Origin of the sequence: Streptomyces tibetensis, from assembly GCF_040647715.1 — a bacterium.
Taxonomy (GTDB): Bacteria; Actinomycetota; Actinomycetes; order Streptomycetales; family Streptomycetaceae; genus Streptomyces; species Streptomyces tibetensis_A.
Map to the genome: position 1 here is coordinate 227,450 of NZ_JBEZCR010000001.1, position 113,383 is coordinate 340,832.

100 protein-coding genes, 3 tRNA genes and 1 pseudogene (2 of these 104 cut by a window edge) are annotated in these 113,383 nt (G+C 71.5%); 59 read left to right on the plus strand and 45 right to left on the minus strand.

Annotated features, from left to right (window positions below; genetic code table 11):
* Window positions 1-702, plus strand: partial view of a DedA family protein gene (locus tag AB0B29_RS01045; RefSeq protein WP_362232232.1) — the 3' portion only. 105 nt of this gene lie to the left of the window's left edge; the window shows 702 of its 807 coding nt (coding positions 106-807); its start codon lies off the left edge, out of view; it ends in the stop codon at window positions 700-702.
* Here AB0B29_RS01045 and AB0B29_RS01050 read toward each other — a convergent pair.
* The 3 genes from AB0B29_RS01050 to AB0B29_RS01060 all read right to left on the minus strand — a co-directional run bounded on the left by AB0B29_RS01050 (window position 623) and on the right by AB0B29_RS01060 (window position 5,355).
* On the minus strand, window positions 623-1,432 hold the full coding sequence (locus AB0B29_RS01050) for an HAD family hydrolase (RefSeq protein ID WP_362232234.1): 810 nt from the start codon (window positions 1,430-1,432) through the stop codon (window positions 623-625). The two genes, AB0B29_RS01045 and AB0B29_RS01050, sit on opposite strands and share 80 nt — an antisense overlap.
* A complete protein-coding gene (locus AB0B29_RS01055) occupies window positions 1,432-4,071 on the minus strand; it encodes a phosphoribosyltransferase (protein WP_362233858.1) in 2,640 nt (879 codons plus the stop codon). The genes AB0B29_RS01050 and AB0B29_RS01055 overlap by 1 nt, the downstream gene beginning before the upstream one ends.
* Window positions 4,072-4,188: 117 nt before the next feature.
* Window positions 4,189-5,355: an HpcH/HpaI aldolase/citrate lyase family protein gene (locus AB0B29_RS01060; RefSeq protein ID WP_362232237.1), complete on the minus strand. Its 1,167-nt coding sequence runs from the start codon at window positions 5,353-5,355 to the stop codon at window positions 4,189-4,191.
* Between the two features lie 228 nt (window positions 5,356-5,583).
* Here AB0B29_RS01060 and AB0B29_RS01065 point away from each other — a divergent pair, with 228 nt between their 5' ends.
* Window positions 5,584-6,489 carry a TerD family protein gene (locus tag AB0B29_RS01065; protein WP_362232239.1) on the plus strand — a complete coding sequence of 302 codons (906 nt, stop codon included), beginning with the start codon at window positions 5,584-5,586 and terminating at the stop codon, window positions 6,487-6,489.
* Between the two features lie 37 nt (window positions 6,490-6,526).
* Here the strand turns inward: AB0B29_RS01065 and AB0B29_RS01070 are convergent, their stop codons facing one another.
* The 6 genes from AB0B29_RS01070 to AB0B29_RS01095 all read right to left on the minus strand — a co-directional run bounded on the left by AB0B29_RS01070 (window position 6,527) and on the right by AB0B29_RS01095 (window position 11,095).
* Window positions 6,527-7,261, minus strand: coding sequence for a TerD family protein (locus tag AB0B29_RS01070; protein ID WP_362232242.1), 735 nt, complete (start codon window positions 7,259-7,261; stop codon window positions 6,527-6,529).
* A 128-nt stretch (window positions 7,262-7,389) separates the two neighbouring features.
* Window positions 7,390-8,535, minus strand: coding sequence for a DUF475 domain-containing protein (locus AB0B29_RS01075; protein WP_362232244.1), 1,146 nt, complete (start codon window positions 8,533-8,535; stop codon window positions 7,390-7,392).
* 125 nt (window positions 8,536-8,660) lie between these two features.
* On the minus strand, window positions 8,661-9,236 hold the full coding sequence (locus tag AB0B29_RS01080) for a TerD family protein (RefSeq protein ID WP_053672145.1): 576 nt from the start codon (window positions 9,234-9,236) through the stop codon (window positions 8,661-8,663).
* 138 nt (window positions 9,237-9,374) lie between these two features.
* Window positions 9,375-9,950 carry a TerD family protein gene (locus tag AB0B29_RS01085; RefSeq protein ID WP_142164199.1) on the minus strand — a complete coding sequence of 192 codons (576 nt, stop codon included), beginning with the start codon at window positions 9,948-9,950 and terminating at the stop codon, window positions 9,375-9,377.
* Between the two features lie 147 nt (window positions 9,951-10,097).
* Window positions 10,098-10,556: a peroxiredoxin gene (locus AB0B29_RS01090; RefSeq protein ID WP_362232248.1), complete on the minus strand. Its 459-nt coding sequence runs from the start codon at window positions 10,554-10,556 to the stop codon at window positions 10,098-10,100.
* A gap of 101 nt (window positions 10,557-10,657) precedes the next feature.
* Complete coding sequence (locus tag AB0B29_RS01095; RefSeq protein WP_031104104.1) at window positions 10,658-11,095, minus strand: DUF3052 domain-containing protein; 438 nt, start codon at window positions 11,093-11,095, stop codon at window positions 10,658-10,660.
* A 418-nt stretch (window positions 11,096-11,513) separates the two neighbouring features.
* Here AB0B29_RS01095 and aceE point away from each other — a divergent pair, with 418 nt between their 5' ends.
* A complete protein-coding gene (aceE, locus tag AB0B29_RS01100) occupies window positions 11,514-14,261 on the plus strand; it encodes a pyruvate dehydrogenase (acetyl-transferring), homodimeric type (protein ID WP_362232249.1) in 2,748 nt (915 codons plus the stop codon).
* A gap of 72 nt (window positions 14,262-14,333) precedes the next feature.
* On the plus strand, window positions 14,334-15,083 hold the full coding sequence (locus tag AB0B29_RS01105; RefSeq protein ID WP_362232252.1) for a potassium channel family protein: 750 nt from the start codon (window positions 14,334-14,336) through the stop codon (window positions 15,081-15,083).
* Window positions 15,084-15,134: 51 nt separating this feature from the next.
* On the opposite strand, the gene AB0B29_RS01110 is transcribed toward AB0B29_RS01105, so the two are convergent.
* Window positions 15,135-15,443 carry a small hydrophobic protein gene (locus AB0B29_RS01110; RefSeq protein WP_362232255.1) on the minus strand — a complete coding sequence of 103 codons (309 nt, stop codon included), beginning with the start codon at window positions 15,441-15,443 and terminating at the stop codon, window positions 15,135-15,137.
* 233 nt (window positions 15,444-15,676) lie between these two features.
* Window positions 15,677-17,302, minus strand: a complete 1,626-nt coding sequence (locus AB0B29_RS01115; RefSeq protein WP_362232257.1) for an MFS transporter — start codon at window positions 17,300-17,302, stop codon at window positions 15,677-15,679.
* A 115-nt stretch (window positions 17,303-17,417) separates the two neighbouring features.
* Between AB0B29_RS01115 and AB0B29_RS01120 the strand changes: the two genes are divergently transcribed.
* From AB0B29_RS01120 to AB0B29_RS01130, 3 genes are all read left to right on the plus strand, one after another.
* Window positions 17,418-18,050, plus strand: a complete 633-nt coding sequence (locus tag AB0B29_RS01120; protein WP_362232260.1) for a TetR family transcriptional regulator — start codon at window positions 17,418-17,420, stop codon at window positions 18,048-18,050.
* Window positions 18,051-18,123: 73 nt separating this feature from the next.
* The gene (locus AB0B29_RS01125; RefSeq protein WP_362232263.1) at window positions 18,124-19,332 is read left to right on the plus strand and encodes an alpha/beta hydrolase family protein; all 1,209 of its coding nucleotides are present in this window, start codon (window positions 18,124-18,126) and stop codon (window positions 19,330-19,332) included.
* A 66-nt stretch (window positions 19,333-19,398) separates the two neighbouring features.
* Entirely contained in the window at window positions 19,399-20,256 is an 858-nt protein-coding gene (locus AB0B29_RS01130; RefSeq protein WP_362233861.1) for a DUF4429 domain-containing protein, read from the plus strand.
* An 81-nt stretch (window positions 20,257-20,337) separates the two neighbouring features.
* Here the strand turns inward: AB0B29_RS01130 and AB0B29_RS01135 are convergent, their stop codons facing one another.
* Together AB0B29_RS01135 and AB0B29_RS01140 are read right to left on the minus strand one after the other, a co-directional pair.
* Complete coding sequence (locus AB0B29_RS01135) at window positions 20,338-21,348, minus strand: aldo/keto reductase (RefSeq protein ID WP_362232266.1); 1,011 nt, start codon at window positions 21,346-21,348, stop codon at window positions 20,338-20,340.
* Window positions 21,345-21,809, minus strand: coding sequence for a MerR family transcriptional regulator (locus AB0B29_RS01140; RefSeq protein WP_362232269.1), 465 nt, complete (start codon window positions 21,807-21,809; stop codon window positions 21,345-21,347). The genes AB0B29_RS01135 and AB0B29_RS01140 overlap by 4 nt, the downstream gene beginning before the upstream one ends.
* A gap of 98 nt (window positions 21,810-21,907) precedes the next feature.
* On the opposite strand from AB0B29_RS01140, the gene AB0B29_RS01145 reads away from it, so the two are divergent.
* Both AB0B29_RS01145 and AB0B29_RS01150 read left to right on the plus strand, forming a co-directional pair.
* The gene (locus AB0B29_RS01145) at window positions 21,908-22,378 is read left to right on the plus strand and encodes a GNAT family N-acetyltransferase (protein ID WP_362232271.1); all 471 of its coding nucleotides are present in this window, start codon (window positions 21,908-21,910) and stop codon (window positions 22,376-22,378) included.
* 18 nt (window positions 22,379-22,396) lie between these two features.
* On the plus strand, window positions 22,397-23,212 hold the full coding sequence (locus AB0B29_RS01150; protein WP_362232273.1) for a serine hydrolase domain-containing protein: 816 nt from the start codon (window positions 22,397-22,399) through the stop codon (window positions 23,210-23,212).
* Here AB0B29_RS01150 and AB0B29_RS01155 read toward each other — a convergent pair.
* Window positions 23,209-23,862: a pirin family protein gene (locus tag AB0B29_RS01155; protein ID WP_362232276.1), complete on the minus strand. Its 654-nt coding sequence runs from the start codon at window positions 23,860-23,862 to the stop codon at window positions 23,209-23,211. The two genes, AB0B29_RS01150 and AB0B29_RS01155, sit on opposite strands and share 4 nt — an antisense overlap.
* A gap of 60 nt (window positions 23,863-23,922) precedes the next feature.
* On the opposite strand from AB0B29_RS01155, the gene fasR reads away from it, so the two are divergent.
* The 5 genes from fasR to fabF all read left to right on the plus strand — a co-directional run bounded on the left by fasR (window position 23,923) and on the right by fabF (window position 28,863).
* Window positions 23,923-25,128, plus strand: coding sequence for a fatty acid biosynthesis transcriptional regulator FasR (fasR, locus tag AB0B29_RS01160; protein WP_362232278.1), 1,206 nt, complete (start codon window positions 23,923-23,925; stop codon window positions 25,126-25,128).
* Window positions 25,129-25,217: 89 nt separating this feature from the next.
* Entirely contained in the window at window positions 25,218-26,147 is a 930-nt protein-coding gene (locus tag AB0B29_RS01165) for an ACP S-malonyltransferase (protein ID WP_362232281.1), read from the plus strand.
* A 25-nt stretch (window positions 26,148-26,172) separates the two neighbouring features.
* Window positions 26,173-27,174 (plus strand): ketoacyl-ACP synthase III, encoded by a 1,002-nt coding sequence (locus AB0B29_RS01170; RefSeq protein WP_362232284.1) that lies wholly within the window; start codon window positions 26,173-26,175, stop codon window positions 27,172-27,174.
* A gap of 81 nt (window positions 27,175-27,255) precedes the next feature.
* Window positions 27,256-27,504, plus strand: coding sequence for an acyl carrier protein (locus tag AB0B29_RS01175; protein ID WP_003989952.1), 249 nt, complete (start codon window positions 27,256-27,258; stop codon window positions 27,502-27,504).
* Window positions 27,505-27,591: 87 nt separating this feature from the next.
* Window positions 27,592-28,863, plus strand: coding sequence for a beta-ketoacyl-ACP synthase II (fabF, locus tag AB0B29_RS01180; RefSeq protein WP_362232286.1), 1,272 nt, complete (start codon window positions 27,592-27,594; stop codon window positions 28,861-28,863).
* Between the two features lie 187 nt (window positions 28,864-29,050).
* On the opposite strand, the gene AB0B29_RS01185 is transcribed toward fabF, so the two are convergent.
* Window positions 29,051-29,545 carry a DUF3145 domain-containing protein gene (locus AB0B29_RS01185; RefSeq protein WP_344457749.1) on the minus strand — a complete coding sequence of 165 codons (495 nt, stop codon included), beginning with the start codon at window positions 29,543-29,545 and terminating at the stop codon, window positions 29,051-29,053.
* Window positions 29,546-29,803: 258 nt separating this feature from the next.
* Here AB0B29_RS01185 and AB0B29_RS01190 point away from each other — a divergent pair, with 258 nt between their 5' ends.
* The 3 genes from AB0B29_RS01190 (at window position 29,804) to AB0B29_RS01200 (ending at window position 33,300) form a co-directional block, all read left to right on the plus strand.
* Window positions 29,804-30,691: an SGNH/GDSL hydrolase family protein gene (locus AB0B29_RS01190; RefSeq protein ID WP_362232289.1), complete on the plus strand. Its 888-nt coding sequence runs from the start codon at window positions 29,804-29,806 to the stop codon at window positions 30,689-30,691.
* 27 nt (window positions 30,692-30,718) lie between these two features.
* Entirely contained in the window at window positions 30,719-31,690 is a 972-nt protein-coding gene (locus tag AB0B29_RS01195; protein WP_362232292.1) for an aldose epimerase family protein, read from the plus strand.
* 377 nt (window positions 31,691-32,067) lie between these two features.
* Entirely contained in the window at window positions 32,068-33,300 is a 1,233-nt protein-coding gene (locus AB0B29_RS01200; protein WP_362232295.1) for a pyroglutamyl peptidase, read from the plus strand.
* Here AB0B29_RS01200 and AB0B29_RS01205 read toward each other — a convergent pair.
* Window positions 33,251-34,087 (minus strand): EI24 domain-containing protein, encoded by an 837-nt coding sequence (locus AB0B29_RS01205; RefSeq protein WP_362232298.1) that lies wholly within the window; start codon window positions 34,085-34,087, stop codon window positions 33,251-33,253. The genes AB0B29_RS01200 and AB0B29_RS01205 overlap by 50 nt on opposite strands.
* A 198-nt stretch (window positions 34,088-34,285) precedes the next feature.
* Here AB0B29_RS01205 and AB0B29_RS01210 point away from each other — a divergent pair, with 198 nt between their 5' ends.
* Complete coding sequence (locus AB0B29_RS01210; RefSeq protein ID WP_362232301.1) at window positions 34,286-36,853, plus strand: M14 family zinc carboxypeptidase; 2,568 nt, start codon at window positions 34,286-34,288, stop codon at window positions 36,851-36,853.
* The gene (locus AB0B29_RS01215) at window positions 36,850-37,995 is read left to right on the plus strand and encodes a serine hydrolase domain-containing protein (protein WP_362232304.1); all 1,146 of its coding nucleotides are present in this window, start codon (window positions 36,850-36,852) and stop codon (window positions 37,993-37,995) included. Before AB0B29_RS01210 ends, AB0B29_RS01215 begins: the two co-directional genes overlap by 4 nt.
* A gap of 124 nt (window positions 37,996-38,119) precedes the next feature.
* On the opposite strand, the gene AB0B29_RS01220 is transcribed toward AB0B29_RS01215, so the two are convergent.
* Both AB0B29_RS01220 and AB0B29_RS01225 read right to left on the minus strand, forming a co-directional pair.
* Complete coding sequence (locus tag AB0B29_RS01220; RefSeq protein ID WP_362232307.1) at window positions 38,120-38,539, minus strand: organic hydroperoxide resistance protein; 420 nt, start codon at window positions 38,537-38,539, stop codon at window positions 38,120-38,122.
* Between the two features lie 96 nt (window positions 38,540-38,635).
* Entirely contained in the window at window positions 38,636-39,658 is a 1,023-nt protein-coding gene (locus tag AB0B29_RS01225; protein ID WP_362232310.1) for an NADP-dependent oxidoreductase, read from the minus strand.
* 96 nt (window positions 39,659-39,754) lie between these two features.
* Between AB0B29_RS01225 and AB0B29_RS01230 the strand changes: the two genes are divergently transcribed.
* The gene (locus AB0B29_RS01230; protein WP_362232312.1) at window positions 39,755-40,204 is read left to right on the plus strand and encodes a MarR family winged helix-turn-helix transcriptional regulator; all 450 of its coding nucleotides are present in this window, start codon (window positions 39,755-39,757) and stop codon (window positions 40,202-40,204) included.
* A gap of 209 nt (window positions 40,205-40,413) precedes the next feature.
* Here the strand turns inward: AB0B29_RS01230 and AB0B29_RS01235 are convergent, their stop codons facing one another.
* The gene (locus AB0B29_RS01235; protein WP_362232314.1) at window positions 40,414-41,184 is read right to left on the minus strand and encodes an SCO2400 family protein; all 771 of its coding nucleotides are present in this window, start codon (window positions 41,182-41,184) and stop codon (window positions 40,414-40,416) included.
* Between the two features lie 267 nt (window positions 41,185-41,451).
* Here AB0B29_RS01235 and AB0B29_RS01240 point away from each other — a divergent pair, with 267 nt between their 5' ends.
* The 8 genes from AB0B29_RS01240 (at window position 41,452) to AB0B29_RS01275 (ending at window position 52,128) form a co-directional block, all read left to right on the plus strand.
* A complete protein-coding gene (locus tag AB0B29_RS01240; protein WP_362232317.1) occupies window positions 41,452-42,615 on the plus strand; it encodes a mandelate racemase/muconate lactonizing enzyme family protein in 1,164 nt (387 codons plus the stop codon).
* Entirely contained in the window at window positions 42,612-43,616 is a 1,005-nt protein-coding gene (locus AB0B29_RS01245) for a zinc-dependent alcohol dehydrogenase (RefSeq protein ID WP_362232319.1), read from the plus strand. Before AB0B29_RS01240 ends, AB0B29_RS01245 begins: the two co-directional genes overlap by 4 nt.
* A 201-nt stretch (window positions 43,617-43,817) precedes the next feature.
* Complete coding sequence (locus AB0B29_RS01250) at window positions 43,818-44,786, plus strand: hypothetical protein (RefSeq protein ID WP_362232322.1); 969 nt, start codon at window positions 43,818-43,820, stop codon at window positions 44,784-44,786.
* 138 nt (window positions 44,787-44,924) lie between these two features.
* A complete protein-coding gene (gene chvE / locus AB0B29_RS01255) occupies window positions 44,925-46,037 on the plus strand; it encodes a multiple monosaccharide ABC transporter substrate-binding protein (RefSeq protein ID WP_362232324.1) in 1,113 nt (370 codons plus the stop codon).
* A gap of 46 nt (window positions 46,038-46,083) precedes the next feature.
* Window positions 46,084-47,634, plus strand: a complete 1,551-nt coding sequence (mmsA, locus tag AB0B29_RS01260) for a multiple monosaccharide ABC transporter ATP-binding protein (RefSeq protein ID WP_362232326.1) — start codon at window positions 46,084-46,086, stop codon at window positions 47,632-47,634.
* Window positions 47,631-48,875, plus strand: coding sequence for a multiple monosaccharide ABC transporter permease (gene mmsB / locus AB0B29_RS01265; RefSeq protein WP_362232329.1), 1,245 nt, complete (start codon window positions 47,631-47,633; stop codon window positions 48,873-48,875). Before mmsA ends, mmsB begins: the two co-directional genes overlap by 4 nt.
* Before the next feature lie 58 nt (window positions 48,876-48,933).
* Window positions 48,934-50,082, plus strand: a complete 1,149-nt coding sequence (locus AB0B29_RS01270; protein WP_362232332.1) for an aldose epimerase family protein — start codon at window positions 48,934-48,936, stop codon at window positions 50,080-50,082.
* Window positions 50,083-50,277: 195 nt separating this feature from the next.
* The gene (locus AB0B29_RS01275; RefSeq protein WP_362232335.1) at window positions 50,278-52,128 is read left to right on the plus strand and encodes a pyridoxal phosphate-dependent aminotransferase; all 1,851 of its coding nucleotides are present in this window, start codon (window positions 50,278-50,280) and stop codon (window positions 52,126-52,128) included.
* Window positions 52,129-52,308: 180 nt separating this feature from the next.
* On the opposite strand, the gene AB0B29_RS01280 is transcribed toward AB0B29_RS01275, so the two are convergent.
* Both AB0B29_RS01280 and AB0B29_RS01285 read right to left on the minus strand, forming a co-directional pair.
* Window positions 52,309-53,304 carry an arabinan endo-1,5-alpha-L-arabinosidase gene (locus AB0B29_RS01280; protein ID WP_362232338.1) on the minus strand — a complete coding sequence of 332 codons (996 nt, stop codon included), beginning with the start codon at window positions 53,302-53,304 and terminating at the stop codon, window positions 52,309-52,311.
* Window positions 53,305-53,508: 204 nt separating this feature from the next.
* A complete protein-coding gene (locus tag AB0B29_RS01285) occupies window positions 53,509-53,967 on the minus strand; it encodes a PPOX class F420-dependent oxidoreductase (RefSeq protein WP_362232341.1) in 459 nt (152 codons plus the stop codon).
* A 422-nt stretch (window positions 53,968-54,389) separates the two neighbouring features.
* Between AB0B29_RS01285 and AB0B29_RS01290 the strand changes: the two genes are divergently transcribed.
* Together AB0B29_RS01290 and AB0B29_RS01295 are read left to right on the plus strand one after the other, a co-directional pair.
* Window positions 54,390-55,151, plus strand: a complete 762-nt coding sequence (locus AB0B29_RS01290) for an intradiol ring-cleavage dioxygenase (protein ID WP_362232343.1) — start codon at window positions 54,390-54,392, stop codon at window positions 55,149-55,151.
* A gap of 261 nt (window positions 55,152-55,412) precedes the next feature.
* Window positions 55,413-56,186: an alpha/beta fold hydrolase gene (locus AB0B29_RS01295; RefSeq protein WP_362232346.1), complete on the plus strand. Its 774-nt coding sequence runs from the start codon at window positions 55,413-55,415 to the stop codon at window positions 56,184-56,186.
* Window positions 56,187-56,317: 131 nt separating this feature from the next.
* Here AB0B29_RS01295 and AB0B29_RS01300 read toward each other — a convergent pair whose 3' ends face one another.
* Window positions 56,318-56,974, minus strand: a complete 657-nt coding sequence (locus AB0B29_RS01300; RefSeq protein WP_362232348.1) for a DUF4360 domain-containing protein — start codon at window positions 56,972-56,974, stop codon at window positions 56,318-56,320.
* Window positions 56,975-57,278: 304 nt separating this feature from the next.
* Window positions 57,279-57,737, minus strand: a complete 459-nt coding sequence (locus tag AB0B29_RS01305; protein ID WP_104780760.1) for an RrF2 family transcriptional regulator — start codon at window positions 57,735-57,737, stop codon at window positions 57,279-57,281.
* 178 nt (window positions 57,738-57,915) lie between these two features.
* Between AB0B29_RS01305 and AB0B29_RS01310 the strand changes: the two genes are divergently transcribed.
* Both AB0B29_RS01310 and AB0B29_RS01315 read left to right on the plus strand, forming a co-directional pair.
* Complete coding sequence (locus AB0B29_RS01310) at window positions 57,916-60,921, plus strand: glycoside hydrolase family 35 protein (protein WP_362232351.1); 3,006 nt, start codon at window positions 57,916-57,918, stop codon at window positions 60,919-60,921.
* A 90-nt stretch (window positions 60,922-61,011) separates the two neighbouring features.
* Window positions 61,012-62,130 carry a hypothetical protein gene (locus tag AB0B29_RS01315; protein ID WP_362232354.1) on the plus strand — a complete coding sequence of 373 codons (1,119 nt, stop codon included), beginning with the start codon at window positions 61,012-61,014 and terminating at the stop codon, window positions 62,128-62,130.
* A gap of 9 nt (window positions 62,131-62,139) precedes the next feature.
* Here the strand turns inward: AB0B29_RS01315 and AB0B29_RS01320 are convergent, their stop codons facing one another.
* The 4 genes from AB0B29_RS01320 to AB0B29_RS01335 form a co-directional block, all read right to left on the minus strand.
* Entirely contained in the window at window positions 62,140-63,651 is a 1,512-nt protein-coding gene (locus AB0B29_RS01320) for an alpha-N-arabinofuranosidase (RefSeq protein ID WP_362232357.1), read from the minus strand.
* Window positions 63,652-63,732: 81 nt separating this feature from the next.
* Window positions 63,733-64,581, minus strand: a complete 849-nt coding sequence (locus AB0B29_RS01325) for a carbohydrate ABC transporter permease (RefSeq protein ID WP_362232359.1) — start codon at window positions 64,579-64,581, stop codon at window positions 63,733-63,735.
* On the minus strand, window positions 64,578-65,516 hold the full coding sequence (locus AB0B29_RS01330; protein WP_362232362.1) for a carbohydrate ABC transporter permease: 939 nt from the start codon (window positions 65,514-65,516) through the stop codon (window positions 64,578-64,580). Before AB0B29_RS01330 ends, AB0B29_RS01325 begins: the two co-directional genes overlap by 4 nt.
* On the minus strand, window positions 65,516-66,871 hold the full coding sequence (locus AB0B29_RS01335; protein WP_362232364.1) for an extracellular solute-binding protein: 1,356 nt from the start codon (window positions 66,869-66,871) through the stop codon (window positions 65,516-65,518). Before AB0B29_RS01335 ends, AB0B29_RS01330 begins: the two co-directional genes overlap by 1 nt.
* Window positions 66,872-67,120: 249 nt before the next feature.
* On the opposite strand from AB0B29_RS01335, the gene AB0B29_RS01340 reads away from it, so the two are divergent.
* The 3 genes from AB0B29_RS01340 to AB0B29_RS01350 all read left to right on the plus strand — a co-directional run bounded on the left by AB0B29_RS01340 (window position 67,121) and on the right by AB0B29_RS01350 (window position 70,542).
* Window positions 67,121-67,732: a toxin-antitoxin system, toxin component family protein gene (locus AB0B29_RS01340; RefSeq protein ID WP_362232367.1), complete on the plus strand. Its 612-nt coding sequence runs from the start codon at window positions 67,121-67,123 to the stop codon at window positions 67,730-67,732.
* Window positions 67,729-68,958, plus strand: coding sequence for a DUF6545 domain-containing protein (locus tag AB0B29_RS01345; RefSeq protein WP_362232370.1), 1,230 nt, complete (start codon window positions 67,729-67,731; stop codon window positions 68,956-68,958). Before AB0B29_RS01340 ends, AB0B29_RS01345 begins: the two co-directional genes overlap by 4 nt.
* 177 nt (window positions 68,959-69,135) lie before the next feature.
* A complete protein-coding gene (locus AB0B29_RS01350; protein ID WP_362232373.1) occupies window positions 69,136-70,542 on the plus strand; it encodes an FAD-dependent oxidoreductase in 1,407 nt (468 codons plus the stop codon).
* A gap of 80 nt (window positions 70,543-70,622) precedes the next feature.
* On the opposite strand, the gene AB0B29_RS01355 is transcribed toward AB0B29_RS01350, so the two are convergent.
* Together AB0B29_RS01355 and AB0B29_RS01360 are read right to left on the minus strand one after the other, a co-directional pair.
* Window positions 70,623-71,471, minus strand: a complete 849-nt coding sequence (locus AB0B29_RS01355; protein ID WP_362232375.1) for an SMP-30/gluconolactonase/LRE family protein — start codon at window positions 71,469-71,471, stop codon at window positions 70,623-70,625.
* Window positions 71,468-72,241 carry an IclR family transcriptional regulator gene (locus AB0B29_RS01360; RefSeq protein ID WP_362232378.1) on the minus strand — a complete coding sequence of 258 codons (774 nt, stop codon included), beginning with the start codon at window positions 72,239-72,241 and terminating at the stop codon, window positions 71,468-71,470. Before AB0B29_RS01360 ends, AB0B29_RS01355 begins: the two co-directional genes overlap by 4 nt.
* Before the next feature lie 238 nt (window positions 72,242-72,479).
* On the opposite strand from AB0B29_RS01360, the gene AB0B29_RS01365 reads away from it, so the two are divergent.
* Window positions 72,480-74,504, plus strand: coding sequence for a TerD family protein (locus AB0B29_RS01365; RefSeq protein WP_362233864.1), 2,025 nt, complete (start codon window positions 72,480-72,482; stop codon window positions 74,502-74,504).
* Window positions 74,505-74,566: 62 nt separating this feature from the next.
* On the opposite strand, the gene AB0B29_RS01370 is transcribed toward AB0B29_RS01365, so the two are convergent.
* Complete coding sequence (locus AB0B29_RS01370; protein WP_362232381.1) at window positions 74,567-75,811, minus strand: PucR family transcriptional regulator; 1,245 nt, start codon at window positions 75,809-75,811, stop codon at window positions 74,567-74,569.
* Window positions 75,812-75,813: 2 nt separating this feature from the next.
* Window positions 75,814-75,966, minus strand: a complete 153-nt coding sequence (locus tag AB0B29_RS01375) for a hypothetical protein (RefSeq protein ID WP_010042314.1) — start codon at window positions 75,964-75,966, stop codon at window positions 75,814-75,816.
* A 214-nt stretch (window positions 75,967-76,180) separates the two neighbouring features.
* On the opposite strand from AB0B29_RS01375, the gene AB0B29_RS01380 reads away from it, so the two are divergent.
* From AB0B29_RS01380 to AB0B29_RS01425, 10 genes are all read left to right on the plus strand, one after another.
* Entirely contained in the window at window positions 76,181-77,176 is a 996-nt protein-coding gene (locus AB0B29_RS01380) for a DUF3068 domain-containing protein (protein WP_362232384.1), read from the plus strand.
* A gap of 218 nt (window positions 77,177-77,394) precedes the next feature.
* Entirely contained in the window at window positions 77,395-78,543 is a 1,149-nt protein-coding gene (locus tag AB0B29_RS01385) for a glycosyltransferase family 4 protein (protein ID WP_362232387.1), read from the plus strand.
* Between the two features lie 80 nt (window positions 78,544-78,623).
* Window positions 78,624-79,349, plus strand: a complete 726-nt coding sequence (locus tag AB0B29_RS01390; protein WP_362232389.1) for a class I SAM-dependent methyltransferase — start codon at window positions 78,624-78,626, stop codon at window positions 79,347-79,349.
* Complete coding sequence (locus AB0B29_RS01395; protein ID WP_362232392.1) at window positions 79,346-83,521, plus strand: alpha-(1->3)-arabinofuranosyltransferase; 4,176 nt, start codon at window positions 79,346-79,348, stop codon at window positions 83,519-83,521. The genes AB0B29_RS01390 and AB0B29_RS01395 overlap by 4 nt, the downstream gene beginning before the upstream one ends.
* Complete coding sequence (locus AB0B29_RS01400) at window positions 83,518-84,765, plus strand: condensation protein (RefSeq protein ID WP_362232395.1); 1,248 nt, start codon at window positions 83,518-83,520, stop codon at window positions 84,763-84,765. The genes AB0B29_RS01395 and AB0B29_RS01400 overlap by 4 nt, the downstream gene beginning before the upstream one ends.
* Complete coding sequence (locus AB0B29_RS01405) at window positions 84,762-85,505, plus strand: class I SAM-dependent methyltransferase (RefSeq protein ID WP_362232398.1); 744 nt, start codon at window positions 84,762-84,764, stop codon at window positions 85,503-85,505. Before AB0B29_RS01400 ends, AB0B29_RS01405 begins: the two co-directional genes overlap by 4 nt.
* Before the next feature lie 15 nt (window positions 85,506-85,520).
* Window positions 85,521-86,426 (plus strand): hypothetical protein, encoded by a 906-nt coding sequence (locus AB0B29_RS01410; protein ID WP_362233866.1) that lies wholly within the window; start codon window positions 85,521-85,523, stop codon window positions 86,424-86,426.
* Window positions 86,423-86,644, plus strand: coding sequence for a Trm112 family protein (locus tag AB0B29_RS01415; protein ID WP_362232401.1), 222 nt, complete (start codon window positions 86,423-86,425; stop codon window positions 86,642-86,644). Before AB0B29_RS01410 ends, AB0B29_RS01415 begins: the two co-directional genes overlap by 4 nt.
* Complete coding sequence (locus tag AB0B29_RS01420) at window positions 86,641-87,468, plus strand: FkbM family methyltransferase (protein WP_362232404.1); 828 nt, start codon at window positions 86,641-86,643, stop codon at window positions 87,466-87,468. Before AB0B29_RS01415 ends, AB0B29_RS01420 begins: the two co-directional genes overlap by 4 nt.
* Complete coding sequence (locus AB0B29_RS01425) at window positions 87,434-88,042, plus strand: hypothetical protein (protein ID WP_362232407.1); 609 nt, start codon at window positions 87,434-87,436, stop codon at window positions 88,040-88,042. Before AB0B29_RS01420 ends, AB0B29_RS01425 begins: the two co-directional genes overlap by 35 nt.
* On the opposite strand, the gene AB0B29_RS01430 is transcribed toward AB0B29_RS01425, so the two are convergent.
* The 4 genes from AB0B29_RS01430 to AB0B29_RS01445 form a co-directional block, all read right to left on the minus strand.
* Window positions 88,033-88,779 (minus strand): hypothetical protein, encoded by a 747-nt coding sequence (locus tag AB0B29_RS01430; protein ID WP_362232410.1) that lies wholly within the window; start codon window positions 88,777-88,779, stop codon window positions 88,033-88,035. The genes AB0B29_RS01425 and AB0B29_RS01430 overlap by 10 nt on opposite strands.
* A 40-nt stretch (window positions 88,780-88,819) precedes the next feature.
* Window positions 88,820-89,656, minus strand: a complete 837-nt coding sequence (locus AB0B29_RS01435) for a hypothetical protein (protein WP_362232413.1) — start codon at window positions 89,654-89,656, stop codon at window positions 88,820-88,822.
* A gap of 103 nt (window positions 89,657-89,759) precedes the next feature.
* Window positions 89,760-91,130 (minus strand): MFS transporter, encoded by a 1,371-nt coding sequence (locus AB0B29_RS01440; protein WP_362232416.1) that lies wholly within the window; start codon window positions 91,128-91,130, stop codon window positions 89,760-89,762.
* 197 nt (window positions 91,131-91,327) lie between these two features.
* Window positions 91,328-92,206: an ATP-grasp domain-containing protein gene (locus tag AB0B29_RS01445; protein WP_362232419.1), complete on the minus strand. Its 879-nt coding sequence runs from the start codon at window positions 92,204-92,206 to the stop codon at window positions 91,328-91,330.
* A 214-nt stretch (window positions 92,207-92,420) separates the two neighbouring features.
* Between AB0B29_RS01445 and AB0B29_RS01450 the strand changes: the two genes are divergently transcribed.
* Window positions 92,421-93,515 (plus strand): MerR family transcriptional regulator, encoded by a 1,095-nt coding sequence (locus AB0B29_RS01450; protein WP_362232422.1) that lies wholly within the window; start codon window positions 92,421-92,423, stop codon window positions 93,513-93,515.
* Window positions 93,516-93,560: 45 nt separating this feature from the next.
* On the opposite strand, the gene AB0B29_RS01455 is transcribed toward AB0B29_RS01450, so the two are convergent.
* On the minus strand, window positions 93,561-94,265 hold the full coding sequence (locus AB0B29_RS01455; RefSeq protein ID WP_362232425.1) for a FadR/GntR family transcriptional regulator: 705 nt from the start codon (window positions 94,263-94,265) through the stop codon (window positions 93,561-93,563).
* 190 nt (window positions 94,266-94,455) lie between these two features.
* Between AB0B29_RS01455 and AB0B29_RS01460 the strand changes: the two genes are divergently transcribed.
* The 4 genes from AB0B29_RS01460 to AB0B29_RS01475 all read left to right on the plus strand — a co-directional run bounded on the left by AB0B29_RS01460 (window position 94,456) and on the right by AB0B29_RS01475 (window position 100,046).
* Window positions 94,456-95,904, plus strand: coding sequence for an SLC13 family permease (locus tag AB0B29_RS01460; RefSeq protein ID WP_362232428.1), 1,449 nt, complete (start codon window positions 94,456-94,458; stop codon window positions 95,902-95,904).
* A 62-nt stretch (window positions 95,905-95,966) separates the two neighbouring features.
* A complete protein-coding gene (locus AB0B29_RS01465; RefSeq protein WP_362232431.1) occupies window positions 95,967-97,412 on the plus strand; it encodes an acyl-CoA synthetase in 1,446 nt (481 codons plus the stop codon).
* Window positions 97,405-98,745 carry a carboxyl transferase domain-containing protein gene (locus tag AB0B29_RS01470; RefSeq protein WP_362232434.1) on the plus strand — a complete coding sequence of 447 codons (1,341 nt, stop codon included), beginning with the start codon at window positions 97,405-97,407 and terminating at the stop codon, window positions 98,743-98,745. The genes AB0B29_RS01465 and AB0B29_RS01470 overlap by 8 nt, the downstream gene beginning before the upstream one ends.
* 263 nt (window positions 98,746-99,008) lie before the next feature.
* Window positions 99,009-100,046: a rod shape-determining protein gene (locus AB0B29_RS01475; protein WP_104780734.1), complete on the plus strand. Its 1,038-nt coding sequence runs from the start codon at window positions 99,009-99,011 to the stop codon at window positions 100,044-100,046.
* 224 nt (window positions 100,047-100,270) lie between these two features.
* Here AB0B29_RS01475 and AB0B29_RS01480 read toward each other — a convergent pair whose 3' ends face one another.
* On the minus strand, window positions 100,271-101,224 hold the full coding sequence (locus AB0B29_RS01480; protein WP_362232437.1) for an anti-sigma factor RsbA family regulatory protein: 954 nt from the start codon (window positions 101,222-101,224) through the stop codon (window positions 100,271-100,273).
* Window positions 101,221-101,568 carry an STAS domain-containing protein gene (locus AB0B29_RS01485; RefSeq protein WP_362232440.1) on the minus strand — a complete coding sequence of 116 codons (348 nt, stop codon included), beginning with the start codon at window positions 101,566-101,568 and terminating at the stop codon, window positions 101,221-101,223. Before AB0B29_RS01485 ends, AB0B29_RS01480 begins: the two co-directional genes overlap by 4 nt.
* Window positions 101,569-101,754: 186 nt before the next feature.
* Here AB0B29_RS01485 and AB0B29_RS01490 point away from each other — a divergent pair, with 186 nt between their 5' ends.
* From AB0B29_RS01490 to uppS, 5 genes are all read left to right on the plus strand, one after another.
* Window positions 101,755-102,453: an ANTAR domain-containing protein gene (locus AB0B29_RS01490; RefSeq protein WP_362232443.1), complete on the plus strand. Its 699-nt coding sequence runs from the start codon at window positions 101,755-101,757 to the stop codon at window positions 102,451-102,453.
* 77 nt (window positions 102,454-102,530) lie between these two features.
* Window positions 102,531-102,686, plus strand: coding sequence for a hypothetical protein (locus AB0B29_RS01495; protein WP_362232446.1), 156 nt, complete (start codon window positions 102,531-102,533; stop codon window positions 102,684-102,686).
* A 96-nt stretch (window positions 102,687-102,782) separates the two neighbouring features.
* Entirely contained in the window at window positions 102,783-103,025 is a 243-nt protein-coding gene (locus AB0B29_RS01500) for a DUF6411 family protein (RefSeq protein ID WP_053672211.1), read from the plus strand.
* A gap of 70 nt (window positions 103,026-103,095) precedes the next feature.
* A complete protein-coding gene (locus AB0B29_RS01505; protein WP_362232449.1) occupies window positions 103,096-104,061 on the plus strand; it encodes a YihY/virulence factor BrkB family protein in 966 nt (321 codons plus the stop codon).
* 202 nt (window positions 104,062-104,263) lie between these two features.
* Complete coding sequence (gene uppS / locus AB0B29_RS01510; protein ID WP_436845779.1) at window positions 104,264-106,210, plus strand: polyprenyl diphosphate synthase; 1,947 nt, start codon at window positions 104,264-104,266, stop codon at window positions 106,208-106,210.
* A gap of 141 nt (window positions 106,211-106,351) precedes the next feature.
* On the opposite strand, the pseudogene AB0B29_RS01515 reads toward uppS, so the two are convergent.
* From AB0B29_RS01515 to AB0B29_RS01525, 3 genes and pseudogenes are all read right to left on the minus strand, one after another.
* Window positions 106,352-106,795 (minus strand): annotated as a pseudogene (locus AB0B29_RS01515) (FAD-dependent oxidoreductase); the annotation flags it as partial.
* A 139-nt stretch (window positions 106,796-106,934) separates the two neighbouring features.
* Window positions 106,935-107,435, minus strand: a complete 501-nt coding sequence (locus AB0B29_RS01520) for a cupin domain-containing protein (RefSeq protein WP_362232455.1) — start codon at window positions 107,433-107,435, stop codon at window positions 106,935-106,937.
* 33 nt (window positions 107,436-107,468) lie between these two features.
* Window positions 107,469-108,413, minus strand: coding sequence for an NADP-dependent oxidoreductase (locus AB0B29_RS01525; protein ID WP_362232458.1), 945 nt, complete (start codon window positions 108,411-108,413; stop codon window positions 107,469-107,471).
* Window positions 108,414-108,634: 221 nt separating this feature from the next.
* On the opposite strand from AB0B29_RS01525, the gene AB0B29_RS01530 reads away from it, so the two are divergent.
* Window positions 108,635-109,615 (plus strand): helix-turn-helix transcriptional regulator, encoded by a 981-nt coding sequence (locus AB0B29_RS01530; protein WP_362232461.1) that lies wholly within the window; start codon window positions 108,635-108,637, stop codon window positions 109,613-109,615.
* Between the two features lie 465 nt (window positions 109,616-110,080).
* Here AB0B29_RS01530 and AB0B29_RS01535 read toward each other — a convergent pair whose 3' ends face one another.
* From AB0B29_RS01535 to AB0B29_RS01550, 4 genes are all read right to left on the minus strand, one after another.
* Window positions 110,081-110,497 (minus strand): hypothetical protein, encoded by a 417-nt coding sequence (locus AB0B29_RS01535; protein ID WP_362232464.1) that lies wholly within the window; start codon window positions 110,495-110,497, stop codon window positions 110,081-110,083.
* A gap of 508 nt (window positions 110,498-111,005) precedes the next feature.
* Window positions 111,006-111,082, minus strand: a tRNA-Ile gene (locus tag AB0B29_RS01540).
* A gap of 190 nt (window positions 111,083-111,272) precedes the next feature.
* Window positions 111,273-111,345: transfer RNA gene (locus AB0B29_RS01545), tRNA-Asn, on the minus strand.
* 5 nt (window positions 111,346-111,350) lie between these two features.
* Window positions 111,351-111,423: transfer RNA gene (locus AB0B29_RS01550), tRNA-Asn, on the minus strand.
* 159 nt (window positions 111,424-111,582) lie between these two features.
* Between AB0B29_RS01550 and AB0B29_RS01555 the strand changes: the two genes are divergently transcribed.
* Together AB0B29_RS01555 and AB0B29_RS01560 are read left to right on the plus strand one after the other, a co-directional pair.
* Entirely contained in the window at window positions 111,583-111,888 is a 306-nt protein-coding gene (locus AB0B29_RS01555; protein ID WP_031131155.1) for a YtxH domain-containing protein, read from the plus strand.
* A 147-nt stretch (window positions 111,889-112,035) separates the two neighbouring features.
* A protein-coding gene (locus AB0B29_RS01560; RefSeq protein ID WP_362232467.1) for a xylulokinase crosses the window boundary here: on the plus strand, window positions 112,036-113,383 show its 5' portion. The gene runs 101 nt beyond the window's last position; 1,348 of the gene's 1,449 nt are visible here — the first part of the coding sequence; its start codon is at window positions 112,036-112,038; its stop codon lies off the right edge, out of view.

Genomic DNA, 113,383 nt, shown 5'->3' on the forward strand with positions numbered 1-113,383 from the left:
CCGCCGCTGCCCAGCGAGGTGATCCTGCCGCTGGCCGGGTTCGCCGCGAGCAGCGGCAGGATGAGCCTGCTCGCGGTCCTGCTGTGGACGACGGCCGGCTCGGTGATCGGCGCGCTCGCGCTGTACGGGGTCGGCGCGCTGCTCGGCCGTGACCGGACGGTGGCGATCGCGGCCCGGCTGCCGCTTGTGAAGGTCGCGGACATCGAGAAGACCGAGGCGTGGTTCCTCAAGCACGGCACCAAGGCCGTGTTCTTCGGCCGGATGATCCCGATCTTCCGCAGCCTGATCTCCGTGCCGGCGGGCGTCGAACGCATGCGTCTGCCGGTGTTCCTGGGCCTGACCACCTTGGGCAGCGCGATCTGGAACACGGCGTTCGTGCTGGCGGGCTACTTCCTCGGCGCCAACTGGCACACGGTGTCCGACATCGTCTCCGCCTACTCGAAGGTGGTCCTCGCGGTGGCGGTGGTGGCGGTGGCGGCGTTCATCGCCGTGCGGTTGTTCCGACGCCCTGAGGGGACGCGCCCCGAAGGGGCGCGGGGCTCTGCCGATATGCGGCTCCGCCGCGGGGCGCGACCGGCCACGACGGCGCCGCACCCGCACGACGACCAGGACACCCGAGTCCTCAGGCGCCCCGTACTACCCCCAGAAACTCCCGCAGGATCCGCTCCCCGGCGAGAACGCCCCGCTCGGGAAGCACCCTGATCGAGGGAGCCGTGAAGCCCGTGTCGGCCAGCTCCCCGTGGCCGGGCCGCCAGCCCCGGTCCGCCGCGAGAAGCAGGTCGGTATCGAGCAGGGAGTCACCCGCGGCGAGCGTGAGATCGGCCCCGGTCCGCCGCGCGACCTCCCGCATCGCCGCGCTCTTGGTGAGCGGCTTGGGAACGGCGTAGATCTTGCGGCCCTGGAGGGACACGGTCCAGCCGCGGTTCTCCGCCCACACGGCGAGTTCCTTCACCCAGTCCTCGTCGAGCAGCTCGCGCTCGACGACGAGGTAGGCGAAGAGGTCGTCGGCGACGCGGTGCTTGCGCACCCAGACGGGGTCGGCGGTCCTCAGGAGGTGCTCCTGCACCTCGGCCAGCGGCGCGCACTGGTCGGCCAGCCGTGCGGTGACCTGCGCGTGCCAGTCGGGGTCGGACACGCCGTCCACCAGGAGGTGGCCGCCGTTGGCGCAGATCGCGTACGTGGGCGCGGGGCCCGGCAGGTTGATGCGCAGGTACTGCTTGCGCGTCCGGGTGGTCGTGGGCACGAACACGGCGGCGTCGCCCAGGTCGGTGAGCAGCCGGGCGGCCGTCTCCGTCATGTACGACAGCGGCTTGCTCTCGTGCACCTCCACGCACAGCAGCCGGGGCGCCCGTGCGTCCGGCATGGTCAGGGCCAGGGCCGCGGCGGAGTAGATCAGGGTGCGGTCGAGGTCGCTGGCGACGATTGCGGGCATCAGAGGGCCACCGCCTTGCCGTCGGCGCCGGTCGCGCCCCGGGTGTACTTGGGATGGATCAGGCCGACGCAGGTGTAGGGCAGTTGCTCGACCTCCTCGACGGGCACGCCGCGTTGCCCGGCCAGCAGGCGCACGTGGTCGAGGTCGCTGCCCGCCCCGGCGCGCGCCAGGACCTTCCAGGGCACGCGGCGCAGCATGACCCGGGTGGTCTCGCCGACGCCGGGCTTGACGAGGTTCACGTCGTGGATGCCGTACTCCTCGCTGATGCGCTCGACGGCGGCCCAGCCCTCCCAGGTGGGCGAGCGGTCGGCCGCGAGGAGTTCCTTGGCCTGGGCGACGGCCGCGTCGGCGACCTCGGGGAAGCGGGCGGACACGGCGTCCAGGAAGGCCACCGAGACGTCGGTGGCGGCGAGTTCGCGGTAGAACTTCGCGCCGTGGAAGTCGTGCGGGCCGACCAGGTCGGCGCGGAGCACGGTCCGCGAGATCAGGCCGGAGACCGTGGAGTTGAGGCAGGCGGAGGGGATCAGGAAGTCCTCGCGGGTGCCGTAGGTCCGCACGCAGGAGCCCGGGTCGGCGAGGACCGCGATCTCGGGGCTGAAGCCGGTGATGCCGTCGGACTTCTCGAACTCCTCCAGGGCCTGGGCGAGTTCGCGGGTGATGGCGCCCTTGCCGGTCCAGCCGTCGACGAAGACGACGTCCCGGGGGTCGTGGTGCTCGGCGAGCCAGCGCAGGGCGTTGGCGTCGATGCCCCGGCCGCGGACGATCGACACGGCGTAGTGCGGCAGGTCGAGGCGGTGCCGGTGCTGGGCCCAGCGGCGCATGAGGATGCCGACGGGGGTGCCGGCGCGGGCCAGGGAGACCAGGACGGGACGCGGGGACCGCTCGGCGAGGACCGTCTCGGTGACGACGCCGACCGCCTGGGCGATCCGGGCCGCCGAGTCCTCCAGCGCGGCGTGGTACAGCTCCTGGTACTGCTCGCTCGGCTGGTACTCCACGGGCAGCGACTCCGCGTAGTGCGCACCGCCGCTCTGGATCGCCTCCTCGCGCTCCTCGGTCGGCGCCTCCAGCGTCACGTCCGAGAGGTCCTGGAGCAGCCAGCCGACCTCCTCGGGCGCGTACGAGGAGAAGTGGGGGCCGCGGAGGGGCTCGGGCAGCATGCGGGGCCTTTCAGGGGCGTACGACGGTACGACGGCGAGGAGGACCTCGGGGGTGTGCGCGGCGAGCCGGGCCAGCAGGCCGTCGGGCGCGTGCAGGGCGGGGGTGTCCGCGGCGGAGTCGACGACGGCGACGACGGCGTCGAACCCGGCGCCCGCGACGTTGTAGGCGTACCGCTCGCCGGGGCCGTCGGCGGGGTCGTCGTGGGCGGGGAAGGCGAGGCGGGTGCGTATGGCGTAGCCGGGGTCGTCGACGGCCAGGACGGGTGAGCGGGTGGTGGTGGAGTAACGGACCTCGAGGCCGGTGTCGCGCTCCAGCTCGCGGGCGAGCCTCAGCGGGGCGTACATCAGCTCCTCGAAGCCGAGGATGTGCACGCGGCGGGCGCTGTGAGGCAGAGCGTGCGCCAGGCGGCGGGCCATCGCCGGGAGGGCGTCCTCCAGGAGCTCCCGATGCGCGGGGGTGAACCCGTGTCGCCCGCCGTCCGGCAGGTCATGGGGCCAGTGCAGGTCGATGCGGGTGACGCGGGGGCTTGTGCGGTTCTCGTCCGGGTGCGGGCCGGTGGGGGCTGTTCGCGCAGTTCCCCGCGCCCCTGAGGAGTTGACCTCCTGGTCGGCTTCGACGGCAACGCCCTTGTCTGGGGGCGCGGGACTGTGTTGATATGCGGCTCCGCCGCGGGGCGCGACCGGCCACGACGCACCCGCAGACGACGACTCACCCCCCGCCGCCGCACTCTCCGACTCGTACCGCGCCACCAGCTCCCGCCCCTTCTCCAGCACCCCCTCAGGCAGCCGCACAGTCCCCGAAGCCGCCGTGACCAGGTCGACCCGGGCCCCGATCTCCCCGGCGAATTCCGCGAGGCGCCCCGCGTCCGCGGGTGACCGCATGTCCACCAGCGCCACCACGACGTACCGCCGCCGCGGATACCGCGCGTGAAGATCACGGACAGTGTTCAGCACCGTGTTGCCCGTGGAGAACTCGTCGTCGACCAGGACCAGTGGTCCGTCACCGGCCAGCAGGGCCGGGTCCTCGGGCAGGAGCAGGTGCGAGGTGGCGTGCGAGTGGGACTCCTCGAAGCCGCCGGCCGGGTCGAGACCGGCGATCGGGCGGCGCGTGGAGTGCAGGTAGGGGGCGAGGCCCAGCCCGTCGGCGACGCAGTGGCCGAGGCCGGTCGCGGTCTCCGCGTAGCCGAGGACGACGGCCCTGCGGGCCTCGTCCTCGCCGAGCAGCTCACGCACCCGGCGGCCGAGCTCCCAGCCGTAGCCGTACACGACGGACGGCGACTGCGGTACGTGCTTGCCCAGCACGTTCGACACGAGCAGATGGGCCCGCTTGGGATTCCGGCGCAGGGCGAGCCCCAGCAGGCCGGTCAGCCCGTCGTCGCCGACGAGCTCGACGCCGAGCCGCTCGGCGACCCAGTCGCCGGACCAGACGCCGTCGGCCTCGTCGGCCGCCCCGGCCGGGTGGGCCGCCGCATCGGCGCGCACCTCGTGGTGCTCCCCCTCGTTCACTGCCTTCTCCGCCTTCTCCGTCTTCTCGGCATGCTCATGAATCCCTTGGCGGCCCGCCGCCCCCCGCGTGTCCGCGGGCAGCGTCGCGCGCCGTCAGCCCGGCAAGCCCGCGGCCAGCAGTTCCACGAAGCCGATGTCCTGGTTCGCCACGCCGAAAACCTCGGCCCGCAGCAGGGTCCGCTCGGCCCACGCCCGGTGCGGCTTCACCTCGTTCATCTTGTTCGTGTACGCCGATCGCAGCACACCCCCGCCGCCGCGCTCGGGACGCAGGATGTCCTGGGCGTCCGAGAACTCCTCGTGGCTGACGACGGACAGGGCGTGCACCGGCAGCACGTGCGAGGGGTGGATGCAGGTCTTGCCCAGCAGTCCGTTGGCCTGGTCCAGGGAGATCTCCCTGAGCAGGCCGTCCATGGCGTGCTCGATCAGCTTCTCGCGCAGTTCGGCGGCCTGCACCTCCAGGAAGGGGCTCTGCCGCAGCAGCGGCTTGAACATGCGCTCCTGGACCCTGAAGTACTCCCACACCGGCCCCGTGACGGTGAAGCCGGTGCCGTCGGCGCGGGCCAGCATGTTCACCACGTCGGAGATGACGGAGGCGACGACCTGCACATCGTAGGCCGTCATGTCGGGGCCCCTGCGCAGCCCGTAGGAGGAGCAGAAGTCCGTCACCCCGAGGCGCAGGGCGAGGACGCGGTCGCGGTACTTGTCGACCGCGCGGGAGATGCCCTCCAGGGTGTCCACGCGCGACTCCCGGTAGAGCAGCTCCGGGGACTCCAGCACGGGCATGGCGAAAAGGCGGCGGCCGCTCTCGGCCTCGGCGGTGGCCAGGGCCTCCAGGAAGGGGATGCCGCGTTCCTCGGTGAACTTGGGCAGCACGAATCCGGACAGCCGGCGCACGGCGGGTCCGAGGCGTCGTACCAGGTCGGGTATCTGCTCGGGGGCGCGGACCCGGATGAACAGCAGCGGCAGGTCGGCGTCGGGGAGGTCGTCGAGGGCGGTGAGCTGGCGGACGAGGTTCTCCTCGCCGGGGCCGACGTCCGCGTCGTCGATGGAGTCCTCCAGGCACAGCACCATCGAGACCACACCGCGCCCGGCCTGCTTGAGGACGTCGTCGGCCAGGCGAGGTCGCGTGGCCGGGCTGTACAGCGTGGCGCCCAGGGCGGCGGCGAGCAGCCGCGCCGGGGAGTCAGGGGTGAACACGCACGGCTCGCGGAAGAAGAGACGCTTCCGTACCTCAGGGGCGATGTGCCCGAAATGACGCATGAAGCTCCCCCGTGGTGGTGATGCGGCCTGCGATTCGATGAAAGGTGGCCGGTAATAGTACGTAGAAGTCCACGTCAGAGGTTCCCGTCAGGCATGAATTTCAGGTAACGCGGGCAAGCACAGCGAGGCCCGACCATGACGACGGTAGTCCGCCACGGCCGTCGGCGCCGCTCGTGACCGCGGCCCCCCGCGTTGTCGTGAGCAGGACCGAGAAGGCAGGATGACCGCATGACGCACGCGATGCTGAAGGGGTCGAACGTCCCTCTGGAAGCCACCACGGTACGGGCCGTGCTGCGCTGGACACCCGGGCAGGGGGTTCCGGACGTCGACGCCTCCGCGCTGCTCCTCGGTCCCGACGGTCGTGTGCGCTCCGACGAGGACTTCGTCTTCTACAACCAGCCCCGGCACCCGGCCGGAAAGGTGTGGCGGCTCGGCAAGAAGCGGGTCGCCGAGGGCCTGACCGACACGATCCAGACAGAGCTCACCGGTGTCGAGTCGGAGGTCAGCCGGATTCTGCTGGTCGCATCGGCGGACGGCGTGACGTTCGACCGCGTACAGGCGCTGCGCATCCTGCTGTACGACGCCGCGGGCACCGGCGCCGAGGCGCTGGCGTACTTCGACGTCAAGCCGGAGACGGGCGAGGAGACCGCGCTGATCTGCGGCGAGCTGTACCGCCGCGGTGAGGGCTGGAAGTTCCGGGCGCTGGGCGAGGGCTACTCGAACGGGCTGAAGGGGCTCGCGACCGACTTCGGCATCTCGGTGGACGAGTCGGAGGCCCTGGAGGAGCCGACCACGACGGTCCCCGCGCCTCCCACCACGAACACGCCCGCGCAGCCGACGACCGGCGTACCCGCGCAGCAGGCCCCCGAGGTCTCCCTGCCGCTCCCCCCGGAGCAGCCGAACGCGGTGCCCACGCAGCCCGGCTACGGCTATCCGCAGCAGCCGCCGGCCACGCAGCCGGCCTACGGCTACCCGCAGCCCACGAGCCGTCCCGCGTACGGCTACCCGCAGACGGCGGCCGCGGCGGGCACGGCGGGGGCACAGACCGGTTACGGCTACCCGCCGGCCGCGACCACGTCCCCCGACCCGGACTTCCACCTGCCCCCGCAGGGCCCGCAGTTCGTCGGCCGCTAGCCCGGCCCCGCCCCGGCGCCGACCGGGGCTCCCCCGGTCAGCGGTCGACCTTCGTCTTGTAGCCCCGCCCCCACTGGAGCCCCCACCCGTACAGCCGGTCCAGCTCGGCCTGGAAGCCGTAGACGAACTTCGCCTCGCGGCGGACCACGATCTCGTCCTTCACCTTCTCGATCATGACGACGGCGCAGGAGCGGGCCTGCGGCTGGCGTTCGTCGAGGTGGATCTCGATCCGCGGGCCGCTGCTCGGATAGAGCGTGACGCTGGCGTGCGTGCGGTCGAAGGCCGGGGTCTGGTCGTAGATGTAGACGAAGACCAGGAGCCGCTTGATGCTGTCGCGGTGGTCGAGGTTGATGTACATCGTCTCGCCCGACCCCGAGCCGAACCGGTCGTCGCCGCTGAGCTTGACGTACGGCGGGGCGTTGACGTCGCCGTAGTAGCCGCCGAGGGGCTGGACGACGCCCTTGCTGCCGTCCTGGAGTTCGTAGAGGCAGCCGAGGTCGAGGTCGACGTTGACCATGCTCTGGCTGTGCCCGACGACCTCGGGGGGTTTGAGGGCCCGGAGGGGATGGCGCAGCAGGCTCTCGCGTTGGTTGCCGCCGATGTCGGAGGTGCGCATCCGCCAGCTGAGGTTGACGCGCAGATGGCCGGTGGCGGCGTCCTGCTTGGTGAGTGATATCTGCGCGCGCCGCTTGGTCAGCTCGATCGCGTTCGTCGCCGCGTGGCCCGAGTCGAACTGCACATCGCCACGCCGGAGTCCGTCGAACAGGCCCATTCCGCCCCCACGTTCACTTGGAGACCGCAGGTCATCGCATGTCCCACGGCCCATGAAGACCGACGGGGCGGCCGCCGAGGAGTCCTCGGCGGCCGCCCCGCACAGAGCGTTCCTCGCTGGGAGGGGTGTCACACCCCGGACGAGACCTCAGTCTTCTCGTCCGAGCCGGCCTTTCCCTCGGCGGCCGCGAGCGCCTTGTTGCGGCGGACGGAGGACCAGAAGGACGCGGCGATCAGGACGACGCCGATGAGGCCGGTGATGATCTCGTTGATCTGGTACTGGATGGTGACGAGCAGGAGGACGGCGAGGGCACCGATGGCGTAGTGCGCGCCGTGCTCCAGGTAGACGTAGTCGTCGAGAGTGCCCTGGCGGACCAGGTAGACCGTGAGCGACCGGACGTACATGGCGCCGATGCCGAGGCCGAGGGCCATCAGGACGATGTCGTTGGTGATGGCGAAGGCGCCGATCACGCCGTCGAAGGAGAAGGACGCGTCCAGGACCTCGAGGTAGAGGAACATGAAGAAGGCGGCCTTGCCGGCCAGCTGGACCGCCGAGCGGGGCTTGCCGGTGCGCTCGGCCTCTTCCTCGGCCTCGTGCTCGCGCTCCTCCTCCTCTTCGAGTTTGTCCTCGAAGTAGCCCGAGAGGCCGCCGACGATCATGTAGGTGATCAGACCGGCGATGCCGGCGAGCAGGACGGTCTCCGCCTTGTCGACGTGGGTGCCGCCGTGCTGGTGGGCGTGGGTGGCGACGGTCATCGCCGAGATCAGCAGGACGATCAGCGCGATGCAGACCGACAGCATGTCGACCTTGCCGAGCTTGGCCAGCGGCCGCTCCAGCCAGGCGAGCCACTTGATGTCCCGGTCCTCGAAGATGAAGTCCAGGAAGATCATCAGCAGGAACATGCCACCGAAGGCGGCGATCGACGGATGCGCGTCGGTCACCAGCTGCTGGTAGCGGTCCTTGTCGTTCAGGGCGAGCTCGACCGCCTTGATCGGGCCCAGCTGGGCACTGATCGCGACGATCACGACGGGGAAGACCAGTCGCATACCGAACACGGCGATCAGGATGCCGACGGTGAGGAAGATCTTCTGCCAGAAGGCATTCATCTTCTTCAGGATCCCGGCGTTGACCACCGCATTGTCGAAGGACAGCGAGATCTCGAGGACGGACAGGATCGCGACGATGCCGAGCGCGGTCCACCCGCCGAACAGGACCGCCGCGACCAGGCCGAGCGCGGTGACCGCGAACGACCACCCGAAGGTTTTCAGAACCACTGGCTACCCAATCGTGTGTGTACGGGGCTCCCCCGCGCCGTACCCGGCTTTGCGAACTTTTGAAGCCGAAGTCTAGTCGGACCCCCTCCGCACCCCTATGGGGCCCGGATTTTGCTCATAACGCGTTAGGAGACGTTGACCCCGAAGTCCAGCGCGATGCCCCGCAGGCCCGACGCGTACCCCTGCCCGACCGCCCTGAACTTCCACTCGCCCTGATAGCGATAGAGCTCCCCGAAGATCATCGCGGTCTCCGTGGAGGCGTCCTCGCTCAGGTCGTAACGGGCGAGCTCCTGGCCGTCCGCCTGGTTGGCCACCCGGATGAAGGCGTTGCTGACCTGGCCGAAGGTCTGGCCACGCTCGTCGGCCATGTGGATGGAGACGGGGAACACGATCTTGTCGCACTGCGGTGGCACCTTGGAGAGGTCGATCAGGAGCGACTCGTCGTCGCCGTCGCCCTCGCCGGTGAGGTTGTCACCGGTGTGCTCGACCGAGCCGTCCGGGCTCTTGAGCTGGTTGTAGAAGACGAACCACTCGTCTCCGAGCACGCGTCCGCCCCCGCACATCAGGGCGCTGGCGTCGAGGTCGAAGGGCGCTCCGGTGGTGGAGCGCGCGTCCCAGCCGAGTCCGACCATCACCTGGGTGAGGTTCGGTGCGGCCTTGGACAGGGAGACATTGCCCCCTTTGGCGAGCGTGACGCCCATGATGCTGTCCCTCCCCTTGGGCCACCGGCCCGATGGTGTTACTGAGGTGGTCCTGCGCGTCCGGCGCCGCACGTAAACCGTGCGGCGCCGGACGAGAAGACCTCCGGGCCCCGGCTCGGGGCCCTTCAGGTGGTCGGTTCAGACGTTCACACCGAAGTCCTGCGCGATGCCGCGCAGGCCCGAGGCGTAGCCCTGGCCGATGGCGCGGAACTTCCACTCCGCGCCGTGCCGGTAGAGCTCGCCGAAGACCATGGCGGTCTCGGTGGAGGCGTCCTCGCTCAGGTCGTACCGGGCGATCTCCGCCTCGCCGGCCTGGTTCACGACGCGGATGAAGGCGTTGCGGACCTGGCCGAAGGACTGCTGGCGGGTCTCGGCGTCGTAGATCGAGACCGGGAAGACGATCTTCTCGACGTCGGCCGGGACGGCGGCGAGGTTGACCTTGATCTGCTCGTCGTCGCCCTCGCCCTCACCGGTGATGTTGTCACCGGTGTGCTCGACGGAGCCGTCCGGGCTCTTGAGGTTGTTGAAGAAGATGAAGTGCTGGTCGTTGCCGACCTTGCCGGAGTTGTTCAGCAGCAGCGCGCTGGCGTCCAGGTCGAAGTCCGTGCCGGTCGTGGTGCGGACGTCCCACCCCAGACCGATGATGACCGCGGTCAGGCCCGGCGCCTCCTTGCTCAGCGATACGTTGCCGCCCTTGCTGAGGCTGACTCCCACGAGTCCTCCATTGGTGTCCAGGGGCGGGATGCCCCATTGTGCTCGGATGTCGGATCAACGAGTCGATCCTAGTGACGGGTTCCCGCCGCTCGCAGGCCCTGAAGCCGAGAAATCAGCGGGTGTCGAGCGCATGCCGCCCGACCGGCGTCACAGGGAGTCGAGCGCCTTCACGTAGTCGTTCAGGTCGCGCGCGTCCGGCAGGCCGTTGACGACGGTCCACCGCACGACGCCCTCCTTGTCGATGACGAAGGTGCCGCGCACCGCGCAGCCCTTGTCCTCGTCGAAGACGCCGTAGGCGCGCGAGACGTTGCCGTGCGGCCAGAAGTCCGACAGCAGCGGGTACTCCAGGTTCTCCTGCTCGGCGAAGACGCGCAGGGTGTGGATGGAGTCGTTGGAGACGGCGAGCAGCTGCGTGTCGCGGTCGGCGAACTGCGGCAGGTTGTCGCGCAGCTCGCACAGCTCGCCGGTACACACGCCGGTGAAGGCGAAGGGGTAGAAGAGCAGCACCACGTTCTTCCGGCCCCGGAAGTCGGACAGCCTGACGGCAGCGCCGTGGTTGTCCTTGAGCTCGAAGTCGGGGGCCTTCTCGCCGGCCTGGATCGCCATCGGTGTCCCTTCGTGGGGCTTTTCGGGTGGGACCACCCTACGCAGACACCCGGACAGGCCGATGGGCGGGCCGACAGACGCCGGCCCGCCCCGCCGTACGACTAACGCTTGGACTTGGCGGCCTTGGGCGTCGCCAGCCGGCTGCCGCTCCAGTCCTTGCCGACGCTGACGCTCTTGGACGCCGTCAGACCCGCCGTGGTGGCGGCTTCCGAGATGTCACTCGGCTCCACGTACCCCGAACGGCCGGTCTTCGGTGTCAGGAGCAGGATCGCGCCGCCCTCTTCGATGTACGTGGTGGCATCGACCAGCGAGTCCGTCAGGTCGCCGTCGTCGTCACGGAACCACAGCACAACGGCATCGGCCACGTCGTCGTAGTCCTCGTCCACCAGGTCGGCCTCGATGATGCCCTCGATGGCCTTGCGGAGCTCCTGGTCCACGTCGTCGTCGTAGCCGATCTCCTGGACCACCTGCCCGGGCTGGAACCCCAGCCTGGCGGCAGGGTTCGTCCGCTCCTCCGCGTGGTCCGCGGTCGCGCTCACGGGTTGCCTCCTGATCATGTCTTGGGAATAACTCAGCCACGCGCGTGCGCGAAGCATTGGCCGTAGTCCACACGGGCGGGACGGATCGCGCAAGTACCCGGCCGTTCAGACCGCCGAAACGGTGACGATCCTGGCGGTGTCACCGCAACTTCAGGCACACCATCATGGCCCGAGGTGACGCACACCACACCTTTCTGCCCTGTTTGGGCGTTTGGGAATCGTCTGTGGGTACGAGACTCGAAGGTATTCGCCCCATACGTCACGGAGTCGATCTCACGTCTGGGTTACCGCTCGGTAGAGATGACGTTTCCCGGCCCGGAGGTGGACCATTGACAGCGGCGCGCCCCCCAGCGACGACGCCCCGGCGACGACAGCGAAACAGCGGCCCTCGCAGGCCCTCTGACAGGTAAGGAACAGCGTGGCTTCCGCATCCGATCGCAACCCGATCATCATTGGCGGCCTTCCGAGTCAGGTTCCTGACTTCGATCCCGAAGAGACCCAGGAATGGCTCGACTCCCTCGACGCCGCCGTCGACGAACGCGGCCGGGAGCGGGCCCGCTACCTGATGCTGCGGCTGATCGAGCGGGCCCGCGAGAAGCGCGTGGCCGTGCCCGAGATGCGCAGCACGGACTACGTGAACACCATCCCGACCAAGAGCGAGCCGTTCTTCCCGGGCAACGAGGACATCGAGCGCAAGGTCCTCAACGCCACCCGCTGGAACGCCGCGGTGATGGTCTCCCGGGCCCAGCGCCCGGGCATCGGCGTCGGCGGCCACATCGCCACGTTCGCGTCCTCCGCGTCCCTCTACGACGTCGGCTTCAACCACTTCTTCCGCGGCAAGGACGACGGTCTCGGCGGCGACCAGGTCTTCTTCCAGGGGCACGCCTCGCCGGGCATCTACGCCCGCGCCTTCCTGCTGGACCGGCTCAGTGAGCAGCACCTGGACGGCTTCCGCCAGGAGAAGTCCAAGGCGCCCCACGCGCTGTCGTCGTACCCGCACCCGCGGTCGATGCCGGACTTCTGGGAGTTCCCGACGGTCTCGATGGGCCTCGGCCCGATCGGCGCGATCTACCAGGCGCGCATGAACCGCTACATGGAGGCGCGCGGGATCGCCGACACCTCCAAGTCGCACGTCTGGGCGTTCCTCGGCGACGGCGAGATGGACGAGCCGGAGTCGCTGGGCCAGCTGTCCATCGCCGCTCGCGAGGGCCTGGACAACCTGACCTTCGTCGTCAACTGCAACCTCCAGCGCCTCGACGGCCCGGTGCGCGGCAACGGCAAGGTCATCCAGGAGCTGGAGTCGATCTTCCGCGGTGCCGGCTGGAACGTGATCAAGCTGGTCTGGGACCGCAGCTGGGACCCGCTGCTCGCCCAGGACCGCGACGGCGTGCTGGTCAACCGGATGAACACCACGCCCGACGGGCAGTTCCAGACCTACGCCACGGAGACCGGCGCGTACATCCGCGACCACTTCTTCGGCGACGACCACCGGCTGCGCGCGATGGTCGAGGGCATGACCGACGACCAGATCCTGCACCTGGGGCGCGGCGGTCACGACCACAAAAAGATCTTCGCGGCGTACAAGGCGGCCGTGGAGCACAAGGGCCAGCCGACGGTGATCCTCGCCAAGACGATCAAGGGCTGGACGCTGGGCCCGAACTTCGAGGGCCGCAACGCCACGCACCAGATGAAGAAGCTGACGGTCGACGACCTCAAGCGCTTCCGCGACCGTCTGCACCTGCCGATCCCGGACAAGGAGCTGGAGTCCGGCGTGCCGCCGTACTACCACCCGGGCCGGGACTCGGAGGAGATCCAGTACATGCACGACCGCCGCAAGGGGCTCGGCGGATACGTCCCCACGCGCGTGGTCCGCTCCAAGCCGCTGGCGCTGCCCGAGGACAAGACGTACGCGACCGTGAAGAAGGGCTCGGGTCAGCAGTCCATCGCGACGACCATGGCCTTCGTCCGGCTCCTCAAGGACCTCATGCGGGACAAGGAGATCGGCAAGCGGTTCGTGCTGATCGCACCGGACGAGTACCGCACGTTCGGCATGGATTCGTTCTTCCCGAGTGCGAAGATCTACAACCCGCTCGGCCAGCAGTACGAGTCGGTGGACCGCGACCTGCTGCTCGCCTACAAGGAGGCGCCGAACGGCCAGATGCTGCACGACGGCATCTCGGAGGCGGGCTGCACGGCGTCGCTGATCGCGGCCGGCTCGGCCTACGCGACGCACGGCGAGCCGCTCATCCCGGTCTACGTCTTCTACTCGATGTTCGGTTTCCAGCGCACCGGCGACCAGTTCTGGCAGATGGCCGACCAGCTGGCGCGCGGTTTCGTCCTGGGCGCGACCGCCGGCCGTACGACCCTGACCGGTGAGGGCCTCCAGCACGCGGACGGCCACTCCCAGCTGCTGGCGTCCACGAACCCGGGCTGTGTGGCGTACGACCCGGCGTTCGGCTTCGAGATCGCCCACATCGTCAAGGACGGCCTGCGCCGGATGTACGGCGGCTCCGAGGAGCACCCGCACGGCGAGGACGTCTTCTACTACCTGACCGTCTACAACGAGCCGATCCAGCACCCGGCCGAGCCCGAGAACGTGGACGTCGACGGCATCCTCAAGGGCCTCTACCGGTTCAGCGAGGGCACGTCCGGTTCGATCCCCGCGCAGATCCTGGCGTCCGGTGTCGCGCTGCCCTGGGCGATCGAGGCGCAGCAGATCCTGGCCGAGGACTGGAACGTCAAGGCGGACGTCTGGTCGGCGACCTCCTGGAACGAGCTGCGGCGCGAGGCCGTGGCCTGCGAGGAGCACAACCTGCTGCACCCCGAGGAGGAGCAGCGGGTGCCGTACGTGACGCGCAAGCTCGCGGACGCGCAGGGCCCGGTCGTGGCCGTGTCCGACTGGATGCGGGCGGTTCCTGACCAGATCGCGCGCTGGGTGCCGCAGACGTACCAGTCGCTCGGCGCGGACGGCTTCGGCTTCGCCGACACGCGGGGCGCCGCCCGGCGGTTCTTCCACATCGACGCGCAGTCGATCGTGGTGGGCGTGCTGACCGAGCTGGCGCGTGAGGGCAAGGTCGACCGCTCCGTGCTCAAGCAGGCCATCGACCGGTACCAGCTGCTCGACGTGTCGGCTGCCGACCCGGGGGCCGCGGGCGGCGACGCGTAGGGGCTTGGAGGCCTGAAACGCGTGGGGCGGCACCCGAGGGGTGCCGCCCCACGCGTTTCCTACCATGCTTCCATGACGCTCCCGATGACCGCCTCGACCACTCTGGCCCGTTGGGAACGGCGCACCCAGGGCCCGCTGCTGGCGCTGGCCGTGCTCTTCGCGATCGCCTACGCCATACCGATCGTGGCGCCACGGGCTCCGCAGGACCTGCTCACCGCGTGCCATGTCACCAACTGGGTGGTGTGGGCCGCTTTCGCCGCCGACTATCTGGTCCGTCTGTGGCTGGCCGAGGACCGGCTGCGGTTCGTGCGGGGCAATCCGCTGGCACTGCTGGCCGTGGTGCTGCCCCTGGCGCAGCCGCTGCGGCTGCTGAAGCTGGTGTCGATGCTGTTCCTCGCCGGGCAGCGGGCGCGGATGGCGTCGCAGGTGCGGGTCACCACGTACGTAGCCGGGTCGTGCCTGGGTCTGCTCGTCTTCGGTGCGCTGGCCGTGCTGGAGGTGGAACGGGACGAGCCCGGTGCCTCCATCCACACCCTCGGGGACGCGGTCTGGTGGGCGTTCACCACGATGACCACCGTGGGGTACGGGGACATGGCGCCGACCACCGGGCTGGGGCGGATGCTGGCGGTCGGGCTGATGCTGTCCGGGATCGCGCTGCTCGGTGTGGTGACGGCGAACATCGCCGCCTGGTTCATCGCGCGCTTCGAGAAGGACGACGTCGAGGAGCGGCGGCAGACCGAGGCGATCCGGGAGCTGACGGAGGAGGTGCGGGCGCTGCGGGTGGAGTTGGCGGAGCTCAAGGGGACGCGGGTCGAGCCATGAGAGGGCCCCCGGCCTGGCGGCCGGGGGCTCTTCCCACACTCTTCACCCGGGTCAGAGCATGCCCATGCCCGGTGTGGCCGCTCCGGACAGCCAGATGACGGCCAGGAGCGTGTCGATGGCGCCCAGGACCAGGGCGACGACGGCCGCGGTCGGGCGGGAGCCCGACCAGGCGCGGCCCATGGCGAGCCAGCCGCAGACCATCGCGGCAGGACCGAGAACGATCCCCAGCACGAAGAAGCCTGCAACGGCGCAGATGACTCCGATGAGTCCGAGCGTCGCGCGATCCGTCCCGGTCTGTGACCACGTCCGGCCACGTGAGCGGGGGTGCCTGCGCGTACCGTGTCCGAAGCTCGCCATCATCAACTCCCGTAAACCCTTGATCGGTTGGGGTTCTCTTCGGGTATGACATGGCGGGTACCCCGTCGGTACGCGTTGATGCCGCTGCCTGCGCGCCACCCCCCTCCGGCAGCGCGCCGCAGCGTCCGTCCTCCATGCCCTGCGGAGGAGTTGACCCACTGTGACCTGCGACGCGTGCCCAAGGGGAGGGTTCGGCGGCTCTGTTCACCCTGATGAGGGAACGAACCGCCGGACCGTCAGATGTGCGCGGCGCCCGCGCCGGCTTCCGCGTTCTCACCGCGCTTGGTGAGGAAGGCGACCAGCACCGCCACCACGGCGACCCCGGCCGCGACGAGCGAGGCCGCGCTCATGCCCGAGATGAAGGTGTCGTGCGCGACGCCCGTGATCTTCGCGGCGATCGCGTCCGGCGTGCCCGGCGCCACCGGCGGGACACCCACCTGGACCGCCTCGGAGGCCTGGTGCTCCTGCTCCGGGGTGAGCGGCGGGAGGCCCGCCTTCTCCCAGTTGCCGGCGAGGTCACTGTTGACCTTGGAGGCCATGACGGCACCGAGCACCGCCGTACCGAGGCTGCCGCCGATCTGCATGGCGGCCTGCTGGAGGCCGCCCGCGACGCCGGACAGCTCCATCGGGGCGTTGCCGACGATGACTTCGGTCGCTCCGACCATGACCGGCGCGAGACCGAGGCCCAGCAGGGCGAACCAGAGCGACATGATGCCGCTGCCGGTGTCCGTCTCCAGCGTGGACATCCCGTACATGGCGATCGCGGTGAGCGCCATGCCGCCCGCGAGCGGGACCCGGGGGCCGAGCTTGGTGATCATCGCACCGGCCAGTGGCGAGCCGACGATCATCATGCCGGTGAGCGGCAGCAAATGCAGGCCGGCGTCGATCGGGCTCATGCCGTGGACGTTCTGGAGGTAGAAGGTCACGAAGAACAGGCCGCCCATGAACGCGATGGCCATCAGCACCATCAGCACGACACCGGCGGACAGCGCCACGGAGCGGAACAGCGCGAGCGGGATCAGCGGCTCCTTCACCTTCGTCTCCCAGAAGGCGAAGACCACGAAGCACAGCACGGAGGCACCGAGGAAGCCGAGCGTCTTCGGGTCGCCCCAGCCCCACTCGGACGGCGGCGCCTTGATGAGCGCCCACACCAGGCAGAACACGGCGGTCGACAGCAGGGCGATGCCCAGCAGGTCGAAGGAGCGCGGGGCGTTCTCGGCGCGGTGGTCGAGCAGGATCAGCACGCCGAGGACGACGGCGAGGACACCGACCGGCACGTTGATGAAGAACACCGACTGCCAGTTGACGTGCTCGACGAGCACACCGCCGAGGATCGGGCCGCCCGCGGTGGACGCGCCGATGACCATGCCCCAGATACCGATGGCCATGTTCAGCTTCTCGGCCGGGAAGGTGGCCCGCAGCAGGCCGAGCGCGGCCGGCATCAGCAGCGCGCCGAACAGGCCCTGCAACACGCGGAAGACGACGACGAACGCGATGCTGTCGGACAGGCCGATCGCGCCCGAGGCGGCGGCGAAGCCGACGACGCCGATGAGGAAGGTCTGCCGGTGGCCGAACCGGTCGCCGAGCTTGCCCGCGGTGATCAGGGAGACCGCGAGGGCGAGGAAGTATCCGTTGGTGATCCACTGGACCTCGGCGAAGGTGGCGCCGAGGTCCCTCTGGATCGCCGGGTTGGCTATGGCCACGATGGTGCCGTCGAGGGCCACCATCATGACCCCCACGGCGACGGTGATGAGGGTGAGCCAGGGGTGCCCTCGCAACCCCTTGCCCGGCGTCGCGTCCGACGGACCCGCCGGCGCCTTGCCCCCCGACCCCGTCGAATCGATGGTGGTCTGACTAGTCATACCGGGAGGCTAGTGTCAGCCGCTGACAATTGACAAACCATTTCACTAGTCGGTAACTGACACGACATCCCCGTATAGCCTGAACTGGGAAAACACTGCGAACGAGAGGCCTGACTTGAACCTGCGCGAACGCAAGAAGCGGCGCACCCGGGACGCACTGCTGCGGGCCGCGCTGGAGCTCTTCGCCACGCGCGGGTACGAGGAGACGACCGTCGACGACATCGCCGCCGCCGTGGACGTCTCACAGCGCACCTTCTTCCGCTACTTCGCCGGCAAGGAGGAGACGGCGTTCTTCGTACCGCGCCTCGCGGAGACGCTCGTCGTCGAGGCGCTGCGCGCCCGCCCGCCGCACGAGGCGCCGCTGGAGGCGCTGCGCCGGTCCGTGCTGGAGAGCTGGGACGCGATCAACGAGGCCGTCGTGGAACTCGTGCCGATCGAGCTGCACATGCGCGTCTACCGGGTGATCGAGTCGACGCCCGCGCTGCTCGCCGCCCATCTGCGGCGGTCGGCGGAGCTGGAGGAGCAGCTCGCGTGCATCATCGCCGAGCGCGAGGGGCTCGACGTGGACCGGGACCCCCGGCCGAGGATCATCGTCGCGCTCTTCGGTGGGGTGATTCGCGTCACCGAGCGCTTGTGGTCCGCGGGGGACGACGTCACCCTCGACGGAATGCGCGAACTCACCACGACATACCTGGATCAGGTGGGTCCCGCACTGGCCGGGAACTGGCGCGCGGAGCAGTCCCCTTAACCCCTTCACCGAAACGTGATCCCGGTCACTTGGTTAACGCGAGACCCTCTCGTTCTCCTAGTGTGTCCTTTCAGTGACTTCCTTCGACACCTCCCCGCAACTGAACGTCTGGCGCGCACTGCTCGCTCTGGCCGTCGTGTTCGTGATGCTGGCGACCACCGGCTGGACGGCCCTGCGCAACCAGCGGGGCCCCACACCGCTCCAAGCCTCGCTCTCCGCCTGGGAGCACGGCCGGATCGGCGGGCACCGGCTGCCGGACCCGCAGTCCCAGCCGGCGAAACTGGCCGGCTTCTTCTCCTCGCTCACCGAGCAGGAGCGTTCGACCCTGGTCCGCACGTACTCGCTCGCGTTGGGCAACATGAACGGCGCGCCGGTCGAGCTGCGCTACCGCGCCAACCACCTCGCGCTCGCCAAGGCACGCGAGGTCGAGCGGGAACGCATGCACGACAAGCGCCTCACCCCGTCCGGGCAGCACGAGGCGGGCCGCAGGATGCACCGCTTCGAGGACCTCATGGAGCCGGGCCGGCACATCCTGGCCTTCGACCCGGAGGGTTCGGGCCGGGTGGCGGAGGTGTTCGGGAACCTGCGCAGGGCGGAGCGGGTGTCGGTCGTCGTCCCCGGCGTCGACACCGACCTGCTCACGTTCCAGCGCACCCAGCGCAAGTACTCGGCGCCGGTCGGCATGGCCAAGTCCCTGTACGCGGCCGAGCGGCAGGCGAGCCCGTCGACCCGGACGGCCGTGATCGCCTGGGCCGACTACACGGCGCCGAGCGGGCTCGGCATCGACTCGGCCACGGCGATGCGGGCCGAGGAGGGTGCTGTACGGCTCAACGCGCTGGTGCGGGCGCTGCCGGGCGGTTCGCCGGTCTCACTGTTCTGCCACAGCTACGGCTCCGTGGTGTGCGGCGTCGCCGCGCACTCGCTGCCGGGCCGGGTGTCCGACATCGCGGTGGCCGGCAGCCCCGGCATGCGGGTCGAGAAGGCCGCCCAACTGCACACCACCGCCCGGGTATGGGCGATGCGGGACTCCGACGACTGGATCCAGGACGTTCCCTACCTGGAGGTCGGCGGACTGGGCCACGGAGCCGATCCGGTGTCCGCCGGGTTCGGCGCGCGGGTGCTTTCGGCGGCGGGCGCGAAGGGTCACGCGGGGTACTTCGAGCCCGGGACGGCAAGTCTGTTCAATTTCGCAGAGATCGGCGTAGGCGCATACCGCTCGGTGCACTGCGCGCACGAAGACGGCGTCTGCCGTACCGGTATGTCCGGTACGGCGGCGGCCTGACGCGCGTAGAGGCGAAGAAACTGCGGTCTGCTCGGGAGGGGGACGGAGGAGCGCGTGCCGCATACGATGAGCCGCATGGGTGACGTACTGGCCGGATTGCATGCCGTCTGGGAGTTCGAGTCCGACTCCGTGCTCATCCGCTACGAGCGGGGGATCCGAACACCCAAGCTCTTCCAGGCCCTCGGGGAACGGCGTGTGCCCCTGGAGGCGATCGCCGGGGTGAGCCTGACCCGCGGCAAGCGCGGCACTGTCGTGCTGCGCGTCGAGCCGCGCCCCGGGGCGGACCCGTTGCTGGAGGCGGCCGCCGGGCAGCTGAAGGAGAACGTCGACCCCTACCGGCTGGTGCTGCCCGCCGAGCGGGAGGTCCTCGCGGAGTACTACGCCGACGAACTGCGGGGGCTGCTGACGGAGTCAGGGCCGGCCGACCGGTTCCTGGTGAAGGCGCCCGAGGGGCCGCTGTCGTTCAAGGCGTACGACGGGAAGGCGACCTTCGACGGACGGACCGTTACCTTCCGGTGGTTCTGGACGGGGGCGTCGTCGGCGAAGTGGAAGGCCGGCGACCAGAGCTTCACCGTCGGCGAGCTGAACGGGGTGGAGTGGCGGTCACCGGAGGTCTTCGAGGGGCATCTGCGGCTTTTGGGCCGGGATGCGGGAGTTTCGGGGGTCCAGGCCGATCAGGACCCCGCTGCAGTGGTGTTCGGGCTGGGGTACGGGCCCGTGCACGAGTCGCTGCCGTTCGCGGCGGCGGTGCTGGCCGCGGTGCGGGCGTCCAGTCCGGTGCCGGCCGTGCCGGCCGGCGGGCCGCGCCGCGATCCCGCGGACATCGCCGAGCGGATTCGTCACCTGGGTGAGCTGCATCAGGCCGGATTGGTGACGGATGAGGAGTTTTCGGTCAAAAAGGCCGAGTTGCTCTCTGAGCTTTAGCGTCTGCCGGGGCCTCGCCATGGGCGGGCGCGGGTGCGTGCGTGGTTGATCGCGCAGTTCCCCGCGCCCCTGAAGACCCCTTTACTCCCGGCCCGCTGACGTGAACGCCATGTCCGCGTAGCGGTTGCCCGCCACCTGGGCCGCTATGCCGTCCAGCAGGTCCAGTTGCTCGTCGGTCAGGGTGATCCTGGTCGCCGCCGTGTTCTCCTCCACCCTGGTGGGCTTGCGGGTGCCCGGAATCGGGATGACCGGGAGGTCGTGGACCGTCGCCTGCTGCTGGACCCAGGCCAGGGCGATCTGACCGAGGGTCGCGTCGTGGGCCTTGGCCACCGACCGGATCAGCTCCAGCAGCGTCGCGTTCGCCGTGGCGTTGTCGCCCGTGAAGCGGGGCTGCAGGCGGCGGAAGTCACCGGCGGTCAGGTCGCGGTCCGCGTCGGTGAAGGAGCCGGTGAGGAAGCCCCGGCCGAGGGGTGAGTACGGCACGAGGGCCACACCCAGCTCACGCGCCGCGGGGACGACGTGCGTCTCGATGTCACGGCTGAACAGCGACCACTCCGACTGCACGGCGGCGATGGGGTGGACGGCGTGGGCGGCCCGCAGTTCACCGGCCGTGACCTCGCTCAGGCCCAGATGCTTGACCTTGCCCTCGCGGACCAGGTCGGCCATGGTGCCGACACTCTCCTCGATCGGCACGTTCACATCGCGCCGGTGCATGTAGTAGAGGTCGATGGCATCGACGTCCAGGCGCTTCAGGCTCGCCTCGACGGCCTGCCGGATGTAGGGCGGGTCGTTGCGCACGACACGGCGCGTCGGGTCGTCCGGGGGGATCGACAGGGCGAACTTGGTGGCGATGACGACCTCGTCGCGATGGGCCTTGAAGAACGGCGAAAGGAAACGCTCGTTCTCACCGGCGCCGTACGCGTCGGCCGTGTCGTAGAAGGTGACGCCCAGTTCGAGCGCCCGCTCCAGCGTGGCCCTGGACGCGTCCGCGGGGCCGTAACCGAAGCTCATGCCCATGCAGCCCAGGCCCTGGACGCTCACCTCGGGACCGTGGTCGCCGAGCTTCGCCGTCGTGATCCTGCCGTCCGTCATCGGGACCTCTCCGACGCCAGGGCACGCCCGGCGTCCGCGTAGAAACTGATCTTCCGGTCGAGCACGGCGAGCGTGCCCCGGAGTTCGTCGATCCTGGCCAGGACGTCCTCACGGGTCGTCTTCAGCAGCTCGAAGCGCTCGACATAGGTGTGGTCGCCCTCGCGCACCAGTTCCGCGTACCGGACCATGTCCGCGACCGGCATGCCCGTCAGACGGAGCTTGCCGACGAGGTCGAGCCAGTCGAGGTCGCGGTTGGTGTAGCGGCGCTGACCGGTGTGGGACCGGTCGATGTGCGGCATCAAACCGATCCGCTCGTACCACCGCAGGGTGTGAGCCGTCAGGCCGGTCAGGGCGACGACCTCGCTGATCGTGTAGCGGTCCTGGCCGTCCGGGCGCCGGTTCTGCTGCGGCGGGCCGGCACAGGTGTCGGTCCCGGTCACCGTGGTCTCCATCACCGTCATGGCCCCCACGCTAGAACCTTGGAGTGCACTCCAAGCAAGCGCCGACGGTAAGAAATCGGCAGGACACTTCCGGATCCGGCTGGTTAGCGTACGGAGTCATGAGTGTTGTACGTCGTGCCCTGCCCGAGGACGCCGAGGAAGTCCTGCGGTTGCGCCAAGTCATGATCGACGCGATGTTCGCCTCCGATCCCTCCCTCTCCTGGCACGGGGAGTCGCTGCCCACTCTGAGGGCCAAACTGGGCGATGCGGAAGGGGACTTCACGGCGTTCGTCGTGGACCACCCGGAGCGGCCGGGCGCGCTGGCCTGCCTGGTGGCCGGGACGATCGACTACCGCATCGGCAAGGCGGGTGATCCGCAGGGCAGGGTGGGCTTCGTGTTCAGCGTCGCCACCGATCCGGACGCCCGGCGCCGGGGATACGCGCGGGCCTGCATGACCACCCTGCTGGAGTGGTTCCGCGAGCGCGGTGCCCGGCGGGTGCAGCTGACCGCCTCGCCGGAGGCGGAGCCGCTGTACGTCTCGCTCGGTTTCCGCCCCAAGCCCGACCCTTTGCTGGAACTCGCGCTCTGAGCGCATAGGCTCGAACGCATGTCGCTGAACAGCCTCGCGTTGATCGATAACTGGCCGGTTCCCACCGCCGCGGCGGGTGCCGTACGGGCGGACGGCACCGTCCTCGGCACCCACGGGCCGGCCGGGCAGCGGTTCCCGCTCGCGTCGGTGACCAAGCCGCTGGCCGCCTACGCGGTGCTCGTCGCGTACGAGGAGGGGGCCATCGAGTTCGACGAGCCCGCGGGCCCCGCCGGTTCGACGGTCCGGCACCTGCTCGCCCACACCTCGGGCCTCGCCTTCGACGAGCACAAGGTCACGGCCCCGCCCGGGGAGCGGCGGCTGTACTCCAACGCCGGCTTCGAGCAGCTGGGCGACCACGTCGCGAAGGCCACCGACATCCCGTTCGCCGAGTACCTCCGGCAGGCCGTGCTGGAGCCGCTGGGCATGACCTCTACGGCCCTGGAGGGCTCCCCGGCCAAGGACGGGGTGTCGACGGTGGAGGACCTGCTGCGGTTCGCGGCCGAGGTGCAGGCTCCGCGGCTGCTCGATCCGCGTACGGTCGCCGAGGCGATGACCGTGCACTACCCGGGCACCAAGGGCGTCCTGCCGGGGTACGGCCACCAGAACCCCAACGACTGGGGGCTCGGGTTCGAGATCCGCGACTCCAAGTCGCCGCACTGGACGGGCTCCTCGTCCTCGCCGCGCACCTTCGGGCATTTCGGCCAGTCGGGTACGTTCCTGTGGATCGACCCGGACGCGGGAGCGGCCTGCGTGGCGCTGACGGACCGGGCGTTCGGGCCGTGGGCGATCGAGGCGTGGCCGGCGTTCACCGACGCGGTCCTGGCAGAGCTCTAGGCCATCTCCCAGATCAGCAGCTCCGCGTCGGTGACGCCCTCGGTCTCCAGGCCCTTGGCGTCCGTGATCCGGGCGGCGTCACCGGCGCCCAGTTCCTCGCCGTCCAGGCGTACGGCACCGCGTACGACATGGACGTACAGGTACCGCCCGTCCGGCACCGCCGTCCGCTCCCCCGCCCCGAGGCGCCGCACGTGCAGCATCGCCCCGGCCTCGGGGACGGCGTAGGGCGTGGAGTCGGCGATGCCGCGGACGACCTCGTAGGACGGGTCGCCGCCGGGGCTGAGGGGGGCCAGCCACATCTGGATGAAGGTCAGGGGGCCGGGGCCGTCGTTGCGCTCCACGTGCCGCACCCCGCCGGCCGAGCCGAGCCGCTGCACGTCCCCGTGGCGTACGACCGACTCGTGCCCGGCGGAGTCCCGGTGGGTCAGCTCGCCCTCCACCACCCAGGTCACGATCTCGGTGTGGCTGTGCGGGTGCTCGTCGAAGCCCGCCCCGGGCGCCAGCCGCTCCTCGTTGCACGCGAGCACCGCGCCGAAACGGAGGTTGTCCGGGTCGTAGTGGGGCCCGAAGGAGAAGGCGTGCCACGTCTCGATCCCTGCGGTCGCGTCCCCTCCGGGGTAGCGCTCGCCCGCGCGCCGTACGTCCATCACGTGGTCCACCGTAGACCCCGGCGACCCACCCTCCCGTCCGGATAAGGCAGTCTTGTCCCCGTGCCCGAACCCGAAACCAGCAAGAACGAAGCCGCAGCCCATGACGTCCATTCGCATGCCGCGACGCTGAAGCGGCTGGAGAAGTCGTCCGGATCGCTCGCCGCGCAGGCCATCGCGCGGATGGACGAGACACTGCCGTGGTACCGGGCCATGCCCCCGGAGAACCGTTCCTGGATCGGTCTGGTCGCGCAGGCGGGCATCGCCGCGTTCACCGAGTGGTTCCGGCACCCGGACGCCCCGCAGGCCATCTCCACCGACGTGTTCGGCACCGCGCCGCGCGAGCTGACCCGGGCGATCACCCTGCGCCAGACCGTGGAGATGGTGCGCACCACCATCGAGGTCATGGAGAGCGCGATCGACGAGGTCGCGGCCCCCGGCGACGAGCGGGTGCTGCGCGAGGCGCTGCTCGTCTACGCCCGCGAGATCGCCTTCGCCACGGCCCAGGTGTACGCGCAGGCCGCCGAGGCGCGCGGCGCCTGGGACGCCCGGCTGGAGTCCCTGGTGGTGAACGCCGTGCTCAGCGGCGAGGCCGACGAGGGAGCCGTGTCCCGGGCCGCCGCGCTCGGGTGGAACTCACCCGAACACGTGTGCGTGGTGCTCGGCACGGCGCCGGACGGCGACTCCGAACTGACCGTGGAGGCGATCCGCCGGGCCGCCCGGCACGCCAAGCTCCAGGTGCTCACCGGGGTGCTCGGCGACCGGCTGGTCGTCATCGCCGGCGGCAGCGACAACCCGCTGGCCGTCGCCAAGTCGCTCATCGGCCCGTTCGCGGCCGGCCCGGTCGTGGCGGGCCCGGTGGTGCCGGACCTGCTGGCCGCGACCCGGTCCGCGCAGGCCGCCGCGGCGGGGCTCAAGGCATGTTCCGCCTGGCAGGACGCCCCGCGCCCGGTCCTCGCTGACGATCTGCTGCCGGAGCGGGCGATGGCCGGGGACCCCTCGGCCCGCGAGCAACTGGTGGAGGAGATCTACAGACCGCTGGAGGAGGCCGGGGCCGCACTCCTGGAGACCCTCAGCGTCTATCTCGAACAGGCGAGCAGTCTCGAGGGCGCCGCCCGCATGCTGTTCGTCCATCCCAACACCGTCCGCTACCGGCTGCGACGTGTGACTGACGTCACCGGCTGGTCACCCTCCGATGTACGCTCAGCGTTCACCCTGCGGATCGCGCTGATCCTGGGGCGTCTGGTTGATGGAGATCCTCAGGCCTAAGGTTTTGTGGGGGCTCGACAAAACCCCCTCGTGTTCTTCGTCCCTGTCCCCACGGGCGGTTGTGCCCGTCCTCAAGAGAGAGTGTGAGAGTGCTCGTACTCGTCGCTCCCGGCCAGGGCGCTCAGACGCCCGGCTTCCTGACCGAATGGCTCGACCTCCCCGGTGTTCGCGGTGCCCTCGAGGCCTGGTCCGTCGCCGCGGGACTCGACCTGATCCGTTACGGCACCGAGGCCGACGCGGAGGAGATCCGCGACACCGCGGTGGCGCAGCCGCTGCTGGTCGCGGCCGGACTCGCGTCCGCGAGCCTGCTGTTCGACGACCCGGCCGAGCTGCCGCAGAAGGTCGGCGCGATCGCCGGTCACAGCGTCGGCGAGATCACCGCGGCGTCGCTCGCCGGAGTGCTCCCCCACGAGGAGGCGCTGCGCCTCGTCCGCACCCGCGGGCTCGGCATGGCCGAGGCCGCCGCCGTCACGGAGACCGGCATGGCGGCACTGCTGGGCGGCGACCCCGCCGTGACGGTTCCGCACCTGGAGAAGCTGGGCCTGACCCCGGCCAACATCAACGGCGCGGGCCAGATCGTCGCGGCCGGCACCAAGGAGCAGCTCGCCGCCCTGGAGGCGGACAAGCCCGAGGGCGTGCGCAAGGTCGTCGCGCTGAAGGTCGCCGGCGCGTTCCACACGCACCACATGGCCCCCGCGGTCGACTCGCTGTCCAAGGCCGCCGAGGCCCTGGCGCCCGGCGACCCGAAGGTCACCTACGTCTCCAACAAGGACGGCCGGACCGTCGCCGCCGGCAGCGAGGTGCTCGACCGCCTGGTCGGCCAGGTCGCCAACCCGGTCCGCTGGGACCTGTGCATGGAGACCTTCAAGGAGCTCGGTGTCACGGCCCTGGTCGAGCTGTGCCCCGGTGGCACCCTCACGGGCCTCGCCAAGCGGGCCCTGCCCGGGGTGAAGACGCTGGCCCTGAAGTCCCCCGCCGACCTCGACGCGGCTCGCGAGCTCATCGCCGAGCACGCCTGACCGCCGCCCCCAAGGAGCCGACCGCATGGCGAAGATCAAGCCCAGCAAGGGCGCCCCGTACGCGCGCATCCTCGGCGTCGGCGGCTACCGCCCGACCCGGGTGGTGCCGAACGAGGTGATCCTCGAAACGATCGACTCGTCCGACGAGTGGATCCGCTCGCGCTCCGGCATCGAGACCCGGCACTGGGCGAACGACGAGGAGACGGTCGCCGCGATGTCGATCGAGGCGTCCGGCAAGGCGATCGCCGACGCCGGGATCTCCGCCGAGCAGATCGGCGGCGTGATCGTCTCGACCGTCTCGCACTTCAAGCAGACCCCGGCCGTCGCGACCGAGATCGCCGACAAGCTCGGCACGAACAAGGCCGCCGCCTTCGACATCTCGGCGGGCTGCGCGGGCTTCGGCTACGGCCTCACGCTCGCCAAGGGCATGATCGTCGAGGGCTCGGCCGAGTACGTCCTGGTGATCGGCGTGGAGCGGCTGAGCGACCTCACCGACCTGGAGGACCGGGCGACGGCCTTCCTGTTCGGCGACGGCGCGGGCGCGGTCGTCGTGGGGCCGGCCAAGGAACCCGCCATCGGCCCCACCGTCTGGGGCTCCGAGGGCGACAAGTCCGAGACGATCAAGCAGACCGTGCCGTGGACGGACTACCGTTCCGGTGAGGTCGCCAAGTTCCCCGCCATCACGCAGGAGGGCCAGGCGGTGTTCCGCTGGGCCGTGTTCGAGATGGCGAAGGTCGCCAAGGAGGCGCTGGACGCCGCCGGCGTCTCCGCGGAGGACCTGGACGTCTTCATTCCGCACCAGGCCAACGAGCGGATCATCGACTCGATGGTGAAGACTCTCAAGCTGCCGGAGTCCGTCACGGTCGCCCGTGACGTACGCACCACCGGCAACACCTCGGCCGCCTCGATTCCGCTCGCGATGGAGCGGCTCCTGGCGACCGGCGAGGCGAAGAGCGGCGACACCGCGCTCGTCATCGGCTTCGGGGCGGGTCTCGTCTACGCCGCGACTGTCGTTACCCTCCCCTAGGCACTCCGTGCCGGATCATGCGATCCGGCACGCGAGGAAACACCTGCCACACCGTCTGAATATCTACGAAGGAGCGCCGACATGGCCGCCACTCAGGAAGAGATCGTCGCCGGTCTCGCCGAGATCGTGAACGAGATCGCCGGCATCCCGGTTGAGGACGTCCAGCTGGACAAGTCCTTCACCGACGACCTGGACGTCGACTCGCTGTCCATGGTCGAGGTCGTCGTCGCCGCCGAAGAGCGCTTCGACGTCAAGATCCCCGACGAGGACGTCAAGAACCTCAAGACCGTCGGTGACGCGACCGACTACATCCTCAAGCACCAGGGCTGATCAGCCGATCTGGCCCTGTGGGCTGACTGCCCCGCCACCCGGCGGTGGCGCCGCTTAATCCTCGGATCCGTTGGAGAAAGAATTCCCGTGAGCTCGACCAATCGCACCGTGGTCGTCACCGGTATCGGCGCAACCACACCGCTGGGTGGCGACGCAGCCTCTACCTGGGAGGGCCTGATCGCCGGCAAGTCCGGAGTGAAGCCCCTGGAGCAGGACTGGGCGGCCGACCAGGCCGTCAAGATCGCGGCGCCGGTCGCCGTGGAGCCGACCGAGGTCATTCCGCGGCCGCAGGCCCGCCGACTGGACCGCTCCGCGCAGTTCGCGCTGATCGCGGCCAAGGAGGCCTGGGCCGACGCCGGTTTCGAAGCGAAGGCCGGCGAGGACCCGAACATCGACCCCGACCGGCTCGGCGCGGTCATCGCCTCCGGCATCGGCGGCGTGACCACCCTGCTCGACCAGTACGACGTGCTGAAGGAGAAGGGCGTCCGCCGCGTCTCCCCGCACACCGTGCCCATGCTGATGCCCAACAGCCCCTCGGCCAACGTGGGTCTGGCCGTGGGCGCCCGGGCGGGCGTGCACACGCCGGTCTCCGCCTGCGCGTCGGGCGCCGAGGCCATCGGCTACGCCATCGAGATGATCCGCACCGGCCGCGCCGACGTCGTCGTCGCGGGTGGCACGGAGGCGGCGATCCACCCGCTGCCCATCGCCGCGTTCGGCAACATGATGGCGATGTCCAAGAACAACGACGACCCGCAGGGCGCGTCGCGTCCCTACGACACCGCCCGCGACGGCTTCGTGCTCGGTGAGGGCGCCGGTGTCGTGGTCCTGGAGTCCGCCGAGCACGCCGCGAAGCGCGGGGCCCGGGTGTACGCCGAGGCGGTCGGGCAGGGCATCTCCGCCGACGCGCACGACATCGTGCAGCCGGAGCCGGAGGGGCGGGGCATCTCGCACGCCCTGCAGAACCTGCTGGACCGCAACGACCTGGACCCGGCGGAGATCGTGCACGTCAACGCGCACGCGACGTCGACTCCGGCCGGGGACATCGCCGAGTTGAAGGCGCTGCGGAAGGTGTTCGGTGACGACGCCGACCACTTCGCGGTGTCCGCGACGAAGTCGATGACCGGGCATCTGCTGGGTGGTGCGGGTGGCGTGGAGACGGTGGCGACCGTCCTCGCGCTGTACCACCGGGTGGCGCCGCCGACGATCAACGTGGAGAACCTGGACCCCGAGGCCGAGGCGAACGCCGACGTCGTGCGGGGTGAGGCCCGGAAGCTGCCCGTCGAGGGCCGTATCGCCGCGCTGAACGACTCGTTCGGGTTCGGTGGTCACAACGTGGTGTTGGCTTTCCGGACCATCTGATCCTGAGCGTGGATCGGCCCGAACTCCCGGTGGGGTTCGGGCCGATCGCCGTTTCGTGTCGCGTTGCCTGCCGGGTGCGGGCGGGTGGGGGCTTGTCGCGCAGTTCCCCGCGCCCCTTCAGGGCGTGATCCCGGAGGCGTTCACACCACCCGGTGCGCGCCCCTTCAGGGCGTGATCCTGGGGGAGTTCACACCACCTGGTGGAGCCAGCGGACCGGGGCGCCCTCTCCGGCGTATCTGAACGGCTCCAGTTCGTCGTCCCAGGGCTTGCCCAGGAGTTTGCCGATCTCGGCTTCGAGGTCGGTCTCACCGCGCCGGCTGCGGTGCAGCGCCGCGCGCAGGCGGTCCTCCGGGATGAGGATGTCGCCGTGGATGCCGGTGACGGCGTGGTAGATGCCCAGGTCGGGGGTGCAGCTGTAGCGCTCGCCCTCGGCGGTGGGGCAGGGCTCCGCGGTGACTTCGAAGCGCAGCAGGTGCCAGCCGCGCAGCGCCGAGGCCAGCTTGGACGCCGTGCCCGCCTGGCCCTGCCAGGAGAACTCCGAGCGCCAGGTGCCGGGTGCGGCCGGCTGACGGATCCAGTCCAGGCTGACGCGTGTGCCGAGCACCCCGGCGACGGCCCACTCGACGTGCGGGCACAGCGCGCGCGGCGCGGAGTGCACGTACAGAACTCCACGTGTCGTCACCGGAACCTCCGGGCAGAGCGGGACATGGTGCAAACGGGCGGAACGGCTGTGACCGGGCGGGTCACGTTGATGGCGAGGCTACCGTGCGGAGGCGCAAGGAGTGTGACGTACGGTCGCTCCAGGTGCCGGGAAACGCCTGCCATTCACCCATGGGGACGCTTGTACGGGTGTGAGCCGTTGCACCTGATCGGTGGGGAACCCTCGTGCGTTGTCATGGGTGGGAGAGGCAGCACGGCGTGGCGAGGGGATGGATCAGGGATGCGGAAGCGAAGCCGTCGCACACGGGGCGTTCTGGCCGTGGTCGCGGCGGCCGTGCTGGGTGTCGCAGGGTGTGACGCCGTGGGGGGTGATTCCGCCGCCCCGTCCGAATCCGCGAAGCCGTCGCCGCAGCCCACGCCCCTGTGGGACCGCAGCCCGGCTTCCGTCGCCGCCGTCGGGGACTCCATCACACGCGGGTTCGACGCGTGTGACGTGCTGTCGGACTGTCCGGCGGCGTCCTGGGCGACCGGCACCAGCCCGGAGGTCGACTCGCTCGCGGTGCGGTTGCTGGGCAGGTCCGGGGCCGCCCGGCGGAGCTGGAACTACGCCGTGACCGGGGCGCGGATGGCCGATCTGCCCGGACAGGTGGCGCGGGCGGTGCGGCGCGAACCGCAGCTGGTGACGGTGATGGTGGGGGCCAACGACGCCTGCCGGTCCACGCCCTCGGCGATGACTCCGGTCTCCGCCTTCCGTGCCGACTTCGAGGAATCCCTGCGCTCCCTGCGCAAAGCCCTGCCCAAGGCACAGGTGTTCGTGGCGAGCGTGCCGAACCTGAAGCGGCTGTGGTCCGAGGGCCGTACCAGCCCGATGGGCAAGCAGGTGTGGAAGCTGGGCATCTGTCCGTCGATGCTGGGCGACGCGGACGCCCTGGGCCCGGCGGCGACCCTGCGGCGGGACACGGTGCACAAGCGCGTGGAGGACTACAACAAGGTCCTGAAGGAGGTCTGCGCCGAGGACGAGCGATGCCGGTACGACGGGGGCGCGGTGTACGACTACCGCTTCGGGACGGCCCAGTTGAGCCGCTGGGACTACTTCCACCCCAGTGTGAACGGACAGGCCCGGTTGGCGGAGATCGCGTACCGCACCGTGACCGCGAAGAAGCCCTGACCGGGACTCTGACTTAGAGTTCCGCACATGAACGAACTCTTCGGAACACTTTCCGACGGGACCCCGGTGCACCGCTGGACCCTGGAGCGGTCGGGCGTACGGGTGCGGGTCCTGTCGTACGGCGGGATCGTGCAGTCCGTGGAGGTGCCGGACCGGGAGGGCCGGGCCGGGGACGTGGTGCTGGGGTTCCCGGATCTCGACGGGTATCTCGCCCATCCGGAGCCGTACCTCGGCGCCCTGGTCGGCAGGTACGCCAACCGGATCGCCGGCGGCCGGTTCACCCTGGACGGCCGTACGTACGCGCTGGAACCGAACAACGGTCCGAACTCCTTGCACGGTGGCGTGCGCGGTTTCGACAAGCGGGTGTGGGAGGCGGAGCCGGTCGAGCACGGAGTGCGGCTGACCCGGATCAGCCCGCACGGCGAGGAGGGGTTCCCGGGACGGCTGGAGATCTCGGCGACGTACACGCTCGACGGCAGCGGCGCGCTGCGGATCGCGTACGAGGCGGTGACGGACGCCCCGACCGTGGTGAACTTGACGAACCACAGCTACTTCAACCTGGCCGGTTCCGGTGACGCGGGCGGTCACGAGCTGCTGCTGGCCGCCTCCCGGTACACGCCGGTCGACGCGGACCTGATCCCCGCCGGCGGCCCCGAGGAGGTGGCCGGTACGCGGTTCGACTTCCGCGAGTCGCGCAAGACCGGCTCCGGCTACGACCACAACTTCGTGCTCGACAAGGGCGTGACGGACGGTCCGGTGGAGGTCGCCGAGCTGCACGATCCGGCGTCCGGGCGGGTGCTGACGGTGGCGACCACCGAGCCCGGCCTCCAGCTGTACACGGCCGACCACCTGGGCGAGCCCTTCGCGCCCGGTGACGGCATCGCGCTGGAGACCCAGCACTTCCCCGACTCGCCGAACCGGCCGGACTTCCCGACGACCGTGCTGCGGCCGGGCGAGGTGTTCCGCTCGGAGACGGTGTACGCCTTCGGCACCCGCTGAGCCGCCCGTGACAGACCACGAGCCCCGGTCCGGAGGTCAGGTCCCGGACCGGGGCTGCCTGGTGGGGAACGTGTCCCGGATCAGACGTTAATCGTCGCGGTGATCCTGCGGTCCGTGATCGAGCGCCCGACCTGGATCCCGTACGAACCCTTCACATACGACCACGATCCGGTCGCATCGTCCCGGATCCCGACGGCGCGACGCTGCAGTTCCACGGTGGCACTGGCCTTCGGGACGCGGTAACGGAGGCGACGGCGAGGATCCCCGCCTGAATCCCGCCCACGGCGTGGACCCCACCATGGCGTGGACCCCATGCGTCACGCGATACTGCGGCCGTCCGGCACCCCCCCCCACCGCGACGGAAGGCCTGAACACCCTTGACATCCCTACGCGTTCGCCTCGGCGTGCTCGGTCTCGCCCTGCTGAGCGGCTTCGCCACCCCGACGGCCGCGAGTGCCGCCCCGGCGGCGCCCTCTCCCACCGTCGAGGAGCAGCGGCTCGACCGGGCCGCGCCCCAGGAGATCCTGCGCCGCTCCGGATTCGGCGCCCCGGCCCCGCGGTTGGCCCGGGCCCTCGACTCAACCCGCTCCTACGGGGAGGCCCGGCGGGCGGTGGCGCGCGAGGGCTCGTCGCTGTGGCGGCACGCGGTCGACCGGGCGCAGGGCCGCGGCCCTTCCGGCGGGGACCTCAGCCGGGACGACGACCGGCCGCTGTACTGGGCACGGCTCGGCATGACGCGTGAAGTGCGCACCTGGCAGCCCGCGTTCGGTCTGACGGACGGACAGCGGGCCGCGCTGCTGGACGAGCTGGAGCGCACCTCGCGCGGCCAGGACACCATCCGGTATCCGCAGGGCAAGGGCCTGAAGCGGATCCTGCTCACCGGCTTCGACCCGTTCACCCTGGACCGGGACATCCGTATCTCCAACCCGTCCGGCGCCACCGCGCTGGCCCTCGACGGCACGGTGATCGAGACGGCGGACGGCCCGGCCCGGATCGAGACGGCCGTGTTCCCGGTGCGCTGGCAGGACTTCACCGAGGGCACGGTCGAGCGGACCCTGCGCCCGTACCTTCCGAAGGTCGACCTGTTCACGACGGTGAGCCAGGGCCGGGTCGGCCGGTTCGACATCGAGCGGACCAACGGGGCCTGGCGGGGCGGCTTCGGAGACAACGAGAACGTCGGCCGCACCGAGACCGTGCCGGTCTCCGACCCGGCCTCGCAGCCGCAGTGGACCACGACCACCCTGCCCCACGCGGCGATCGTCGCCGCGCAGACCGGCCGTTTCCCGGTGTACGACAACACGAGCGTCACCGAGATCCCGGCCGGCGGCACCCAGCCCGTCGTACGCCCCGACGGGCCGACGCCCGGCTCCACCGCTCGCGCGGGCGGGGGCGGGGACTACCTCTCCAACGAGATCGCCTACCGGGCGACCCTGCTGCGTGACCGGCTCGGGCTGCACGAGACGCTGCCGGGCGGGCATGTGCACACGCCGGTACTGCAGTTCGGCACCGGGAACACCGCGGAGATCACCGACCCGGAGTTCGTGCGCAACCGGCTGGACGTCATCGCCCAGGTGAGGACCATCCTGAAGGTGGCTGCGGAAGCGTCGTAGCGGCCCCGTCGCCCTCCTCGCCTTCTTCGTCGCCCTCGCGGATGTCCTCGCCCAGCAGGTCGCGTGCCATGAGGGTGGCGCCGGCCACCGCGCCCGGCATCAGGAACACCGCGACGAACGGCACCAGGAACGCCACGGCGAGCGGCGTGCCGAAGCCCCAGACGAGGGTCTTGCGGGAGCGCAGCAGAGTGAGGCGGGTGCGCAGTTCGACGCTGCGGCGCTGGAGGGCGACGGCGGTCAGTTCCTCGGTGAGGAAGAACCCGGTGACGAAGAACCCGATCACCGGGACGACCGTCTGCCCGGCCACGGGGATGAAGCCGCACGCGAACAGGAGCACTCCCCACAGGGCGGCCCGCAGCACGATCCGCAGGCTGTCCCGGGCGGAGATGCACAGTTCGCGCCAGAACGGCAGCCCCGACTCGGGGGCGTGCCCGTCCGGGGACACGTCCCGGTCGACCTTCTCGGAGAGGTTCTCGTAGAAGGGCTGCCCGATCAGCAGGGTCACCGCGGTGAAGGTCACGACCGACAGGAGCAGGCCGAGGGCGAACAGCACGGCGGTCAGGAAGCCGCGGAAGAGTCCGAGCCACGGGCTGGACCAGTCGTCCGCGAAGGGCGTCGCCCAGCCCACGAGGCCCTCGCCCCACAGGGCCAGCGCGACGAGCGCCGCCGCGTAGAGGACGAGGGTGATCAGGCCCGGGAGCAGCCCGAAGCCGTACTGCCTGCCGTGCCGGGCCACCCATCGCTGGCCCTTCAGGAGGTACCGGAGACCCGCTCCCAGATCGCGCATGGGCAAACCCTATCCGGGCCCGTGTCGCGCTCTTGACGCGCTCCGGTCACGCCGCTGTCACGGGTCGCGCAGGTCGGGCCGGGCGCGCCGGTGAGAGCCATCCGGGGCACGGGTGACACCAACGCGCTCTTGTTGCCGTTGAGTCGAACCGGTACACCTCGCCGTACCGATCTCAGGAAGCCCCAGGAGGAGGTACGCGTGCGCATCAAGAGAAGCGTTCCTGCGAGACCTGCACTGATCACCGCCCTGGCCCTCGCCGCAGCGGGTTCGCTCCTGCTCGCCCCCGGCCCCGCGGGCGCCGACCCGTTACCCGTCACCCGCGAGGGCTCCGCCGTGGACGACCGGGCGGCACAGGCTCCCGCGAGCGCGGCGCGACGCGCGTTGACCGCGGACACCGCCACCGCCGCCCCCACCCGCTCCTACCCCCGCCGCCTCACCCTCTCCCCCGACCCGGAGAACCCCGGCGACAAGTCGCTGAAGCTGGGGCTCACGCCGTACCACGCCATCGCGCCGAAGCTGAACGCCCTGCAGCGCCTCGGCGACCGGGTGAGCGTGGAGGTGACGGGCCGCTCGGCCGGCGGCCACCGCCTCTACCTCGTCACCGTCACCGCCCCGGAGACCACCCGGCAGGCCCGCGCCCAGGAACGCATGCGCGAGCTGATCGAGAACGCGCCCGCCACCGCGGCCAAGTCCCGTGAGATCAAACGCGATTACAAGACACCGGTCTTCGTCAACAGCAACATCCACGGCAACGAGTGGGAGGGCACGGACGCCTCCCTGAAGGTCATCGAGCAGCTCGCGACCGCGAAGGACGCCAGGACCAGGGACCTCCTCGCGCACAGCCGCCTGTACTTCAACGTCACGGCGAACCCGGACGGCCGTATCGCCGGTACCCGCTCCAACGCGAACGGCTTCGACCTCAACCGCGACTTCGTCACCGCCTCCCAGCCCGAGACCCGGGCGATGCGGCAGATCGAGCTCGACACGCAGCCGGCCGTCCTGCTCGACCTGCACGGCTACGTCAACGGCACCCTCATCGAGCCCACCACTCCCCCGCACGGCGAGAACTACGAGTACGACCTGTTCCTGAAGAACAGCTACGCCAACGCCCTCGGCATGGAGTCCGCGGTCAACGCCCTCGGCTACACACCCGCGAAGGACGGCGTGGAGCCGGCCCAGATCCCCTTCCGCGACCAGGAGGAGGGCTGGGACGACTGGCCGCCGATCTTCACCCCGCAGTACGCGGCCTTCCACGGCACGGTGGCCGCCCACACGGTGGAGATCCCGCTGACGGTGAACAACGAGGAGTACGACGAGCTGCCCGTCCCCGAGCTGCGCCGCCGCTCGGCGATCAACACGGCCGTCGCGGGCGCGGCGATCCGCGCGACCCTGAACCACGTGCGTGAGCACCGCGGCACCCTGATCACCGACCAGATCGAGGTGTTCCGGCGCGGCGCGGCGGGTGCCGCACAGGTGCCGGTGTCCCCCGAGACGGTCCCGGGCGTTCCCGGCATCGGCCCGGAGGACGTCTACACGACCACGTTCCCGCGCGCCTACGTCATCCCACCGGGCGGCACCCGCACGCAGCGCTCGGCACCCGCCGCCGCCCGCCTGGTCGATCACCTCCTGGCCAACGACGTCCGCGTCACCCGCGCCACCCGCCCCTTCCGGCTCGCCGGCCGGACCTACCCCCGGGGCTCGTACGTCGTCGACCTGCACCAGCCCAAGCGCGGCATGGCGAACGCGCTGCTGGCCGACGGCCGGGACATCAGCGGCAAGGTCTCGGTGATGTACGACATCTCCGGCTGGAGCCTGGGCAGCCTGTGGGGCGCCACGGTCGAGCGGGTGCCGTCGGGCAGCCTGCGGGGCGCGCCCCTGCGCCCGGTCGGCGGGGCCGCGCCGGTCGCGCACGTGCCCGCGCACGGCGACCTGCGGCTGCGTCTGACCGACCCGCGTGAGATCGCCGCCCTCAACTCGCTGCTGCGGCAGGGCGTTCCGGTGCGGCGGGCGGCGGACGGCAGCGTGATCGTCCCGGCGTCGGCCCGCCGCGAGGCGCGCACGGCGGCCCGCACCCACGACGTCTCCTTCACGGCCACACGGCAGTCCGGCACGGCACCGCTGCACCGCCTCCGCGTCGCCGCCGCCGTCGCACCGGGCGAGCTGTTCGCCCTGCGGGAGATGGGCTTCGACGTCACGCCGGTCTCGACCTCCGTGCTGAACGCGGGCTTCGACTGGTCGGGCACGGACGTGCTGTTCGTGTCCGCCGGCCTGGACCGCGCGGATCTCACCGAACCCGCCCGTAAGGCCCTGGACGCCTTCCTGGACGGGCACGGGCTGGTCGGCCGGGGCGCCGCGGGAGCGGCCCTGAACGCGGCGACGGGGCGGCTGGCGGTCAAGCCGGTGGAGGGCAACGCGGACGCGAACGGCGTGATCCGGGTGCGCAATTCCGGCGGCATCACGCGTGACGCACCGGCCCGCGGCTTCGTCTACGCCCCGCTCTGGTTCACCGACCCGGGCCCCGGGGTCCGTGTGGAGCAGTCGTACGCGACCGGGAACCCGCTGGTCTCCGGGCACTGGCGACCGCTGCGGGACGGCTCGGGCGGTCCCGCAGCTGCCGCCGGGCAGGCCTCGGTCGTCAGCGGGTACCACACGGTCCTGTTCGGCACCGAGCCACTCTTCCGCGACCACCCCAAGGGGGAGTTCCCGCAGGTGGCAAGGGCATTGTTCACAGTGGCACACAGCGCTTCAGTCAAGGAGAGCGGATGACGCAGGAGATCCACGGCAGCGTGGCGGACGGCTTCGAGGCGGTGCGCGAGGAGTTCACCGCGTTCGTCGCCGGGGAGCGGGCCGACTACGAGGGACAGCTGTGCGCCTACGTCCGTGGCCGGAAGGTCGTCGACCTGTGGGCGGGGACCGACGCCGACGCCCTCTACGGTGTGTTCTCGTCCACCAAGGGCGCCGCCTACCTGGTCGTGGCCCTGCTCGTCCAGGACGGCACGCTCGAACTGGACCGCAAGGTGACGTACTACTGGCCGGAGTTCGCGGCCGAGGGCAAGGGTGCCCTGACACTGCGGGATCTGCTGGCGCACCGGGCGGGCGTGGTCGGTACGGACACCGGCTTCACGCTCGCGGAGCTGGCCGACGACCGCCAGCTCGCCGAGCGCCTCGCCGACCAGCGGCCGTTCTGGCGCCCCGGCACGGCGTTCGGCTATCACGCGCTGGTCGCCGGCGCCCTGGCCGGCGAGGTCGTACGCCGCGCGACGGGCCGCACGCTCCAGGAGGTCTACCAGGAGCGGATCAGGACCCCGTACGGACTGGACTTCCACCTGGGCCTGCCCGCGCCCGAGGAGCCGCGGTTCCGCAGCGTCCAGCCGATGGAACCGACCCCCGAGCAGCAGGCCGTGCTGGACGCCACGCCCACGGGCCCGCACGCGCTGGCCTCGATCGCGTTCAACGGCAACGCGGCGGAGCCGACCGAGCTCGTCTCCCTCCCCAACATGCCGCTGATCCGGGCGAAGGGCCCGGCGTCGGTGGGTGGGGTGGCGTCCGCGCGGGGCCTGGCGGGGATGTACGCGGCGGCGATCAGCGGGGTGGGCGAACAGCCCGCGCTGCTGAAGCCGGACACGGTGGCGGAGTTCGGTCAGTTCCACTCGACGGGCTACGACCTGGTGGCCCGGGCCCACAAGTCGTTCGGGGTCGGCTTCCAGATGACGGCTGACGCGTGGCACCCGTTCCTCGGTGCCGGGACGATCGGGCACAGCGGCGCGGGCGGCTCCCAGGCCTTCGCGGAACCGTGGAGCGGCCTCGCCTACGGCTACACGCGCCGCCGGGTCGCCTTCCCCGGCGGGGCGGCGCCGGAGAACGGCCGGCTGGTCCGGGCGGTCCATACGGCGGCGCTCGCCCTCTGAGCGGGTCCGTCCGCCGTGAGCGCGCGACCCGGGCGAGCCTGCCGGAAGGACCCGGAGTCCGGGCCCGGGGGAAGGCCGCACCCCACGTCCAAGGGTGCGGCCTCCGCGTACGCAACGAGCGTGGTCAGACCAGCTTCACGGTGATGTTGCCGCGGGTCGCCTTCGAGTACGGGCAGACCGCGTGGGCCTTCTCGATCAGTGACCGGGCGGTCCCCCGGTCCACCTTCGGGATGTCGGCCGAGATCTCGACGATGATCCCGAAGCCGTCCCCGTTCTTGCCGAGGCCGACCTTCGCGGTCACCGTCGAGCCGGAGAGGTCGGCCCCCTCCTGGCGGGCGACGACACCGAGAGCACCCTGGAAGCAGGCGCTGTACCCGGCGGCGAACAGCTGCTCCGGGTTGGTGCCGGCGCCGCTCCCGCCCATCTCCTCGGGCGGGTTGACGACGAGGTCGAGCCTGCCGTCGTCGGTGGCGACCCGGCCGTCGCGACCGTTCTCGGCGGTGGCGACGGCGGTGTACAGGACGTCGGACTGCTGGATCGGCATGCGGTTGTGTTCCTCACGTCGTCCGCCGCGGCTCGCGCCCGGGCCGGGACGGATTCGGAAACAAGTTACCGCATGCCGGAATCCGCAAGGAAGATGTCAGAGCTTGACGATCATCTTCCCGGTGTTGTCGCCGCGCAGCACGCCCAGGAACGCCTCCAGGTTGTTCTCGATGCCCTCGACGACGGTCTCGCGGTACTTCAGCTCGCCGGAGGCGACCCACGGGGCGACCTCCTGCACGAACTGCGGCTGCAGGTCGTAGTGGTCGCCGACCAGGAAGCCCTGGATACGGCCGCGGGTCGCGATCAGGCGGGCGAGGTTCTTCGGGCCCGGGGCGGGCTCGGTGTTGTTGTAGACGGAGATCATGCCGCAGACGGCGATCCGGCCGCCCTCGTTGAGGGAGCCGATGGCCGCCTCCAGGTGGTCACCGCCGACGTTGTCGAAGTAGACGTCGATGCCGTCGGGGGCGGCGGCGCGCAGCTGCTCGGCGACGGGCCCGTCCTTGTAGTTGAAGGCGGCGTCGAAACCGTACTCCTCCGTGAGGAGCTTCACCTTCTCGTCCGAACCGGCGGAGCCGATGACCCGCGAGGCACCCTTGAGCTTGGCGATCTGCCCGACCTGGCCGCCCACGGCGCCCGCGGCACCGGACACGAAGACGGTGTCGCCCTCCTTGAAGGCGGCGGTGCGGAGCAGACCCGCGTAGGCGGTGAGGCCGGTCATGCCCAGCACACCGAGGTACGTCGACAGCGGTGCGGCGTCCGGGTCCACCTTGACGGCGTTCTTCGCGCCGACGACCGCGTACTCGCGCCATCCGAAGAAGTGCAGTACGTGGTCCCCGACGGACAGCCCCTCGGCGTTCGAGGCCACGACCTCGCCGACGGCACCGCCCTGCATGACCTTGCCGATCTCGAACGGGGCGACGTAGGACTTGGCGTCGCTCATGCGGCCCCGCATGTACGGGTCCACGGAGAGGTACTTGTTCCGGACGAGGACCTGCCCCTCGCCCGGCTGCGGTACGTCCACCTCGACGAAGGCGAAGTCCTCGGGCTTCGGCCAGCCGACCGGACGGCTCGCCAGGTGCCACTCGCGGCTGACGGCGGGGAGGGTGGGGGTGTCGGTCATGGTGCGCCTTACCTCACTGACTCGATGTTTCAGTACCTGAAACAACCATGCTCCTGAATATTTCAGGTTGTCAAATAACCGGGTACCCTCGAAGGCATGGCTTCCACCACACCGCCGCCCGACATGACGGGCACCCGCCCGGATCAGCTGACTCTCGACGTCGTCGAGCTGATCGGGGAGGTCGTGGCGCGCTTCCACGAGGACTACGAGTCGGCGGCGGCGGAGCACGCCCTCACCGGCGCGCAGGCACGGCTGCTCAGCCTGCTGTGCCTGGAGCCGCTGCCGATGCGGAGGCTGGCCCAGCAGCTGAAGTGCGAGCCGTCGAACGTCACGGGCATCGTGGACCGGCTGGAGGCGCGGGGCCTGGTCGAGCGGCAGCCGAACCCCTCCGACCGCCGGGTGAAGGTGGCGGCGGCGACGGCGGAGGGCCGACAGGTGGCCCGGAGCCTGCGGGAGTCACTGCGGTTCGCCCGGGAACCCCTGGCCGGGCTCTCCGAGGAGGAGCGGGTGTCGTTGCGGGACACGCTGCGGCGCATGCTGGGCTGAGGCGGGGGGCGCTGCCGCCGTCAAGGACCTTCAGGGCCGGGCAGGGGGGCGCATTCGGTGACCCCTCGGCGCGGGCACGGCGGCAGGTTCGAGGACATGACCGGCGCAGCAACACCGGTGACCCCTCGGCGCGGGCACGGCGGCAGGTTCGAGGACATGACCGGCGCCCTCGCGTCGGTCACCCCTCGGCTTGACCGGCCGAGCGGACGCTAGGTGCACCACCACAGGAACCGTTTGCACGGCTCGGAAGCGGAAGGCTCCGGCTCGGGGGGCCGGGTGGTCGGATCCGACGTCGGGGCGGGGCCCGGGCCCGAGGTCGGCGGGGCTGCCGTGGGCGCGGGCGCAGGTCCGCTGGTGGCGTCTCCCGCCGCCGACTCGGGGTCCTTCGACGGGTCGGCGTCCTGCGGGGACTCCGAGCTCTCGTCCTTCGGGGATGCGGAAGCGGACGGTGTGTCAGATGCCTTCGGCGAAGCGGAACCTGGCGCGTCGTCAGAAACCGCTCCCCTGCCCCCCGAACCGCCGCCCGGCTCCCCCGCCTCGGGCGAGGCGTCCCCGTCCGCCGACTCGCCACCGGCCGCGGCCGGTTTCGGTTTCGAGCCGGGGGCGTCCATGCCGAGTTCCGCGAGGCTCAGGCCGCCGGCCGCCAGTACGAACCCGGCGGCCACGAACAGGGTGCGGCGGCGCCGGCGGCGGTGTGCCGCGGCCTTGCGGTCCCGTCGGCTCGACCCGCCCGGGCCGTCCGGGGCCGGGCCGTGCCCGCGTCCACGCCGTCGGGCCGCGCGCCCCCCGCGCTCGTCGCCGTCATCGTCGTACGGGTCGTCGTGCCCGTCGGCGTACGTGGCGTCGTGCCCGTCGGCGTACGCGCCGTCGTGCCCGCCGTACACCGGGTCGCTCCGACGCAGTGTGTCGGCCGAGGTGCCGCACCCCGGGCAGGCGAGGGCGCCGTTGAGGTGCCGTCGGCACGGGTCGCAGTAGTCCATGACGCGGGAAGATTAAGTTCCGCGCCGGTCACGTTCCTAGAGCCGGCTGTGAAGGTTCTGTACGGACACGGTCGCCCCCTGGTTTCGAAACTGTCGAAACCGTTATGCGCGCGACCCATTGACACTCCCACCGCCCGATCCTTACTGTCACGCCAGCATTTCGAACGTGTGCCGAAATCTCGAACAGTCGAGGCGCCGGAACGCGAACGGGACGCTGACGGAACAAACTGACAGAACGAGCCGACGAAGCTGCGAGGGACAACCGCCGTGCGCATCACCGGAATCAGCACACACGTGGTCGGGACGCCGTGGCGCAACCTGACCTACGTCCAGGTGCACACCGACGAGGGGATCACCGGAGTCGGCGAGACCCGCATGCTGGGACACACCGACGCCCTCCTCGGTTACCTGCGGGAGGCCGAGGCCAACCACATCCTCGGTTCCGACCCCTTCGCCGTCGAGGACCTCGTCAAGCGCATGAAGTACGGCGACTACGGCCGCGCGGGCGAGATCGTCATGTCCGGCATCGCCGTGATCGAGATGGCCTGCTGGGACATCAAGGGCAAGGCCCTCGGCGTCCCCGTCTGGCAGCTGCTGGGCGGCAAGGTCACCGACAAGGTCAAGGCGTACGCCAACGGCTGGTACACCACCGAGCGCACCCCGGAGGCCTACCACAAGGCCGCCCAGGGCGTGATGGAGCGCGGCTACCGGGCGCTGAAGATCGACCCCTTCGGCACCGGCCACTTCGAGCTGGACCACCAGGAGACCCTGTACGCGGTCTCCCTGATCGAGGCCGTCCGCGACGCCATCGGCCCCGAGGCCGAGCTGATGCTGGAGATGCACGGCCGCTTCTCTCCCGCCACGGCCGTGCGCCTGGCCAAGGAGCTGGCGCCGTTCAAGCCGGCGTGGCTGGAGGAGCCGGTCCCGCCGGAGAACCTCAAGGCCCTGGAGAAGGTCGCCGCCAAGGTCGACATGCCGGTCGCCACCGGTGAGCGCATCCACGACCGGATCGAGTTCCGCGAGCTGTTCGAGAGCCAGGCCGTCGACATCATCCAGCCGGACGTCGGCCACATCGGAGGCATCTGGGAGACCCGGAAGCTCGCGGCGACCGCCGAGACGCACTACATGCTGGTCGCTCCGCACAACGTGGGCGGCTCCGTGCTGACCGCCGCGTCCCTCCAGGTCGGCTTCACGTCCCCGAACTTCAAGATCCTTGAGCACTTCAACGACTTCGCCGACGCGGAGATCAAGAAGGTCGTCAAGGGCGCCCCGCAGGTGAACCCGGAGGACGGCTGCTTCCACGTCTCCGACGCCCCGGGCCTCGGTGTGGAGCTGGACGTCGACGCCGCTGCCGAGTTCCCGCAGCAGCAGGCCCGCTTCGACCTCTGGGCGGAAGGCTGGGAACAGCGCAAGCCGAAGGGCTCGAAGTGAGCACCGCGGTCGTCGTCGACGCCCCGGGCGAACACCGGCTCGTCCCGCACGAGCCCCGGCGGCCCGAGGCCGGTGAGGCCCTGGTCCGGGTGCACGCCGCCGGGATCTGCGGCAGCGACCGCGAGGTCTACCAGGGCAATCGCCCCGAGGGCTATGTGCGCTATCCGCTGACCCCGGGCCACGAGTGGTCCGGGACGGTGGAGGCCGTGGGCGCCGGTGTCCCGGCCTCGCTCGTGGGCCGCAAGGTCGTCGGCGAGGGCTTTCGAAACTGTCAGGTCTGCGATCGCTGCCACGCGGGCGACACGACGCTGTGCACGGCCGGGTACGAGGAGACCGGGTTCACCCAGCCGGGTGCGATGGCGGCCACGCTGACCCTCCCGGCCCGTCTCCTGCACGCCCTGCCGGACGACTGCGACCTCACGGCCGCGGCCCTGCTGGAGCCCGCCGCCTGTATCGCGGCCGCCGCGCTGAAGGGCAACGCGCAGCCCGGTGAGCGCGTCGCCGTGGTCGGCACCGGCACCCTCGGCATGTTCGCCGTGCAGTTCCTGAAGGCCAACTCACCGGCCGAGCTGCTGGTGGTCGGCACCCGCAGGGACCGTGAGGCGCTGTCGCGGCAGTACGGCGCGACGGACTTCCGGACCAAGGACCAGGAACTTCCGGACGACATCGACGTGGTGATCGAGACGGCCGGGTCCGCGGACGCCGCCCGGCTCTCCGCCGGTCTGCTCAGGCGCGGCGGGCGGCTGGTCCTGACCGGCATCCCGGCGCCGGGCGCCGAGGGCCTCGACCCGACCGACCTCGTGGTCAAGCAGCTGGAGGTGCACACCGTCTTCGGTGCGCCGCCGGACGCCTGGGCGCACACGGTGCGGGTGTTCGCCGCCGGTCTGCTCGACCCGCTGCCGCTGGTGACGCACGAGCTGCCGCTCACCGAGTTCTCGCAGGCCATCGAGCTGGTCGGGGCCGGCGATCCGAAGGTGGGCAAGGTCCTGCTCCGCCCCTAGACGTACGCCGGTACGGGAGCAACCTGACGGCTCTCGTACCGGCGTACACCCAGCTGCCTCCCGCCCGGCGGTACTCCCGTACCGGCCTGGCCCCAGCCGTGTCCGCCCGGCCGAGCCCTCCTCCCGGCCGCGCCCGAACCCAGCCGTGCCCCACCCAGAGCCGCGAACCTCGTCCGAAATATCGAACCGAAGGACAGTCCAGTGACCGACGCTTCCGCCACGGCACCCCGTAGGCCCGGTGAGCCGGCGCTCACCGCGCTGGGTCTGAGCGCACCCGCCCCCGACCCCGCCGACACCTCCGCTCACTCCTTCCCCGGCGGCGGCCGCTGGCGCACCGAGATCCCCTCCTGCGAGGGCCCGGAGGCACTCGCGGTGGTCCTGAAGGAGGCCTCGCGGCTGGACGTGCCGATCCACCGGATCAGCCAGGGCAGCGGCGTGTGGATGCTGACCGACTCCGAGATCACCGAGATGGTCGAGTCGACCGGCGAACGCGACATCGAGCTCTGCCTGTTCACCGGCCCGCGCGGCACCTGGGACATCGGCGGGTCCACGCGCACCGACTCGCGGGGGGCCGGGCTGCGCGCCCGCGGCCACGACGCCGTCGCCGGTTGTGTCGAAGACGCCGTCAGGGCGACCGAGTTGGGCGTCAAGTGCCTGCTCGTCGCCGACGAGGGCGTGCTGTGGACGCTGCACCGGGCACGGGCGGCCGGCATCATCCCGGCCGACACGACGCTGAAGGTCTCCGCGCTCATCGGCCCGGTCAACCCGGCCGCGTACGCGGTCTACGAGCGCCTCGGCGCCGACTCGGTCAACGTGCCCAGCGACCTGACGCTCGATCACCTGACCGAGATCCGCCGGGTGTCGGGCGCTCCGATGGACATGTACATCGAGGCACCCGACGACCTCGGCGGCTACGTCCGCATGTACGAGGTGGCCGAACTCATCAGACGCGGGGCCCCGTTGTACCTGAAGTTCGGACTGTCCAAGTCCCCCGGGATCTACCCGTACGGGCACCACATGCGGGAGCTGACCCTGGCCACGGCCAAGGAGCGGGTGCGGCGCGGACGGCTCGCCCTGGACCTCCTGGCCCGCCACGGAGCGGACGGCGACATGGCGCCGCTCGGGTCCCGACTGCCGGGCGATCTGCAACGGTTCGAAATCTCGTCATAACGTTCCGGAAACTCGGCTTACAAAAGAAGACACAGCCGACCACAATCCACCACATCTCTTCTCGGTCTTTCCGGCACGACCACCCGGATCGACTTCGCGCCTGAGACCGAGCCCTGCCACAGATCAAGGATGATGATCATGCGTAACCGCAGAGCCGCTCTCACCGCCATAGCCGGAGCCGCGTCCCTCGCCCTGACCCTGTCCGCCTGCGGCCAGAGCGGCGAGGGCGGCAGCAAGGAGAGCGAGGGTGACGCCAAGGGCGCCACCATCGGCATCGCGATGCCGACCAAGTCCTCCGAGCGCTGGATCGCCGACGGCAAGAACGTCGTCACCGACCTCGAGTCCAAGGGCTACAAGACCAAGCTCGTCTACGGCGAGGACGACCCCGACCAGCAGGTCTCGCAGGTCGAGAACCTGATCACGCAGGGCGTCAAGGCGCTGATCATCGCCGCGATCGACAACAAGTCGATGAACAACGTGCTCCAGCAGGCCAAGGACGCCAACATCCCGGTCATCTCCTACGACCGCCTGATCCTCGGCACGCAGAACGTCGACTACTACGCCTCCTTCGACAACGAGAAGGTCGGCGAGCTCCAGGGCACCTACATCGTCGAGAAGCTCGGCCTGAAGGACGGCTCCAAGAAGGGCCCCTTCAACATCGAGCTGTTCGCCGGCTCCAACGACGACAACAACACCCGCTACTTCTTCGGCGGCGCGATGAAGGTCCTGCAGCCGTACATCGACAAGAAGCAGCTCGTCGTCCGCTCCGGCCAGACCAAGCTCAACCAGGTCACCACCCTGCGCTGGGACGGCGGCACCGCCCAGAAGCGCATGGACGACATCCTGACCTCGGCCTACAAGAGCGAGCGGGTCGACGCCGTCCTCTCCCCCTACGACGGCATCTCCATCGGCATCCTGTCGGCGCTGAAGTCCGACGACTACGGCTCCAAGAGCAAGCCTCTGCCGGTCGTCACGGGCCAGGACGCCGAGGTCGCCTCGGTGAAGTCGATCATCGCCGGCCAGCAGTCGATGACCGTGTACAAGGACACCCGCCAGCTCGCCAAGGTGTCCTCGAACATGGTCGACGCGCTGCTCAACAAGAAGAAGCCCGAGGTCAACGACACCAAGACCTACGACAACGGCTCGAAGGTCGTCCCCGCCTACCTGCTGGAGCCGGTCGCGGTCGACAAGTCGAACTACCAGAAGGAGGTCGTCGACTCCGGCTACATCAAGGAGAGCGACCTCAAGTAGTTCCCGCCACCGACCGACGCTCCACCACTGATTGGAAGGCACGACCATGGCGGGACCCGTCCTGGAAATGCGCTCGATCGTCAAGACCTTTCCCGGCGTCAAGGCGCTGTCGGACGTCACACTGACCGTCCGGCAGGGCGAGGTCCACGCCATCTGCGGGGAGAACGGCGCCGGCAAGTCGACCTTGATGAAGGTCCTCTCCGGCGTCCACCCGCACGGCACGTACGAGGGCGACATCCTCTTCGAGGGAGAGGTCTGCCAGTTCAAGGACATCCGGGCCAGCGAAGAGCGCGGCATCGTGATCATCCACCAGGAACTGGCCCTGGTGCCCTACCTCTCCCTCGCGGAGAACATCTTCCTCGGCAACGAGCACGCCACCCGGGGGATCATCAGCTGGACCGAGACCCTGCGGCACGCCACCGAACTGCTGCGCAGGGTCGGTCTGGCCGACCACCCCGACACCCGCGTCGCCGACATCGGCGTGGGCAAGCAGCAGCTCGTGGAGATCGCGAAGGCCCTGTCGAAGAAGGTCAAGCTGCTCATCCTGGATGAGCCGACCGCCGCGCTGAACGACGAGGACAGCGGCAAACTCCTGGATCTCATCCTGGAGTTGAAGAAGCAGGGCATCACCTCGATCATCATTTCCCACAAGCTCAACGAGATCCGCAAGGTCGCCGACTCGGTGACGATCATCCGCGACGGCCAGACCATCGAGACCCTCGACGTGAAGGCCCCGGAGACCACAGAGGACCGGATCATCAGCGGCATGGTGGGCCGCGACCTGGAGAACCGCTTCCCGGAGCGGTCGCCGCACGAGCCCGAGGAGGGCACGGCGCCCGCCCTGGAGATCCGGGACTGGACCGTGCACCACCCGATCGACCAGCAGCGCAAGGTGTGCGACGACGTCTCGCTCCACGTGCGACGCGGGGAGATCGTCGGCATCGCGGGCCTGATGGGCGCCGGCCGCACCGAACTCGCGATGAGCGTCTTCGGCCGGACGTACGGCCGGTACGCGGGCGGCACGGTCCTCAAGGACGGCAAGGAGATCCGCACCAAGACCGTCCCCGAGGCGGTCAAGCACGGGATCGCCTACGTCACCGAGGACCGCAAGCACTACGGCCTCAACCTCATCGACACCATCAACCGGAACATCTCGCTGAGCGCCCTGGGCAAGGTCGCCAAGCGCGGTGTGGTCGACGAGCACGAGGAGCGGCAGGTCGCCGAGCGCTTCCGCAAGTCCATGAACATCAAGGCGCCGACCGTCTTCGAGCCGGTGGGCAAGCTGTCCGGCGGCAACCAGCAGAAGGTCGTCCTCAGCAAGTGGATCTTCTCGGGTCCGGACGTGCTGATCCTGGACGAGCCCACGCGCGGTATCGACGTCGGCGCCAAGTACGAGATCTACACGGTCATCGACCAGCTGGCCGCCCAGGGCAAGGCGGTCGTCTTCATCTCCTCCGAGCTGCCCGAGCTGCTCGGTATGTGCGACCGCATCTACACGATGGCCGCGGGGCGGCTGACGGGTGAGTTCTCGCGGGCCGAGGCCTCCCAGGAATCGCTGATGCGTCAGATGACGAAGGACAAAGAGGTAACCCGATGAGCACGGACGTGACCGCCAAGAGCCCGGCCCCCGCGCCGCCGGGCAAGAGCGGCGGGGCCGGGGGCGACGGCCTGCTGCAGCTGGTGATGGACGGCATGCGCCGCAACATGCGGCAGTACGGCATGCTGATCGCCCTGGGCCTGATCGTGGTCCTGTTCGCCGTCTGGACCGACGGTGACCTGCTGCTGCCGCGCAACGTCTCCAACCTGGTGCTGCAGAACAGCTACATCCTGATCCTCGCGATCGGCATGATGCTGGTCATCATCGCCGGCCACATCGACCTGTCGGTCGGATCGCTGACGGCGTTCGTCGGGTCGATGGCCGCCGTGTTCATGGTCAAACAGGACCTGCCGTGGCCCCTCGCGGTGGTGCTGTGCCTGGCCGTGGGCGCGGTCGCGGGCGCCGTACAGGGGTTCTTCATCGCGTACGGCGGCATACCGTCGTTCATCGTGACCCTGGCGGGCATGCTGATCTTCCGCGGACTGACGGAGATCTTCCTGGAGGGCCAGACCCTCGGCCCGTTCCCCGACGGGCTGCAGAAGGTCGCCAACGGGTTCCTGCCCGAGGTCGGCCCGAACACCAACTACCACAACCTCACGCTGCTGCTGGGCTTCGCGATGATCGCCTTCGTGATCTTCCAGGAGGTCCGGGACCGCAAGCGGCAGCAGGAGTTCAACCTGGAGGTCCCGCCCGCCAAGCTGTTCCTGCTGAAGCTGGTCGCGATCGGCGCCGCGGTGCTGACGCTCACCATGCTGTTGGCCAGCTACAAGGGCGCCCCGATCGTGCTGCTCATCCTGGGCGTGCTGCTCGTCGGCTTCGGCTATGTGATGCGCAACGCGATCATCGGCCGCCACATCTACGCCATCGGCGGCAACCTCCCGGCGGCCAAGCTGTCGGGTGTGAAGGACAAGAAGGTCACCTTCCTGGTCTTCCTGAACATGGGCATGCTCGCGGCCCTGGCGGGTCTGGTCTTCGCCGCCCGCTTCAACGCGGCCTCTCCCAAGGCCGGCCTCAACTTCGAGCTGGAGGCGATCGCGGCCTCGTTCATCGGCGGGGCGTCGATGAGCGGCGGTGTCGGCACCGTCCTCGGCGCGATCATCGGTGGCCTGGTCCTGGGCGTGCTGAACAACGGTATGAACCTCGTCGGCATCGGCACCGACTGGCAGCAGGTCATCAAGGGCCTGGTCCTGCTGGCGGCGGTCGGGTTCGACGTGTGGAACAAGCGCAAGGTCGGTTCGTAAGTCAGATCGGGGCCCCGCCGGAAGGCGGGGCCCTCTCCTTCATACGGGAGCCGCACGCATGGAACTGAACAGACGCACGGTCATCGCCGGAGCAGCGGCGGCGGGCATCGCCGCCACCACGCTCGGCGGCACGGCGCACGCCACGGGAGGCAGGAAGCCGGTGAAGACGCTCTTCGGCAAGCTCGCCGACGGCACGAAGGTCTACAGCTGGTCGCTGGAGAACGGCGGCACCCGCCTGAAGGTCCTCTCCTGGGGCGGCGTCGTGCAGTCCCTGGAGATCCCCGACCGTCGCGGCCGCTACGCCAACGTCTCCGCGGGCTTCGACAACCTCGAGGACTACGTCGCGAAGACCCCGTACTTCGGCGCCCTGATCGGCCGGTACGGCAACCGCATCGGCAAGGGCAAGTTCACCCTCGACGGCAAGAACTACCAGCTGTCCGTCAACGACGGTGAGCAGAGCCTGCACGGCGGCGCCCAGGGCTTCGACAAGCGCGTGTGGGACGTCGAGCCGTTCGTGAAGGGCTCCGACGTCGGCCTGCACCTGTACTACACGAGCGTCGACGGCGAGATGGGCTACCCGGGCACGCTCAAGACGAAGGTGACGTACACGCTCACCCGGCACGGCGACTGGCGCATCGACTACGAGGCCACCACGGACAAGGCGACCGTCGTCAACCTCACCAGCCACGTCTACTGGAACCTCGCCGGTGAGGGCAGCGGCACGATCGAGGACCACGAGCTGCAGATAGCCGCCTCCCGCTACACGCCCACCGACTCGGGGCTCATCCCGACCGGCGAGCTGGCCAAGGTCGCCGGCACGCCGTTCGACTTCAGCCGGACCAAGCCGATCGGCCGGGACATCCGCACCTCGCACCCGCAGCTGGTCACCGCCAAGGGCTTCGACCACAACTGGGTGCTCGACAAGGGCATCACCGCCCGGCCCGAGCACGTCGCGACCCTGCGCGACCCCTCCTCCGGCCGCACCCTGAAGATCGCCACGAACGAGCCGGGCCTGCAGTTCTACTCCGGCAACTTCCTCGACGGCACGCTGACCGGCCCGTCCGGCCGCACCTACCGGCAGGGCGACGCGCTCTGCCTGGAGACGCAGCACTTCCCGGACTCGCCGAACAAGCCGAAGTTCCCGTCGACGGTGCTGCGGCCCGGGCAGACGTACCGGACGACGACGATCCACACGTTCGGCTGCTGAGGCCACTGGGGCCGCTGAGGCTGAGGCCGCTGACAGGTCTTCACGGCCTGGACAGGGCTTCCGACCGTTTTACCGGCCGTTGAACGGTGTCACCGTGGTCTCCGTATGAAAGGGCGGCCCGCGCTCCCCCGCGCGGGCCGCCCTCAAACGTCGGGTCCGTCCGTCCCCAACGGACCCGCCCTATACGGAGGTTCCATGGCCGACAACGTCACGTCGCTGTTCCGCAGTACCGCGGCACACAGCCCGTCGATGGCGGCTCTGACACGTGAGGGCGGCGAGGGAGCCGGCCCCGTGGACTTCTGTATCCCCTGCAACCCCTACTTCCCGACCCCGGCCATGTTCGAGGACATGGCGGGCCGGCTGCGCGACATCATCACGTACTACCCGAGCAGCGCCGACACCATCACGGCCGAGCTGTGCAGTCTGCTTCAGCTGCCGCCGCAGTGCGTGGCCATGGGCAACGGCTCGACCGAGCTCATCACCTGGATCGACCACCTGCTGGTCCGCGAGTCCCTCGCCGTGCCCGTCCCCACCTTCGGCCGCTGGACCGACCAGCCGATGGAGACCGGCAAGCGGGTCGACATGTTCCCGCTCCAGGAGTCCAGCGGCTTCGCCCTCGACCTCGCCCAGTACGCCGAGTTCATCCGGGCCCGCGGCACCCGCGTCGCCGTGATCTGCAACCCCAACAACCCCGACGGCGGCTTCCTGCACAAGCACGCCGTCGTGCAGTTCATGGACGCCATGGCCGACCTCGACCTGGTCGTCATCGACGAGTCGTTCCTGGAGTTCGCGGACGCCGAGGCCGAACCGTCCGTCGTCCAGGAGGCGATGCTGCGGCCCAACGTGGTCGTGCTGCGCAGCCTCGGCAAGAACTTCGGCCTGCACGGCATCCGCTTCGGCTACCTGGTCGCCAACCCGGCGCTCGCGGGCCGCATCCGCTCCATGCTCCCCAAGTGGAACCTCAACTCCTTCGCCGAGCACGTCGTCTTCATGCTGAAGGAGCACGGCGCCGAGTACGCGCAGAGCCTGACGCAGGTGCGCCGCGACCGTCTCGACATGGCCGGCCAGCTGTCCTCCCTGCCCGGGCTGACGGTCTACCCGTCGCAGGGCAACTTCCTCTTCGTGCGCCTCCCCGTGGGCGCCGAGGGCACGGTGGTCCGGGACCGGATGCTCACCGAGCACCGGATCCTGGTCCGCGAGTGCGGCAACAAGATCGGTTCGTCCAGCCGCTTCCTGCGTCTCGTGGTGCGCCCCCAGGTGGACGTGCGTCGCCTGGTGTCCGGCCTGGAACAGGTGCTCTACGGGACGTCCAGGAGGGGAGCCGCCGTACCCGAGCTGGGCAACGGGACCAGCTACAGCTCGGGTACGGCGGCCGTGGACCGGCTGGTGAGCGAGACGAACGGGTCGGGCATGCGGGGGCTCGCGGCCCAGGCGATGGGAACGGCCCCGGCGGCGCCGATGCCGGCGGCTGCTGCCGCGGCGGGGTCCGGGGGGCCCGGACTCGTCGCGGCTCCGGCTGCCGCGAGCACCGGGACGGGCGGCCAGGGCTTCTCCGCCCTGCCGACGCCCGCACCTGCTGCCGCGAGTACCGGGGTCGGCGGCGGGCCTGGACTGGCCCCCGCCCCCGCTCCGGCCACCGGCATCGGCATGCCGCTCCCCGCCGCCGCGTCCGCCGTACCGGCGGGTGCGGGCGGCGGGATGCCGATGCCGGCTGCGGCGCAGATGCCCCAGCCGCAGATGCCTCAGCCGCAGATGCCCCAACCGGTGGCGCAGCCCGCTCCCCAGCCGATGGCCGCCCCGGCACCGCCCCTGGCCCCCGTGGCCCAAGCCCCGGCGCCGGTCCCTGCTCCGGCGCCGGCCCCCGTCCCCGCGCCGTCGCCCATGGCCGCCCCGTTCACCGGCCCGACACCGCCCGGTGTCCCGGCCCGGGGCGGCCTGACGGCAGCGCAGGTACGGGGCACGAACGGACTGACACCGGCCCCGGCCACGGGCTGGCCGGCGGCCCAGAACTGGCCGAACGCGGCGGGGATGGGGCAGGCCGGGTAGTGCGGGCAGGCCGCATGGTCCGATGCGTGCGGGTGGGCGGGGCCGCGTCCGGGGATGCGGAGCCGCGCCCGGGGAGGGGAGCCCTGCCCAGGGCTGCGGGGCCGCGCGTACAGCACGACCCCGCGCCCACGGGAAGCCGCCCTGTGCCGGTCTGTCTCCGGCGCAGGGCCACCGGCGGGGTCAGTAGGCGACCGGCCAGCCGCTGCTCCAGTTCAGGAGGTTGATGCCGAGCTTGGGTGTGCCGTTCGCGTTGCCGTCGTAGTAGTGGTAGACGATCAGGTCGCCGTCGGTGTCCTTCAGGATCGACTGGCCGCCGGGACCGATGACGTTGCCGTGCGACTCGAGGACCGGTGTGCCGCCGTTGTTCATCAGGTCGACGCCGTTCTTGTCGCGGTAGGGCCCCGTGACACTGGAGGCACGCCCGACCTTCACCTTGTACGTCGAGCTGGTCCCGTTGCAGCAGGTGTCGTACGAGGCGAAGAGGTAGTAGTAGCCGCCCCGTTTGACGATGAAGGGCGCCTCGACCGCCTTGGTCCCGGTGGGGCGGGAGGCGAGCGAGTACCGGGTGGTGCTGGAGGAGAGCTGCTTCCCGGTGGACGGGTCGATCCGGATCATCTTGATACCGGTCGACCAACTGCCGAACGACAGCCACCACTTGCCGTCGTCGTCAACGAAAAGGTTCGGGTCGATGGCGTTGAAGTCGCTGGAGGTGTTCGAGGTGTAGACGGTTCCCTGGTCGGTCCAGCTGCCCGGCTGGCCGGTGCCGGAGGTCGCGAGGCCGATGGCGGAGGTCTTCGAGCCGAACGTCGAGACCGAGTAGTACATCAGGTACTTGCCGCCCTGGTAGGAGATGTCCGGCGCCCAGGCCTCCGGGACGGACGAATAGTTCCGCCACCAGCCGGGCCGGCTGGAGAAGGCGTCGGCACCGTTCCTGAAGGCGGTGCGGTCACCGCTGGTCTTGTTGGCGATGCCGCCGCCGGTGGCGTAGAGCAGGTACTGGCCGGACGAGGTGCGGATCATCGACGGGTCGTGGGTGACGACGTCCCCCGTGATCCGGCCGGGGTTGGGGTACGCCGACGCCGTGCCCGGGATCAGGGCGAGCAGGGCCGCTGCGGGGAGAGCGAGCAGGGCGGTGCGTCTGCGGAGGGTGCGCGGCGTACGGGGACTGCGGCTCATGTGGGTCCTCCTTGCGGTGGGGGTGACAAGGTCCGATATCTCGGACGGTGCTCGCAAGTTCGAACGGAACGTAGAATCGAACCGCTTGCGCGTCAATGGTTCGCGCGGCAACCACCAAGTGGAGAAGAGAAATTGGGGGCGGCCGGCGGTGCCGCCCCGGGCCCGGCCAAGCCCGTCCGTTCACGCGCTCATGGTGCCGCAGCCCTATCCCTCGATGTCGAGCGCGGTCCCGTACAGCCGGTCCACCTTCAGCCTGATGACGACGCGGCGCTCGTCGACGAGCTGCCGGAGGAAGGCTTCCTCGTCCTCCGGTTCGGCGCCCGCCGGGATCATCGCGAGCAGCTCCCGGCCGACCGAGTCGCCGGGGACCGCCGTGACCTCGGAGATCTCGGCCTCGCCCTCAGCGACGGCGAACGACCAGACGTCTTTGCCCTGCACGTGCAGGGCCGCACGCGGTTCGCGCCGCAGGTGCTTGAGCTTGACGCGGTCGGCCGTCGTGGAGAACCGCACCGTGCGGGACTCGGCGTCCCAGCTGTACAGCATGGTGGTCAGGTGGGGGTGGCCACTGCGCTTGACGGTGGCGAGCGTGCCGAACTGCTGCGCACCGAGCAGGTCGGAGAGGGCTGCGTCGGACAGGATGCGGGGGGCGGGTCTCTGAGTCATGTGATCGCCAACACCGTTGGCGGGCAGACTATTTCAGGTCGCCGGAACGAGCTGGGGACCTGCACTCGCCGCGCTGTTCGCCTCCGGACCGGCCGTGCCCGCCCGCAGCGGCATGGGCGGCCGGCTCGGCGACGACCGGGGCGACGGTGTCCGAGGCCTCCGTGCCGGGAGGGATACCCCGGCTGCACAGCCGGCCGACGGCAAGATGCCGGGCCGGGCGGGCGCCGCGGATGCGCCATTCCCGGCGGCCCGCAGGCCGTGGAAGCACGACACTGCAAGGAAGCGAGTGGCCCCACCAGGACCCGTAAATACCTGTCTCGTCAGATACTTGACGCCGCGGCATTTTGCCGAACTCACAGCGTGCCGACAGATTCCGCCTCTACTCTGCCGTGTCCATGACAGAAACCCCGAAGAAAGACCCCATGACCCCCGACACCCCCATCGGCCGCCGCACCGTCCTGCTCGCCACCGGCGCCACCGCCGCCGCACTGGCCGTGGGGGCTGCCGTCCCCTCGGCCGACCAGGGCTCACGTGAGACCGGCGCCACCGCCCCCGTCGCAGCGGCAGCCGTCTGCACCCTGACGAAGGAGCTGACCGAAGGCCCCTACTACCTCGACGGCCAGTACGTCCGTTCCGACATCCGCGAGGACAAGACGGGCATCCCCCTGAAGCTGACGCTGACGGTCGTCGACGACGACACGTGCGCCCCGCTCAAGAACGCCCTGGTGGAGCTCTGGCACGCCGACGCGCTCGGCGAGTACTCCGGCTTCGTGGGCGACAACGGCCACGACGAACCGGACAACGGCACGTTCCTGCGCGGCGGCGTCCTCACCGACGCACGCGGAGTCGCGGCGATCACCACGGTCTACCCCGGCTGGTACGTGGGCCGCTGCGTGCACATCCACGTCAAGGTCCACACCAACGTGACGCTGACCCCCGACGGCTCCTTCACCGGCGGTCGCGAACTCCACACCGGCCAGCTCTTCTTCACCGAGACGATCACGGCCAAGGTCGCGGCCCTGTCCACGTACAAGGTCAACACGGTCCGGCGCACCACCCTGGCCCAGGACTCGATCTACGACGACGGAGGCGCGTCCTCGGGCCTCCTCACCCTCACCCCGCTCGGCAGCACGACGTCCGCCGGCTACGCGGGCACGCTGACCCTCGGCGTGGAACAGGGCTGACGCCGGGCACACCCGGTGCGTACCCAGGGGGCCGCTCGCACACCGGGCGGCCCCCGCCCCTTCAGCCCCGCCCTGCCCCGCGCCTCACCGGCGTCCGCCGAACTCCCGTACCGGTCCATGTGGGCCCAGTGCGCCTCCCCCAGCTCCTCACGCAGCGGCAGGGATCCGGGCCGGTCGCGGTGGCAGCAGAAGAACTCCGTGCCACAGACTACTGTTGACCGTCCACCGACACCGACGTCACATCCAGGGGGACGAAAGACCGTGCGCAGCGCCGCCGTGACGCCCGAGGGTGATCGAATCCGCTGGGTAGAGCTGCCGGGGCGGGAGCCCGCGCGCGTCTACGTGCACGGGCTGGGGGCCACCTCGCCCGCCTACTTCACCGAAGTCGCGGTCGATCCGCGGCTGGCCGGACGCCGTTCGCTGCTGATCGACATGCTGGGCCACGGCATCAGCGACCGCCCGACGCACGTCGACTACACCCTGGAGTCCCACGCCGACGCGCTGGCCGGCGCCCTGACGGCAGCGGGCGTCCCGGCCGCCGAAGTGATCGCCCACAGCATGGGCGGCTCGGTGGCGATCGTCCTGGCGGCCCGCCATCCACAGCTGGTCTCCCGCCTGGTCCTGGTCGACGCGAACCTCGACCCGATCCCGCGCGAACCCGGCTCGTCGGGCAGCAGCGGCATCGCCTCCTACTCGGAGGAAGAGTTCCTGGCGGGCGGCTGGGCGGAGGTCCGCGACCGGGTCGGCCCGCACTGGTGGTCCACGATGCGCCTGGCCGGCCGCGAGGCCCTGCACCGCAGCGCGTGCCATCTCACCCGCGGGACGACCCCCACCATGCGGGAGCTGTTGCTGGAGCTGAAGATCCCCCGCACCTTCCTGCTTCCCGAGTCCGGCGGTCCGCTTCCCGGCACCGACGCCCTCATCGAGGCCGGAGTGTCCGTCGTCGCGATCCCGGACTGCGGCCACAACATCATGCTGGACAACCCGGAGGCCTTCGTGGAGGCCACGGCGGCGGCGCTCGCGCCCGGGGCCTGACCGGCGTTCGGCGTTCACCGACACGCCCGCTGCACCCCCTCGCCGCCTACGTACTGGCCGGGGCCGGTACACGCCGCTGAGGGGCGGCCCCCCGGACCACCGGCCCGGTGAGCCGCCCCTCGTTCACCCCGTCACGACGTCTTCGGGGGGCACTGCTTCCACGCCAGGTGGTACACCGTGCTGATGTCCCCGTCCGTGGAGTCCATCGTCATGAAGCTGACCTTGTCCGCCGACTGGGTGCCGGCGTTGACGCGGAGCTCGGTGTTGATGTTGAAGTTGCGCTGCACTCCGCAGGGCGCGTAGACCAGCTGGGCCCAGTCGGTCTCGTCCGTGGCCTGCCAGTTGTCGTTGAGGGGTCCGCTGAAGGGGTGGTTCTTGTACACCGTGCTGGGCGAGCCCTGGAAGTAGTACGAGGCCCGCTGGCTGGCACTCGCGCCCCGCTGGAGCGAGGCGAATCCGCGGTAGTCCGCGCTCGCGATGGCGTAGGTGAAGCCGCCGGGGACGTGGACCTTCAGGTTGAGCTGGCAGTTCCTGCGGAACGCGGTCGGGTCGGAGTTCCCGCCGGCCTGGGCGAGGTAGTCGCTGTAGGTCACCGTGAAGGCGGTGTTGTCCTCGGAGACGGCGACCGCTGCCGTGCCGGCCGGGCAACCGGAGCCGTTCACCGTGGCGACCTGGATGATGATCTTGTCCGGGGGCGGGTCGTCGAACCCGGAGGGCGAGGCGTGTGCGGGAAGTGCGCTGGTGAGCAGCGCGGCGATCGCGCCACTCAGGAGCAGGCCACCGGCCATGGTTCTCCCATTCCGTTCGTGGGGGGTGGATCGTGACAAGTACTGATCATGCGCATGTCAAAGACGAGACGCATGCACCCCCGACCTGTGACCATTCCATGAAGGGGATGTGAAGAGCGGGAGCGGTCGCATCGTACGCAGGGCGGCAGGGGCGGGCCAGATAGCTCTCCGGCCATTCACACTGGCGGGAATTCACCCGGGATGCCGGTGGGCGCATAGGGTGCCTTGCACCAGTGCGCCAGACCGAGGACATCCCGAGGACGGAATGAGGACCACGCACAGCTCCGCGCCCGGCGGCCGCCCCTCAGGGGTTCTCCCAGGCAGCCGGTTCCGCGGCCAGCCGCTCCACCGGCTCGGGCAGCGCCCCGGCCGCGAGGTCGGCGACCGTCACACCCTCCAGGATCCTGCGCACGTTGGCCCGCAGGGCGATCCACAGCGGCAGCAGCGGCTCGGCGGTGCCGGAGTAGGCGAGGCCGGTCGGCCGTTCGCCGCGCACCGAGACGATCGGCCCGTCCACGGCGCGGATCACGTCCGCGACCGTGATCTCCGCGGCCTCCCGGGCCAGCCGGTAGCCGCCGCCCCCGCCGCGCCGGCTGTCGACGACACCGCCCCGGCGCAGATCGCCGAGGATCCCCTCCAGGAACTTGTGGGGGATGTCCTGCGCGGTGGCGACGGCCTCCGCCTTGACCGACCCCTCCCCCTGCCGGACGGCCAGCTCCACGACCGCTCGTACCGCGTAGTCCGCACGTGCCGAGATCCTCATAGGACCATTGTCGCCGTCACCCTGTAGACATTGAGCACGTGCACCTCGCACCACAGCGAGCACACCCACCCGCACCACAGCGAGCGCACCCACCCGCGACACATCGAGCACACCACCCCGTACGACAAGCCCACGCACCTCGCACCACGTATCGCAAGGCACAACAGGAGGCGCTCCCTTGGAGCTCAGCAGGCGGACCTTCCACGCTCTGGCCGGCACGGCGGCGCTCGGCTTCGCGCTGACCGGCAGCGGGTCGCCGACCTCCGCCGATCCGGCACGTACCGCGCCCACCGGCCCGCCGCCCCCGGTGCCGGGCGCGGACGGCCGGCCGCACGAGATCGGCTTCGACCGGCACTCGCTGATCGTCGACGGCCGCCGCCTGGTGCTGTGGTCGGGCGAGATGCACCCCTTCCGGCTGCCCAGCCCGTCGCTGTGGCGGGACGTGCTGGAGAAGATGCGTGCGCACGGCTACAACGCCGTCAGCGTGTACGTCGCCTGGAACCACCACTCCCCCGCCCCCGGCCGCTACGACTTCACCGGCGTGCGCGACCTGGACCGGTTCCTGCGGACGGCCGCCGAGACGGGGATGTACGTCATCCTGCGGCCCGGTCCCTACATCAACGCGGAGGTCGACGCCGGCGGCTTCCCCGGCTGGCTGACCGCCACCGAGGGCCGGGCCCGGACCTCCGACCCTACCTATCTGCGCTATGTCGACGAGTGGCTGACCGCGGTCAACGCCATCGTGGCCAAGCGCCTGTTCACCCGGGGCACGGGCACGGTCCTGCTCTACCAGATCGAGAACGAGTACGACGCGCACGTCGACGAGCCGTCCGGGCGCGCCTACATGTCGTACCTGTACGAGAAGGTCCGCGCCGACGGCATCGACGTACCGCTGTTCCACAACGACAAGGGACGCAACGGCGCGTGGACAGCGGGGTCGTTCCGCACCGGCGGGGAGAAGGGCCGCTGGCTGTACGGGTTCGACGGCTACCCGGAGCCGGACCGGGTGCCGCCGGACTGGGGGACGTTCGGGACCGGCGGCAAGAAGGGCGGGGCGACGGCCAGTCCGCGCACCCCCGGGTTCGTGCCCGAGTTCGGCGGCGGCTGGTTCGACCCGTGGGGCGGGTCCACGTTCGACGGCAAGGGGTACGCCGAGGCCCGCCGGACCCGGGACGCGGCGTACGAGCGGCGCTTCTACCTCACCAACCTCGCCAACGGCATCACGCTGCACAACGTCTACATGACGTACGGCGGCACCTCCTGGGGCTGGCTGCCCGCGCCGGTCGTCTACACCTCGTACGACTACGGGGCGGCGTTCGACGAGGCCCGCAACGCCACGCCGAAGTCCGCCACGATGCACCAGATCGGGCAGTTGCTGCGGTCCGTGCCCGACTTCGCAAGGCTGCAGCGGGCGAAGACGGTGCGGGCGACCGACGAGCGGATCAAGGTCTACCACCTGACCAACCCCGACACCGGGGCCCACGTCTACGTCCTGCGCAACGACTCCGACGAGGCGGTCACCTCGACGCTGCCGGACGCCGGGATCGACGTGCCCGTCACCGTCCCGGCGCGGGACGCCAAGCTGATCGCCGCCGGGCTGCGGCTCGGGAAGCGGACCATGGTGCAGTCCACCGCGCAGCCCATGATGAGCCTGACCACCGGGCGGCAGGACATCGCGGTGTTCGCGGGGCGCTACGGCGACCTCGCGCAGGTCGTGCTGGAGTGCGCGGACGAGCCGACACCCATGCGGCTGGACCCGGAGCCGGCGTGGGCGTACAACCTCGGCAAGCTGAACGTCAGCGTTCCGCTGGGCGTCGGCGAGCTGAGCCGGGTGATGGTCGAGGGCGACGGCGTGGACACGCCGATGCTGCTGCTGTTCGCCGACGACACGACCTCCGTGCGGCTGTGGCCGTACGAGACCCCCTCGGGTCAGCTCCTCGTCTACGGCCCGGCGCTGCTGCGGTCGGCGACGCTGGAGGGGTCGACGGTCCACCTCACCGGCGACACCGTCGAGCGGACCGGCCTGGAGGTGTGGGGGCCGCGCGGGATCACCCATGTCACCTGGAACGGGCGGGCGGTGCCCACGCGGATCAGCGGCTCCGGCAGTCTCCTGGCGCTCCGGCCGCTGCCCGGTGTGACCCGGCCGGCCCTGCCCGCCCTCGGCGGCTGGCGGCGGCGGACCGAGAACCCGGAGGCCGACCCCGGCTTCGACGACTCCGGCTGGACGACGGCCGACCGCACGACGTCGTTCAGCTCGACGCCCGTGCCCGACGGGCAGCCCGTCCTGTTCGCCGACGACTACGGCTTCCACTACGGCGACGTCTGGTACCGCGGCGAATGGACCGGCGACGACGACATCGCGTCCGTGTCCCTCGCCTACAGCACGGGCACGCAGGGCCTGCTGATGGCCTGGCTGGACGGCGAGCCGCTGGGCACGCACCGGATGCCGGTGCCGGACAAGGAGCGGGCACGGCAGGGGACGTGGACCGCGAAGGCCCGCCTGGAGCTGCCGAAGAAGCTGCGGGAGACATTCCGTGAGAGCCGGGAGGAAAGCCAGGAGGAGGGCCGGGAGGAGAGCGGGAAGCAGCGGCACGTGCTGTCCGTGCTCGTGCGGCGCATGCAGCACGACATGGACGGCGAGGCGCGCGACACGCACAAGGCCGCGCGCGGTCTGACCGCCGTCACCTTCGAGGGCGACTCCCCCGAGGTGACGTGGCGTATCCAGGGCGCCGCCATGCCCGATCCGGTGCGCGGTCCGATGAACAACGGCGGGCTGCACGGGGAGCGCGAGGGCTGGCACCTGCCCGAGTACGACGACGGGGACTGGAAGGACGCCGGGCTTCCCCGGTCCGAGCGGCGGCAGGGCGTCAGCTGGTACCGGACGGACTTCCGGCTGGACGTCGACCCCGGCGTCGACGCCTCGGTCGGGCTCGTCCTCGACGACGACCCGGACCGTGCCTACCGCGTCCAGATCTTCCTCAACGGCTGGAACATGGGCCAGTACATCAACGACGTAGGCCCGCAGCACACCTTCGTGCTGCCGAACGGGATCCTGCGCACACGTGGTGCCAACACACTGGCGCTGGCGGTGCTGTCCGACGGAACCACACCGTCCGGGCCCGGGGACGTACGGCTGACGCTGCTGGGCGCGGCGGCCGGGGGGGTGCCCGTCGAACCGGTGTGACCGGATCGAGCCGTCCTCGCGCATTGCCTTCTGCGGCCCGCTGGTTCACCGTGTTGACCCTTCAGCGCTGCCGACAGGGAGGGGACCCTGGTGCTCAGACGGCGGTTCATCAGCGGATCAGCCGGTGTCGGGGCCGGTCTGGCACTGGCACTCGTCCCGTCGAGTGGCGGGCCGGTCGCGGCGGCGGCCGCCGGGGCGACCGGGGAGGCCCGTGCGTGGCAGGCCGTGCCGGCACCGGACGGCGCACCGGCAGCCCAGTTGCGGGACGTCGCCGCGGCCGGGGAGGGCCTGGCGTGGGCCGTGGGTGAGGAGGGCCGCGGCTCAGGCACCCTCGGCTCGCCACTGGCTCTGGTGTGGGACGGCACGGCTTGGGCGCGCACCGGCCTCACCCACCTGGGCTTCCGCGGCTACCTGCACTCGGTCGCCGGGACGTGCGCCCGCTCGGCGTGGGCGATCGGCACCGACACGGCCGGCAGCACGCACCTGCTCGCGTGGGACGGCGACACCTGGCGGGAGACCGACTTCCCCGGCCGGGGCCGGTCCGGCACCTCCCTCACGGACGTCGCGGTCGCCCCGGACGGCGGAGCCTGGTTCTCCGGGCGCACCTCCGACGGCCGGCTGCTCCTGCACCACGACGGCGGCGACTGGACCTGGCTCCCCGCACCGCCGAGCGCGCCCACCGTCACTCCCTCGGGTGTCCGGCTCACCCCGCGCGGCGACGTCTGGCTGTACGGCGTCGGCATCGTCGCCCGGTGGGACGGCTCCTGGACCGAACTGCCCGCCTACCAGGGCATCCGCGCGAGCATCACGGGACTGCTGCCGGTCGCCGACGACGACCTGTGGCTGGTCGGCTACGACTACGGGGTGGGCGGCCCGGTGGGCAAGCCGCCGGGCGTGCTGCTCCTGCACGGTGACGGCAGCACCTGGCAGGGCGTCACCAAACCGTTCGGCGTCGGCATGCTCAACGGGATCGTCGCCGACGCGCAGGGCCGTCCCGACCGGATCGCCGGCTGGGACTTCTGGGACCAGACCCGGGCCCACTACCTGCGCTGGGACGGCACGGCCTGGGTGAGCGAGCGGGGGCCGGTGGCTTCGACCCCCGTCGTGATGAACGCCCTGGCCGTGGTGCCGGGCTCGGGCGGTTACTGGGCGGTCGGGACGACTTCGACGTCGGCGTCCTCGGCCGCCCTGCTGCGCATCGAACGCTGACCGGGGCTGTCACGCCAGCCGGATCACGTTCCAGGACAGCGGCTCCAGGACGGCGCCGAGCCTGCCGTCCCGCAGGGCCGTGCCGTCGACCGGGTGGGGGGCGACCCGCTCGGGGGCGTCGAGGGTGTTGCGGGCGTCGGGGTCGGTGTCCGCGAGGGCGCTGTGCTCGACGACCCGCGTCAGGTCGAGGCCGCTCAGGGCGACTTCGAGGGGCAGGGCGTCGGTGCGGCTGCGGTTGACGGCGAAGACGGTGACGGTGCCGTCCTCGGCGCGCACGGCGGTGGCGTGCAGCAGGTCGGTCTCGCCGTACTTCTTCGTCGCGTACGTAGGGGAGTCCACGCGGACGTCGAGGACCTGGCCGCGGCCGTACTTGCTCGCCTGCGCGAACGGGAAGAACGTGGTCTGCCGCCAGGCCGGGCCGCCGGGTTCGGTCATGATCGGCGCGATGACGTTGACGAGCTGGGCGAGGCAGGCGACGGTGACGCGGTCGGCGTGCCGGAGCAGGGCGATGAGGAGCGAGCCGAAGACGACGGCGTCCATGACGCTGTAGTTGTCCTCCAGGAGGCGCGGGGCCTCGGCCCAGTCCCGCGCGCCGGACTCCTCGATGTCGTGCCACTGAGAGATGTACCAGACGTTCCACTCGTCGAAGGAGAGGTTGATCTTCTTCTTGGACTTCAGCTTCGCGCCGATGTGGTCGGCGGTGGCGACCACGTTCTCGATGAAGGACTCCATGTCGACGGCGGAGGCCAGGAAGGAGTCGACGTCGCCGTCCTCGGGCTGGTAGTAGGCGTGCAGGGAGATGTGGTCGACGAGGTCGTACGTCTCCTCCAGGACCGTCGCCTCCCACGCGGCGAAGGTCGGCATGGACTGGCCGGAGGAGCCGCAGGCGACGAGTTCGACGTCCGGGTCGATCTGGCGCATCGCGCGGGCGGTCTCGGCGGCGACCCTGCCGTACTCCAAGGCCGTCTTGTGGCCGGTCTGCCAGGGGCCGTCCATCTCGTTGCCCAGGCACCACAGCCTGATGCCGAAGGGGTCCTTGTCGCCGTGCGCCGCGCGGAGGTCGGACAGGGCCGTGCCGGCGGGGTGGTTGGCGTACTCCTGGAGTTCGAGGGCCTCGGCGACACCCCGGGTGCCGAGGTTGAGGGCCATCATGGGCTCGGCCTGGGGGCCGATCTTCTTCAGGAAGGCGATGTACTCGGAGAGGCCGAAGCGGTTGGTCTCGGTGGAGCGCCAGGCGAGGTCGAGGCGGCGGGGGCGGTCCTCGACCGGGCCGACCGAGTCCTCCCACTTGTAGCCGGAGACGAAGTTGCCGCCCGGGTAGCGGATGGCGGTGACGCCGAGTTCACGGACGAGTTCCAGGACGTCGGTGCGGATGCCGTCCTCGTCGGCGGCGGGATGGTCCGGTTCGAAGATGCCGGTGTAGACGCAGCGGCCGAGGTGTTCCACGAAGCTGCCGAAGAGGCGAGGGTTGACCTCGCCGACGGTGAACGCGGGGTCGAGGGTGAAGCGGGCCTTGTGCATGCTTGCCTTTCGAGGTTCAGTTGCGTCTGCGGGTGGGTGGGGGCCTGTCGCGCAGTTCCCCGCGCCCCTGAAGGAAGGGCGTTACTGCCCTGCCAAGCCCGTATGGGCCACGCCCGCCACTATCTGGCGCTGGAAGAACACGAACACGACGATCAACGGCAGGCCCGCCATCAGGCCGCCGGCCATGAGCTGGGCCCATTGGATGCCGTAGGAGTTCATGACGGTCGCGATGCCGTTCGGCATGGTCATCAGGTCGGGGTTGTTGGTCACCATGTAGGGCCAGAGGAAGTTGTTCCACGAGGCGATGAAGGTGAAGATGCCGACCGCGGCGAGGGAGGGGCGGGAGAGCGGGAGGACGATGGTGAAGAACACCCGCCAGCGGCCCGCGCCGTCGATGAACGCGGCCTCCTCCAGTTCCCGCGGGATCCCCTGGAAGAACTTGTAGAGGATGTAGACCATCGCGGCGGGCGCGCACTGCGGCAGGATCATGCCCCAGTACGTGTCGACCATCCCCATCTGCTGGACCGTGGTGAACAGCGGCACGCCGAGGACGGCGGGCGAGATCATCAGGCCCGCCATGACCAGGCTCAACAGGACGTTCTTGCCGCGGAACTCGGTGCGGGCGAAGCCGTAGCCGGCGAGGGCGCTCACCAGCAGGACGACGGAGGTCACACAGACCGAGACGACCAGGGAGTTCACGAACCAGTTGGTGATGTTGCCGGACTCGAACAGGGCCTTCCAGGCCTGGCCCGTCCACTCCTTCGGAAGCCAGTGCGCAGGGACCTCCACCGCCTCGGTCTCTGACTTGAGCGAGGTGAACAGGCCCCAGGCGAAGGGGGCGAGGAAGACGCCGGAGACGGCGGCGCCGAGGACGGTCAGGACGATCTGACTCGGGGTCCACGGCTTGCGGGGCTGTGCGACCGTGCTCATCGGGTGGTCTCCTTGACGTTGCGCAGCAGCCACATCCTGGCGAGGGCGACGGCCGCGATGATCACGAAGAAGATGACGGAGATCGCGGAGGCGTAGCCCACGCGGTAGCTGGTGAAGCCCTCTTCGAGGGTGTACTGCACGAAGGTGCGGGTCGATCCCTCGGGTCCGGGGAGGAAGTCCATCATCACGACGGCCTGGTCGAAGATCTGGAGCGAGGCGAGGACCTGGAGGGCGATGACCAGGCCGGTGATGGTGCGCAGCATGGGCAGGGTGATGTGGACCATGCGGTGCCAGGCGTTCGCGCCGTCCAGTCTGGCGGCCTCGTAGAGGTGGTCCGGGATGCCCTGGAGGGCGGCGAGGTAGAGCAGGAAGCTGAAGCCGACGGTCCACCACAGGGTGGTGATGACGATGGCGAGCATCGCGTAGGACTTGTCGGTCAGCCAGGGCGTCTCAAGGCCGAAGACGTGGTCGATCATCCCGGTGCCGGGGTTGAACAGCCATTGCCACAGGTTGGCCGCGACGGTGGACGGCAGCAGGAACGGGGCGAAGAAGCAGAGCCGCCACAGCCACTTGCCGCGTTCGATGTGGTGGGCGAGCATCGCGAGGAGGAAGGCGAGGACGGTGATGCAGGGGACGACCAGGAGCGTGAAGTACGCGCTGTGGCCGAGGGAGTCCCACACCAGGGGGTCGTCCAGGGCCTCGCGGTAGTTGTCGAGGCCGACGAAGCTCGCGCCCTCGCCGGTGATGTTGGCGTCGGTGAAGCTGAGGTAGACGCCGCGCAGCAGCGGCCAGATCACGAACACGGCGAAGAGCAGCAGGAACGGGGCGACGAACCAGCCGCCGTGCTGGAAGCCCTGGTTGCGGCGGAGGGTGGCGCTGCCGGCGGCGGTCCTCGCGCGTGCGGGCGCGGCGACGGTGTGGGCGCTGGTCGCCATCAGGCGGCACCTCCTCGTGCGGCGGTCTTGCCGTCCATGGGGTTCTTCGTGGCGAGGAGCTGGGTGAGTGCCTTCTTCATGCGGTCGGCCGCGGTCTCGGGCTGGGCGGAGCCCATCGTGGAGGAGACGACGACGGGGCCGACGCGCTGGGCGAGGATGCCGGTGGAGCCCGCGAACCACACCTTGGGCTCGGTGGCCTGGTGGTCCATGGCGGAGACGTACTCCCTCTGCGGGTCCAGCTTTTTGTACGCCGCGGTGGACAGGGTGGGGGTGTACGCGGGGATGTGGCCGCCGGCCGCCCACTGCCGGGCGTGCTGGACGACGTAGGCGGCGAGCCGGTGGGCCGCCTCGTTGGCGGCGCCGCCGCGGTCGGACTGGTGCGGCAGGACGAAGGAGTGGGACTCGGCGTGGGTGGCCTGCCTGCCGAAGACGGGCGGCAGGGGGGTCGCTCCGTAGTCGAGCTTCGCTCCGGAGTAGACCGGGACCGACCAGTTGCCCTCCCAGACGAAGGGGGAGCCGTTGATGAACTGTTCGGCGCTCGCGAGGCCGCCGAAGCCCGGGTCGGAGTACCCGTCGGTGACGTGCCGGCGCAGGAACTGGAGGACTTGGACGGCCTTGTCGGTGTCGAAGGTGACCTCGGTGTCGTCGGCGTTGAACCAGGTGCCGCCGAGCTGGGTGTAGAAGGCGACGAAGAACCACCACTGGAAGTTCTGGTCGGCGTTCCACATGCCGATGGTCTGGAGCCCCTTCTTGGTGGCCCGCTTGGCCTCCTTCAGGACGTCGAACCACTCGTCGGTGGAGGTGACGGGCACGATCCGGCCGTCGTCGCCGAGGAGCCCGGCCTGCTTCAGGACGTCCTTGCGGTAGAAGCAGAGCTGGACGTGGATGTCGAGCGGGAGGGCGTAGAGCTTGCCGTCGATGACGCCGCGCTTCCACAGGGTGGGGTTGTAGTCCTGTTCCCGGACGCCGTACTTGGCGAGGAGGCCGAGGTCCCAGGGGTCGAGGAGGCGGCCGGGTGCGAAGCCGGTGACGCGGCCGAGGTGCATGACGCCGAGGTCGGGGGCACGGTTGCCCGCCGCCGCCATGGCGAGTTTGGTGTAGAAGGGGCTGCCCCACTGGAGGGTGGAGTCCTTGACGGCGATGTCCGGGTTGGCCTTACGGAAGGCGTCCAGCATCGCGATCATGTTGGAGCCGTCGCCGCCGCTGAAGAGGTTCCAGTAGCGCACCCGTGTGTCGGCGCCGGAGGCCAGTGCGTCGGCTCCGGTGCCGAGCGCGGCGAAGCCGAAGCTGCTCGCGACGAAGAGGCCGCCGAGCCCGCCGAGAAGCTGCCTGCGGTTCAGGTCAGGTCGTCCCATGCCCTGCCCTTACGATCGATGACGGAGGTGCGTTCGGTATTTCGGATAGCGCTCGTTACCTCGAACGGGACCGTAAATTTGAAGCGCTTGGACGTCAATGGGCCGTCCGGACTTCAGCAGGGACTTTTCCGGACACGAACGGTCGTTCCCCATGAAACATCGGACGTCGGATCGCATGACGCGCGCACTTTCGGGCGCGTAGTCTCGGATGCGCCGGCAGGCCTCGGCCGGCGCCGAGAAGGGGGAGCGATGGACATCGCGGGCGCGCGGGTCAGGGCCGCCCGAGTCACCGCCGCGCTCAGGCGCTCACGCAGTGGCTCAGCCATGCGCGGCCTGGCCGCCGAGCTCGCCACCGCGGTCCGTGAGAGACCCCGGCGTCCCACCGACGTACCGTCGCTGTGCCGGGCGCTGTGCGAGGAGATGAGCGCGCGGCGCGGCGGACGGCCCGTGGAGCTGCGGTTCGAGCGGTTTCCCGACGAGATAGAAGTGACCGGCCTGTGGGTGGAGTTCCAGGACTTCGACCTCGTCATCGTGGAGGAGCGGGCCGAGGCCGTGCAGCAGCTGGTCATCCTCGGGCACGAGCTGTGGCATCTGCACGCGGGGCACAGGCATCACCCCGGGGCGGGTGCGGCGGCGGCCCACGCGTTCGCCGACCGGCCGGAGTGGGAGGACGTCGCGCTGGCGGTGGCCGCCCGCCACGGCTCCCGGGAACGGGACGAGGCCGAGGCCGACGCCTTCGGGCACCGGCTGGCGGCGGGGTGCCGGGCGCTGCTGCCCGGCGGGCGCGAACCGGACGTGCCCCTCGAACCCGTGCAGCGGTCGCTGTACTACCGGGGGCCGCGAGGAGGTACGGCACCGTGACGACGGTGGCGCTCACCCCGGCCGAGTTCGTCAACCAGTTCTATCCGAACTTCTGGTGGATCCCCGCGGGGGTCCTGGCCGCCGCCCTGGCCATCAAGCTGCCGAGCATCATCCGGCTCTGGAAGGACCCGATGCTGCGCGCGGTCGGCGGGCTGCTGCTGCTCGCCTGCGCGGTGTTCGTCTTCGTGGCGCCGTCGACGATCGCGCGGGTCAACCGGCTCACCGGGGTGGCGAACTTCTCCGGCCCCTGGGTCTACTCGCTGCTCACCGCGTTCTGCGCCTTCTGCCTGCTGCTGATCATCTCCTGGCGCAACGGCCTGTCCGACCGCTCGGACCGCACCCGGCGCGCGATGCGCGGGGTCGTGGCGGTCTACTCGGGCGTGATCGTGGCGATGTGGGTGCTGTTCGCCCTCGCGGACGTGCCGGTGGAGCGGCTGCGGGATCTCGACACGTACTACGCGAACACCCCGTACATGCGCGAGGTGATCGTGCTGTACCTGCTCGCGCACACCGTGGCCGCGCTGGTCACCAACGGGCTGATCTGGAACTGGGTCCGCACCGACGGCCTCGACTCGCTGCTGCGCTGGGGGCTGAAGTTCCTCGGCGTGGGCTACGCGGCGCAGTTGCTGTTCGACGCGGCCAAGATCAGTGCTGTGGCGGCCCGTTGGGCCGGGCGGGACCTGGACTGGCTGAGCACGGCCGTCGCGCCGCCGCTCGCCTGTCTGTCCGCCGTGCTCATCGCGGTCGGCTTCATCCTCCCGCACGCCGGGCAGTACCTGCACGGCCGCTGGCACGTCCGGCTGGCCCTCCACGAACTGCGGCCGCTGTACCTGCTGATGCGAACGGTCAACGGCGAAGGGGTTCCGTTCCTGCTGCGCGCGACGCCGGAGCTGCGTCTGGTCCGCCGGGAGACGTTCATCCGCGACGTGCTGCTGCCGCTCGCCCGGCACATCGACGAGGACCGGCGCGAACGGTTCCACGACGCCGCCCTCACCCTCGGCCACCCGCCCGACCGGGCGAAGGCACTCGCCGCCACCGCGGCGATCCTGGACGCGGCCGACGCCAGGGACCGGGCACGGCAGGACGACGGCACCGGCGCGCGTGACACCACGGACCTGCTGCGCGAGATCGGCGCCGTGTCCCGGGCCCTGCGCCGCACGGAGGACCTCCGGGCGATCCGCGCCCTGGCACGGGACCACACGGACGGCAGGTCGCTCACCGGCTGACGCACGGAAGGTCCCGGGCACGATACGTGAAGGTACGGTGAGAGCCGTCCGGAACGAGGCCCGCATGGCTCGAAACCGCTATCGGCGCAGGGCTGTTGTGCGCCGCACGGTCACGGCCGGACGTCGGGGAATGCCCGCAGGGCAAAGGAGCCTTCATGGCTGAGTGCGAGGAGTCGCATGTCGCGTAGAGCTGTCGTCATCGGTGCGGGTCTGGCCGGAATGCTGGCCGGGGCAGCCCTGTCCGCCGTCGCGGACGAGGTGGTCGTGCTCGACCGCGACGATCTGCCCGAGGGGCCGGAGCACCGCAAGGGCCTGCCGCAGGGACGTCACGCGCATCTCCTCATGGCCGGCGGTCTGGCCTCCATGGAGGACCTGGTACCGGGCGTGAGCATGCGCAAGCACCTGCTCGCCGCCGGTGCGCACGAGATTCCGCTCGGCTCGGGCATGGTCGCCCTCACGCCCGAGGGCTGGCTGCGGCGCTGGCGCCACCCCGGGCCGCACATGCTGACCTGCACCCGGGCCCTGCTCGACTGGGCGGTGCGGGGCGCCGTGCTGGACAGCACCGCAGTGGTGATCCGCAAGGCGCGGGTGCTGGAGCTGACGGGGTCGCGGCAGTGTGTGACCGGGGTCCGCCTCTCGACCGATGCCGGAGAGGAGGAACTCGCCGCCGACTTCGTGGTGGACGCGAGCGGACGTGGCTCGCGGATCGTGACCTGGCTGGCGGGGCTGGGCGTCGACGACGTGCGCGAGAAGACGGTGGACGCCGGCCTGGTGAACGCCACCCGTCTCTACCGCACTCCCGAGGGGGCCGGGCGTTTCCCGCTGGCCATGGTGCAGGCCGACCCGTACCAGGGGCGGCCCGGCCGCAGCGGCATGGTGCTGCCGATCGAGGGCGACCGCTGGATGGTCAGCCTCGCCGGCACGCGGGGCGGCGGCGAACCGCCGTCCGACCCGGACGCGTTCCTCGGGTACACCCTGGACCTGCCCGACCCCATCGTGGGCCGGCTGATATCCGGCGCGGAACCGCTCACCGACGTCCATGTCAGCCGCAGCACCAGCAATCACCGCCGGTACCTGGAGAAGGTCCGCTCCTGGCCCGAGCGCCTCGTCGTCCTCGGTGACGCGCTGGCCACGTTCAACCCCGCGTACGGGCAGGGCATGTCGGTGGCCGCGCTGGGCGCGCGGGAGCTGGCCGGGGAGCTGCGGCGCTCCCCCTCCGGCCTCGGCGAGCCCGGGCTCGCCCGGCGGGTGCAGCGGCGGGCGGCGAGGCCGGTGGAGGCCGCGTGGACGATGGCGGTGAGCCAGGACGTCTGGTACCCCCGGACACGCGGGGGCTCGCCCGGCCTCGCCGACCGTCTGGTCACCGCCTACACCCGTCGCATGATGCGCACGGCGACCGGTTCGTACACGGCGGCGTCGGCACTGTGGGACGTGATGAGCATGACGACGGGACCGACGCGGCTGCTCCGGCCCTCGACGGTCCTGGCGACGCTGAGCGGACCGCCGTTGCCGGCGGCGGTGGGGGCGCCGCTGACGGAGGACGAACGGGCGGTCCTGCGGGCGCTGGACCGGACGGGGGGCTGAGACACCGAACCCGGGCGCCGGGCCGGACAGGACACAGGGACAAGGGCGTGCCGGGCCTCTGCCCCTGTCCCTGTCCCTCGTCAGCCGGCGAACGCGGGCTGGGGCAGTCCCTTGCCCGCTCCCGGCACCACGAACAGGGATCCCGCCAGTGCGGGCGGGTCGGTCAGCCCCACCCGGGCCGTCGTCACGTACAGGTCGGTCAGCCCGCCCCCGCCGAACGCACAGGCCGTCACCAGCGGCACCGGCAGCTCGACCACCCGGTCCAGCTCACCGTCGGGGGTGTACCGCCGCACCGCCGAGCCCTGCCACAGGGCGACCCACACGCACCCCTCGGCGTCCACGGTCAGCCCGTCCGGGAAGCCCGCGCCCTCCTCGATCTCGGCGAGGGTCCGCCGCCCGGAGATCCGCCCGTCCGCGTAGTCGAAGACGTCGACGCGCCTGGTCGGGGAGTCGGCGTAGTACATGAGGCGCCCGTCGGGGCTCCACCCCGTGCCGTTGCTGACGGCCACGTCGTCGAGCACGACCTCTGTCGTGCCGTCCCCGGTGAGGCGGGACAGCGTGCCGCCTCCGGGCGCCTCGTCGTAGCGCATCGTGCCCGCCCACAGCGCGCCGTCGGGCGCGACGGCGGCGTCGTTGGCGCGGCGGCCGGGGACCGGTTCGTGGTGGAGCCAGCGGAAGGTGCCGTCGGGGTCGAGGAGGCCGACGCCGTCACGCAGGTTCAGCACCAGTCCGCCGCCGGTGCGCGGCTTGACGGCGCCGATGTGCTGTTCCGTGCGGCGCAGGGTGCGGCGCCCGGTGGCCGGGTCGTAGGTGTGCAGGCGGCAGCCGAGGATGTCGATCCACAGCAGCCGGCCGGTCGCCGCGTCCCAGGTGGGTCCCTCGCCGAGTTCGGCCTCGGCGCGCACCGCGACCTCGTACGGCGTCGTCATGCCACGCTCCGGTGGCCGAGGTGCTCGGACAGCTCGGCGGCACCCTTGACGGCGAGCTGCTCCAGCTCGGCCCGGCGCTCCTCGCTCCAGCGGATCATGGGCACGGAGATCGACAGGGCGGCGACGACCTGCCCGGTGCGGTCGCGGACCGGCGCGGCCACGCAGGACACGTCCGGGTTGGACTCGCGGTTCTCCACGGCGAGGCCGCGCTCACGGATCTCGGCCAGGGCCTCGCGCAGGGCGGCCGGGTCGGTGATGCTGTTGGGGGTCATCGCGACCAGCTGGGCGCTGTCGGGGATACGCGCGGTGAGCTCGTGCTCCGGGAGGGAGGCCAGCAGCATCTTGCCGACGGAGGTGCAGTGGGCGGGCAGCCTGCGCCCGGCCGCCGACACCATCCGCACGGCGTGCGTGGAGTCGACCTTGGCGATGTAGATGACGTCCGTGTCCTCGAGGATCGCCACGTGCACGGTCTCGTCGCAGGTCTCGGCGACGGACCGGGCGACCTGCTGCCCCTCGGCCGCGAGGTCGAGCTGCTCGGAGTAGCGGGCACCGAGCTGGTACGGGCGCACGCCGAGCCGGTAGCGTCCGGGCTGGCCGGGCATGGGAACGATGTACTTCCGGGCGGCGAGCGTGGTGACCAGCTCGTGCACGGTGGTGCGTGGCAGCTGGAGCCGGCGCACGATGTCGGGGGCGGAGAGCGTCCCGTCCCCGTCGAGAAAGAGCTCGAGAATGTCGAGAGCCCGGGTCACGGCTGGTACGAGGCGTCCCACGACCGGCCCCCTCCCTATATATGTCTCAGGCGCCTGCGTTCCGGATCCCGGTGTTCGAGATATCAACAGGCGATCGGCATGACGAACACAGGCTAGCCATAGAGGTAGGTCCGGGCAATGGGCGGAGTCCGGCCGAGCGGAAACCCACGAGCGCCCCACGTGCACGTGGTGTGCACATTAAAGTGCCGTGTGCGGCACGTCACAGGTGTCGCAGAGGTGGGGGGTTTCTGTGCGCGACATGACCATGGGCTCGAACGTGTCCTTAACGGCCCTGAGCGAGAACGTCGGCTCCGCGATCGTGAGTCTGGGATGGTCCAGCCCGACCGGCGAGGGCGACGCCGACGTGTCCGTCCTGCTGCTGAACGGCGACGGCAAGGTACGCAGCGACGCCGACTTCTACTTCTACAACAACCCGGTGGCCGCCGACGGCAGCGTGCAGTTGCTCGGCAAGGAGCCGACCGGGGACGGCAGCGAGGACCGGATCAGCTTCGATCTCACCGCGGTTCCGGCAGAGGTCGAGCGGATCGTCGTCGCCGCGAGCCGCTACGAGGGGGCGCGCTTCGGCGAACTTGACGATCTGAAGGTGACGCTGGCCGACGCGGGCGGTGAGAGCCTCCTCCGGTTCGTCATCGAGGACGCCGGCCAGGTCAGCGCGATCATCTTCGGTGAGCTGTACCGGCGGGGCGAGGAGTGGAAGTTCCGGGCCGTCGGTCAGGGCTACGAGAGCGGGCTGGCGGGGCTGGCGACGGACTTCGGCGTCGACATCGAGGACGACGAGACCGAGGGCGAAGAGACCGAGGCGACGACGGAGGCGGCCGAGGAGCCGCCCGCCGGCACCGCCGGCTCTCCACCGTCGGCGACCCTAGAGGCCGTCCCCGCCCCGCGCCCACCGGCCGAGGAGGTGACCGCGTCGCAGAAGCGGACAGCCCGGCCCCGGACAACGAAGAAGAAGGTCACACCGCCCAGGCCGCCCGCCAGGAGCCTCGCGGAGAACGAGTCCTGGAGGCAAGCCCGCCTCTTTCCGGTGTCTGCCCTGAAGAACGACCGGGACCGGGAGACGCGGGCCACGTCGGTGCTGCTGTCGGTGATGGCCCAGGTGCCCCGGTTCGGCAGACGCATCACCGCTCCCTTCGGCGCTCCGTCCGGCCGGATGGAGACGTTCACCGAAGTCTCCCTGCCGCACGGCGACACGCCCCGTCGCCCGGACGGGGTGATCCGCGTCGAGCGCGCCGGCAAACTGTGGACGGCACTCGTCGAGACCAAGACCAACGGCAACCCCCTCAAGTCCGACCAGGTGCAGGCCTACATGGACATCGCGGCCCGGCGTGGCTACGAGGCTGTGATCACCTTGTCGAACGATGTCGCGCTCGAGGGCAGCCCGCTGGTCGACGTGAAGATCGACCGGCGTCGCAAGCACCAGGTGGCGCTCTGGCACCTGTCGTGGGCAGAAGTGGCCCACCAGGCCCAGATGCTCATCCGGCACGAGGGCGTGGGCAACGCGGCGCGCACCTGGTTGCTCCAGGATCTGCTGCACTACCTCCAGCACGACAACTCCGGCTGTCACGGCTTCCAGAACATGGGCGCGGCCTGGGTCCCGGTACGCAACGGGATCAATGACGAGACCCTCTGTCACGGCGATCCGCGCGCCCTGGAGGTCGTGGAGAGCTGGGAGCGGCTCATCCGGCAGGTGTGCCTGCGGCTCGGGGGCGAGCTCGGGCAGAAGGTGCTGCCCGCCCAGCGCACCCGGCGGGGCACCGATCCCGGGGCCCGCCGCGCCCGCCTGGCCGACCAGCTGTGCGTGGAAGGCCGGCTACAGGCGGAGTTGCGGGTCGAGGGGGCGCCCGGCCTGCTCACCATCAGCGCCGATCTGCGGACCGCCAAGCTGCGCACGTCGGTGGAGATCCCGGCACCCGAGCAGGGCTACCCCCTCACCTGGGCCAAGCGTCTGGTCCGCCGCCTCGCCGAGGCACCGGCGGACCTGCACGTGGAGACCCTGGTGGAGGGCGGGACGGGCGGCCCGCGGGGCACGCTGGAGCGGCTGCGCCCCGAACCCGCGGACCTGCTCCCGAAGGACGGCTCGACCCGCATCACCGGATTCCGCCTGTCCCTCTTCAAGGGCATGGGGAGCGGCCGCGGGAGCGCCGAGTCCGGCTTCATCCGCAGCGTCGACGACGCCGTGCACCGCTTCTACACCTCCGTGGTGGTGCACCTGGACCCTCCGGCTTCCGGGCGTTCCGCGGGCAGGGAGCGGGCCACGGTGTGACGCGAGGCTGCGGTGGTCGTCGCCCCCGCGCGGCGGTGGTCGTCGCCGGGTGAGCCGGCCGCTCACCTCCGCCCCCGCTTCGCCCCCAGCTCCCCTCTCAACCGCTGTGCCCGCAGCACCAGTTCCAGTTCGAAGCGGCGGTCCGGGTCGTCTATCTCGTCGCCCCACAGTTCGCGGATCTGGCGCAGGCGGTAGCGGACCGTCTGGGGGTGGACGCCGAGGCGGGTGGCTACCTCGGGGGCGCCGCCTCGGGTTTCCAGCCAGGCCAGGAGGGTTTCGGCGAGGCGGCGGCCGTGCGTGGGGCCGCAGTGGGTCAGGGGGGCCAGGCACCTGAGGGCCAGGTCGTCGATGAGTTCCTCGGGCTGGAGGAGGACCAGGGCCTCGGTGTGTTCGGTGCAGTGGAGCACCTCTCCGGAGGGCAGGAGGTTCCGTTCCATCAGACGGACCGCCGCCTCCGCCCAGCGCAGCGACTTCGCCGCGTCGGTGAGCGGGACCGGTGGGCCGATCGCGCCGGACCAGCCGGCCAGGGCCCGGTGCAGGAGCTCGGGGCGGCCCGCGGCGTCCGGCTCGGGCACCACCATGCGCGGCTGCTCGTACTCCATGTCGAGCAGCACGCCCTGGCCGACCGCGGGGGCCATCGCCTCCCTGGCCGGACGGAGCAGCACGCCGACCGCGACCTTGGCCGGTAAGGGCCAGCCGATGCGGGCGGCGCGTTCGGTCAGGGCCTCGGCGGGGTCGCCGCGGTGGTGCTCGGCGAGGAGCAGCTCCATCAGGCGGCGCTGCAGCCGCAGGCGTTCGCCGGCCTGGCGGGCGGCGGCCTCGGCGTAGCCGCGTACGGACTGGTCGACCAGGCCGTCCAGGTACTCGTAGCCCGCGTCGACGAGTTCGTACATCGCCGGGGGCGGGATCTCCACGCGCTGGCCGATGTCGGCGAAGCGCCGCCAGGCCAGCCGTACGCCCATGCGGTAGATGGCCTGGAGGGAGTCGAGGGAGCGGCCGTCTCTGCCCTCGCCCCGGCCGAAGTCCTGGAAGACGCCGGGCGGGACGGTCGGGCGTCCCTCCGAGTGCTCCAGGTGCTGCACGAACACCTCGATGGCGCGGCGGATGCCGACCAGGGCCATCGGCTCGCCGGAGTCGTCGAGGACCACGGGCAGATGCGGGTACTCGCGCTGGATCTCACGGAGGATCTCCTCGGCGAGTGCGGGCGCCTCGGCCATGGCGATGGCGGCGAACCGGCGCACCTGGAAGCGCGGTACGTCGTGCCAGGCCGAGAGCGTCGTGACGGCTGCGGTACGGGCGGCCGTCATCGTCAACTCCCCTGACCGGCTTGCTCGTACGTGATGAGAGGGGTGTTCGGCTGGTCGGGTGTGGCTTCGAGCAGCGCGACCACGCCCAGCGCGGCGCCCACGGCGAGGGCGGCGGCGAGCGCGACGGTCAGCGCGGCAGCGAGCAGTCTGGACATCGCAGGGTCAGCCTCTCTGTCCGGATTCGCCCGGAGATCGTCCGGAGGTTGCCCCACCCCGGCACCCCGTCCCTGCCTGTCGCGCCCAGTCTCGACAAGCATTGACACCCCGTCAAGAGCGGCCTACGGTTCCCGGCCCAGCCGCACGTGCGCATCCCGCCGCCGTGCCGGCCCTCTCGTACGTCGAGCCGTCCCAAGCCACTGGAGTGCCCGGATGCGCCGTACAACCTCTCCCTTTTCCCTGGTCCTGCTGGGTCTCGGCACGTTCCTGCTGGTGCTGGCGCCGCTGCTCGCCTGGTACGTGGAACCGCGTGCCGCGGTGAACCCGATCGACATCGACACCACCGCCGTCTACACCGGCCGGGGCAGCGTCTTCGACACCGACCGGATCGAGACGGTGTCCGACCGGAAGATCACCGTGACCCAGCGCGTGCGGGGCGACGTCGAGGACAGCGAACGCAGCGGCAACGCCATCTGGGACGTGACGACCACGGTCGACACCGACAAGTCCCTGCCGGCCGCCGATCCGCACGACGCGCTGGACTTCGTGCCGCACCGCTGGGTGATGGACCGGAAGACCACGCGGCCGGTGCACTGCTGCGGGGAGAAGCCGTACATCGAGGGCGAGGCGTATCTGAAGTTCCCCTTCGACGTGCAGAAACGCTCCTACCAGTGGTGGGACAACACCCTCGGCGACACGGTCGTGCTGCGCTACCGGGGCACGGCGAGGATCCAGGGCTACACCGGCTACAAGTTCACCGGCTCGGTGCCGCCGACGCGGACCGGCACGCGCCTGGTGCCCGGCAGCCTCGTCGACCAGCCGAACCGGCCGCAGGTGCAGGCCGAGGAGTGGTACTCCAACCATGGCTTCGAGCTGGTGGTGGACCAGGCGACGGGACGCGTGATCTACGCGCAGACCGGCCCCCGCCGGACCCTGCGGGCACCGGGCGGGAAGAAGGACGCGGCGGTGCTGCTGGACAGCCGGAAGGTCTCGTTCACCACCGGGACGCAGAAGGAAGCGGTCCGGCAGGCGAAGCGGGACAGCGGGCAGCTGCGGCTGGTGGGCACGACGCTGCCGATCGGGGCCGCGGCGGCCGGCTTCGTGCTCGCGGTGGTGGGGGGCGTTCTCGTGGCGCGTGGGCGGAAGGAGCCGGAGAACCCCGTTCCGGCGGAAAGGCCCGATACGCCCCAGCCCACCCTCACGAAGTGATGTTCCGTCAGCTTCAACAAAGCCCGAAATTGTCACGTCGGTGAGTAGCCGTGGCGAACGTCCGGGCGAAAACTGTCCAACCCCACCCGAGCACATCCCGTCCACACTCCCCTCCCAGGAAGAGCTCAGGCTCCCCACGGGCCGACCCCTCCGTGACGACCACACCCCCACGATTTCCCCACGCTGAGTTCCGCACCCCGAGACGAGTTGGAGCACCCATGCCCCAGCACGTACCGTCCATGCTGCACGCCGCGTCCCCCAGCGCGCAGCACCCCCCGGCGCTCCCCCCACATCCGCGCCGGATCGTCTTCCTCGCCCATCGTGATCTGGACAATCCGTCCGCCGGCGGCTCCGAGCTGCTGGTCGACCGGCTCGCCGACGGCCTGACCCGCCTGGGCCACGAGGTGACCCTGCTGTGCGGGGGGCCCGCGGCCCTGCGCGACTATCGCGTCGTGTCCGCGGGCGGCCCGTACGGGCACTACCTGCGCGCGAGATCGGCCTTCACGCGCCGGGTCGGCGACTGCGATCTGCTGGTGGAGGTGTGCAACGGCATGCCGTACCTGGCGCCGTTGTGGCACCGGGGGCCCACCCTGTGTCTGGTCAACCACGTGCACACGGATCTGTGGACGATGCGCTTCGGCGGGCCGCTGGCACCGGCGGCACGGATCGGCCGAAGACTCGAGCACTGGGCCCTGGCGGGGGCGCAGCAGCGCAACCTGCTCGTCGCCGTGTCCTCCTCGACCGCCCACGCGTTGCGGGCCATCGGGGTCGAGCGGGAGCGGATCAGGGTCGTGCACAACGGGGTCGAGGAGCCGGGCCCGATGGCCGAGCGCTCCGCCGAGCCGCTGTTCGTCGCCGTCGGGCGGCTGGTCGAGTACAAGCGGGTCGATCTGCTGCTGCGGCTCTGGGAGCGGGTGCGGCCGGTGACAGGCGGCCGGCTGGTGATCGTCGGTGACGGGCCCGAGCGGGAGCGTCTGGAGCGGCTCGCCGGTCCGGGTGTGGAGTTCACCGGGTATGTGACGGAGGCCGAGAAGCACCGACTGCTGTGCGCGGCCTGGCTGTTGCTCCATCCCTCGGCGGTGGAGGGGTGGGGTCTCGTCGTGACGGAGGCCGCGGCCCGCCAGACGCCGAGTGTGGCCTTCGACGTGCCGGGGCTCAAGGACTCCGTGGTGGACGGCGAGACCGGCGTTCTCGCGCGCGGTGAGTCCTCGTTCGCCGCGGCGTGGTGTGCGCTGGCCCTGTCCGGGCGGCAGCGGGAGCTGATGGGCAAGGCGGCCCAGGAGCGTGCGGCGCGGTTCCGGTGGGACCGGACGGTGCGGCAGTTCCGGGTGGTGGCCGCGGAGGCGGTGAGGGGCTGGGCTCCGTGAGGCGGCTCACGGTCCGTCGTGGCCCGTCGCGCCCACGCGGCCCAGCCGCACATGTCGCAGCCCCGCACCCCCAGGCTCCGTTGAAGGACCCCTCGTTCCGGCGATCCCTTGCCCTGTTCCGTGCCTTCCTCCACGAGCAGGACGATCCCGAGAGCTGTTACTCGTTGCTCGCGCGCGACGCCGTGGACCAGGTCGAGGCCTACGACGGTCCGGTCGCGGGACGTACCGTCGTCGATGTCGGGGGCGGCAGCGGGTACTTCACCGAGGAGTTCCGGCGTCGCGGGGCGAACGCGTTCCTCTTCGAGCCCGACCCGGCGGAGCTCGGCGGGAAACCCCCTGCCGCGGCGGTCGTCGCCGACGGGTACCTGCTGCCGCTGCGGGACGGCGTCGCGGACGTCACCTTCTCCTCCAACGTGCTGGAGCACGTGGCCGATCCGGAGACGTTCCTCAGTGAGCTGGCCCGGGTGACGCGGCCGGGCGGGCTGATCTACGTGTCGTTCACCAACTGGCTGTCGCCGTGGGGCGGGCACGAGTGGGCCCCGTGGCACTGGTTCGGTGCCGAGCGGGCCCGGGCCCGCTATCTGCGGCGGACGGGCAGGCCCCCCAAGCACACGCTGGGCGAGAACCTGTTCGCGGTGCACATCGGCTCCACCCTGAGGCAGGTGCGCTCCCGGGACGACGTCAGGATCGTCTCGGCGCGTTCCCGCTACTGGCCGTTCCTCGCGGAGACCGTCGTCAAGGCGCCCGGCATCCGTGAGTTCGCCACCTGGAACCTCCTCCTCATTCTGCGGCGGTGTCCTCCATGACAACCACGGTCCAGGCTCCCCCTCCGGCAGCCGTCCCCACCACCGCGACCACCGCGGGCCCGCCCGAAGGCCCGCGGTCGCGACGCTGGCTGCCGGCCTTCTGGGCCGTGGTGTTCGTGTTGTTCCTCGCGGTGCAGCCGGGGCGGCAGACCTTCGACACCAAGCTCGGGGTCACAGTCGATCCGGGGCAGTTCCTCGCCGATCTGGGCCAGTTGTGGCACGACCGGGCCGGGTCCGGCGGGATCCAGGACCAGTACGTCGGCTATCTGTGGCCGATGCTGCCGTTCTACTGGCTGTGCGACCTCGTACGGCTGCCGGTGTGGCTGGCGGAGCGGCTGTGGCTGTCTCTGATCGTGTCCGTCGCCTTCTGGGGTGCGTTGCGGCTGGCGGAGCGGCTGCGGGTGGGCAGCGGGGCGTCCCGGCTCCTGGCGGCCGTGGCCTATGCGCTGTGGCCGGTGTTCACCACTGTCATCGGGTCGACGTCGGCCGCCGCGCTGCCCGGGGCGTTCCTGCCGTGGGTGCTGCTGCCGCTGACGGGCGAGCGGTACGCCGCCCGGGTCGCGGCCCTGCGGTCGGCGCTGCTCGTGCCGTTCATGGGCGGGGTGAACGCGTCGGCGACGCTGGCCTCCCTGCTGCCGGTCGGGTTGTATCTGCTGTCCCGGCCACCCGGCCCCCGGCAGCGCAAGCTGATCGCCTGGTGGACGCCGGCCGTGCTCGTGGTGACCGCCTGGTGGTGGGTGCCGCTGCTGCTGCTCGGGGTCTACGGCGAGAACTTCCTCCCCTATATAGAGACCGCGCGGACGACCACGGACACCATGTCGGCGACCGAGGCGCTGCGCGGCGCCGGGAACTGGGTCGCCTATCTGCACCTGGGTGAGGCGTGGCTGCCGGCCGGCTGGGCCGTGGCGTCCTCCGTCGTGGTGATCCTCTGCTCGGCGCTCGCGGCCGGGCTCGGGCTCGCCGGTCTGGCCCGGCGGGACATGCCCGAGCGGCGGTGGCTGGTGCTGACGGTGCTGGTGGCGGCGCTGGTGCTGCTCGCCGGGTACGGCGGGGCGTTCGGGGCGCCGTTCCACGGGGTGGTGCAGGGCTGGCTGGACGGGTGGTTGTCGCCGTTCCGGAACATCTACAAGTTCCAGACGGGTGTGGCCCTGGCGCTCGTGCTGGGGCTGGCGCATCTGGTGGGGGTGGCCGCCGAGCCGCGCGGGGCCCGGCGGGTGCGCGGGCGGCGTTTCGCCCCGCTGGCCGCGGCCGTGCTGATCCTGCCCGGGCTGCTGTGGCCGTACCTCAACGGCTCGATCCTCAGCCCGGGTTCGTTCCGGAAGCTCCCCACCTATTGGCAGGCCACGGCCGACTGGCTGGAGAAGTACTCGCCCGACTCGCGTGCCCTGGTCGTCCCGGCGACCGCGCACGGCCTCTACACCTGGGGCTCCCCCGTCGACCAGCCGCTCGACGTGCTCGCCGAGTCGCGGTGGGCGCAGCGCGACTACGTGCCGTTCGGCACCCCCGGCAACCGGCGGGCGATGGACGCCGTCGAGCAGGCGCTGCTGTCCGGGGCCGAAGTCCCGGGCTTGGCCGACTACTTGAGCAGGGCCGGGCTGTACTTCGTCGTCGTCCGCAACGACCTCGACCCGGACCAGATCGGCTACGTGCCCACCCCGACCGTCAAGCGCACCCTGGAGCAGTCGGGGTACGAGCGGGTGACGGGGCTCGGGCCGGTGATGACCGGCGGCCGGATCGCGCAGGACGCGCCGCTCCAGGTGGAGGGGCTGTATCCGCGGCAGCGGGCCGTGGAGATCTACCGGCCGACGGGTGAGGACGTGGTCCGGCCGGGGCAGGCCGGTCTCGCCCCGGTCTCCGACACGGCCGTGGTGTCCGGCGGGCCCGAGGCGCTGCTGCCGCTGGCGGAGCGGCTGCGCGGGCGGGCGACCGTCCTGACCGGCGACAACCACCCGGGGCTCGGCACCCCGGCCGTGCAGGTGCTGGGAGACGGGCTGCGGCGGGCGGACACGCGGTTCGGTCTGGTCAACGCCGGTACGTCGTACACGTACACGCGCGACGAGCGCAACGCGCCGGACGCCCTTCAGGACGCGGGTGAGAAGCCGCGGCAGATCCTGCCCGCCGAGGGCGCCGACCACCAGACGGTGGCCGAACTGCGGGGCGCCCGCTCGCTGTCGGCGTCCTCGTACGGCAACTGGCTGTTCCATCTGCCGCAGTACGACCCGGTGAACGCCTTCGACGGCAACCCGGACACCGCGTGGGCGGAGGGCGCGCCGGACACGCCGGACGGGCAATGGCTGCGCATCGGCTTCACCGGCCGCTACGACATGCCGTCGTCCTTCGAGGTCACGCCGCTGCCGCAGGAGAGCGTGCGGGCGGCGGCGACGAAGGTGCGGGTGGAGACCGAGAAGGGCGAGCGGACGAGCTTCCTCCAGCCGAACGGTACGACCCAGCGGGTCAGGGCGCCCGAGGGCGCGACGGGTTGGATGAAGCTGACGATCCTCGACTCCGTGCAGCGCAGGGCCGGGCTGACCGGCGCGGGTTTCTCCGAGATCGATCTGCCGGACGTGCAGGTGACCCGGCTGCTGCGGCTCCCTGCGGACGCCGAGGACGCCACGTCGGCCGCGACCGTCGTCTCCCTGCACCGGGCCTCCGACCCCACGGGCCTGTCCGCGACCGGCACCGAGGCGGGCCTGCACCGCCGCTTCACCACCCCGGCCGCCGGGACGTACGAGGTGAAGGCGAGCGCGGTGCCCGTGCCGGGCACGGAACTCGACGAACTGCTCTACGAGGTCGCGCCCGGGCAGCAGTCCCGAATCGTCGCCACCGCCGACTCCACGGCGAGCCTCGGTGCGGGCCTCGCGGCACGCAACCTCACCGACGGCGACCTGACGACGGCGTGGATCGCGGGTGACCGCCCGACGATCCACCTGCGCTGGGAGGGCAAGCAGCCGGTCGGCGAACTGGTCCTGGCCCCCGCGGGCGGTCTGTCGGCCCGCGCGTCCGAGGTGCACATCAGCTCCCCGGACGGCGCTGCCGTCGCCGGCGCCGACAAGAACGGCTGGGTCCGCTTCCCGCCGATCACCACCGACCGGCTCGACATCACGGTCACCGAGACGGCCCCCCTGACCCTGCACAACCCGGTCGCCGACGAGGACCTGCGCCTCCCGGTGGGCCTCACGGAGGCGTACGTCCCGTCCCTCGACCAGTACCGCACCCCCCAGCCCGACGGCACCCGGAAGTTCTCCCTGCCCTGCGGCAAGGGCCCGGTGGTGGCGCTGGACGGCGAGCTGTACGAGACGGGCGCGAAGGGGACCGTGCGGGACCTGGTGGAGCGGCGGGGCGTGGAGGTGACGCTCTGCCAGGAGGGCCGGGACGACACCGAGGTGCGGCTGGACACCGGTGAGCACCGCCTGGAGGGCGGCGACGCGGGGCCGCTCGCGCTCACGGACGTGACCCTGACCCGCGGCACGGTCCCCGAGGCCGCGGCGGCCGGGCGTGACCTGCGGATCCGGGACTGGCTGGGCGACCGGCGCAAGGTGACGGTCGGCTCGGGCGGGGCCTCGTACCTGACGACGTACGAGAACTTCAACGACGGCTGGCGGGCCACGTTGAACGGCAAGGAGCTGACCCCGGTGCGGCTGGACGGCTGGCAGCAGGGCTGGCGGGTCCCGGCCGGGGCGGGTGGCGAGGTCACGCTGTCCTACGAGCCGGCCACGACCTATGACGCCGCCCTGATCGGCAGTGGTGTCGGCATCGCGGTCCTGCTGGGCCTCGCGCTGTGGCGCCGCCGGGACCCCAACCCCGACGCCCCGCAGCCGGTTCCGCCGCCGCCCGGGCTGTGGCTCGGCACGGTGGCGCTGACGCTGGTCGGGGCTGCGATCGCGGGCTGGTTCGCGCTGCTGGTCCCGGCCCTGGCCCTGCTCGCCGCGCGGCGCCACGCCCTGCTGGTGCCGATCGCCTTCGCCGCCCTGGCCGGGGCCGGGATCGTCGCGGCGTTCGGGGCCGGGGAGCCGGTGGGCGCGGGCGAGGGGGCGTTCGGGCACCTGGCCCAACTGCTGGCGCTGATCGGCCTGTTCGCGGGGCTGGTGAGCCTGAGTGAAGGGCCGCCTCCCGCGCAGGCGCCTACGCAGCGGTTGCCGAGGACGGACGCCGGGGAGGGCAAGACCGTATGACGGCACCGGTACGCATCCCGTTCCCGGTGGTGGACGAGGTGTCCCGGCACTGCCTCCAGGAGGCGGAGCCGGAGACGGTCCACATCGAGGTGCACCTTCCGGGCACCCTCGACCAGGGGCGTCTGCGCAAGGCGTTCCTGGAGGCCCTGCACCGGCATCCGCGGATCCTGATGCGGGAGGCACGGGGGCCCTGGTACCGGCGGCGGTACGAGTGGGAGCTGACACCGGAGCCCGATGTGGAGGTGGTGACCTTCGCCCCGCCGGGTCCACGCGCCCTGCGGGACGCCAGGACCCGGGCCCTCACCGACGCCCCGCCGTTGTCGCTGTCCCCGCCGATCCGGCTGGAGGTGGTGGACTCGGTCCTGCTGCTCACCATCAACCACACCGCCCTGGACGGCCCGGCCTGCCTCCGGGTCCTGGCCACGGCCGCCGAGCTGTACGGGGGCCGGGACAACTCCCCGGCGGCGCCCCCGACCCGCCCCGCCGAGCCCCGGCGGGAGGCTCCGGACACCCCGGGCGGCTGGTCGCCCCCGGCGCGGGTGGCCCACGGCAGGCCCGAGCCCTCTCCCGGCAACGGCGTGCTCGTGACCGAGCTGCCCCTCCCGCACCGTCCCAAGGGCTCCCCGTACACCGTCAACGACCAGCTGATGGTGACCACGGCCCTGACCATCGCCCACTGGAACCGGGAACACGGCGCGCGCCCCCGGCCCCTGCGCATCACCATGCCGGTGGACGACCGGCCCCGCGACACCACGATGCCCATCGGCAACGGCACCCGCCTGGTGGAAGTCCCTTACGCGCCGGGGGAACTGGACGTCACCGACATGCCGGCCCTGCTGCGCCGCACCGCGGAGCGGACCCGGGCCCTCAAGTCCCTCCCCCGCCCCCAACTCGGCCACGGGGCCGCCCTTCTGACCGCGCCCTGGGCGCCCGTCGGGGCCCGCGCGGCCGTCACCCGCACCCTGCGCAGGGCAGCCGCGCCCTGGACGTCGACGACCCTGCTCAGCAACATCGGCCGGATCCCGTACCCGTTGGACTTCGGGGAGGAGGCGGGCCGGGCGCACGCCGTCTGGTTCTCCGCCCCGGCCCGGATGCCGCGCGGCCTGACGGTGACTACCGCCTCCACGGCCGGCCGTCTCCACCTGGCCCTGCGCTGGTCGAAGGCCCTGCTCGGCAGCGGTGACGGCGCCCATCTCCGCGACCTCTTCGAGCACTACCTGCACACCACGGAGGTGACCCCGTGACGACCCGGGCCACCACCGGCGCCCCACCGCGCGACCTGCGCGACTTCTACGAGAACCCCGCCGTGCCGGTCGCCTCCGGCACCCCGCGCAGCCTCCGCCAGGCCCGCATGCTGGCCCGGGCCCTCGGACCGGCGGCCGGGGCCCCCCGGACCGTCCTCGACATCGGCTGCGGGGACGGCACCGCCGCCGCCACCGCCGCCCCGCTCCTGCCCGGCCACCGGGTCATCGGCGTCGACTGGTCCCAGGACGCCCTGCGCCGCGCCCGCACCCGCATCCCGTACGCGGTCCGCGGTGAACTGACCGGCGGCGGGCTGCCGTTCGCGTCCGGGTCGGCCGACGCGGTGCTGTTCAGCGAGGTCGTCGAGCACCTCGTCGACCCGGACGCGGCCCTCGACGAGATCCGGCGGATCCTGCGCCCCGGCGGGCATCTGATGCTGTCCACACCGAACCTGGCCGCCTGGTACAACCGCGGCCTGCTGCTGGCCGGGGTACAGCCGGTGTTCTCGGAGGTCAGCCTGCGCGGCATCCACGGCCGCCCGGGCAAGGAGGTCGTGGGACATCTGCGGCTGTACACCGCCCGCGCACTGAAGGAGTTCGTCGCCGCGTCCGGGTTCACCGTCGTACGGCTCGAAGGGGCCCCCTTCCACGGCGTGCCGCGCCCGCTGCGGCCGCTGGACCGGCTGGCCTGCGCCCGGCCGCAGCTCGCGTCGATCCTGCTGCTGCACGCCAGGAGGACGTAGCCCATGTGGTGGGGAGTGGCCGCCGCCCTGCTGGCGAACACCCTGTACAGCCTGGGCTTCGTGCTGGAGAAACGGGCGCTCACCGCCCTGCCCGAGGTGACGATCCGACAGCCCGCCCGGCTGCTGCGCCTCGTCGTCGGCAGCCCCCTGTGGATCGGCGGGTCCCTGGCCCTCGCGGCCGGTTTCGCCGCGCAGCTCGTCGTCTACCGCACCCTGCCGATCGCCGCCGCGCAGGGCATCTTCGTCTCCGGCCTGGTGCTGCTGGTGCTGCTGTCGGCGCGGCTGCTCGGCGAGGAGACGTCCGGCCGGGAGCGGTACGCACTGGGCGCGATCCTGCTGGCGCTGCTGATGGTGGTGCTGTCACTGCGGGAGGGAGCGGACACCGTCAGCCAGGACGCGCCCTACCCGCTGATCCTGCTGGTGTGCGTGCCGTCGCTGGCGGCCGGGGTGTGGCTGTACGGCTCCGCCGAGCGGCGCACCCGCAACCGGCACCGCCGCCCGACGACCGGCGTCGAGTACGGGGTGGCGGTGGGCCTGCTGTACGGGGTCAGCTCGCTGGCCATCAAGGGTGTCTCCAGCCGTCTGACGACCGACGGGATCGGCGGTGCCGTCCTGGACCTGCTGAGCTCCCCGTACCCCTACCTCCTGGCCTTCACCGGTGTGTTCGGCCTGGTGATGTCGCAGGCGGCGCTGCAGCGCTGCCGGGCCTCGCTGATCGTGCCGGTGTGCACGACCGTGACGTCCCTGTTCACGGCGGTGCTCGGCACGCTGTCGTTCGGCGAGGCCCTGCCGGACGAGCCGCTGCGCCTCGCGCTGCGGGTGGCGGGCACGGCCCTGGCGGTGGCCGTGCTGCTGACCATGCCGAAGCACGACGCTTCTCCTCAACCCTCCCCACCCGCCAAGGAGCTGACCTCACCGTGAAGCCCGACGACCCGCTGCTGAAGATCCTCGCCTGCCCGATCGACAAGGGCCCGCTGCACCTGCTGGCCGAGGAGGCCGGGCAGGAGGAGGCGCTGTACAACCCGCGCCTGCACCGCCGGTACCCGATCACCGACGGCATTCCGCAGCTGTTGCCGTCCTCGGGCGAGCAGGTGCCGGACGACGAGCACGAGGAACTCCTCAAGAGGATGGCCCGGTGACCAGCCTGGCGGCCCGCGTCGCCCCTCTGCTGCCCACCCGCCTGGTGGCCGCGACGGCCCGGGCGCTCTACCCGCGGTTCGAACCGGAGCTGGCCCGGCTCGCGGAACTCTGCCCGCCCCGCTGCGGCACGGCGGTGGACGTCGGCGGCTGGTACGGGCCCTGGACGCACCGCCTGTCTCGACTCGCCGAGCACGTCGTGACGATCGAGCCGGTGCCCCACCTGGCCCGGCTGCTGACCGCCGCCGCGCCGTCCAACGTCCGCGTGGTCCGTGCGGCGGCCTCGGACCGGCCGGGCATCGCCCGCCTGTGGCTGCCGCCGGACGACTCGGGCGACCGGGGCGTGTCCTCGCTGGTCCGGCGCGACATCCACGGCCGCGCGCTGGACGTCCCGTGCGTCACGCTGGACGAGCTGGGGCTGCGCGACGTCGGCTTCATCAAGATCGACGTGGACGGCAACGAGCCCGCGGTGCTGCGCGGGGCGACGGGCCTGCTGGCCCGGGACCGGCCGGCCCTGTTCGTGGAGCTGGAGTCCCGCATCCAGCCGATCGCGCCGGTGGTCACCTACCTGGCCCAGCTCGGCTACGACGGCTGGGTCCTGCCCCGCGACACCTGGGTGCCGCTCGCGAAGTTCCCGCTGGAGGACCACCAGGCCCGTGCGTCCTACGTCGTCTCCCACGGCCTGCTCCGCCGCGTCCTGCCGTCCCCGCTCCTGCGCGGCCCGCGCTACGTCAACTCCGTGCTGTTCCTGCCCGACGGCCGCCGCCCCGGCAAGGCACCGGTGGGCGACGATGGGTCCCATGCCCTCCGGAAAACCCCCCGCTAGCCCCTTCACCCCGCTCGACTTCCAGCTGGTGCTGCTGCGCCGCATGGCCGACCACAACCCCGGGCTGGTGGAGGACGCCCGCCACGAGCTGGGGGTGTCGATCGCCGACATGCGCGAGGCGAACAGGCGCTGGCAGGCGATGGTCCGCTCCCCGCGCTCCCGCGCGCCCCTCTCCCGCTATCGCCAGGTGCTGGGCGAGCCCGAGTCCCGGACGCCGCGCCGGATCGGCGACCTCGACTGCGAAGCCTGGCTGTGGCCGGTACCCCTGTGGCCCTCGTTGCGCTTCGAGGTGCTGACCGCCCCGAACCGCGCGGTGTGGAACGAGTGGCTGGTCCGCGCGCCGGGCGCGAAGAGCCCGGAGCTGCGCACCCTGGACGACCTCACCCCCTGGTCCTGCACGGTCGACGAGGCGGCCCGTGCCTTCGCCCCGGCCCGTCCCCTGGAGGGCACGGCCCCGACCCGGTGGGGACTGGCGTTCACCGCGCCGGACGCCCACGGGGTGCGGCGGGAGGCCGTCGCGGAGTTCACCTGGGGGCTGGTGCAGCGGGTGGCGGTCACCGGCGCTCAGGGCTGAGGGGCCTCGACCCGGTCCAGGGCCGGGAGGAATTGGTCGTAGAAGGCGGTCTTGAGGTGCAGGGCCCGTTCCTCGGTCTCCCGGAAGGCGTCGGCTCCGCCCTGCCGGGCGAGGAGGTCGCTGATCCGGGTGGCCAGGCGGTCGGAGTGGGTGGCCGACAGCAGGGACACGGAGGTGAGGGGGTGGGCCTTGGCGTCGTGGACGTAGTGCGGGTAGTAGAAGCGGGAGCGGTTGCGGCCGTCCTCGCCCGCCAGCACCGGTTCCATGCGCCGCCACAGGTGCTCGTACTCGACGGACACCAGGACCTCGCCCCAGAACCGCAGGAACGTCAGCAGCCGCAGGTCGGCGTCGTCCTGGCCGCCGGCGTCGGCGATCAGCGCGAAGGCGTCGTCGATGGCCCTCCGGGTGGCCTCGGTCGGACGGGAGGCGACCAGCTCCTCGCGGGTGATGCCCAGCTGGAGCAGGTCCTCCTTCATGTCCTCGCGGTGCGAGCGGGTGTGGCCGCGGCCGTCCGGGTACTCCTCGCGCAGGATGGCCCGGGCGATCCGCAGGCCCGCCTCGTCCGACAGCAGGTCGATCGCCAGGTCGTAGGAGGGTGTGAAGGCCAGGGAGACGAAGCGCCGCTGGAGCAGCAGCGCGGCGAAGCCGGCCTCCGTCAGGCCTCCGGTGCCGGCCAGCACGGGATGCTGCCGGAACCGCTCGATCAGGGCGTCCTCGAACGCGTCCAGGTCTCTCATGTGCGTACCCCTTTCCACGGGTCGCGGGTGTGCCGACGGTTCACCGGCCGGTGTCGACGGACCTGCGCCAGTCGTCCAGATCCACGTCGCGGCCGATGCGCCACAGCGTGTCCAGTTCCTCCTGGATCTCCCCGCCCATCACGGTGTCACTGCCCTCGATCTCCAACTGGGTCGAATCGATGGCGAGTTGGCCGTGCAGGAAGGAGCTGACCAGGTAGTGCTCGTCGGCCTTGTAGACGGCGATCGACGGCAGCGCCTGGTAGACACGCACCTGCAGCCGCGCCCGGTCGCCGTCGCGCACGCCCTGGAAGAGGGAGGCGAGGGTCGACAGGCAGCGGGCGACACCGGCCTGGACGTCCTCCTCCAGGGCCGGGTCCCGCAGACCGCGCAGTGCCTCGTTGCGCAGGTCCGCGACCGGGGAGGACGGGTGCAGCAGCAGGATCCGTACCTGGACCCGGCGGTCGGCGATGGCGTGTTTCAGCGCCGACTCGAAGCGGTGCACGTTGGGGATCCAGGTCTGCAGGATGACGACCTCGCGCTCGGCGCCGTCGAGGAAGCCCTCGAAGGCCTCCTCGGGGAAGCGCCGGTGCACCCGCACCACACCGCCGTAGCGCTTGCGCTTGAGGTCCCGTGCGATGGCGTCGATGTCCAGCTTGGACAGCTGGGTGCTGATGTTGTCCAGCGCCTTCAGCCGGTCGAGCTCGAACAGCAGGAACAGCGTGACCGTGCTGAGGGTCAGCAGCGTGAGTTTCGGAACGGTGTCGCTCGCCAGACCGTCGAACAGGTCCAGCTGGTCGGCGAGGGTGACGGCGATGCCGACGGAGGCGGTGAGGAACAGCACGATGCGCTCGGCCCAAAAGCGAAAGGTGCTCCCCATGCCCACTCCCCCGTGCGGCTCGACAGCGTCGGCGATGACCGTACATCGTGACTTTGGGCCAAGTGGGCGATATTCGCCAGCAGTTCGTCCGGATACGTGGTTTCTAGGCCGGGTCCGTGCGCGGGGTCTTCGCCGGTACGCACCGCCAGGCTAGGGCCGCCGCCGTCAGATAAGCGAGGGCGCCGATGCCCATGCTTGTCCGGATCCCTGCCCCGTAGTTCGCGGCCGAGGCGAGCAGACTGCCGCCGAGCGCGACGCCGGTGGCGCTGCCGACCTGGCGGGTGGTGTTGAACAGGGCGGAGGCGGCTCCCGAGTAGGCCGGGGGTGCGGCGCCCATGACGGTGGCGGTCGAGCCGGTGAGGGCGAAGGACGTGCCGAAGCCGGCCGCCATCATCGGGAGCACCAGGAGCCCGTAGGCGGGGTCGGAGCCCGCCGCGGCCCAGCCGGCCAGCCCCAGCGCGGCCAGGAGCATGCCCGACACGACCAGGGGGCGGTCGCCGGTACGGCGGGACAGCCGGCCGGACAGGACCGAGGCGAACATGGTCATGGCCACCGCCGGGAACAGCGCGAGGCCGGTGCCGAGGGCGCTGTAGCCGCGCTGGTGCTGGAACTCCAGGCTGGCGGTGAACACCATGCCGTAGAAGCCGAAGTTGAACAGCAGGCCGATGACGGCCCCGCCGCTCATGGTGCGTGAGCGCAGCAGGCCCAGCGGGAGGGCCGGGGACCGGGCCAGCCGCTCGCGCAGGGCGAAGGCCGCGGCGGTCAGGACGGCCAGACCGAGCCCGGCGAGGACGGCAGGGTCGGCCCAGCCGCGCCGCCCGGCCTCGTTGAGGGCCGCGGTCAGCAGGGCCACCGCCGCGACGACCGCGACCTGCGCGGGCCAGTCCAGGGCCCGGTCGGCGCGCCGGGGCGAGCGGGCCACGTGCCGCAGGGTCAGCGCCAGGCAGGCGGCGCCGACGGGCAGGTTGACGAGGAACACCCAGCGCCAGCCCACCGTGGAGACGAGCAGCCCGCCCAGCAGCGGCCCGGCGGAGGCCGCGATGCCCGCCATCGAGCCCCACAGCCCGAAGGCCCGCGAGCGTGCGTCCGGCTGCGGGTAGGACTGCTGGAGCAGGGCCAGCGAGCCCGGCACGATCAGCGCCGCACCGAGCCCCTCCACCAGCCTGGCCACCACCAGGAAGGCGGCACCGGGCGCGAGCGCGCAGGCCGCGGAGGACGCGGTGAACACCGCCACGCCCCAGCAGAAGACCCGCCGGTTGCCCAGCCGGTCCCCCAGCGCCCCGCCCGTCAGCAGGAACCCGGCGAAGACCAGCGTGTACCCGTCGGTGATCCACTGGATGCCGGTCAGCGAGGCCGACAGCTCCCGCCCGATCACCGGCACGGCGACGTTGATGACCGTCACGTCGAGGATCACCATGAAGTACCCGGCGCACACCGCCAGCAGCGGCGCCCAGGCCTGTCGCTCGGAGGGCATGGCCTTACCACTACACCAAAAGCCGCATCACGGGACGCAGGGACGCCAGGGGGGCGTATGCCCCGCGTGCCGTGCTCAGCCGGCGGCGCGGCATCACGGGACGCAGGGACGCCAGGGGGGCGTATGCCCCGCGTGCCGTGCTCAGCCGGCGGCGCGGCATCACGGGACGCCGGGGGACGTATGCCCCCGTGCCGTGCTCAGCCGGCGGCGGCCAGTACCGCCTGCACGACCCTCGGCAGCGAGTCCGGGTGCAGACCCAGGAACAGGTTCGGCTCGATCAGCTCCAGCTCCATCACGCACGGCTCGCCGTCCGGCCCGGTGACGAGGTCCACGCGCGCGTACAGCAGCTCCGCGTCCCCGGGCACGGCGGCCAGCGCCCGCTCGGCGACGGTCAGTTCGGCCGCGGTGGGCTCCCAGGGGCGCAGGTCGGGGTGGGCGACCTTGTCGGCGTCGTACGGGGTGCCCGGGGCGAGCACGGCGCCCTTGACGCTGGCGTGCAGCAGCCGCCCGCCGAAGAACTGCAGGGCCCGCTCGCCGTGGGTGTCGATGCCGCTCAGGTAGGGCTGCACCATGACGGTGAACCCCTCGCGGTGCATGCGCTCGATCTGCCGTACGGCGGCGTCCCGCTCCCCGGCCGGGTAGCGGGCGGCGTACCGGGCGCCGGCCCCGGAGGCGGGCTTCACGACGTACTCGCGGTCGGCGGGCAGGGCGACGGGGTCGCCGGGTGCGAAGTACCGGGTGGGCACTGCGGGCACTCCGGCCTCGGCGAGCTGCCCGAGGTAGCGCTTGTCGGCGTTCCACCGCACGACACCGACCGGATTGGCGAGCCGCGTCGCCTTCGCGCACCGCTCCGCCCACGCCGTGAACTCCCCGGCGCGCCAGCTGTAGTCCCACGTGGAGCGGAGGAGGGCGAGATCGAACCCGGCCCAGTCCACGCCCGGGTCGTCCCAGGCGACGGCCACGGCATCGGCCCCGGCTTCCCGCAGCGCGTCCACCAGCACCGGCAGGTCCCGGTCCTTGTGCTGCTCGGCGCGGGGGTCGTAGGTGACGACGGCGATGCGCGGGGTGCCGGCCACGGCGACTGCCTCCTCGTGCGGACGATGTACGGACGACGTAGGGACGACATCCGGACGACACGGACGACGTACGGACGAGCGACTCGATGTCCGTCGCAGGCTAACAATCCCGCCCGGAACCGCGACACCCCGTTTGACCTTCACCTTCGGTGAAGCCCCAGCATCGGTGGCGGAACGGACGAGCTCACAGGACGCGAGGACGGCGGGGAGACGTATGGCCATGCTCACGATCGGCGCGTTCGCGAAGGCGAGCCGGCTCTCGCCGAAGGCACTGCGCCTGTACGACGAGCTGGACCTGCTGCGGCCCGCCCGCGTGGACCCGGAGACCGGATACCGGTACTACGCGGCGGGGCAGCTGGAGCGGGCCCGGCTGGTGGCGTGGCTGCGGCGGCTGGGCATGCCGCTGGCCGAGATCCGCCGGGTGTGTCTCCTGCACGACCGCGCCCCGTCGGCCGCCGCCCTCGAGATCCGTGCCTACTGGGCGCGCGTCGAGGCGGAGACGGCGGTCCGGCGGGACCTCGCCGCGTTCCTGGTCGATCACCTGAGGACGGGCCCGGACGGGTCCGGGAAGGACACCGCCATGCTGGAACTGCACTACTGCGCCCACTCGGACACCGGCCGCGTGCGCCCCACCAACCAGGACACCGCCTACGCGGGCGTCCGGCTGCTCGCCGTGGCCGACGGCTTCGGACCGGCGGGCGCACCCGCCAGCGGTGCCGCCGTGGAGGCGCTGCGCGTCCTGGACACGGACGAGGTCCCCGCCGGTGGCGTCCTCGACATCCTGGAGGACGCGGTACGGGGCGCCGAACAGGCCGTGCGGGACGTCGCCGACGGCTCCGACGACGTCGGCACGACCCTGACGGCCCTGCTGTGGACGGGCTCGCGTCTGGCGCTGGTGCACATCGGCGACTCCCGCGCCTATCTGCTGCGCGACGGCGAACTGTTCCGCATCACCCACGACCACACGCTGGTCCAGTCGATGGTCGACGAGGGCCGGCTGACACCCGAGGAGGCGGCGTCCCACCCCGAGCGCGCCCTGCTCCTGAAGGCCCTCACCGGCGGCGGGTCCCCGACGGCCCCGGACCTCCGCCTGCACGACGCCCGCCCCGGCGACCGGTACCTGCTGTGCTCGGACGGCCTGTCGGGCGTCGTCCCCGACACCCGCGTCCGGCAGCTCCTCGCCTCGCCCGCCTCCCCCGACGAGGCGGTGCGGGCCCTGGTCGAAGCGGCGAACGCGGCAGGCGGCCCGGACAACGTCAGTTGTGTGGTGGCGGAGGTGGTGGAGACCGCGGTCGGCGCCGGCGTCTGATGCGGCACCAGGCCCCGCGTCTGCGGGCTGATCCGAACAGCACACCTAGCCCTCCTCCGGCTCCCAGTCCAGCAGCCGCACCTTCGCCACCGTGCGGACGTGGCGCCGCATGGCCGTCGCCGCCTGGCGGGGCTGCCCGGAGGCGATCGCGTCCAGGATCGCCCGGTGCTGGGAGAGGGAGCGGGACGGGCGGCCGGGCTGACGCAGCGACTCGGTGCGGCTCTCGGCGATCTGCTCGGCGATGGAGCGCATGAACTCGGCGAGCAGACTGCTGTGGGCCGCCGCCGTCACGGCCGCGTGGAACAGCCGGTCGCCCTCGACGCCATGGCCGCCCGCCTCGATCTCCTCGGTCATCAGGGCGAGCGCCGAGCGCATCGCCGCCAGGTCGTCGGCGGTGCGCCGCTCCGCGGCCAGCTCCGCGAGCTTCGTCTCCAGCGCCTCCCGGGCCTCCAGGACGTCGGGCAGGCGCCGGCGGCGTTCGACCATGTGCTCGACCGGTTCGGTGTCGAGGCTGTCCCGCACGAGGTAGGTGCCCCCGCCGTGCCGGGCCTCCACCAGGCCCTGGACCTCCAGCACCACGATGGCCTGCTTCACCGAGGCCCGGCTGACCCCGAGCCGCTGGGCCAGATCCCGCTCGGGCGGCAGCCGGTCCCCGGCCTTCAGACCGCCCTCGGCGACGTACTGGCGCAGCCGCTCCAGCACCTGTTCGTACAGGCGCTGTCTGGTCATGGGGCGCAGGGCGTCGGTCACGGGATCCCCCTCTCGCGGGGAGCGTAACACCGGGCCTTCACAGTGGCGGAGTGGCTGAGCCAATTTCGGCACGACCTCTTGACGTGCGCCCGGCCCGCGCCCACGCTGTTCGATCAACGCACCTCGAGTGGCTCAGCCACTCGACCACTACAGGTACCAGCCGATCCGGGGCCCAACGACGGGAGCCCGTATGTCCCCCGAACTCATCTCGATCCTCGTCCTCGTCGTGGTGTTCGTCATCGCCACCACCCGTTCCGTCAACATGGGCGCGCTCGCCTTCGCCGCCGCGTTCGCCGTCGGGGGACTGGTCGCGGACCTCGACGCCGACGGCATCTTCGCCGGGTTCCCCGGCGACCTGTTCGTCGTCCTGGTGGGCGTCACGTACCTCTTCGCGATCGCCCGCGCCAACGGCACCACCGACTGGCTGGTGCACGCCGCCGTCCGGCTCGTGCGGGGGCGGGTGGCGCTGATCCCCTGGGTGATGTTCGCCCTGACCGGTGCGCTCACGGCCATCGGCGCGGTCAGCCCGGCCGCGGTCGCGATCGTCGCGCCCATCGCCCTCAGCTTCGCCGCGCGTTACCGCATCAGCCCGCTGCTGATGGGCGCGATGGTCGTCCACGGCGCCCAGGCCGGCGGCTTCTCCCCGATCAGCATCTACGGCTCGATCGTCAACGGCATCGTCGAACGCGAGAAGCTCCCCGGCGACGAGGTGGTGCTGTTCCTGGCGTCCCTCGCGGCGAACCTGGTCATCGCGGCGGTGGTGTTCGTGGTGTGCGGAGGGCTGAAACTGTGGTCGCGGGGCGCGGTGACCGGAAGCGACGGCACCGACGGCAGCCCTGCCTCAGCCGCGAGCAGGCCCGGCGCCGCAACGGGCGATCTCGCCCCCGCCGCGGGCGAACGTGCCGCTGGGGCGGCACGGGTGGGTGATGGGGGTACCCCCTGCTCGAGCGAAGCCGTGAGCTTGGGAGAGGCACCTGGCACCGCCCGGCTGCGGACCCACCCCGCCCCAGCCACTCCCACCCCGAGCCCGCGGGAAACCCGCCTCACACCGGCCCGTACAGCCACCCTGACCTCCCTCCTCGCCCTGGTCGTCGCCGTCCTCGTCCTCGACCTGGACGCCGGACTGACTGCCATCACCCTCGCCGTCATCCTCAGCACCGCCTGGCCGGACGACAGCCGCAAGGCGACCGGCCAGATCGCCTGGCCCACCGTCCTCCTCATCTGCGGTGTCCTCACCTACGTCGGCGTCCTCGACGAGATGGGCACCATCACGTGGGCCGGCGAAGGAGTCGGCGGCATCGGCGTCCCCCTGCTCGCGGCCCTCCTGCTCTGCTACATCGGCGCCCTGGTCTCGGCCTTCGCCTCCTCCGTGGGGATCATGGGCGCCCTGATCCCGCTGGCCGTGCCGTTCCTGGAGCGGGGCGAGATCGGCGCGATCGGCATGGTCGCCGCGCTCGCCGTGTCGGCGACCGTCGTGGACGTGAGCCCGTTCTCCACGAACGGCGCCCTCGTCCTGGCCGCCGCCCCGGACGTGGACCGAGAGCGTTTCTTCCGGCAGCTGATGGTGTACGGAGGGATTGTGGTGGCGGTCGTACCGGCGGCGGCCTGGCTGGTGATGGTCGTCCCCGGCTGGGGATGACCCGGCCGGGCCGACCCACCGCCCACGGACAACAGCAGGCAACAGTCAAGGAGATGTGACGCGTGCCCCCTCTCTTCCCGGCCCTGACCGACAGTCCGGCCGACCGTCCGGCCCTCCGGTTCGGCGAGCGCTCCCTCACCTACGCGCAGCTCGCCGCCGCGGCCGGAGCGCTCACGGGCCGCATCGGCGGAGCCACGCGGGTCGCCGTCTGGGCGACGCCCACGCTGGAGACGGCCGTCGCCGTGGTCGCCGCGCTCCTGGCCGGAGTCCCGGCCGTGCCGCTGAACCCCAAGTCCGGCGAGAAGGAACTCGGGCACATCCTGTCCGACAGCGCCCCCGACCTGGTGCTCGCGGCGCCCGACGACCAACTCCCCGCTCCCCTGCGCAACCTCACCCGCGTGGACGTCGACGTGCACGCCACCGGCCCGGCCCCCGATGACCGCGCCGCGGACAACGCCCCGGCCCTGATCGTCTACACCTCCGGCACCACCGGCCCGCCCAAGGGCGCCGTCCTGCCGCGCCGGGCCGTGGCGAGCACCCTGGACGCCCTGGCCGACGCCTGGCAGTGGACCGGCGACGACGTACTCGTCCACGGACTGCCGCTGTTCCACGTGCACGGCCTGGTCCTGGGCATCCTCGGCCCGCTGCGGCGCGGCGGTTCGGTGCGCCACCTGGGCCGCTTCACCACCCAGGGCGTCGCCCGCGAGCTGAACACCGGCGCGACCATGCTGTTCGGCGTGCCGACGATGTACCACCGCATCGCGGAGGCCGTGACGAGCGACCCGGAACTGGTGAAGGCACTGACCGGGGCGCGGCTGCTGGTCTCCGGTTCCGCGGCGCTGCCGGTGCACGACCACGGCCGGATCGCGACGGCGACCGGGCGGCGGGTGATCGAGCGGTACGGCATGACGGAGACGCTGATGAACACCAGCGTCCGCGCCGACGGCGAGGCCCGCCCGGGCACGGTCGGCGTCCCCCTGCCGGGCGTGGAGCTACGGCTGGCCGAGGAGGACGGCTCGGAGATCACCGCGTACGACGGGGAGACGGTGGGCGAGATCCAGGTACGCGGGCCGAACCTGTTCACCGAGTACCTCAACCGCCCGGACGCCACCGCCGCCGCCTTCACCGCCGACGGCTTCTTCCGCACCGGCGACATGGCGGTGCGCGACCCCGACGGTTACGTCCGGATCGTCGGCCGCAAGACCACCGACCTGATCAAGAGCGGCGGTTACAAGATCGGGGCCGGTGAGATCGAGAACGCGCTCCTGGAACACCCGGGGGTGCGGGAGGCGGCCGTCACCGGGGAGCCGGACGCGGACCTGGGCGAGCGGATCGTGGCGTGGATCGTGCCCTCGGATCCCCAGTCGCCGCCCGGTCTCGAGGAATTGGCGGACCATGTGGCGGGGCGGCTCGCGCCGCACAAGCGGCCGCGGGTGGTGCACCACCTCGACGCGCTGCCCCGCAACGACATGGGGAAGATCATGAAGCGGGCGCTGGCCCATGGCTGAGCTCCACTCCGCCCGCGCGGTCCTCGACGCCCTCGCCGACGACGCCACCTTCGCCGAACTCCCCGCCCCGCCGGGGAACTCCAAGCCCGACGGCCCGCTCGCCTGGCCGGGCTACGACGCCTCCCGCGCCCGTGCCGCCGAGCGCACCGGCGAGCAGGAGTCCGTGGTCTGCGGCACCGCCCGCGTGGGCGGCATCCGGGCCGTGCTGATCGCGTTCGAGTTCGGCTTCCTCGGCGGCTCCCTGGGCGAGCGCACCGGCGACCGGCTGGAGGCGGCGTACGCGTACGCCCGTGACCGCCGCTTCCCGGTGGTGCCGCTGGTGGCGACGGGCGGCAGCCGCATGCAGGAGGGCATGCTCGCGCTGACCCAGCTCCAGCGGGTGGCCCGCCAGTCGGCGCTCACCCGGGAGGCTTCCCTCGCGCAGATCGCGGTCCTGCGCGACCCGACGACCGGGGGCGGCTGGGCCACCCTGGGCGCGGGCGCCGACGTGACGCTCGCGCTGCCCGGCGCCCAGGTGGGATTCGCCGGCTCCCGGGTGCGGCCGGCGGACGCGGACCCGGCCGCGTACACGGCGGAGGCGCAGGTCGCCTCGGGCGCGGCGGACGCGGTCGTACGACCGGAGGAGCTGCGCGAGACGCTGGGGCGGTGGCTGCGGCTGCTGACGTGCCCGTCCACCACGCCCGCCCCGCCGCCGCAGGCGCTCGGCGGATCCGCGGTCCTGCCCGTCACCGGCTGGGACGCCGTGCGCCGCGCCCGCTCCCCCATACGGCCGCGGGCCGCCGCCTACCTGGACGCCTACTTCACCGACCGGGTCGCGATCAGCGGCGACCGCTGCGGCGGCACGGACCCGGACGGCATGCTGTGCGGCTTCGGCACGCACGAGGGCCGCACGATCGCGTACGCCGCGCAGACCGGGACCGCGACCCGCCCCGCCGGCTACCGCACCGCCGCCCGGCTGATCCGCCTCGCCGACCGGCTCGGGATCCCGGTGCTGACCCTCGTGGACACCCCCGGCGCGGCCAATGACGCGGAGGCCGAGCGGCAGGGCGCGGGCGCTGCGATCGCCGACCTGTTCGGGGCGGTCGCGGGCGCCCGCACCCCGATGACCACGCTGGTGATCGGCGAGGGCGGCTCCGGCGGCGCCCTCGCCCTGGCAGCCCCGGGCAACACCTGGGCCACCCCCGACAGCTACTTCTCGGTGATCGCGCCGGAACTCGCGGCGGCCATCCTCAAACGCCCCCCGCGTGAGGTGGAGTCGACGGCGGACCAGCTGCGCATCCGGCCGCAGGACCTGGTGGAGCTGGGGGTGATCCGGGGGACGGTGGGTGGGTGAGTTCGGTTGCCCCCGTTCCGTGGACCACCCCGCCCTCCCGGGGCCCGTCCGCACGGCGGTCACGAGGCCGGACACATGACGACGATGACGTCCCGCGCCCCTCGAACCCCCCGTTCGGCGGCGCCCCGCCCGGCCCCCCAGGAAAGGCGGCCCGGTCCCCTCCCGCGCACGATGCGAAGGAGGCCCGCCACCCGGCGGACTCACGTACGCGAGGCCCGCCACCTGGCGGCCTCCCACGGTCTGTGCTCTCGGGAGGACCTGCCATGACCGCCAGTCTGGAGCAGTTGCGCCGCTGCCACTTCGCCGTCGACCTGGGGGCAGCCCGCACACGCGTCTACGTCAAGGGCGCCGGTCTCGTCGTCGACCAGCCGTCCGCCGCGGCCGTGAACACCCGCACCGGCGCGCTGATCGCGGTCGGCGAGCTCGCGGAGAAGATGACGGGCCGCACCCCGCACTACATCCGGGTGGTCCGGCCGGTCTCCGGCGGCACCGTCGTCGACATCGAGATGGCGCAGCGCATGCTGCGGCACCTGCTCGGCGACAAGATGCGCCGCGGCCTGCGCCGTAAGCCGATCCTGCGGGCCGCGGCCTGCACCCCGCACGACGCCGACCCGCTGGCCCAGCGCGCCGCGATCGAGACGCTCGTCGGGCTGGGCGCGCGCCGGGTGGAACTGGTCGACACGCTCATCGCCGCGGCCGTCGGCTGCGGCCTGCCGGTGGAGCAGCCCGAGGCGACCATGATCATGGTGTGCGGGGCGGCGGCCACGCAGGTGGCCGTACTGTCCCTCGGCTCGATCGTGACCGCCGAGCGGATCCCGGTGGGCGGCGAGGCCGTCGACCACGCGATCGTGCAGCACCTGCGTCACGAGCACGAGCTGATGCTGCCGAGCCAGTCGGTCCGGCCGTTGCAGCTGGCCCTGTCCGGTAACGGCCTCACCCCGCAGGGCCCGGCCTCCACGGAGATCCACGGCCGGGACGTCGCCACGGGCCTGGCCCGTTCCGTCCAGGTCGACACCGCGGCCGTCCGGGAGGCCATCCAGACGCCGCTCACCGCCATCCTCGACGGCATCGGCAAGGTACTGCGCGACTGCCCGCCCGACCTGGTCGCCGACCTCGCCGACCGGGGGATCATGATGGTCGGCGGCAGCGCCCTGCTGCCGGGCCTGGACCAGATGCTGCGGCAGGCCACCGGCATGCCGGTGCACATCGCCGAGCGCCCGGACGTGTGCGCCGTGCAGGGACTCGGCGCGATGCTGGAGGGCAGGATCGCCCCGCTGGCACTGGACCCGCTGGGCACCTGAACACGGGGCGTCGAGGTGGGGCGCCCGCGCGCCGGCCAACCACGCCGGGAGCCCGAACGCCGGCCGTCAAGTCGCGTGCCTGGACGCCGGGAGCCCGAACGCCGGCCGTCAAGTCGCGTGCCTGGACGCCGGTCGTCAAGTCGCGTGCCTGGACGCCGGGAGCCCGAACGCCGGCCGTCGATGCCAGGTGCCTGCGCGCCGACGCCGGGGGGCCGGGCGTCGGGTCAGCGGGCGAACCAGCAGCGCACGGTCGTCCCGCTGTCGCTCCGGTGCACGCGCACCAGGTCGGCGATCAGGTTGACCAGCAGGACCCCACGCCCGCCGCGCTGGTCGCGGGGCACGGGCCGACGTCCGGCCAGGACGTCCGTGAGGTGCCCGTCGTCGCGGACCTCGCACACCACGTACCCGTCCTCGGGCCACACCCGGAGCACGCCCGTACCGCCGCCGTGCACCACGCTGTTGGTGGTGAGTTCGGCCGTGGCGAGAGCCAGGTCGTCGAGCTTCACTCCGACGAGGCCGAGCCGCGCGCCCTCCCCGACGGCCACGTGCCGCGCGTGGGGGAGGGAGTCGGCGTCGAAGGCGAACATCAGCGCCTCCGGCACCGGCGGCAGCGCCTCGTTGTAGCGGGCGACCACGTCCTCGGGGGCGAACGCCGCGCTGTCCTGCTCCGCCCGGGAGCCGGGGTGGATGACGGTGGGGTGGGTGGCGTACGCGTCGGTGACCATGTCCTCGGGCAGCCGGGCCACGTCGTAGGGGCACATGATCGTCGCGGCCCGGCCCTGGAAGGCGGCGTTGATGAGCGCCTCGTGCTGGGCGCAGGCCGGGTACTCGATGCCGGAGCGCCCCGCCCAGACGGGCTCGCCGATGATCCGCACCCGGCGGCCGGCGGGCTGGGCGTCGGCGAAGGCGCGCAGCACGCCCGGGATGATGCGCCCGGGGTTGCGTCCGGCCTCGCGCATGTCCAGCAGCCGCACGGTCTCGGCGGCGTCCCCCAACGCGTCCCTGATCAGGGCGAGGTTCTTGCCGGGCACCGCCACGGCGACCGGCTCCCCGGCCTCCAGACCGTCGCGTACGAAGGGCAGGGTGCCGTCGAGGTACTCCTGCTCGTCCCGGTAGAAGAGCGCCGGGTGGGCGAAGGGGTCCAGGGGCCCGAAGGGCTCGGTGACAGTGGTGGTCATGACGTCGACACCTCGATCCCCGTCTGCCCGGGCCACAGCAGGTCCAGCGTTCGCCGCAGGGCCGCCGGCGGCCGGCGCACGACGAACCGCCGGCCGTCCCGGAGCTGCCCGGCGGCGGCCGCGAGGGCACCGGCACCGGCGACGTCGACGAACGTCACGTCGGACAGCTCCAGGTAGTACACGTCCTCACCTTCGCGAACAGCCTCTTCCAGCACGCCTTCCCAGATCGCACGCGTGGTCAGGCCGACCTCCCCCGCCGCCCGGACACCCTGCCGCCCGGACAGCGGAAACACCGCCAGCCCCGGCACGGGGCCGGCGGACGAGAGGTGATGCCGATTCTTCAAGGCCCTCTCCCCACGTTTGCGGACCACAGCGCTCGTTCCCGTACGGCAGAAGCTCATTCCCAGAATAGGTGTGTAGTAAGCCGTACGGCGGGCAGGCGCAGCTCACACGGACGTCCACGGGGGGCGAGAGACGTCGTGCAGTCCGGCGAGACGGACACGACCGACGAGGACCGACAAGGCGGTGACATGACCTCAGCGGCATCACCACATCTCACGGGAGGGCTGGACACCCTGGTCATCCGTGGCCGCGTCGACGCGGACCGCGCCGAGCTCACCCCGCGGGGTGAGCTCGTCCATGGCTGCGCGGACATCCTGGTGCGAACCCTGGCCGGCCTGCCGGCCACCGTCACGCGGGTGGACCTGGACATGGGGGGCGTGCACTTCATGGACACGGCGGGTCTGCAGTTCCTGGACGTGCTGGCCGACCACGGCCGGCAGCGGGCGCTGACGGTGACGGCGACGAACTGGAACGGCCAGCCGCGCCGGATCCTGGAGCTGGCGGGCCTGGACACGACCGACCCGCTGACCGGCCTGGACACCACCGGCCCGGCCCCTGCCGCGCCACCGCCCGTCCGCACCGTCTCCGCGGTCGCCCTGGAACGCGCGGAGTGCCTGCACCTCCTCCAGGAGGAGGTCGAGCAGCTGCGCCAGGCGATCGCCTCCCGTCCCGTCATCGACCAGGCGCGGGGCATCCTCATGGCGACGCACGGCTGCGCGTCCGACGAGGCGTGGCACATCCTGCGGGAGACGTCCCAGCTGTCGAACACGAAGCTGCGGGACGTCGCGGCTGCGGTGACGGCGAGCGCGGAGGCGGACGGCCCGGCGCCGCCCGCCGAGCTGCGCACGGCGTTGCAGCGGGCCGTGTCGAGGCGTCGCCGGGGCTGACGGACTGAGGCCGGGGACCGGTGTTCCCCGGCCCACCGGGGTACCCGGCAGCCGAGTGCTGCGCGAGGAGGTACACGATGAGCGACCACACCCCGTCCCAGGCCGAAGGCGACCGCGACGACGAGCAGGACACGACCCCGCGTCCCACCCCCTCCCAGGCCGAGGGCGACCGCGACGACGAGAACACCCAGGGCGAGCGCGAGACGTCCGAGAGCACCACGACGACCCAGTAGTCCCATGGGACGGCGGATTCCCGGTAACGGAGACGGGCACATACGACAGGCCCGGCGGGGAACTCGTATCTCCCCCACCGAACAAGGGAGTTACTCGTGATCGTCGCCGTCGTCATCGCCGGGTGCGTGCTGCTCGCCGTGCTCGCCTTCCTCGTCCCCCGCCTCTCGCGCCACCCCGAGCGCGGCACCCAGCGTTCGCTCGGCGCGGGCGCCCGGGCCGGCGGCAAGGCGCCCGGCGTCCTGGGCCGGCTCTTCGCCAAGCCCTTCCACACGAGCTCCCGCGCGGTGAGCCGCAGCGGCTCGGCCGGTCGCCGCACCCGCGGCCGCATGCCCTTCTGACCCACCACGCGGCCGCGCCACCCGGCATGCTGGTCCGGTACGCAGGGCAGGCAGAAGGAGACCTTTCTCGATGGGCACCGCAGTGCACGTCCCGCAGACGCGGGACATGATCGGGGAGGAACTCTCCGGGGACGAGGCGTTCACCGCCCTGCGGCGCTACGGAGGCCGCCGGCTGCTCGTCGACGCGTTCAGCCGCTTCCGCTACGCCGACGGCTTCAGCAACTCCCGTTCCCTCGCCTTCCAGGTGGTCCTGGGCATGGTGCCGTTCACCATCGCCCTGGTCGGCGTGGCGACCACCGTGCACACGGAGAGCGTGGGGCGGATCATCGAACTCACCCTCGGCCGGATCGTGCCCGGCGCCAGCACGAAACTGGTCGAGGACGCCCTGCACGCCACCGAGCGCAGTGCCGGTTCCGGCGTCTGGGGCGCCGTCGCCATGTGGCTCGGCCTGGTCTTCGCCGTGCTCAACCTGGCCTCGGCGATGGCCCAGGTCGAACGCGGCGCCAACCGCATCTACGGCATCGAACGCGACCGGCCCTTCGTGGCCAAGTACGGCCGTTCGCTGCTCCTGGCCCTCGCCGCGGGCATGCCGATGGTGCTGGGGTTCCTCGTGCTCGTGGCCGGTGACGCCGTCGGCGCTGCGGTGGTGCAGACCCTCGGCTGGTCCGCCGCCTGGCTCGACTGGTGGGACGCCCTCGACGTGCCGCTGGGCGTGCTGCTCGCGTGGATCGCCTCCGCGGTGATCTTCCGCTGGGCGCCCCGCCGGGACCAACCGGGCTACACCTGGCTCGCGTTCGGCTCCGCGGTCCATCTGGTGCTGTGGATCACGGCCACGTGGCTGCTGTCGCTCTATGTCGCGCAGAGCGGCTCCTTCGGTGCCGTCTACGGGCCGCTGACGGCCTTCGTCGCCCTGTTGCTGTGGGCCAACCTGACCGGTGTGGTGCTGTTCCTCGGCATCGCGTTCGCCGCCCAGCTGGAAGCGGCCCGGGCCGGCATCACCGAGGCCGTGCGGCCGGATCCGGGACCGGGGCCGTGAGGTACGTCCCTGACGCGCGCCCGGTCCCTGTGATCCACTCGCTGAACCAGGACGTATCGTCCTCGGTGTGAGCGATGTGCCCCCCGCGACCACAGCACCGGCGACACGAGAGGCGGCCTCCGCGTCGCCGGATCAAGCCGAACTCCCGGACCACGCCGAACTCCCGGAGCGAGCCGCGTCCCCGGAGCGAGCCGAGCGCCCGGTGACCGGCGACGACCCGGCCCTGCGGGCGGCCTACCGGCTGTGCCGCCGCCGTACGAAGGAGCAGGACCCGGCGGAGTACGCGCTGATCCAGCTGGTGCCCGCTGCCCTGCGCCCGGCCCTGTACGCCCTGTGGGCGGCGGCCAACGCCCTCGACGACCTCGGCGACGACGACACCGCACCCGCCGCCGAGCGGGCCGCCCGGGTCGAGGCCTGGATCACCGCCCTGCACCGCGAACTGCCCACCGGCTCCAGCCCGGACCCGGTCCGGCACGCCCTGGTGGACACCGCGAACCGCTGGCGCCTGGACCTGTCCGAGCTGCGGGACGCCATGGCCCAGGTCCGGGACGACACCCGCGGCCGGCACTTCGCCGACTGGGCGCAGTGGCGGGCATGGGGCCGGGACAATCTGCTGCCCTGGTTCGGTCTGGTCCGCACGGTCTTCGACCGGGCCGGCGTCCCCGTGGCGCTGCGTCTGGACACACGGGAGGCCTACGAGGAGTTCCTCGACGGCGTCCGGCTCACCGACATCCTCACCGACCTGTCCACGGACCTGGCCCCGCGGCAAGCCACGTCCGACCCGTCGCGACGCGCTCCCTCAGCACCGGACGAAAGCCCGAGTACGTCCGGTACGAGGGCTTCCGACCCGAAGGCCGAGAGCACGCCCCGGACGCCGCTCCCCGACGGGCGGACACCGCCTGCCACGGTGCCGGCCCGGGGCGACCTGCTCCTGCCCGCCGAGGTCCTCGATCTGCATCCCGGTTCCGCGGCCGACCTGGCGCAGTGCCGCTGGAGCCCCGCCGTCACCGCCCTGGTCACGCACCTCACCGGCCTGGCCCGACGGTGGGTCAGCCAGGAGGCCCTCACCCGGGGCATGCACCCCGGCCCCGCCACGGTCCTGGACACGATGGCCGCCCTGCTGTGCGCCCAGCTCGACGCCGTCGACGCGGCCGGCCCGGACCTCCTGCGCTCCCCGCCCCGGCCCGCCCTGCGCACCCGGGCCCGCATCCTCGCCCCGGCCCGGGCCCGCGCGGCGCTGGCCTGGAGCCTGACCCCGCTGACGGTGCCGCCGCCGCAACGCCCCGCGGCCCACAGGCCACCGGCGCCCGCCGACCCGGCACCCACCGGCGCGTTCCGGCCGCCGCCGCCCCATCCTTGCGGCGAGGAGCCCCCCGAGATCCCGCCCGGCCTGATGCCCGCCCATGTCGCCGTGATCATGGACGGCAACGGCCGCTGGGCCCAACAGCGGGGCCTGCCGCGGCACGCGGGCCACCGCGCCGGTGCCTCGAGCGTGCGCGAGGTGGTCCACGGCGCCCTGGAGATCGGCCTGCGCCATCTGACGCTCTACACGTTCTCCACCGAGAACTGGCACCGCGACCCGGAGGAGGTCGACGCGATCCTCGGCCTGCTGCGCGACGAACTGGCCGAGAACCCCTTCCGCGACCTCGACGTCCGGCTGCGCTGGCACGGCCGCGCCGGCCGCCTGCCCCCCGACCTGGTCGACCTGCTCCATCTGCGGGAGCGCACCACCCGCGCCCGCACCGGCCTGACGCTGACGATGTGCATCGACTACGGCGGCCGGGACGAACTCACCCGCACGGCCGCCGCGATGGCCCACCAGGCCCGGGCCGGCCGTCTGGAGCCCGGCCTGATCGCCGAGGACGACTTCGCAGGGCACCTGCCGCAGCCGGACATGCCCGACGTGGACCTGCTCTGGCGCACCGGAGGGGAGCAGCGCGTCTCCAACTTCCTGCCCTGGCACACGGCCTACGCCGAGCTGCACTTCACCCCCGGTCTGTGGCCGGACGCCGACCGCCGGGACCTCTGGCAGGCGATCAGCGCCTACACCCGGCGCCAGCGCCACCACGGCGCGACTCCGGCCCCGACGGGCGAGCTCACCCCTGCCGACGCATCGTCGGCGGACGCATCGTCGGCGGCCCGCGCGTGACGGCCCCTGCGGCGTAGCCGGTGAGGATGCGCAGCGGATCGGGCCGACGCCGCTCGGGCTCGGGCTCGGGGCCGTTGACCATGTGCCCCCGGAATACGGGAGTTGAGTGCCGTCGATCACTTCGGTGGGCTTGGAACGGGGCTTGGCGAACCGGCCCGCTGTACGCCCTGCCCGCAGGACGGGTCTGCCGGTGATCAAACCGAGCGACCCGGCGAGCAACTCCAGGCCGATGAAACCGGCTCCCACCACCACCGCGTGCCGGGCGGTGGCGAGCGAGGCACGCAGTGCGGCAGCGTCCTGCGCGGTGCGCAGGGTGTGCACGCCGGGCAGCCCGGCCCCCGGCACGTCGAGCTTGCGGGCCTCGGCCCCTCGGCCAGGACGAGATGGGGGCCGCAGCCACAGCTGTTCGTCGCCGAAGTGCCCCGCGGCCTTGAGGTACGCCTTGGACAGGGGTGGACGCTCGTACGGCAGGGTGGCCTCGGCGCTGATGAGCGTCCTCCCGTACGAAGGCGGAAGCATCCGCGTCGGAGGGCGTGAGGTGCGCGACTGCGCCGGGGCCGACGTCCGCCGCGTGATCACCGGCATGACCCTTCGGTGGTCTTCAGGGCCATGGAGGCCCGCTGCCGGTAGTACGCGCGACCAGGCGGTGCACGTCGGCGTCGTGGTCGGTCCGGATCCCGAGACTCAGACCCGGCGAACGTCCGTGGTCAACGCACCGGCCGAGCTACAGGAACTCGCTCCGGTAGAGCGACGCCAACTCGGCGGCCCGGCGGCGGCGTTCGGCGAGTTCGTCGTCCGACAGCTGCGGGGACGGGGCGTCCTTGCCGGCGACGACGTCCCCGATGCGCGTGAAGTACTCGTCCTGGCCGGCAGGGGTGCACATGCACAGCATGCGGGCCGGCGCACCCGATGCGTTGCGGAAGTTGTGCGGCGCGTTGGCCGGGATGTTGATCGTGGACCCGGCCCGTACGGTGTGCTTTTCGCCACGGAAGGTGAACTCGATCTCGCCCTCGAGGATCGTGAACATCTCCTCGAAGTCGTGCCGGTGTGGCGGCGGGCCGCCGCCGTCGGGGACGCGCATGTCGATCAGGCAGTATCGGCCGTCGGTCTGCTCGCCGGTGACCAGCATGCCGTAGGTGTTCCCCACCAGTGAGATGTACGTCGTGCCGGGGTCGTCGGGGTTCGCCACGGTCAGCGAGCGCGACAGATCGTCGTCGGGGATCATGGTGGTCGTCTCCTCCACAGCTCAGTGTGGGCGTCAGGCGCCGGGCGTGACGACGACCTTGCCGCTGGGCAGTACGCCCGCGGCAGCGTCGGCGTGCAGGGCCGGCAGCTCGGCCAGCGGCACCCGCCGGGCGACCTCGACGCGCAGCTCGCCGCCGTCGATCAGCTCCACCAGGTGCGACAGCTGCTCCGCGTCGCTGCGGACGAACAGGTCGATGCCGCGTACGCCGCGCTCCTCGTCGGTGGGCGCGGGCATCCACACGGTGGTGTTCACCAGGACACCACCGGGGCGGATCAGACCGAGGAGCGCGGCCAGTTGTGCAGGTTCGACCGGCGCGAGGTTGAGTACTGCGTCGACCGGCCGGCTCACCGCCGCGACGACGTCGGCGGTCGTGTGGTCGATGACCTCGTCCGCGCCCGCGTCCGTGACGCGCCGGCTGCTGTACGGACCGGCCGTGGCGATCACGTGGGCGCCGGCCTGCTTGGCCAACTGCACGGCGTAGCCGCCGACCGCTCCGCCCGCGCCGTTGATCAGCACGCGCTGCCCGGCGGTCGGCTTGGCGTGTTCGAACAGCGCCTGCCATGCGGTCAGGCCCACCAGCGGCAGCGCGGCAGCGTCGGACAGCGCGACGCTCTTGGGCGCCGGCGTCAGGGCCTCGGCCGGTGCCAGGACGCACTCCGCGGCGGCGCCGGGTCCCGCCATCGGCAGGAAGCCGATGACCTGGTCCCCGGCCTGGATGCCGGTCACGCCTTCGCCGAGCGCGTCGACCGTGCCGGCGACGTCGATGCCGGGTGTGTGCGGCAGCGTCACAGGGATCGGTCCCTGCATGTAACCGGCGCGGATGTTGGCGTCGACCGGGTTGAACGATGTCGCCGCAACACGGACCCGCACCTGCCCGGCGCCGGGATCCGGTTGCGCCACGTCCTCGTAGCGCAGGACGTCGGGGTCGCCGTACTGGTGGAAGCGCACTGCCTTCATAGTTCTTCTCACTTTCGCCCGCGGGGTCGCGGTCGCCCTGCGCCGCGCGCGAGGTCAAGACCCAGGACACGGTGGCTGCGGCGCCGGACATGGCCGGCAGGCGGTAGATCGTTGTGGAGGTCGAAGCACCACCCAGCGTAGGAACAGGTGTACGTAGAACGGGTGTACCTTCGCGACACGGAATGGGATCCCGGCGACATCCTCATGGGAGCGGAGAGCACATGACGAGCAGGCCGCATTTACTTGTCCCGGCCGGCAAGGTGGGCGCGTTCGACGTCGACGCCAACTCCACCGGCATCGGTCGGGGAACATGGGAGCCGTTCATCGACACCTGGAACGACCGTATGGGGGACCTGTACCCGCTGCCGGAATTCAGCGCTTCCACGGTCGACGGTTTCCAGGGAACGATGCGCTCGGTGACCCTGGAAGACACCGCCGTCAACGAGATCTGGGCATCCTCACCCGTGAGCACCCAGGCAGTCGGGACGTACCAACACGATCAGATCAGGTTGTACGTCGGGCTGCGCGGCGCGGTGGCCCTGCAGGACCCGCACGATCAGGGCGGTGACGCGTGCGTCTCGGCCGGCACCTATTTCATGCACCACGTCGTGACGGAGAATCACTTCCACACCACCCCCCTGATCGGCACCCGCATCTTCAACTTCCCCGGCGACGCCCTGCGGCCCCTGGTCGCCGGGAAACCACGCACCGGCCAGGCCACCTCGCCCGCAGCGCGGATCCTCATGGCGCACACCACCATGGTCCAGCGGACCGTGAGCGACCTCGGCCCGGCGGCCGCGCACGCGGCCCGCAACGCCCTGCTCGAACTGGCCAAGGGACTGGTCCTCGACCACTTCGACGACCACGAGCCCACCTTCACCCCGGCGCTGGCACAAGCGGCCAAGGACCTGGCCGATGCCCGGCTCACCGACGCCGCATTATCACCTGCCGCGATCGCCGCGCACCTGCACGTCTCCCTCCGCACCCTGCAGCGGGCCTTCGCGAGTCTGGACGAGTCGTTCAGCGCCTACATCCGCCGCCGACGCCTGGAGGAAGCGGCCGAGGCACTCACCGCCTCCGGGTCACGGCTCACCGTCTCCGAGGCCGCCGCGCGTTGGCACTTCACTGACAGCAGCCACTTCATCCGCGCCTTCAAGAAGCAATACCACGCAACACCGGCGCGATTCGCACGTCCAGTGTGATGCGGCTCCCTTCTCGTTCAGGGCACGGGTCAGCTCGCGATTGGCCGCTCGGACCGCTTCCAGCTCCGCGTCCCTCTCTTCCAGCCGCGCGGTCAACTCGGTGTTCGTCTGCTCCAGGCGGGAGACCCGCCGCTGCGGCTCTTCCTGGTCGGCGGGGGCACCGAGTCCCGATTCGCGCCGCGCCCGCTCGCCCATCAGCTCGGAGAGCCGACACCCCAGAGGCCGGGTCTGGGCGGTGAGCCGGGTGTTGCGGGCGTGTGTTGGCAAGACCGGCCTGGAGTGAGGCCAGGCTGACCGGGAGCCCGGCCGCGGGGTCCGATGCTGACGGCTGGAGCTCGCCGCGTGGATGAGGCCGAGCAGGTCGCCGGCGGCGGTAGAGGAGGGTGCGGTCGACGCCGGCCTGCCGGGCGATGCCGCTCACACTGATCGCGATGCCGTCCTGGGTGGCGCGCTGGACGGCGCTCTTCACGCTCCGGCTGCGGCGGCGACGGCCTCGCCGATCTGGGCCCGTTCCCTGGCGGTGAGGTCACCGATATCGGCTTTGACCCACTCGATCAGCCGGCGCACCCGGCGGATCTCCTCCTGGGAGGGCATCGCCTCGCTGCGCGCCCAGTCGTCGGCGGCGAACGCCGACATCAGCCGCTCCCGGCTGCGCAGCAGGTCAGCGAGGTACGCCTGGAGGTCGGACACGTCGGTGCGGAAGTGGTCACAGCCCACACCACGGAACCGGACGGGGCAGCTCTGCCCGCCGGCCGCGACGTTCGAGGGCTCCTGGCAGACACCGTAGGGAACGCCGACTTCCGCGATCGCCCGCCGCACGTACTCGGAGTCCAGCAGTGTCCGGGCCTTGCGCCACACACGGGTGCCGGCGCCGGAGGCCACCTGGCCGGCATCATCACCATCGGCGCCATGGCACTCGCCTCCCGCGACAAGGCCGCGCGCATACACTCGGGCGCACCCCCTGAACACCGCCGGACCCGGCCAGGCAGTTGTGGATGGCTCTTGACTGCCGCCCTCTCCACGAAGTGGCACCGGGCATGGCAGGCAGCGATCGAGGTGGGCTTCAGGGCCTGTCCGGTACCGGTCCATCAGCGGGGAGATCGAACATGCCTGATCTGTAGCTGTACCGTCCGGCGTACCCGCCGGACCGTTTTCTGTTCGGGCCGTTTCATGGCCGGGCCTGCGCAGACCAGGACCGGCTGGCTACGACCGGGTCCAACTCGCGGACACAGCCGAACGGATACCGCGATGTCCATCAGGCAGACCAGCAGCTGGCACCTGGCTTGGCCCCTGGAGCGGCACAGAGGGCCAAGAGTGGCTGCGCAAACATCGACCTCAACTGCGGGATCGATAAAATCGCAGGTCAGAAGGTTTCTGCGCGTGTAGCACGTGGTGGGGCGGGTGGGACTCGAACCCACGGCCGACGGATTATGAGTCCGCTGCTCTAACCGGCTGAGCTACCGCCCCATAGCGGCGTGTCGCGTACATGTGTGCGCGCCGTCTGCCGCAGCATAGCCGCTCATACGATCTCCTGCTTCGGCTGGGCGGCTTCGCACGGCCTACGTGACCTTGAGGACTGCGCCCGGTGCCGCGCGGTTCCCGGGACAGGGGAACGGACATGAAAAAGGACCCCTGCGAGGGGTCCTTCTCCGACCTGCTCCCCCGACTGGACTCGAACCAGTAACCTGCCGGTTAACAGCCGGCTGCTCTGCCAATTGAGCTACGGAGGACCGAGCTCCCCGGACTGGACTCGAACCAGTAACCTGCCGGTTAACAGCCGGCTGCTCTGCCAATTGAGCTACCGAGGAAGGTCTCGTTTGCATCGAACACACCTACCTGGGTATCCGCCAGGGGGCGCGCGCTCGCTGCGACACATACATTAGCGCAAGCAGGGGGGTGCTTTGCCAATCGGTACTCCCCGGCGCCGTCACCGCACCGGAGACCTATGCAAGGGAAGGGTGGCCGCCATGCGTTACCGGCTCACGTTCGTCGCCGGAGTCGTCCTGGGTTACGTGCTGGGCACGAGGGCCGGACGCGAGCGCTACGAGCAGTTGAAGAAGTCAGCCCGGCAGTTCGCGCAGAACCCCGCCGTGCGCAACACCGCGGAGACGGCGGCCCACCAGGGCCGTGAGTTCGCGGGCAAGGCGTACCACGTGGTGAGCGACAAGGTCGGCGACCGGGTCCCCGAGTCGGTGGCGGACCGCGTCCGCCACCTGCGCGACCGAGCCACGCACAACGGCGGCGAGGACGACTGGGGCACGAGCAACACGTGATCTTCTGATGCCGCGAAGGCCCGCGCCCCTGAAAGGGGCGCGGGGAAGTGCGCGACCAGCCACGGCGGTCCTGCAGCCGACCGCGGTCGAGAACCCCGGCGGCGCCCACGGCCCAACCCGAGCGGAGCGTGCGGCAGAATTTTGACCATGGGGATAGTCGCCGGGTTGGACAGTTCGCCCGATTTCACTCGTATCGTCGTCTGTGACACGGACTCCGGAGCCGTGCTCAGGCAGGGATATGCGCCGCATCCGGTGGAGAGCCCCGAGGGCGGCGGCCGGCCGTCGGACGTCGACCCGCAGGCCTGGCTGCTCTCCCTGGGCGAGGCCGCGGGCGGCGGGCTGCTGGAGGGCGTGCAGGCGATCGGCGTCTCGGCGCAGCAGAACGCCGTCGTGCCGCTGGACGCGCAGGGCAACACCGTGCGGCCGGCGATGGTCGGTGGTGACAAGCGCACGCAGGTCGCTGCGGCGGATCTGATCGACGCGCTGGGCGGGCGCGAGGCGTGGGCGCAGGCGGTGGGGTGTGTGCCGCAGGCCGCCCAGCCGATCACGAAACTGCGCTGGCTGGCCCGCACCGAGCCGGACAACGCGCAGCGCACCGCGATCCTCCTCCAGGCGCACGACTGGCTGGTGTGGCAGCTGCTGGGCCGGCCGGTCAGGAGAACCACCGACCGGGGCGGCGCGTCCGGCACCGGTTACTGGTCGGCGGCGACCGGTGGCTACCGGCCCGACCTCGTGGAGCTGGCGCTCGGCCATCAGGTGATGCTGCCGGAGGTGATCGGCCCGGCGGACGCGGCCGGTACGACGCCGGAGGGGCTGCTGATCTCCGTGGGGACCGGCGAGACCATGGCGGCGGCGTTCGGTCTCGGCATCGGCCTCGGAGACGCGGTGGTGTCGCTGGGCGCGTCCGGGTCCGTGATGGCCGTGCACCCCGAGGCGCTGGTCGACGGGTCCGGGATGATCACCGCGCTCGCGGACGCGACCGGCATGCACCTGCCCGTCGTCACGACGCTGAACGCCGTACGGACGCTGCGCGGGGCCGCCGAGCTGCTGGGGCTGCCGGATCTGGAGAGCCTGTCCGACCTGGCGATGAAGTCGACGCCGGGGTCGCACGGGCTGGTGCTGCTGCCCTATCTGGAGGGCGAGCGGACGCCGAACCTGCCGCACACCGCCGGGACGCTCGCCGGGCTGAGGCGCGAGTCGATGAAGGCGGAGCACCTGGCGCGGGCCGCGTTCGAGGGGATGCTGTGCGGGCTCGCGGACGCGCTGGACGTGCTGCGCGGCCGGGGTGTGGAGGTACGGCGGGTGTTCCTGCTCGGGCCGGCCGCCGAACTGCCCGCCGTGCAGGCGGCGGCGCCCATGCTGTTCGGGACGCAGGTCGTGGTGCCGCAGCCCGCGGACTACGCGGCGATCGGCGCCGCCCGCCAGGCGGCCTGGGCGCTGGGCGCCTCGCAGGGCACGCTCGACGTGCGCAACCCGCCGGCCTGGCAGGGCGCGG

Coding starts and splice junctions, on each gene's coding strand:
- AB0B29_RS01050 (WP_362232234.1), bottom strand. CDS start 1,432: ATGCCCGCAATCGTCGCCAGCGACCTCGACCGCACCCTGATCTACTCC.
- AB0B29_RS01060 (WP_362232237.1), bottom strand. CDS start 5,355: ATGCGTCATTTCGGGCACATCGCCCCTGAGGTACGGAAGCGTCTCTTC.
- AB0B29_RS01065 (WP_362232239.1), top strand. CDS start 5,584: ATGACGCACGCGATGCTGAAGGGGTCGAACGTCCCTCTGGAAGCCACC.
- AB0B29_RS01070 (WP_362232242.1), bottom strand. CDS start 7,261: ATGGGCCTGTTCGACGGACTCCGGCGTGGCGATGTGCAGTTCGACTCG.
- AB0B29_RS01080 (WP_053672145.1), bottom strand. CDS start 9,236: ATGGGCGTCACGCTCGCCAAAGGGGGCAATGTCTCCCTGTCCAAGGCC.
- AB0B29_RS01090 (WP_362232248.1), bottom strand. CDS start 10,556: ATGGCGATCCAGGCCGGCGAGAAGGCCCCCGACTTCGAGCTCAAGGAC.
- AB0B29_RS01105 (WP_362232252.1), top strand. CDS start 14,334: ATGACGCTCCCGATGACCGCCTCGACCACTCTGGCCCGTTGGGAACGG.
- AB0B29_RS01110 (WP_362232255.1), bottom strand. CDS start 15,443: ATGATGGCGAGCTTCGGACACGGTACGCGCAGGCACCCCCGCTCACGT.
- AB0B29_RS01115 (WP_362232257.1), bottom strand. CDS start 17,302: ATGACTAGTCAGACCACCATCGATTCGACGGGGTCGGGGGGCAAGGCG.
- AB0B29_RS01130 (WP_362233861.1), top strand. CDS start 19,399: ATGAGCCGCATGGGTGACGTACTGGCCGGATTGCATGCCGTCTGGGAG.
- AB0B29_RS01135 (WP_362232266.1), bottom strand. CDS start 21,348: ATGACGGACGGCAGGATCACGACGGCGAAGCTCGGCGACCACGGTCCC.
- AB0B29_RS01140 (WP_362232269.1), bottom strand. CDS start 21,809: ATGACGGTGATGGAGACCACGGTGACCGGGACCGACACCTGTGCCGGC.
- AB0B29_RS01145 (WP_362232271.1), top strand. CDS start 21,908: ATGAGTGTTGTACGTCGTGCCCTGCCCGAGGACGCCGAGGAAGTCCTG.
- AB0B29_RS01150 (WP_362232273.1), top strand. CDS start 22,397: ATGTCGCTGAACAGCCTCGCGTTGATCGATAACTGGCCGGTTCCCACC.
- AB0B29_RS01170 (WP_362232284.1), top strand. CDS start 26,173: ATGGCGAAGATCAAGCCCAGCAAGGGCGCCCCGTACGCGCGCATCCTC.
- AB0B29_RS01175 (WP_003989952.1), top strand. CDS start 27,256: ATGGCCGCCACTCAGGAAGAGATCGTCGCCGGTCTCGCCGAGATCGTG.
- AB0B29_RS01190 (WP_362232289.1), top strand. CDS start 29,804: ATGCGGAAGCGAAGCCGTCGCACACGGGGCGTTCTGGCCGTGGTCGCG.
- AB0B29_RS01195 (WP_362232292.1), top strand. CDS start 30,719: ATGAACGAACTCTTCGGAACACTTTCCGACGGGACCCCGGTGCACCGC.
- AB0B29_RS01205 (WP_362232298.1), bottom strand. CDS start 34,087: ATGCGCGATCTGGGAGCGGGTCTCCGGTACCTCCTGAAGGGCCAGCGA.
- AB0B29_RS01215 (WP_362232304.1), top strand. CDS start 36,850: ATGACGCAGGAGATCCACGGCAGCGTGGCGGACGGCTTCGAGGCGGTG.
- AB0B29_RS01220 (WP_362232307.1), bottom strand. CDS start 38,539: ATGCCGATCCAGCAGTCCGACGTCCTGTACACCGCCGTCGCCACCGCC.
- AB0B29_RS01225 (WP_362232310.1), bottom strand. CDS start 39,658: ATGACCGACACCCCCACCCTCCCCGCCGTCAGCCGCGAGTGGCACCTG.
- AB0B29_RS01230 (WP_362232312.1), top strand. CDS start 39,755: ATGGCTTCCACCACACCGCCGCCCGACATGACGGGCACCCGCCCGGAT.
- AB0B29_RS01235 (WP_362232314.1), bottom strand. CDS start 41,184: ATGGACTACTGCGACCCGTGCCGACGGCACCTCAACGGCGCCCTCGCC.
- chvE (WP_362232324.1), top strand. CDS start 44,925: ATGCGTAACCGCAGAGCCGCTCTCACCGCCATAGCCGGAGCCGCGTCC.
- mmsA (WP_362232326.1), top strand. CDS start 46,084: ATGGCGGGACCCGTCCTGGAAATGCGCTCGATCGTCAAGACCTTTCCC.
- mmsB (WP_362232329.1), top strand. CDS start 47,631: ATGAGCACGGACGTGACCGCCAAGAGCCCGGCCCCCGCGCCGCCGGGC.
- AB0B29_RS01270 (WP_362232332.1), top strand. CDS start 48,934: ATGGAACTGAACAGACGCACGGTCATCGCCGGAGCAGCGGCGGCGGGC.
- AB0B29_RS01275 (WP_362232335.1), top strand. CDS start 50,278: ATGGCCGACAACGTCACGTCGCTGTTCCGCAGTACCGCGGCACACAGC.
- AB0B29_RS01280 (WP_362232338.1), bottom strand. CDS start 53,304: ATGAGCCGCAGTCCCCGTACGCCGCGCACCCTCCGCAGACGCACCGCC.
- AB0B29_RS01285 (WP_362232341.1), bottom strand. CDS start 53,967: ATGACTCAGAGACCCGCCCCCCGCATCCTGTCCGACGCAGCCCTCTCC.
- AB0B29_RS01290 (WP_362232343.1), top strand. CDS start 54,390: ATGACCCCCGACACCCCCATCGGCCGCCGCACCGTCCTGCTCGCCACC.
- AB0B29_RS01300 (WP_362232348.1), bottom strand. CDS start 56,974: ATGGCCGGTGGCCTGCTCCTGAGTGGCGCGATCGCCGCGCTGCTCACC.
- AB0B29_RS01305 (WP_104780760.1), bottom strand. CDS start 57,737: ATGAGGATCTCGGCACGTGCGGACTACGCGGTACGAGCGGTCGTGGAG.
- AB0B29_RS01320 (WP_362232357.1), bottom strand. CDS start 63,651: ATGCACAAGGCCCGCTTCACCCTCGACCCCGCGTTCACCGTCGGCGAG.
- AB0B29_RS01325 (WP_362232359.1), bottom strand. CDS start 64,581: ATGAGCACGGTCGCACAGCCCCGCAAGCCGTGGACCCCGAGTCAGATC.
- AB0B29_RS01330 (WP_362232362.1), bottom strand. CDS start 65,516: ATGGCGACCAGCGCCCACACCGTCGCCGCGCCCGCACGCGCGAGGACC.
- AB0B29_RS01335 (WP_362232364.1), bottom strand. CDS start 66,871: ATGGGACGACCTGACCTGAACCGCAGGCAGCTTCTCGGCGGGCTCGGC.
- AB0B29_RS01340 (WP_362232367.1), top strand. CDS start 67,121: ATGGACATCGCGGGCGCGCGGGTCAGGGCCGCCCGAGTCACCGCCGCG.
- AB0B29_RS01350 (WP_362232373.1), top strand. CDS start 69,136: ATGTCGCGTAGAGCTGTCGTCATCGGTGCGGGTCTGGCCGGAATGCTG.
- AB0B29_RS01355 (WP_362232375.1), bottom strand. CDS start 71,471: ATGACGACGCCGTACGAGGTCGCGGTGCGCGCCGAGGCCGAACTCGGC.
- AB0B29_RS01365 (WP_362233864.1), top strand. CDS start 72,480: ATGACCATGGGCTCGAACGTGTCCTTAACGGCCCTGAGCGAGAACGTC.
- AB0B29_RS01370 (WP_362232381.1), bottom strand. CDS start 75,811: ATGACGGCCGCCCGTACCGCAGCCGTCACGACGCTCTCGGCCTGGCAC.
- AB0B29_RS01375 (WP_010042314.1), bottom strand. CDS start 75,966: ATGTCCAGACTGCTCGCTGCCGCGCTGACCGTCGCGCTCGCCGCCGCC.
- AB0B29_RS01380 (WP_362232384.1), top strand. CDS start 76,181: ATGCGCCGTACAACCTCTCCCTTTTCCCTGGTCCTGCTGGGTCTCGGC.
- AB0B29_RS01385 (WP_362232387.1), top strand. CDS start 77,395: ATGCCCCAGCACGTACCGTCCATGCTGCACGCCGCGTCCCCCAGCGCG.
- AB0B29_RS01395 (WP_362232392.1), top strand. CDS start 79,346: ATGACAACCACGGTCCAGGCTCCCCCTCCGGCAGCCGTCCCCACCACC.
- AB0B29_RS01400 (WP_362232395.1), top strand. CDS start 83,518: ATGACGGCACCGGTACGCATCCCGTTCCCGGTGGTGGACGAGGTGTCC.
- AB0B29_RS01425 (WP_362232407.1), top strand. CDS start 87,434: ATGGGTCCCATGCCCTCCGGAAAACCCCCCGCTAGCCCCTTCACCCCG.
- AB0B29_RS01430 (WP_362232410.1), bottom strand. CDS start 88,779: ATGAGAGACCTGGACGCGTTCGAGGACGCCCTGATCGAGCGGTTCCGG.
- AB0B29_RS01435 (WP_362232413.1), bottom strand. CDS start 89,656: ATGGGGAGCACCTTTCGCTTTTGGGCCGAGCGCATCGTGCTGTTCCTC.
- AB0B29_RS01440 (WP_362232416.1), bottom strand. CDS start 91,130: ATGCCCTCCGAGCGACAGGCCTGGGCGCCGCTGCTGGCGGTGTGCGCC.
- AB0B29_RS01450 (WP_362232422.1), top strand. CDS start 92,421: ATGGCCATGCTCACGATCGGCGCGTTCGCGAAGGCGAGCCGGCTCTCG.
- AB0B29_RS01460 (WP_362232428.1), top strand. CDS start 94,456: ATGTCCCCCGAACTCATCTCGATCCTCGTCCTCGTCGTGGTGTTCGTC.
- AB0B29_RS01470 (WP_362232434.1), top strand. CDS start 97,405: ATGGCTGAGCTCCACTCCGCCCGCGCGGTCCTCGACGCCCTCGCCGAC.
- AB0B29_RS01475 (WP_104780734.1), top strand. CDS start 99,009: ATGACCGCCAGTCTGGAGCAGTTGCGCCGCTGCCACTTCGCCGTCGAC.
- AB0B29_RS01480 (WP_362232437.1), bottom strand. CDS start 101,224: ATGACCACCACTGTCACCGAGCCCTTCGGGCCCCTGGACCCCTTCGCC.
- AB0B29_RS01490 (WP_362232443.1), top strand. CDS start 101,755: ATGACCTCAGCGGCATCACCACATCTCACGGGAGGGCTGGACACCCTG.
- AB0B29_RS01495 (WP_362232446.1), top strand. CDS start 102,531: ATGAGCGACCACACCCCGTCCCAGGCCGAAGGCGACCGCGACGACGAG.
- AB0B29_RS01505 (WP_362232449.1), top strand. CDS start 103,096: ATGGGCACCGCAGTGCACGTCCCGCAGACGCGGGACATGATCGGGGAG.
- AB0B29_RS01520 (WP_362232455.1), bottom strand. CDS start 107,435: ATGATCCCCGACGACGATCTGTCGCGCTCGCTGACCGTGGCGAACCCC.
- AB0B29_RS01525 (WP_362232458.1), bottom strand. CDS start 108,413: ATGAAGGCAGTGCGCTTCCACCAGTACGGCGACCCCGACGTCCTGCGC.
- AB0B29_RS01530 (WP_362232461.1), top strand. CDS start 108,635: ATGACGAGCAGGCCGCATTTACTTGTCCCGGCCGGCAAGGTGGGCGCG.
- AB0B29_RS01555 (WP_031131155.1), top strand. CDS start 111,583: ATGCGTTACCGGCTCACGTTCGTCGCCGGAGTCGTCCTGGGTTACGTG.